At 52.6% G+C, this 115,343-nt stretch carries 98 protein-coding genes and 1 other RNA gene (1 of these 99 running past the window's edge); 72 read left to right on the plus strand and 27 right to left on the minus strand.

From position 1 onward, the window contains the following. The 13 genes from BLV48_RS06235 to BLV48_RS06295 form a co-directional block, all read left to right on the plus strand. Positions 1–129 carry the 3' end of a PglL family O-oligosaccharyltransferase gene (locus BLV48_RS06235; protein ID WP_091824710.1) on the plus strand. 1,638 nt of this gene lie to the left of the window's left edge, so the window shows 129 of its 1,767 coding nt (coding positions 1,639–1,767); its start codon lies off the left edge, out of view; its stop codon occupies positions 127–129. A 101-nt stretch (positions 130–230) separates the two neighbouring features. Next, complete coding sequence (locus tag BLV48_RS06240) at positions 231–755, plus strand: hypothetical protein (RefSeq protein ID WP_091824713.1); 525 nt, start codon at positions 231–233, stop codon at positions 753–755. A gap of 57 nt (positions 756–812) precedes the next feature. Further along, positions 813–1,067: a hypothetical protein gene (locus tag BLV48_RS06245; RefSeq protein ID WP_091824716.1), complete on the plus strand. Its 255-nt coding sequence runs from the start codon at positions 813–815 to the stop codon at positions 1,065–1,067. Positions 1,068–1,313: 246 nt separating this feature from the next. Continuing rightward, positions 1,314–1,832, plus strand: coding sequence for a GspH/FimT family pseudopilin (locus BLV48_RS06250; protein ID WP_091824719.1), 519 nt, complete (start codon positions 1,314–1,316; stop codon positions 1,830–1,832). Beyond that, positions 1,829–2,281, plus strand: a complete 453-nt coding sequence (gene pilV, locus BLV48_RS06255) for a type IV pilus modification protein PilV (RefSeq protein WP_217632961.1) — start codon at positions 1,829–1,831, stop codon at positions 2,279–2,281. The genes BLV48_RS06250 and pilV overlap by 4 nt, the downstream gene beginning before the upstream one ends. Positions 2,282–2,283: 2 nt before the next feature. Next, positions 2,284–3,312 (plus strand): PilW family protein, encoded by a 1,029-nt coding sequence (locus BLV48_RS06260; protein WP_091824721.1) that lies wholly within the window; start codon positions 2,284–2,286, stop codon positions 3,310–3,312. Further along, entirely contained in the window at positions 3,309–3,797 is a 489-nt protein-coding gene (locus BLV48_RS06265) for a pilus assembly PilX family protein (protein WP_091824724.1), read from the plus strand. Before BLV48_RS06260 ends, BLV48_RS06265 begins: the two co-directional genes overlap by 4 nt. Before the next feature lie 18 nt (positions 3,798–3,815). Next, a complete protein-coding gene (locus BLV48_RS06270; protein ID WP_091824726.1) occupies positions 3,816–6,719 on the plus strand; it encodes a PilC/PilY family type IV pilus protein in 2,904 nt (967 codons plus the stop codon). Positions 6,720–6,721: 2 nt separating this feature from the next. Further along, positions 6,722–7,042, plus strand: a complete 321-nt coding sequence (locus BLV48_RS06275) for a hypothetical protein (protein ID WP_091824728.1) — start codon at positions 6,722–6,724, stop codon at positions 7,040–7,042. Then, on the plus strand, positions 7,039–7,449 hold the full coding sequence (locus BLV48_RS06280) for a type IV pilin protein (protein ID WP_091824731.1): 411 nt from the start codon (positions 7,039–7,041) through the stop codon (positions 7,447–7,449). Before BLV48_RS06275 ends, BLV48_RS06280 begins: the two co-directional genes overlap by 4 nt. 7 nt (positions 7,450–7,456) lie before the next feature. Then, positions 7,457–8,773 carry a deoxyguanosinetriphosphate triphosphohydrolase gene (locus tag BLV48_RS06285; protein WP_091824734.1) on the plus strand — a complete coding sequence of 439 codons (1,317 nt, stop codon included), beginning with the start codon at positions 7,457–7,459 and terminating at the stop codon, positions 8,771–8,773. A gap of 58 nt (positions 8,774–8,831) precedes the next feature. Beyond that, a complete protein-coding gene (locus tag BLV48_RS06290; protein ID WP_091824737.1) occupies positions 8,832–9,206 on the plus strand; it encodes a translation initiation factor Sui1 in 375 nt (124 codons plus the stop codon). A 19-nt stretch (positions 9,207–9,225) separates the two neighbouring features. Continuing rightward, positions 9,226–9,975 carry a retropepsin-like aspartic protease family protein gene (locus BLV48_RS06295; RefSeq protein ID WP_091824740.1) on the plus strand — a complete coding sequence of 250 codons (750 nt, stop codon included), beginning with the start codon at positions 9,226–9,228 and terminating at the stop codon, positions 9,973–9,975. Here BLV48_RS06295 and BLV48_RS06300 read toward each other — a convergent pair. Then, positions 9,966–10,928 (minus strand): methylenetetrahydrofolate reductase, encoded by a 963-nt coding sequence (locus BLV48_RS06300; RefSeq protein ID WP_091824742.1) that lies wholly within the window; start codon positions 10,926–10,928, stop codon positions 9,966–9,968. The genes BLV48_RS06295 and BLV48_RS06300 overlap by 10 nt on opposite strands. Before the next feature lie 102 nt (positions 10,929–11,030). Between BLV48_RS06300 and BLV48_RS06305 the strand changes: the two genes are divergently transcribed. Continuing rightward, on the plus strand, positions 11,031–11,591 hold the full coding sequence (locus BLV48_RS06305; RefSeq protein WP_091824745.1) for a DUF1285 domain-containing protein: 561 nt from the start codon (positions 11,031–11,033) through the stop codon (positions 11,589–11,591). Positions 11,592–11,594: 3 nt separating this feature from the next. Here BLV48_RS06305 and BLV48_RS06310 read toward each other — a convergent pair whose 3' ends face one another. Further along, positions 11,595–12,932, minus strand: a complete 1,338-nt coding sequence (locus tag BLV48_RS06310; RefSeq protein WP_091824748.1) for a magnesium transporter — start codon at positions 12,930–12,932, stop codon at positions 11,595–11,597. Positions 12,933–13,155: 223 nt separating this feature from the next. Between BLV48_RS06310 and BLV48_RS06315 the strand changes: the two genes are divergently transcribed. Genes BLV48_RS06315 through BLV48_RS06350 form a run of 8 tightly spaced genes read left to right on the plus strand, consistent with a single transcriptional unit; the run spans position 13,156 to position 29,993 of the window. Next, complete coding sequence (locus BLV48_RS06315) at positions 13,156–14,712, plus strand: TolC family protein (protein WP_091825119.1); 1,557 nt, start codon at positions 13,156–13,158, stop codon at positions 14,710–14,712. Further along, positions 14,712–15,452: an efflux RND transporter periplasmic adaptor subunit gene (locus BLV48_RS06320; RefSeq protein ID WP_091824751.1), complete on the plus strand. Its 741-nt coding sequence runs from the start codon at positions 14,712–14,714 to the stop codon at positions 15,450–15,452. Before BLV48_RS06315 ends, BLV48_RS06320 begins: the two co-directional genes overlap by 1 nt. Positions 15,453–15,500: 48 nt before the next feature. Next, entirely contained in the window at positions 15,501–23,291 is a 7,791-nt protein-coding gene (locus BLV48_RS06325) for a DUF4347 domain-containing protein (RefSeq protein WP_091824754.1), read from the plus strand. A gap of 9 nt (positions 23,292–23,300) precedes the next feature. Further along, positions 23,301–24,641 (plus strand): efflux RND transporter periplasmic adaptor subunit, encoded by a 1,341-nt coding sequence (locus tag BLV48_RS06330; RefSeq protein WP_091824757.1) that lies wholly within the window; start codon positions 23,301–23,303, stop codon positions 24,639–24,641. Next, on the plus strand, positions 24,635–26,746 hold the full coding sequence (locus BLV48_RS06335) for a site-2 protease family protein (RefSeq protein ID WP_217632962.1): 2,112 nt from the start codon (positions 24,635–24,637) through the stop codon (positions 26,744–26,746). Before BLV48_RS06330 ends, BLV48_RS06335 begins: the two co-directional genes overlap by 7 nt. Then, positions 26,746–28,662 (plus strand): sensor histidine kinase, encoded by a 1,917-nt coding sequence (locus tag BLV48_RS06340; RefSeq protein WP_091824760.1) that lies wholly within the window; start codon positions 26,746–26,748, stop codon positions 28,660–28,662. The genes BLV48_RS06335 and BLV48_RS06340 overlap by 1 nt, the downstream gene beginning before the upstream one ends. Further along, positions 28,604–29,392 (plus strand): response regulator transcription factor, encoded by a 789-nt coding sequence (locus BLV48_RS06345; protein WP_091824763.1) that lies wholly within the window; start codon positions 28,604–28,606, stop codon positions 29,390–29,392. Before BLV48_RS06340 ends, BLV48_RS06345 begins: the two co-directional genes overlap by 59 nt. A gap of 52 nt (positions 29,393–29,444) precedes the next feature. Then, the gene (locus BLV48_RS06350; protein ID WP_091824766.1) at positions 29,445–29,993 is read left to right on the plus strand and encodes a YaeQ family protein; all 549 of its coding nucleotides are present in this window, start codon (positions 29,445–29,447) and stop codon (positions 29,991–29,993) included. A 40-nt stretch (positions 29,994–30,033) separates the two neighbouring features. Here BLV48_RS06350 and rfaH read toward each other — a convergent pair whose 3' ends face one another. Then, positions 30,034–30,519, minus strand: a complete 486-nt coding sequence (rfaH, locus tag BLV48_RS06355) for a transcription/translation regulatory transformer protein RfaH (RefSeq protein WP_091824768.1) — start codon at positions 30,517–30,519, stop codon at positions 30,034–30,036. 186 nt (positions 30,520–30,705) lie between these two features. Here rfaH and BLV48_RS06360 point away from each other — a divergent pair, with 186 nt between their 5' ends. The 26 genes from BLV48_RS06360 to BLV48_RS06485 all read left to right on the plus strand — a co-directional run bounded on the left by BLV48_RS06360 (position 30,706) and on the right by BLV48_RS06485 (position 58,447). Beyond that, positions 30,706–31,539 carry a hypothetical protein gene (locus tag BLV48_RS06360; RefSeq protein ID WP_091824771.1) on the plus strand — a complete coding sequence of 278 codons (834 nt, stop codon included), beginning with the start codon at positions 30,706–30,708 and terminating at the stop codon, positions 31,537–31,539. A 31-nt stretch (positions 31,540–31,570) separates the two neighbouring features. Then, entirely contained in the window at positions 31,571–34,651 is a 3,081-nt protein-coding gene (locus tag BLV48_RS06365; protein ID WP_091824773.1) for a DUF7933 domain-containing protein, read from the plus strand. Between the two features lie 250 nt (positions 34,652–34,901). Then, positions 34,902–36,257, plus strand: a complete 1,356-nt coding sequence (locus BLV48_RS06370; RefSeq protein WP_091824776.1) for an MBL fold metallo-hydrolase RNA specificity domain-containing protein — start codon at positions 34,902–34,904, stop codon at positions 36,255–36,257. 275 nt (positions 36,258–36,532) lie between these two features. Beyond that, positions 36,533–37,591, plus strand: coding sequence for an HD domain-containing protein (locus tag BLV48_RS06375; protein ID WP_175527602.1), 1,059 nt, complete (start codon positions 36,533–36,535; stop codon positions 37,589–37,591). Further along, positions 37,588–38,574 carry a nucleotidyltransferase domain-containing protein gene (locus tag BLV48_RS06380; RefSeq protein ID WP_091824782.1) on the plus strand — a complete coding sequence of 329 codons (987 nt, stop codon included), beginning with the start codon at positions 37,588–37,590 and terminating at the stop codon, positions 38,572–38,574. Before BLV48_RS06375 ends, BLV48_RS06380 begins: the two co-directional genes overlap by 4 nt. Further along, on the plus strand, positions 38,574–39,095 hold the full coding sequence (locus BLV48_RS06385) for a histidine phosphatase family protein (RefSeq protein ID WP_175527603.1): 522 nt from the start codon (positions 38,574–38,576) through the stop codon (positions 39,093–39,095). Before BLV48_RS06380 ends, BLV48_RS06385 begins: the two co-directional genes overlap by 1 nt. Before the next feature lie 102 nt (positions 39,096–39,197). Next, positions 39,198–40,067 (plus strand): glucose-1-phosphate thymidylyltransferase RfbA, encoded by an 870-nt coding sequence (gene rfbA, locus BLV48_RS06390; RefSeq protein WP_091824785.1) that lies wholly within the window; start codon positions 39,198–39,200, stop codon positions 40,065–40,067. Then, on the plus strand, positions 40,067–40,483 hold the full coding sequence (locus BLV48_RS06395) for a sugar 3,4-ketoisomerase (RefSeq protein ID WP_091824787.1): 417 nt from the start codon (positions 40,067–40,069) through the stop codon (positions 40,481–40,483). The genes rfbA and BLV48_RS06395 overlap by 1 nt, the downstream gene beginning before the upstream one ends. Next, positions 40,467–41,408 carry a PLP-dependent aminotransferase family protein gene (locus BLV48_RS06400; RefSeq protein ID WP_091824790.1) on the plus strand — a complete coding sequence of 314 codons (942 nt, stop codon included), beginning with the start codon at positions 40,467–40,469 and terminating at the stop codon, positions 41,406–41,408. The genes BLV48_RS06395 and BLV48_RS06400 overlap by 17 nt, the downstream gene beginning before the upstream one ends. Next, positions 41,405–41,878, plus strand: a complete 474-nt coding sequence (locus BLV48_RS06405) for an acyltransferase (RefSeq protein ID WP_091824793.1) — start codon at positions 41,405–41,407, stop codon at positions 41,876–41,878. Before BLV48_RS06400 ends, BLV48_RS06405 begins: the two co-directional genes overlap by 4 nt. Then, positions 41,875–42,810: a GNAT family N-acetyltransferase gene (locus BLV48_RS06410; protein WP_091824796.1), complete on the plus strand. Its 936-nt coding sequence runs from the start codon at positions 41,875–41,877 to the stop codon at positions 42,808–42,810. Before BLV48_RS06405 ends, BLV48_RS06410 begins: the two co-directional genes overlap by 4 nt. Further along, positions 42,807–43,928: a DegT/DnrJ/EryC1/StrS family aminotransferase gene (locus tag BLV48_RS06415; RefSeq protein ID WP_091824799.1), complete on the plus strand. Its 1,122-nt coding sequence runs from the start codon at positions 42,807–42,809 to the stop codon at positions 43,926–43,928. The genes BLV48_RS06410 and BLV48_RS06415 overlap by 4 nt, the downstream gene beginning before the upstream one ends. Before the next feature lie 3 nt (positions 43,929–43,931). Next, complete coding sequence (locus BLV48_RS06420) at positions 43,932–45,188, plus strand: O-antigen translocase (protein ID WP_091824802.1); 1,257 nt, start codon at positions 43,932–43,934, stop codon at positions 45,186–45,188. After that, complete coding sequence (locus tag BLV48_RS06425; RefSeq protein WP_091824804.1) at positions 45,185–46,090, plus strand: glycosyltransferase; 906 nt, start codon at positions 45,185–45,187, stop codon at positions 46,088–46,090. The genes BLV48_RS06420 and BLV48_RS06425 overlap by 4 nt, the downstream gene beginning before the upstream one ends. A gap of 99 nt (positions 46,091–46,189) precedes the next feature. Next, positions 46,190–47,458 carry a hypothetical protein gene (locus BLV48_RS06430; RefSeq protein WP_091824807.1) on the plus strand — a complete coding sequence of 423 codons (1,269 nt, stop codon included), beginning with the start codon at positions 46,190–46,192 and terminating at the stop codon, positions 47,456–47,458. A 48-nt stretch (positions 47,459–47,506) separates the two neighbouring features. Then, complete coding sequence (locus tag BLV48_RS06435) at positions 47,507–48,523, plus strand: polysaccharide biosynthesis protein (protein WP_302847873.1); 1,017 nt, start codon at positions 47,507–47,509, stop codon at positions 48,521–48,523. A 3-nt stretch (positions 48,524–48,526) separates the two neighbouring features. Next, the gene (gene wbjC, locus BLV48_RS06440) at positions 48,527–49,651 is read left to right on the plus strand and encodes a UDP-2-acetamido-2,6-beta-L-arabino-hexul-4-ose reductase (protein ID WP_091824812.1); all 1,125 of its coding nucleotides are present in this window, start codon (positions 48,527–48,529) and stop codon (positions 49,649–49,651) included. A 59-nt stretch (positions 49,652–49,710) separates the two neighbouring features. Further along, the gene (wecB, locus tag BLV48_RS06445) at positions 49,711–50,844 is read left to right on the plus strand and encodes a non-hydrolyzing UDP-N-acetylglucosamine 2-epimerase (RefSeq protein ID WP_091824814.1); all 1,134 of its coding nucleotides are present in this window, start codon (positions 49,711–49,713) and stop codon (positions 50,842–50,844) included. Beyond that, positions 50,837–52,003, plus strand: a complete 1,167-nt coding sequence (locus tag BLV48_RS06450) for a glycosyltransferase (RefSeq protein WP_091824817.1) — start codon at positions 50,837–50,839, stop codon at positions 52,001–52,003. The genes wecB and BLV48_RS06450 overlap by 8 nt, the downstream gene beginning before the upstream one ends. A 13-nt stretch (positions 52,004–52,016) precedes the next feature. Beyond that, positions 52,017–53,288 carry a Vi polysaccharide biosynthesis UDP-N-acetylglucosamine C-6 dehydrogenase TviB gene (gene tviB / locus BLV48_RS06455; RefSeq protein ID WP_091824820.1) on the plus strand — a complete coding sequence of 424 codons (1,272 nt, stop codon included), beginning with the start codon at positions 52,017–52,019 and terminating at the stop codon, positions 53,286–53,288. Positions 53,289–53,367: 79 nt separating this feature from the next. Next, positions 53,368–54,390 (plus strand): NAD-dependent epimerase/dehydratase family protein, encoded by a 1,023-nt coding sequence (locus BLV48_RS06460; protein WP_091824822.1) that lies wholly within the window; start codon positions 53,368–53,370, stop codon positions 54,388–54,390. A 9-nt stretch (positions 54,391–54,399) separates the two neighbouring features. Continuing rightward, the gene (locus BLV48_RS06465) at positions 54,400–55,527 is read left to right on the plus strand and encodes a glycosyltransferase family 4 protein (RefSeq protein WP_217632964.1); all 1,128 of its coding nucleotides are present in this window, start codon (positions 54,400–54,402) and stop codon (positions 55,525–55,527) included. Next, positions 55,524–56,120 carry a sugar transferase gene (locus BLV48_RS06470; RefSeq protein ID WP_091824824.1) on the plus strand — a complete coding sequence of 199 codons (597 nt, stop codon included), beginning with the start codon at positions 55,524–55,526 and terminating at the stop codon, positions 56,118–56,120. Before BLV48_RS06465 ends, BLV48_RS06470 begins: the two co-directional genes overlap by 4 nt. Continuing rightward, positions 56,117–56,734, plus strand: coding sequence for an acetyltransferase (locus BLV48_RS06475; protein ID WP_091824827.1), 618 nt, complete (start codon positions 56,117–56,119; stop codon positions 56,732–56,734). Before BLV48_RS06470 ends, BLV48_RS06475 begins: the two co-directional genes overlap by 4 nt. Positions 56,735–56,791: 57 nt before the next feature. Further along, a complete protein-coding gene (locus tag BLV48_RS06480) occupies positions 56,792–57,952 on the plus strand; it encodes a DegT/DnrJ/EryC1/StrS family aminotransferase (RefSeq protein WP_091824830.1) in 1,161 nt (386 codons plus the stop codon). Positions 57,953–58,060: 108 nt separating this feature from the next. Beyond that, positions 58,061–58,447, plus strand: coding sequence for a ubiquitin-like protein (locus BLV48_RS06485; RefSeq protein WP_217632965.1), 387 nt, complete (start codon positions 58,061–58,063; stop codon positions 58,445–58,447). Here the strand turns inward: BLV48_RS06485 and BLV48_RS06490 are convergent. After that, positions 58,428–60,155 carry an SLC13 family permease gene (locus tag BLV48_RS06490; RefSeq protein WP_254774981.1) on the minus strand — a complete coding sequence of 576 codons (1,728 nt, stop codon included), beginning with the start codon at positions 60,153–60,155 and terminating at the stop codon, positions 58,428–58,430. The two genes, BLV48_RS06485 and BLV48_RS06490, sit on opposite strands and share 20 nt — an antisense overlap. Positions 60,156–60,267: 112 nt before the next feature. Between BLV48_RS06490 and cysD the strand changes: the two genes are divergently transcribed. The 5 genes from cysD to BLV48_RS06515 all read left to right on the plus strand — a co-directional run bounded on the left by cysD (position 60,268) and on the right by BLV48_RS06515 (position 66,933). Further along, on the plus strand, positions 60,268–61,167 hold the full coding sequence (gene cysD / locus BLV48_RS06495; protein WP_091824836.1) for a sulfate adenylyltransferase subunit CysD: 900 nt from the start codon (positions 60,268–60,270) through the stop codon (positions 61,165–61,167). Further along, positions 61,167–63,077, plus strand: coding sequence for a sulfate adenylyltransferase subunit CysN (gene cysN, locus BLV48_RS06500; RefSeq protein ID WP_091824839.1), 1,911 nt, complete (start codon positions 61,167–61,169; stop codon positions 63,075–63,077). The genes cysD and cysN overlap by 1 nt, the downstream gene beginning before the upstream one ends. Positions 63,078–63,108: 31 nt before the next feature. Beyond that, complete coding sequence (gene cysQ, locus BLV48_RS06505; RefSeq protein ID WP_175527604.1) at positions 63,109–63,903, plus strand: 3'(2'),5'-bisphosphate nucleotidase CysQ; 795 nt, start codon at positions 63,109–63,111, stop codon at positions 63,901–63,903. Positions 63,904–63,946: 43 nt separating this feature from the next. Continuing rightward, entirely contained in the window at positions 63,947–64,954 is a 1,008-nt protein-coding gene (gene galE / locus BLV48_RS06510) for a UDP-glucose 4-epimerase GalE (RefSeq protein ID WP_091824843.1), read from the plus strand. A gap of 197 nt (positions 64,955–65,151) precedes the next feature. Continuing rightward, complete coding sequence (locus BLV48_RS06515) at positions 65,152–66,933, plus strand: polysaccharide biosynthesis protein (RefSeq protein ID WP_254774982.1); 1,782 nt, start codon at positions 65,152–65,154, stop codon at positions 66,931–66,933. Here BLV48_RS06515 and BLV48_RS06520 read toward each other — a convergent pair. The 5 genes from BLV48_RS06520 to BLV48_RS06540 form a co-directional block, all read right to left on the minus strand. Next, positions 66,928–68,202, minus strand: a complete 1,275-nt coding sequence (locus tag BLV48_RS06520; RefSeq protein ID WP_091824846.1) for a Wzz/FepE/Etk N-terminal domain-containing protein — start codon at positions 68,200–68,202, stop codon at positions 66,928–66,930. The genes BLV48_RS06515 and BLV48_RS06520 overlap by 6 nt on opposite strands. 48 nt (positions 68,203–68,250) lie before the next feature. Beyond that, complete coding sequence (locus BLV48_RS06525) at positions 68,251–68,859, minus strand: exosortase H-associated membrane protein (protein ID WP_091824849.1); 609 nt, start codon at positions 68,857–68,859, stop codon at positions 68,251–68,253. Continuing rightward, positions 68,849–69,358 carry an exosortase H gene (gene xrtH, locus BLV48_RS06530; protein WP_091824852.1) on the minus strand — a complete coding sequence of 170 codons (510 nt, stop codon included), beginning with the start codon at positions 69,356–69,358 and terminating at the stop codon, positions 68,849–68,851. Before xrtH ends, BLV48_RS06525 begins: the two co-directional genes overlap by 11 nt. A 70-nt stretch (positions 69,359–69,428) precedes the next feature. Next, positions 69,429–72,332, minus strand: a complete 2,904-nt coding sequence (gene gcvP, locus BLV48_RS06535; RefSeq protein WP_091824855.1) for an aminomethyl-transferring glycine dehydrogenase — start codon at positions 72,330–72,332, stop codon at positions 69,429–69,431. Positions 72,333–72,509: 177 nt separating this feature from the next. Continuing rightward, positions 72,510–74,783: a TonB-dependent receptor gene (locus BLV48_RS06540; RefSeq protein ID WP_091824858.1), complete on the minus strand. Its 2,274-nt coding sequence runs from the start codon at positions 74,781–74,783 to the stop codon at positions 72,510–72,512. A gap of 390 nt (positions 74,784–75,173) precedes the next feature. On the opposite strand from BLV48_RS06540, the gene BLV48_RS06545 reads away from it, so the two are divergent. Then, positions 75,174–76,835, plus strand: coding sequence for a methyl-accepting chemotaxis protein (locus BLV48_RS06545; RefSeq protein ID WP_091824860.1), 1,662 nt, complete (start codon positions 75,174–75,176; stop codon positions 76,833–76,835). A gap of 7 nt (positions 76,836–76,842) precedes the next feature. Here BLV48_RS06545 and BLV48_RS06550 read toward each other — a convergent pair whose 3' ends face one another. The 8 genes from BLV48_RS06550 to BLV48_RS06585 form a co-directional block, all read right to left on the minus strand. Beyond that, positions 76,843–78,300 carry a diguanylate cyclase domain-containing protein gene (locus BLV48_RS06550; protein ID WP_091824863.1) on the minus strand — a complete coding sequence of 486 codons (1,458 nt, stop codon included), beginning with the start codon at positions 78,298–78,300 and terminating at the stop codon, positions 76,843–76,845. Positions 78,301–78,313: 13 nt separating this feature from the next. After that, positions 78,314–78,937: a chemotaxis protein CheC gene (locus BLV48_RS06555; protein ID WP_091824866.1), complete on the minus strand. Its 624-nt coding sequence runs from the start codon at positions 78,935–78,937 to the stop codon at positions 78,314–78,316. Continuing rightward, complete coding sequence (locus BLV48_RS06560; protein ID WP_091824869.1) at positions 78,938–79,309, minus strand: response regulator; 372 nt, start codon at positions 79,307–79,309, stop codon at positions 78,938–78,940. It abuts the gene before it with no gap. A gap of 109 nt (positions 79,310–79,418) precedes the next feature. Then, positions 79,419–80,483 (minus strand): lipid A deacylase LpxR family protein, encoded by a 1,065-nt coding sequence (locus BLV48_RS06565; RefSeq protein WP_254774983.1) that lies wholly within the window; start codon positions 80,481–80,483, stop codon positions 79,419–79,421. After that, complete coding sequence (locus BLV48_RS06570) at positions 80,480–80,818, minus strand: YdbL family probable chaperone protein (protein WP_091824871.1); 339 nt, start codon at positions 80,816–80,818, stop codon at positions 80,480–80,482. Before BLV48_RS06570 ends, BLV48_RS06565 begins: the two co-directional genes overlap by 4 nt. Positions 80,819–80,828: 10 nt before the next feature. Continuing rightward, on the minus strand, positions 80,829–81,029 hold the full coding sequence (locus tag BLV48_RS06575; protein ID WP_091824873.1) for a YnbE family lipoprotein: 201 nt from the start codon (positions 81,027–81,029) through the stop codon (positions 80,829–80,831). Between the two features lie 105 nt (positions 81,030–81,134). Then, positions 81,135–83,198 (minus strand): intermembrane phospholipid transport protein YdbH family protein, encoded by a 2,064-nt coding sequence (locus BLV48_RS06580; protein ID WP_091824876.1) that lies wholly within the window; start codon positions 83,196–83,198, stop codon positions 81,135–81,137. Continuing rightward, positions 83,195–83,836, minus strand: a complete 642-nt coding sequence (locus BLV48_RS06585) for an O-methyltransferase (protein WP_091824879.1) — start codon at positions 83,834–83,836, stop codon at positions 83,195–83,197. The genes BLV48_RS06580 and BLV48_RS06585 overlap by 4 nt, the downstream gene beginning before the upstream one ends. A 134-nt stretch (positions 83,837–83,970) precedes the next feature. Between BLV48_RS06585 and BLV48_RS06590 the strand changes: the two genes are divergently transcribed. Both BLV48_RS06590 and BLV48_RS06595 read left to right on the plus strand, forming a co-directional pair. Beyond that, positions 83,971–84,324 carry a hypothetical protein gene (locus BLV48_RS06590; protein WP_091824882.1) on the plus strand — a complete coding sequence of 118 codons (354 nt, stop codon included), beginning with the start codon at positions 83,971–83,973 and terminating at the stop codon, positions 84,322–84,324. 4 nt (positions 84,325–84,328) lie between these two features. Beyond that, positions 84,329–84,955, plus strand: a complete 627-nt coding sequence (locus tag BLV48_RS06595; RefSeq protein WP_091824885.1) for a gamma-glutamylcyclotransferase — start codon at positions 84,329–84,331, stop codon at positions 84,953–84,955. Here BLV48_RS06595 and BLV48_RS06600 read toward each other — a convergent pair whose 3' ends face one another. Beyond that, positions 84,956–86,245, minus strand: coding sequence for an amidase (locus BLV48_RS06600; RefSeq protein ID WP_091824888.1), 1,290 nt, complete (start codon positions 86,243–86,245; stop codon positions 84,956–84,958). 229 nt (positions 86,246–86,474) lie between these two features. Between BLV48_RS06600 and BLV48_RS19455 the strand changes: the two genes are divergently transcribed. The 3 genes from BLV48_RS19455 (at position 86,475) to ftsZ (ending at position 91,273) form a co-directional block, all read left to right on the plus strand. After that, the gene (locus BLV48_RS19455) at positions 86,475–88,277 is read left to right on the plus strand and encodes a methyl-accepting chemotaxis protein (protein ID WP_091824891.1); all 1,803 of its coding nucleotides are present in this window, start codon (positions 86,475–86,477) and stop codon (positions 88,275–88,277) included. Positions 88,278–88,740: 463 nt separating this feature from the next. Further along, positions 88,741–90,000: a cell division protein FtsA gene (gene ftsA, locus BLV48_RS06610; protein ID WP_091824894.1), complete on the plus strand. Its 1,260-nt coding sequence runs from the start codon at positions 88,741–88,743 to the stop codon at positions 89,998–90,000. A gap of 58 nt (positions 90,001–90,058) precedes the next feature. After that, entirely contained in the window at positions 90,059–91,273 is a 1,215-nt protein-coding gene (gene ftsZ, locus BLV48_RS06615) for a cell division protein FtsZ (RefSeq protein ID WP_091824897.1), read from the plus strand. A gap of 101 nt (positions 91,274–91,374) precedes the next feature. Here the strand turns inward: ftsZ and BLV48_RS06620 are convergent, their stop codons facing one another. The 5 genes from BLV48_RS06620 to BLV48_RS06640 form a co-directional block, all read right to left on the minus strand. After that, positions 91,375–92,496, minus strand: a complete 1,122-nt coding sequence (locus tag BLV48_RS06620) for an ABC transporter permease (protein ID WP_091824899.1) — start codon at positions 92,494–92,496, stop codon at positions 91,375–91,377. Between the two features lies 1 nt (position 92,497). After that, positions 92,498–95,227 carry a ribosome-associated ATPase/putative transporter RbbA gene (rbbA, locus tag BLV48_RS06625; RefSeq protein ID WP_091824902.1) on the minus strand — a complete coding sequence of 910 codons (2,730 nt, stop codon included), beginning with the start codon at positions 95,225–95,227 and terminating at the stop codon, positions 92,498–92,500. A 10-nt stretch (positions 95,228–95,237) separates the two neighbouring features. After that, positions 95,238–96,236: an HlyD family secretion protein gene (locus BLV48_RS06630; RefSeq protein WP_091824905.1), complete on the minus strand. Its 999-nt coding sequence runs from the start codon at positions 96,234–96,236 to the stop codon at positions 95,238–95,240. 79 nt (positions 96,237–96,315) lie between these two features. Then, positions 96,316–97,845 (minus strand): bifunctional GNAT family N-acetyltransferase/carbon-nitrogen hydrolase family protein, encoded by a 1,530-nt coding sequence (locus BLV48_RS06635; RefSeq protein ID WP_091824908.1) that lies wholly within the window; start codon positions 97,843–97,845, stop codon positions 96,316–96,318. A gap of 60 nt (positions 97,846–97,905) precedes the next feature. Further along, on the minus strand, positions 97,906–98,664 hold the full coding sequence (locus BLV48_RS06640) for a TlyA family RNA methyltransferase (protein ID WP_091824911.1): 759 nt from the start codon (positions 98,662–98,664) through the stop codon (positions 97,906–97,908). A 167-nt stretch (positions 98,665–98,831) separates the two neighbouring features. Here BLV48_RS06640 and BLV48_RS06645 point away from each other — a divergent pair, with 167 nt between their 5' ends. The 11 genes from BLV48_RS06645 (at position 98,832) to alr (ending at position 111,800) form a co-directional block, all read left to right on the plus strand. Beyond that, on the plus strand, positions 98,832–99,398 hold the full coding sequence (locus tag BLV48_RS06645; protein WP_091824914.1) for a MotA/TolQ/ExbB proton channel family protein: 567 nt from the start codon (positions 98,832–98,834) through the stop codon (positions 99,396–99,398). Between the two features lie 15 nt (positions 99,399–99,413). Then, positions 99,414–99,818, plus strand: a complete 405-nt coding sequence (locus tag BLV48_RS06650; RefSeq protein ID WP_091824917.1) for an ExbD/TolR family protein — start codon at positions 99,414–99,416, stop codon at positions 99,816–99,818. 351 nt (positions 99,819–100,169) lie between these two features. After that, complete coding sequence (locus tag BLV48_RS18955; protein ID WP_175527605.1) at positions 100,170–100,568, plus strand: TonB family protein; 399 nt, start codon at positions 100,170–100,172, stop codon at positions 100,566–100,568. Between the two features lie 2 nt (positions 100,569–100,570). Then, entirely contained in the window at positions 100,571–102,838 is a 2,268-nt protein-coding gene (locus tag BLV48_RS06660; protein WP_091824922.1) for a TonB-dependent receptor, read from the plus strand. A gap of 11 nt (positions 102,839–102,849) precedes the next feature. Further along, positions 102,850–106,944, plus strand: a complete 4,095-nt coding sequence (gene cobN, locus BLV48_RS06665; RefSeq protein ID WP_091824926.1) for a cobaltochelatase subunit CobN — start codon at positions 102,850–102,852, stop codon at positions 106,942–106,944. A gap of 40 nt (positions 106,945–106,984) precedes the next feature. Further along, positions 106,985–107,491: a MotA/TolQ/ExbB proton channel family protein gene (locus tag BLV48_RS06670; RefSeq protein WP_091824929.1), complete on the plus strand. Its 507-nt coding sequence runs from the start codon at positions 106,985–106,987 to the stop codon at positions 107,489–107,491. Further along, positions 107,488–107,814 carry a DUF2149 domain-containing protein gene (locus BLV48_RS06675; protein ID WP_175527606.1) on the plus strand — a complete coding sequence of 109 codons (327 nt, stop codon included), beginning with the start codon at positions 107,488–107,490 and terminating at the stop codon, positions 107,812–107,814. Before BLV48_RS06670 ends, BLV48_RS06675 begins: the two co-directional genes overlap by 4 nt. A gap of 130 nt (positions 107,815–107,944) precedes the next feature. Next, positions 107,945–108,559 carry a response regulator gene (locus tag BLV48_RS06680; RefSeq protein WP_091824932.1) on the plus strand — a complete coding sequence of 205 codons (615 nt, stop codon included), beginning with the start codon at positions 107,945–107,947 and terminating at the stop codon, positions 108,557–108,559. 410 nt (positions 108,560–108,969) lie between these two features. Next, entirely contained in the window at positions 108,970–110,226 is a 1,257-nt protein-coding gene (locus tag BLV48_RS06685) for a D-amino acid dehydrogenase (RefSeq protein ID WP_091824935.1), read from the plus strand. Between the two features lie 80 nt (positions 110,227–110,306). After that, positions 110,307–110,696, plus strand: a complete 390-nt coding sequence (locus BLV48_RS06690; protein WP_091824937.1) for a RidA family protein — start codon at positions 110,307–110,309, stop codon at positions 110,694–110,696. Positions 110,697–110,720: 24 nt separating this feature from the next. Continuing rightward, complete coding sequence (gene alr / locus BLV48_RS06695; protein WP_091824941.1) at positions 110,721–111,800, plus strand: alanine racemase; 1,080 nt, start codon at positions 110,721–110,723, stop codon at positions 111,798–111,800. Here alr and BLV48_RS06700 read toward each other — a convergent pair. Together BLV48_RS06700 and BLV48_RS06705 are read right to left on the minus strand one after the other, a co-directional pair. Beyond that, positions 111,788–112,591 carry a response regulator gene (locus BLV48_RS06700; protein ID WP_091824943.1) on the minus strand — a complete coding sequence of 268 codons (804 nt, stop codon included), beginning with the start codon at positions 112,589–112,591 and terminating at the stop codon, positions 111,788–111,790. The genes alr and BLV48_RS06700 overlap by 13 nt on opposite strands. A gap of 101 nt (positions 112,592–112,692) precedes the next feature. Further along, entirely contained in the window at positions 112,693–113,238 is a 546-nt protein-coding gene (locus tag BLV48_RS06705) for a DUF2058 domain-containing protein (RefSeq protein ID WP_091825145.1), read from the minus strand. A 121-nt stretch (positions 113,239–113,359) separates the two neighbouring features. Here BLV48_RS06705 and BLV48_RS06710 point away from each other — a divergent pair, with 121 nt between their 5' ends. Next, on the plus strand, positions 113,360–113,971 hold the full coding sequence (locus BLV48_RS06710; protein WP_091824946.1) for a LysE family translocator: 612 nt from the start codon (positions 113,360–113,362) through the stop codon (positions 113,969–113,971). A gap of 87 nt (positions 113,972–114,058) precedes the next feature. Beyond that, positions 114,059–114,155, plus strand: an RNA gene (ffs, locus tag BLV48_RS06715) — signal recognition particle sRNA small type. 151 nt (positions 114,156–114,306) lie between these two features. Here the strand turns inward: ffs and BLV48_RS06720 are convergent. After that, the gene (locus tag BLV48_RS06720; RefSeq protein WP_091824948.1) at positions 114,307–114,753 is read right to left on the minus strand and encodes a DUF3124 domain-containing protein; all 447 of its coding nucleotides are present in this window, start codon (positions 114,751–114,753) and stop codon (positions 114,307–114,309) included. A 234-nt stretch (positions 114,754–114,987) separates the two neighbouring features. Further along, a complete protein-coding gene (locus BLV48_RS06725) occupies positions 114,988–115,254 on the minus strand; it encodes an IPTL-CTERM sorting domain-containing protein (protein ID WP_091824951.1) in 267 nt (88 codons plus the stop codon). Positions 115,255–115,343 lie beyond the last annotated feature (89 nt).

Below are 115,343 nucleotides of genomic sequence, written 5' to 3' on the forward strand. Positions count from 1 at the left end.
GAGATGATGGAAAAAACAGTCGCTCAGGGACTTTATTTCTTTCCAAAGCATCCAGTGATTTTGAGTGTTTATGAAAGAGCAAAGCTTTTTGAGCCTTATCCTGAACACTATATCGAAAAAGCGCATTGATAGCTGTGTGTCGCATTAAAGCGGGAAGGTTGTTTGTGATCTATCTCAAGCATAAGCGGTGCAGGGAGTACACTGATCTTTAAAAGCCAGGGAGTGGAACTATGTTACAACCAGTTACTACGGCCGCTATCGCAGTCGCACTGATATTAACGACTCAGCAAGCCGCTGCACAGGTATACAGCTGCACCGTCGGCGACCGCAAAGTCTACCAAAGCACTCCCTGCGAGGCAGGCGGCAGGCCGGTTGAGCTTTATGTTCCAGCGCCTGCAGATAAGCCCGCCAATCATACGCTGGATGATCATACTCAGCGATATATCCAGCGACGTGAACATAAAGCCCGTGAATCAGAGCGAATAGTTGATCAGCGTGCCCGTGAGGCTGTTGCTTCGCGAGAGGCAAAAGAGCGCGAACAAGCCAGAAAAGATCGCATCACCTCAGCTAAATTCAACCGTGAGGTGATTATCGGAATGACCGAAAGCGACGTGCGTGATGCCTGGGGCCGTCCTCTGGAAATTAATCGTTCACAGCACAAGTCTGGTGAGTATCGTGAGCGGTGGGTATATAAGCGCGATGGAAAACGTCAGTACGTGTACCTTGTTAACGGTAAGGTGACAGGGCGGAACTGAACCGGCTGCGAAATGCTATACTCGGGTTTGTATGGCAGTCACACAAGGAGTGGGTAAGTGTTTCATGCAAGGTTGTGCTTCGAAGATGGTCATGAAACCAACGTCAACTTGGCGGCGCGTCCCTTGGTTGGAGAATTTGTTGTGTTTGAAAATGACCGTTATCGCGTAAAAGATGTTTCGCACCACGCTGTTCAGGCTGGCGAAGTGGATGAAGAGCCCATGGTTGTCATCAAGGTAGGCATCGGGCGCAAAGGTTCTCACCGTCATGTGCTTGAGCGCTCGCCTCGTGGCTTCTATACGGGGTCTGACTAGCATGCTCTTGCTTCTGATCAATATATAACCGGTAATGCATCAGTTGAACTTGCTATTTGGTCTTTATGTTGCTTTATTGTGGACAGGAAGGCTGTTGAAGCACGATAGAGGTTGCAACGGTGAATCTTCAGGACTGACGGAGTAGTCCATGTCGGCGGGTTTTCTTCCCTGCCTTGGCTGCTGCTGTGTAAGCCTGTCGGTTCTCTGCCATAATGAGCGTATGTCGACGCTTAGAGGAGATATAGCGTGGAGTCCGAATACTCATTGAATGTACGTCGCACGCTTGGTGCAGGGTTTTCCCTGGTCGAGGTGATGGTGACGGTCGCAGTTCTCGCGATCATCCTCGCAATTGGCATTCCCAGCTTTCAAAGTTTCTTCGAAAACAGTCGTCTCAACCGTGCCAATGATGACTTCATTGCTGCCGTGAATCTTGCGCGATCTGAAGCAATCACTCGTGAGTTACCGGCCGGTGGGGGGGTTGTGCTGTGTGAGCGAAACGCTGCCGGTACGGCCTGCAGTGGGGATGCTGCTTGGGCTGATGGGCTAATGGTGCTTGAGATGGATGCGGGAGGAAATGTGCTGCAGGTTATTCGTGCCTGGGACCCGGTCGCGACTGCAGCTGTAGCGGCAGGTGCGAATCAAATCACCTTTTCGCGTGATGGCCGGGCGGACCCTGCTGTTGGCTTTTCAGTAAATGTGCACGGTGAGTCACAAAATTATTGCCTCAGGCCAACAGGGTCGGTGTTTAAAGGAGGGTGCCCATGAAGAATCGGATGAGGCGACAATCGTATACACCTATTGCAAAGCAATCGGGTTTCAATATTGTTGAGGTGATTATCGCAATGCTGATTATCACCATCGGGTTACTGGGATTGCTGTCCATGCAGGTATACACGCTCAAGGGCAATCAAAGTTCCTACCTGCGATCACAAGCTACTATTCTGGCTTACGAGTTGGCTGATGCCATGCGGGCGCAACGCTTTGAAGCGCTCGACGGAGGCTTCGATGATGGTGCAGGTGGGTATCGTACCAACTGGGATGCGCGTTTGGCCGCTACCCTTGGTGGTGGTGCGGCAGCAAACGTTGTACGGAATGATAATGAGGTTCAAATTACCATCAACTGGAACGATCAGCGCGGTGAGGTGGTGGATGATGCTGGAGATGTCAGCAATGATGCGGACGTTGGTTCCTTGACTTTCCAAACGGACATTTAAGTATGCAGCACAAGCCTTTGAAACAGTCCAAAGTGCAGGCGGGTATGAGCCTGGTAGAGCTGATGATCGCTCTTGTGATTGGTCTGCTTATTTTGATGGGGGTATTAACGGTGTACCTCAGTGGTGCCCGCACGGCAGCAACAACTGAGGCCTTGTCTCGTGTGCAGGAAAGTGGACGTTTTGGTGTTTTCTTTTTGTCGCGGGATATCCGCCAGGCAGGCTTTAAGTCGGCTTGCCAAGGCGAGGTAAACAACCTGCTTGATGAAGGCAACGCTGCTTATGATGATACCCTGTTCGATCTGAATGACCCCGTTTTTGGCTGGGATGACTCAGCAGGCACACTGGCAGCAACTCTGCCTGAATATGTGAGAGGAGATGTGCTGATGCTGAAGAGTGCATCTACTGTTTCAGGGGTGACAGCGAACGGCAATACACCCGCTAATGCTGGTAATATTAATTTAACCACTGCGAGCGGTGTGGAAAGTGGACAGGTTGTTTTCGTAGGTAATTCACAAAGCTGCGATATATTCCAGAATACTAGTCAACCCACGGCGAGTAACCTTAACCGTGCTGGGGGGAATGTTTCGCCAGGAAATAAAAACTTCAACGCCAATACGAATCAGTTTAGTCAAGCGTACGATGAAAGTATGCAGATTTTCCTGTTTCAAAGCACAGCCTATTACATAGGCAACGGCATAGACGGCCAGCCGGCGCTTCGCCGCGCGAGCTTCAACACAGGCGCTGCGGTCGATGAAGAGCTGGTTAACGGCATCGAAGACATGCAGTTGTTGTATGGCGAAGATACCGATGGTGATAGAACGGCAGACCGTTATGTGGCAGCAGGTGCTGTAGCCGACTGGGATGATGTTGTGGCTGTTCAAGTGAATCTGCTTGCCTCAAGTCTTTCAACAAATGTCATTGATGAGGTTCAGGCGTTACCAGTACCTTGGGATGCACTGGCTGACCCAGGCGACGGTCGCCTCAGAAGGGTCTTCACGACAAATGTAGGAATCAGGAACCGCCTGCCATGAGAGAAATCAAGCCGACTCAAAGAATGCGGGGCGCAACATTGGTTGTTGCAATGATCATGCTGATTTTGATAGCCATCATCGGTTTTGGGGCTATGCAGACAACCACTATGGAAGAGAAAATGTCAGGTAACCTGCGCGATAAAAACATGGCATTTCAGGCAGCTGAGGCTGGCTTGAGGGAACGTGAGGACTGGTTGCGTGGGCTAACGTCCCCACCTTCGCCAAATGGGCAGTGGTTGTTTGATGATGAAATTAGTTGGAATGCCCCCCTGGAGTATGGTAGCGCAGGTGTTATTGATATTGCCGGGGTAAGTGCAGATCCCATGATGGCAGTGGAAGAGATGGAATTTTTACCTGATGAGCTTGTGGTTGGTTTTGAAAGGCGTAAAGGTCGGGATATTTACAGAATCATGGCTAGAGGGACAGGGCAAAGCCCTAATGCCATTACGGTACTTGAAAGCACAAGTGCAAAACGGTTTGATTGAATATAAGGCAGGTATAGCATGAGAAATAAATTTTTTGAATTGAATCTTATGGCCTGTTTAATAGGTCTTGCCATTAATCAACATGCTATGGCGGTGGATAACCTCATTATCTCTACAGAACCTTTGGCAGTCTCTACCGAAAAAGTAGAGCCCAATGTTGTGTTGGTGATGGATACCTCAGGAAGCATGAGATCTACTGTCTCTGGAACCTGGCCCCGCAAAACGCGTATGCAGGTTGCGCAAGAAGTTGCCAAAGATGTAATAGAAGATGTTCAAGGCGTTCGTTTTGGTATGTTTAATCTTGATCGCGATAATCAAGGTGGTTCCATATCATCCCGTAGTGAAGGTGATAGGTGGAATCAAACTACTTATTATGCAGAGTGCGGTGCACTTTCTAAGGAGCGCCTTCAGTTTATTGTTGATGGTTTTACTGCAAATGGTAATACACCGGTCGCTGAAACACTATATGAAGTAACACGTTACTATCGTGGGCTTAGGCCTTACTTCGGTGAGAATAATGGAGCCCTGGGTGAAGGGGGGCGATACAAGTCACCCATTCAATACCGTTGTCAAAAAAACTATGCAGTTGTTATCTCTGATGGTTTGCCTACATCAGATACGAGTGTGCCCAATAATAATTCTGATGACCCGAAAGGGCCTAATGGTCAAAATCCTGAAAACTGGGCTGGTTCGGCAGGAAATTCACGTTATTCTCTAGATGACGTTGCCATGTTTGCCAATGATATCGATTTTTTATCAACTGGAACCGACATAAAAGGTGGCAGCTGGGATGACCCAAGTTTTAAACAGCAAAATATGCAAACCTATACCATAGGTTTTGCGTTGGATGACGACTTGCTTCGCCAGACTGCAGCGTTAGGGGGAGGGCAATCCTGGGTCACCAATAATGCTGATGAATTGAAAGAAGCATTGACATCAGCACTATCAGATATAGCTGCCCGTTCATTGAGCTCATCATCCCCGGCTGCATCAAGTGGTATCGTGCAAACAGCCAATATTTTCTTTCCTTCATACAGTAGTTTGGATTGGAGTGGTGAGCTAACCAAAGTTGATGAAGATGGTGACGAGGTCTGGAAGGCTTCAACAAGGATACCAAGTCACCCGAATCGCAAGATTTTCTTTAATGATAGTGGTGCAGCTAAAACCTTTACCTGGAATAACATTAAAAATACCGGCTTTGCCACTTACTTTGATAATGCTAGAAAAGTTGGCTCGGATGGTTCTACGGTTTTGAATTATTTAAGAGGCGACAGACAATATGAGTCAGCAGCTGAGTACCGCAGACGTAATAGTTTATTGGGTGATATTGTAAATTCAAGTCCTGTGTTTGTTGGAGAGCCCAATTTCAGATATCCAATGGGTCTTGAGTCTACCGCTTATTCTGTTTTTAAAACCAGCATGAAAAACCGGGAAGAAATGGTCTATGTTGGTTCTAATGATGGCATGTTACATGGCTTCAACTCTTCCGGGGTTGAAAAGTTTGCCTTTATCCCTCAGGAAGTCATTCATAAGCTGCCAGAATTATCAAACACCAACTACACCCATCGTTATTTTGTAGATGGTAGTCCTACGGTTATTGATGCATTTATCAAAGCTAACGGTACTGGTAGTAAGCAGTGGAGAAGTGTTCTGGTTAGTGGCTTGAATGCGGGAGGACAGTCTGTATTTGCTGTCGATGTGACTAATCCAAATGCCCTTAGTGGAAATAGCTTCCTCTGGGAATTTACGGACCCGGATTTGGGGTATTCTTTTAGTCGCCCAGCGATTTCAAGGTTGGCTGATGGGACCTGGGTTGCTATATTCGGTAATGGCTACAATAATACACAAAAAAGTTACAGCGGCGATAATTTAGTGAGTGCAACAGGTAATGCTGTGCTTTTTGTTGTGGATCTTGAAACGGGTGTGTTAATTAAGAAAATTGATACCGGCATTGGATTTGATGATGATCCAGTAGCTGGCCGAAGTCGGCCAAACGGCTTAGGTACAGTTGCACCAGTTGATCATAACCAAGATTCAATTGTGGATTATGTGTACGCTGGTGATCTTTTTGGTAATTTGTGGAAGTTTGACTTAACACCTAAGAATGAGAAAAATCCATCTAATCTGAAAATGGAAGTGGCATTCAATGGCAATCCTCTGTTCAAGGCAAAATACACAGAGAGTGGCAATACTTATTACCAGCCGATTTTGGTAGCTCCTGATGCGCGCCCAACGGTAACACGTAACCCTAAGGGTGGTTTTATGGTTTACTTTGGTACGGGCAAGTATATTGAAACAATTGATAGATCGCTCGAAGGTGCTGGTAAACAATCGTTCTATGCTATTTGGGATAAAAACGGTGACGGTAATACAACTCCTGTTTCTGGTAGAGGGGTCCTTCAAGAACAAAGTATTATTTATGAAGGTGCGCAAGCTTTTGGAGGTAATATAAATGAAGTTCGCGTAACCAGTAATAATGCTGTTAATTGGGGTGCCAAGTTGGGATGGTACATGGACTTTAATCAAAGTGCCCCGAATTATGAAAGAGTTATAACCACACCAACTATACGCAACGGTAAAGTTATTTTTCCAACGACCATACCTTTGCTGAAGGATGATCCGTGTGACAGTGATTCAGACAGTTGGGTAATGGATCTTGATGCACTTACTGGAAGCCGCCTCACGTATAGTCCATTCGACATGAATGATGATAAAACCTTCGATCGTAACGATTTTTATTCGGATGGTGTCAATTCGTACCCATTGTCTGGAGTGAAATTTAATGAGGCTTTGCCAAAGCCGGTTATTTCAGCTGACGAAGATAATGAAGTCAAAATTTTCAGTCAACAAACTCAATTCATTGAGAATAAAGGCGTTGGTTTTGAAGATCGGCAGAGCTGGCGCGAGGTCTTGGAGGAATAAGCATGAATTTTTTTAAACTGATACTAACGACGGTGCTTTTTTTGGGATGGCTTACACCTGCCGATGTACAAGCGGAATTGAGAGATGAGCAACTTGAGCGCTCAATCGTTGATGGTTACTCTACTTCTGCTCAGACTGTTGTGATTGATGGTAAACGTTACTTAATCAATGATGAGACCGAGAAAGGCTATGTCAAAGGTCAGCCGGTTGATGAGTGGATTGAACAAGATGAAATTCAATTAAAAAAAGGGGATGAAGTACTGTACTCCGTCAATCCAGATAGCACGTTAAAGTTGGACGTCATCTATAAGGTTATGCAATGAAAAAAATGTTCGGTTTCACTCTGATCGAGCTCATGATTGTAGTCGCGATAGTCGGGATATTGGCAGCCATTGCCTATCCTGCATATCAGCGCTACGTCGAAGACTCGCGACGTTCCGATGCGCGGGCTAACCTTGTGCAGTTGGCCCAGTTTATGGAACGGTACTACACAGCAAACGGTCGGTATGTTGATGCTGCGGCCAATGCACCTGTGCTGCCCTTTAATGAGGCACCAAGGGATGGCAATACCAAGTTCTATGATTTGCAGCTGCAAAATGTGGATGCACAGAACTACACTTTGCAAGCTGTTCCCAAGGGGATCATGGCAGGTGACCGCTGTGGGACCCTGTCCGTGAATCAGGCCGGGGTGAAGGCCGTTACATCAGGAAGTGTCAACGATTGTTGGTGATCCTGTGATGCAATGGGCGCAGTTGTTAACAACCCAGCGCTACGGTCATGCAGAGCTGACGCCCGATGAAGTCGGGCGTTCGCATTTCCATAAAGACCACGACCGGATCATTTTTTCAAGCGCCTTCCGTCGTCTTGGCCGCAAGACGCAGGTACATCCTTTTGCCCTCAACGACCATATTCATACCCGCCTGACGCACTCGATGGAGGTCGGCAGCCTTGGCCGCAGCCTGGGTATCCGAGTAGGTGAGCTGATCGCGGATGAGTTACCACCCTGGGTTACTCCGCATGATTTGGGCATGATTGTCCAGTCGGCCTGCCTGGCGCATGATATTGGTAACCCGCCTTTCGGTCATGCCGGTGAATATGCCATTCGTGACTGGTTCAGTCGCCATCAGGATGACCAGCGTTTAGAGCCTCTGTCTGAGCTTGAGCAGATGGATCTACAGGTGTTTGAAGGTAATGCACAGGGCTTCAGGGTGGTCACACGCATTGAAAACCATCTTTTTGATGGTGGGCTGCGTTTAACCTTCCCGACGCTGGGCACGCTATTGAAGTACCCTTGGGGTGTAGAACATGCAGGCTGGCGAGGTAAGTTCAGTGCGTTCTGCTCTGAACATGAAATTCTAAATGCCCTGGGGCGTGACCTTGGTTTGGTTTCTCAGGGGGAGGGGCGCTGGTGCCGCCACCCGTTGGCCTACCTGTTGGAAGCAGCGGACGATATCTGCTATGCCATCCTTGATCTCGAAGACGCCATAGAGTTACATATTCTCGGTTTTGAAGATGTAAAACAGATTCTATTGCTGTTGTGTGGCGATCTTGAATTTGATGATGCCATCTTTGCGTCTCAGGCATCAGCCCGTCGCAAGATTTCTGCCTTACGGGGTAAGGCAATGGAGAATATGGTCAACTCGGTAGTGCAGGTGTTTGTACAACGTTATGAGGCGATCATGGCGGGTGCGTATAGCGGTGAATTATTGTTGGATGGTGACCCTTTGGTGCGGGAGGGGATCAGCACTGCCAAACGTGTGGCGCGTGAGCGGGTGTTCCCCGATACGCGCAAGGCTGAGCTTGAAGTGGGCGCTTATACGACTCTGGGTATTCTGTTGGACGCATTCATGGAAGCGGTATATGAGCAAAACTGCAAAGGCCGTGGCGGGTTGGGGTATCGCAGCCAGAAGATTATCAGTTTGATGGGCATACATGCCCCTGAGGCTGATTGGCCGCTTTACGATAGCTACCGCAGAGCACTGGATTTTATCTCAGGCATGACTGATAACTATGCGAGTTATCTTGCCCGCCAAATTGGTGGGGTTGGGCTTTAAGCGCCATAATAGAGTTTGGTTTTTAGATCAGAATCAGTATTCAGGGTATTAGTACGCTATGGCTAGTTTACGTGACCAACTCGGTGGCTTGGTATATTCAACTGAAAGTGGTCAGCACTGTCCGGATTGTGGCGAGGCGAAAGGGCAATGCAGGTGTGACGAGCTGAGCGAAGCTGAACGTTTGGCTACACTTGATGGCGTGGTTCGTATTCGTCGCGAAACAAAAGGTCGAAAGGGTAAGGGGGTTACGACTATCAGAGGTGTCCCGCTTACCAGTGCAGAGTTAAAAGTGTTGGCAAAACGACTGAAGCAGCGTTGCGGTACAGGCGGGGCGATAAAAGAGGGGGTGATCGAAATTCAGGGCGATCATCGTGAAGTGTTGAGGCAGGCTTTGGAAGCTGAAGGCTATAAGGTGAAACTTTCAGGCGGCTGATAGTCAGGAGAGTACAGGGATGAAAAAGTGTATTTTTTTATTGGGTATGTGTCTTTCAGCTCAGCCAGTTTTTGCTGAGGTTTATCACTACGTCAATGAAGACGGACGCAAAATTTATGTGGACCGGAAAAGTCAGATACCTCCACAGTACCGTGATGACATTGTGGTGAAACAAAGCCATCAGGTGAATAACAAGGTGGAAACTGCCCAGCTGCCAAGTGCTGATGGTACAGGTGATGAGTCAATTGAAGGTCAGATTGATTCGATGCGTGAATACATGCGTCAGCTGGAAACTTCGGTTGAAATCAAGGGTAATAGTGTGATGGTGCCTGTCAAGGTGACGGTTGGGCGCCGGAATACCACCTTAAGTCTGATTCTCGATACTGGCGCGACCTCTACGATTATTCACGATGATGCGTTACGTGGGCTTGGTGTAGGGACGAGCAAGGGCGGAAGGGCACAGGTTGCCGGCGGGGCGATTATTGAAACTCGAAAGGTGACACTTGACCGGTTTGAAGTGGGCCCTTACAAGTTGCAGTCGGTCTCTGCCAGTGTTATCGAACATGAGCAGCCTGGTCGATATGATGGTCTGCTGGGAATGGATTTTCTCCGTTCGGTAAAATACGACATTGATTTTGAGCGTGCAGTGGTTATTTGGGAAAGAGATAAATACGATACGGCGCGTCGAAATCTGGAGAAGCTACAGGCGCGATTGGAAGAGTCACAAACCACGTCTGTAGCTAAACAGGATGAGCCTACTCAGCCCTGAGCCAGGTGCCGTTCGGCCAGTCGCAGGTCGAGGGTAGCCTTGAGCAGCTGATACAGCTGGATTGAGGCATCGATTTCGGCTTTGCGGTTGGTCAGGCTTTCTATATTCAACCCCAACGGCAGGCCCAGCGGCAGGCAGGCATCCAGAATCTGTTCCAGGTTGTTCTGGCAGATACGTATCGATTCCGCCAGCGGCTTTTCCGCATCCAGAATGCGGTAGCGGGTGGCTTCGGGAACCGAGATGCCCAGCCACTGCATAAACTCCAGCGTTTTGGCACTGCCGCAGGGGGTGAATGTCAGAATGATCCGCTGTGGTGTCAGGCCCTTTTCCTTGCAACTGCGGGCATAGGAGGTGAGCAGGTCGATGGTGGCCTGTGCATTGTATACAGCCTGCGATACAAAAAATTCACAGCCGTTACTCATCTTGCCCAGCAGGCGTTCGTGCTCGTTGCCTTTTACCGCGTGGCGTTCGGCGATGGTCACACCGCCCAGATGAAACGGGTGCTGGTGTTCCTGCAGGGCGGTATAGGCCTCGCTCAGTGACAGCTTGATGTCGCCTTCAGATGAGGGGCTGCCCACCAGTACCAGGTTGCGCACACCGTACTCATTCCAGCTTTGTTCCAGCCAGTGTTCAAAATCGGCGCGGTCACGCTGGGCAACGCTTTTGTAGGTGATAATCGGTTTGCCGCTTTTCTGGCTGAGCAGGCGTGAATAGTCACGCGGGTCACGGGTTTCCATGTAGGGAAAGGGGCGCGGCGTGTCAATGCGGCTGCTCTCGTCCTGGATGTCGTAGACGATCAGGCCGTCATACTCCAGTGTGTCCAGCCTGGCCAGCAGGCGTTCGGCGATCTCCTGCATCTGCATCTCCTCGGTGCTGGCCTTGGGTGGGGTGGTGCCCACAAAACAGACGCTGCGGTGAGGGTCGGCAAATTTATGTTGCAGGGTATCGCTCATGGTGGCTTTCCATTATCCGGTTGGTCTTGATTGTTTTGTGAATTATATTCATTTTAGTGAAGAGGATGATGAAATCTTCTGCAGACTCTGTGAGGCATCTTCATGAGTACAACGTTTGACCCCGCACAGCTGAGCTCGCAACTGAAAGGCGAGGCTGAGATTCCGCCGCTGGAAAAGTGGAACCCGGCGTTCTGTGGTGATATTGATATGCGAATCGCGGCGGATGGGCGCTGGTTTTACGAGGGCTCTCCCATTGGGCGCGAGGCGATGGTCAGGATGTTTGCACGTGTGCTCTGGCGGGAGGGGGACAAGTATTTTCTGAAAACACCGGTCGAGAAGGTCGGCATACAGGTGGATGATGTGCCTTTTTGGGTCACCCAGGTGGAGCATCAAGTGGGAGATGACGGGCCGGAGTTGATCTTTACCACGTCCACTGGCGACCGGGTACGGGCCGATGCTGAGCACCCGATACGGGTCGAGACCGATGCGAAAACCGGCGAGCCCTCACCTTATCTGATGATTCGCTTCGGCATGGAAGGTAAGCTGGCGCGCAATCTGTTTTATCAGTTGGTGGAACAGGCCCGCATGGTAGAGCACGGGCGCAGTACCGAGCTGGTGCTGGACAGTGCCGGTGAGGTGTTCAGTCTGGGCAAGCTGTCGTAGCGGTTACAACAGCAGCAGCGTTCCCAGTCCCAGAAAAGCCACAAAGCCCACCACATCGGTCACGGTGGTCAGGATGACCGAGCCTGACAGGGCCGGGTCGATCTTGAAGCGTTCGAGTACCACCGGGATCAGGACGCCCGATAGCGCGGCAGCGGCGATGTTGATCACAATCGCCAGCGCAATGACGACACCAATGGCGGCGCTGCTGAACCACACCGACGCCACCACCCCTATGACCAGTGCCCACAGCACACCGTTCAGGCCGCCTACACTGAGCTCCTTTTTCAGCAGTGGCATCATGTTGGCGGTGGTGATCTGCCCCAGTGCCAGGCCGCGAATAATCAATGTCAGCGTCTGGCTGCCGGCGATGCCGCCCATTGAAGCCACGACAGGCATCAGTACGGCCAGAGCCACGATCTGCTCCAGCGTGCCTTCAAACAGGCCAATGGTCCAGGAGGCCAGAAAGGCGGTGAGCAGGTTGATGCCCAGCCAGGTTGCGCGGCGGCGTGAACTGCGCATTACCGGCGCAAAAAGGTCTTCTTCCTCATTAAGGCCCGCTGTAGCCATCAACTGGGCTTCGTAGGTTTCATGCAGAATTTCTGTGCTCAGGCGCTGCGGCATGCGACCCAACAGCAGGCCGTTGTCACCCACCACCGGCAGTGCGGCTACGGCCGCCAGTTCAAAGCGGTCGGCGGCCTCTTTTAGCTCGGTTTCGGCCTGAAGTGGCTCCAGATCAGAATCGCACAGCTCTGTCAGCGGCAGGTGTGAGGCCGCGCTGAACAGGGCGGTGATCGGAACCGCACCGGTATAGCGGCCAGTGCGGTCCACCAGCCAGAGGTGTTCGGTATATTCGGGCACCGCACGCCGCAGCAGTCGTTGAGCATCTCGTACGCGGCTGTTATGCGGCAGTATCAGCAGTTCATGGTCAACATAGCGCCCAATGGCGTTGTCGTCGTAACGGGCGCTCTGTTCATAATGCGTGCGCTGTTTGTCATCCATGCGTGCCAGCGCGATATCCACCACCTCTTCAGGCAGAGACTCGGCCAGCTCTATCAGCGTTTCGGCATCCAGGTCCGAAATCAGTTGATCCAGAGTGGCACTGTCAAAGTGACGCAGCAGACTCTCGCGTGCCTCGCCACGCATGGCGACCAGTACATCTGCATGCAGCTCTGCCGGTACATGCTCCCAGGCATGCTGACGTGCATCCAGTGGCAGTGATTCCAGCAGCAGCGCGATCTGATCCGGTTCCAGCGCTTCAAATGACTCAGGCAGAGGCTGTCCGCCGGGGTTGTCATCGTGGCGGATCATCTGGTCTATGTGCTGGCTGATGTCGTCACTCATGGGGCGTAAGCCTTATTTCTATGCGCAGGAAACTCATGCGGATCTTAACCTGATTGCTTCTGTTTGGGTAATCGGCGCTGATTTCGGGGTGGTTTGGGTAGTTTTTGATCTGTCGCAAAAAAATAACAAACAGATGTCAGCTTTGGTCAGCTTTCCACTTTGTATATCTGCTATAAAAACAAACACTCGTTTTCTTCAGCTCGGCGTAAAGGACAGACGTATAATGTTTAAAAAGACTCTGCTAGCCACTTCACTTGCTTTGGCCATCACTGGCTGTTCTGTTACACCGAACAGCATTTCCACTGAACAGCTTGCGACCACTGCCCAATCGGACCTTGAGTTGCTGACCCAGGACGTGGCTGTTGAAAGCGCTATTTCTCTTGATGAAGCAATCGCTCGGGCTGTTGTAAATAATCGCGATAGAAAGCTGAAAGCACTGGAAGCGGCTTTGGCCCAGGGCCAAATTGATCTGGTTTCACACGAGATGCTGCCCAGTCTGACTGCATCGGCAGGGTATTCCAAGCGTGATGAATATGCAGCCTCGCAGAGCGCTACCCTTGATCCCGTTACCGGCGAACTGACGCCAGCAAGTGGCAGTTACTCTGTGTCCCAGGATAAAGAAAGGGGCACGTATGATGTGGCCTTTGCCTGGAATGTGCTCGATTTCGGTCTTTCCTATGTTCGCGCGGGGCAGCATGCCGACCGTTATCTGATCAGCAAAGAGCGTGAGCGTAAAGTTCTGCATAACATCACGCAGGATGTTCGCGCAGCATACTGGCGTGCGGTGTCTGCTGAGCGTCTCCTTGGCAAAATCAATCCGTTGATTAATGAAGCCTCCGGTGCCCTGCGAGACTCGCAGAAGGTTGAAAGCCAGCGCTTGCTGCCGCCGTTGGAGGCACTGTATTACCAGCGCGAGCTGCTTGATGTTCTGCGTGCCCTGCAGTCTTTGCGCCAGGACTTGATGGGTGCAAAAACCGAACTGGCAGGTCTGATGGGCCTCAAGCCAGGCACGCAGTTTGACCTGGCCGATGTTCAGGCACCCGACTTCACTGTGCCTCAGCTGTCAATGCCAGTGGACAAAATGGAAGAGCTTGCCCTGCAGCAGCGCCCTGAGCTGATTGAAACCCATTACCAGAAGCGTATCTCGGCAGCAGAGGCTCGTGCAGCCATCATCGACATGCTTCCGGGAATCAACCTGACTGCGGGTGTTTACAACGACAGCAGTGACTATGTGCTGCATCAGGACTGGACCAGTTTTGGCGCACAAATAAGCTGGAATCTGTTTGATGTGTTCAAAGTGGGTGCCGAGCGCCGCATGGCCAAAACCCGTGAAGCGCTCGCGGAAGAGCAGCGTTTGGCTGCTTCGATGGCTGTATTGACTCAGGTTCACTTGGCACGCATTCGTTACCAGGAAGCGATGAAAAGCTTTGATCTTGCCGGGGACTACTTGAGCGTAGCTGAACGTATCGGTGATCAAACACGCAATGCTGCCCAGCTGAAACGTACTTCCAAGCTTGACCTCATTCGCGAGTCACTGAATACCCTGCTGGCTGAACTGCGGCGTGATGTGGCCTATGCCGATCTGCAGAACAGCTATGGCCGCATGTACGTCAGCATGGGCATGGATTTGCTGCCGGAGGACTACGCTACTTACTCGTTGGAGTCACTGAGCCAGCAGATTGGGGAACGCTTCAGTGCGTGGCAATCCGAGCAGCCTGAAACGGGTGCTCAGGTGTCCGCTGAAACGAAAAGCGACACATCCGAAGATAAGGTGATTTGATGCAAGTAAAGCTGTCGACGGGTGTTGTTGCCACCTGTTTGACTTGGCTGCTGTCACCCCTTGCGGCAGCTCAGACCTTTGAAGCGCGGGCCGTAATCACGGCTCCGCATCGAGCTATTCTGTCCGGTGAGCTGGCTGCCCGCGTTGCCAGCTTGCCTTTCAAGGTGGGAGAACGATTCTCCAAAGGCGATGTAGTCGTGGGGCTGGACTGTGCTTTGTATGAAGCTCAAAAGTCCAGGGTGGCGGCAGAGGTCAGAGCGGCGCGTATCAAGCGGGACAATGCACGTGAATTAAGTGCATTGAACTCCATCGGTGAGATGGACGTGGCGCTTGCACAGTCTGAGTACGCCCAGGCACTGGCTGAATTGAAAATTGCTGATTTGAATACGGATCGATGCGAAATCAGGGCGCCATGGGATGGTCGTGTTGTCAGCGTGTTGACACGGGCGCATGAAAACATCCGCCAGCAGCAAGAATTAATTGAAGTGGTCGCAGATCAGCAGCTGGAGGCAGAGGTGGTCGTACCTGCTGCCTGGCTGACGTGGCTTGAGGCCGGAATGTCGGTCCACTTCAGTATTGATGAGCCGCCTGTGAGTGCAGAAGGCGCGATTGCGGCGGTCAGTCCAGCAATTGATGCGGTCAGCCAAACCGTCTTGCTGCGAGTCTCGTTGCAGAATAATCCAAATCTAATTCCGGGAATGAGTGCAACCGCTGTATTTGCTGCACCTGTATCTCAATAAAAAATACCGGCGACACTTTGTCGGCCCCGTCCATGAAGGGATAAAAATATGAACAAGCAGAACTCAAGCCCAGTCCGCTTTCGTCGTAAACCCCTGATTACTGCGCTGGAACCGCGCATCCTCCTTGATGGTGCGGCGGTTGCAACGACGGCTGAAATGACAACGGATGTGGCGTTTCAGGATGAGGCAGTACACAGTGAGTCGGCCGAGCAGAGTGTCCATTTTGCAGCTCCTGCACCCACGTCGAGTGACAGTGGCAATCGTCGCGAAGTGGCATTTGTTGATAAAGGGGTAGAAGACTATCAGGCGTTGGTTGAAGGGCTTGGTGAAGATGTCGAAGTCTTTTTGCTTGATGCTGACCAAAACGGTCTGGAGCAAATGCTTGCCACCCTGCAGGGGGAGAGAGGTATTGATGCAATTCACCTGTACAGCCATGGTGATGTCGGTACCTTGCAGCTGGGCACGGTTACGCTTGATGAAAGCAATCTGAGTGACAACGCGCAACTGCTTGCTGAGCTTGGGCAAAGTCTTTCAGAAGATGGTGACCTGATGCTGTACGGCTGCTCGGTCGGTGCAGACAGCGAAGGCCAGGCATTTATTGATCAAATTGCTGAGCTGACTGACGCTGATGTGGCGGCTTCAACTGACCTGACGGGGGCACAGGAGCAGGGTGGTGATTGGGAGCTGGAAGCCAGTGCTGGTGCAATCGAGACTACAAGCCAGGCCGTTGACGGTTACAGCCATATATTGACCATTGCAGGCTGGTCCGACCAAACCTATACCGAACAGCAAGGTGAAATAGCCTTGGGGAGTGGCGTCACACTCAGCAATGGCGACAACTATGGTACAGGCTATGTTCGGTTTGAAGTGACCGGTGGCAAGCAAGTTGAGGATATTCTGCGTCTGAACAGCTCGAATAGCCCGACGGTTAAAGACCAGGTGTCGGTGCAGGGCAGCACTGTCTATATCGGCCAGGGAGCCGGTAATGCCTTGCTTAAAATTGGCACAATAGACAACTACCTTAACGGACAGGGTGGTCGGGCACTGCAGATCAATTTTGACAACGCGACCATCCCTGGTACAAACCCGGTAACAAATGGTGATTTTTCCAGGGTATTCAGCGAAGGCTGGAATGCCTATACCGGGCATGTAGACTTGGGTGCTACCAAGTTTACGTTCAGTAACGGCAAAACCTGGACCATTCCTGAGCCTGGCTCACAATATTATCCGTCCCAGACACCGGGTCGAGACGATAATGATCGTCATCCATCAAGTACCACTTACGGCACATATGACAGCCCTGTCGTACAGATAGACGGGGGCAGGCTGAGGCTTGAAGAGTCACGCATGACCACGACAGGTTACGGTGTGGTACATGGGCCTGCAGCTTTCAGTGATGTTTTTGCAGCCGAAAAAGGCATGGTACTGCAGTTTGATTGGCAGGCTAACAATATCAACGATGACTATCATGTTGTTGCCTATTTGATGAATGCCGATACCGGTGTAGCACAGCTGGTATTTGCAGACTATGGCACACGTGGATCAGGTACCGAGTTTGTATCGGTACCGACTGACGGCAATTACAGCTTTGTGTTTGTATCCGGTACATTTGACCGCACGGGTGGAACGTTGGCGGGTGCGTCGATGTACATCGACAATATTCGCGTCGAGGAAGCGGCTGTTACTGACCAGGTACTGTCGAACCTGGCGCTTCAGGTGATGTACCAAAACACCTCAGATAACCCAACAACCTCCAAGACCGTTACGCTTTCAACACGCAACATTAATGGCGTGACTGAAAGTGACACCATGGCGTTGACCGTAACGCCGGTAAACGACCCGTCTTCACTGGCAGGTGATGCACAGTTGCCGACCATTCTGGAAGATCAGGCCATCAACGACGGGCGCACGGTATCCCAGCTGTTCGGCTCGTTGTTCTCGGATGTTGATAACGGTGACACCCTTGGTGGCGTGTTTATCACTTCCAATCCGCTCGCGGGTGACGCCACCGATGGTGTGTGGGAGTACCAGGTAGCGGGAAGCTCTACTTGGCATGATATTGGTACTGTGAGTGAGAGCGACGCGCTCTTGCTGGCAGCCGATACGCGTATTCGCTTCAACCCTGCTGCTGATTACAACGGAACTCCGGATGCTCTGAGCCTGAAAGGCGTTGACCAGACAAGGGCAGGGCAAGGTGCCGGCACAACCGATGGTAGCCGTGTGACATACGATACCACTCAGGCGACCCCTGAAGGTGGTCTGAGTTCGCAGACACGTACACTGTCCATATCGGTTACGTCGGTGAACGATATTCCTGTTTTCGACAGTGCGGAAAACAGCACCAGCCTGACAGAAACCAGTGATGTTGATGCTGTCATTGGAGATTTGACAGTTCAACCAGGTGATGTGCTGACAGGCCAGTTGCAGGTTAGTGATATCGAAACCGATGCAGCTTTGCTGGCGCTGGTGATTCGAGGTGGTACTGAAACCTCCACAGGCTCAGGTATTTGGGAACTATCAGGTCGCTACGGCACCTTGGTACTGGATACCACCGATAACAATACCTGGACCTATACGCCGGACAAGTGGGATGCAATCAACGCCTTGCGCGAAGGCCAGGTTGTCACTGATACGTTCCAGTTCAAGGTCAGTGATGGCGATGGTGGGGTTGCGCTGCAGGACTTCACCATCACTCTTAACGGCGTGAATGATACGCCCCTGCTTGTGAATGCATTGCCCGGGCAAAGCTTCACCGGTGATGGAACCTGGACCTGGCAGGTGCCGGCCAACACCTTTACAGACGCCGAAGGTACAGGGCTGACGTACAGCGCATGGGTAACTGAAGTTGATGGCGTGACGGTAACACCTTATGAGGTCACAGGTGTTAACACGGCTGACGGCAGTGCAACTGACTGGCTCACTTTTGATGCGGTCTCACGGACGCTGAGCGGCGATCCTAGTGCCACATGGGCAGACAAGGATCTGACCATTGAGATTCGTGCCAATGACGGTGCAGCTCAAGCGACAAGCGCCTTTACGCTGGCGTTGACTGACACGGCCAATAACCAGGCCCCTGTTGTTGTCAATGAGATGAACTGGGCATCGATTGATGCGCAGGCAGCGCCGTGGACGCTGCAGGTTCCGGTTGATACGTTTGCAGATACCGATAGCCCTGATGGGTTAAGTTATTCAGCCTTTATCATCGATCCGGTAACAGGTGTTGCAACCGCTATTGATGTCAGTCAAGCGCCAGATCTTGTATTTGATGCCAATAACGGCCAGTTGTCAGGAGATGGTTCGATTCAGGATCGGATTATCAGGATTGTAGCCACAGACGATAAGCAGCCAGGTTACTCCCAGGCCAGTGCGTCTACTGAATTCCAGCTGACAGTTTACAACTCGGTTGATAGCACACCGGCAGTTACTGCAACTCCAAACGCCTCAGGTGTGACAGGCTTGCTGATTGATGGCGCCGGTGAGGGTAGCTATACATTGCCAGCCAATGCTTTTGATATTGAAGCGCCGGCAAATAGCACCGTTACCTATGCAGCTGAACCGAATGGTGGCGGAAGCCTGCCAAGCTGGCTGATTTTTGACACTGCAACCGGAACCTTTTCGGGCAACCCGCCAGACGGCACAACTGATCTTGATATCGTTGTAACGGCAACGGTTGATGATGGAGGTTCTCCCGTAACATCCAACCCCTTGTCCTTGACGCTGCAAGTTGCCAACCCGAATGACCCCATTGTTCTGGCAACGGCACCGCTGGATGACCAGACGATAACCGCTGGTACTCAGCTTGGCCTGACGTTTGCGGCCCCCTTCAGTGACCCTGACGGTGTGTTAACCGGTTATGAGACCAATTCAGGCGTGCCTCGCGTGGATGGTATTGACTACACAGCGGTGATTGTGGACGAGAACGGTGTTGAAACACCGGCTTCGGATTTTGGTCTGACACTGGCTCAGGACGGTACGGGCAACCTGACTTTGAACGGTAACCCGCCGGGTGGTTATGCCTATCTCAATATTGTGATCAAAGGCACGGAAGTTGATGGTGGCAGCACTAAAGCAACATCCTTCACGCTTTACCTGAATGATGCTTCTGCCAGTGATGACCAGGATGTAGCCGCTTACAGCGCCAACGATGCCGGTGTGGTCACTGTTACGGGTACGGCCACCCAAGGACACACGCTCACAGCCTCCACGACTGATGATAATGGTTTGACAGGCACACCGAGTTACCAGTGGCAGGTTTCATCGGATAACGGAGTTACCTGGAAAGATATCGCACGTCCGGAATCGCAGGCCGCGACACTGCAGCTGACACAAGCCGAAGCGGGCAAGCAGGTACGCGTGCAGTCGTTCTACACCGATGACAGTGGCGTTTTTGAAAGCCCGGTGTCAGATGCGATTGCTGTCGCTGATGTTGATGATGCGGGTGTCATATCCGTTTCCGGTCCTCAGACCGTTGGCGGCATTCTGTCTTCTACACTCACTGACGCGGACGGCCTCACTGATGCAGATCCGCAGTACCAGTGGCAGGTATCAACCGATGGTGGCTCAACCTGGAGCAACATTTCAGGAGCAACCTACAGCACCTACCAGGTGACCGCCAACGAAGGCGGGCATCAAGTTAGGGTGCAGGCATCCTACACGGATGATATGGGTAACAATGAAACGGCAACGTCTGAAGGCAAAGCGATTCAGTTGGGTGCTGTTGCTCCGGTTGCGGTCAACGACACAAGCGAGATTACCGAAGCCGGTGGCGTTGACAACGCAACGCCTTCCACAGCGCCGGTATCCGGCAATGTGCTGACCAATGACTCGGATCAGAACAGTGGCGATACACTGACGATTGCAACGCTGAGAACAGGTGACCTGGAAGGGTTTGGCGTTGAAGCAACTCATTCGGGCAACTTCACGCTCAGCGGCTCCTACGGTCAAATCGTGATGGATGAGAGCGGCAATTACACCTACACCCTTGATGAGACCAATGCGGCAGTGCAGGCTTTGGCAGCAGGCGATACGCTGACTGAGCACTTCAACTACTCAGTCAAGGACTCAACCGATCTGTTTGATCAGGCTGTGCTGTCGATCACGATTCGCGGGTCCAATGATGCACCGGTAGTGGACACGCCCACAGCAGATGAAACGGATGAAGCAGCGGATGGTTCTGCACAGGATATTCTGGTAACCGGCAGTCTCCGTTTCGATGATGTCGATACCGATGACCTGATTGATGTCCTGTCTATCGAAAATGACGATATGGTCTGGAGTGATGGCGCTTTGCCTTCAGGGCTGATCAGTGCTCTTTGGACCGGGTTGAGCTTGTCAGGAACCGATCTGAGTGCGCCCGGAAGTGTGGACTGGACGTTCAGCGTGTCGGATGTGGATCTGGACTTCCTGTCAGTAAATGAAACGATCACGTTCAGTTATGACGTCACCGTGACGGATGCGTCGGACGCGACTGATACGACTACATTGACCTTTGTCATTAATGGCACAAATGATGCCCCGACCATTCAGGTCACTCAGGCGTCTGACTTCACCGAAGACGGAGATGCTTCGGCTCAATCGTTGACGCAGAGCGGAACCGTAACATTTGATGATGCGGACACGAATGACCGGATTGAAATCAGCTCAAACGTTAAAGATGATGTGGTCTGGAGCCATGGCACGCTGTCATCATCGCTGGCTACCCAGCTGAAAGATGGTTTGTCGGTTACGGGTACGGGTCTTAACGCCCCGGGCAATGTCGGTTGGAACTATGATGTTTCCGCTGTAAGCCTGGATTTCCTGGCAGAAGGTGAAACGATCACGTTCAGCTACGATATCGTTGCGACAGACCTGACCGGTACCGCGACTTCTCAAACATTGCTGTTCACGATCCGCGGGACTAACGACCTGCCTGAGATTCAGGTTACGAAAGCCTCTGACTTTGTTGAAAGCGGAGATGCCAGTGCGCAGAGCCTCTCCCAATCCGGCAGCGTATTCTTCAATGATGTTGATACCAACGACCGGCTCAGAATCGACAGCAGCAGCAATCGTGATATGTCCTGGAGCGGAGGTACGCTTGACGCAGGGCTTTCCGATCGCCTTTGGAGCGGTTTGGCGGTCAAGGGAACGGGTCTGGCAGGACAGGGCTCGGTTGCTTGGAACTATAACGTATCGGCGGCTGATCTTGACTTCCTGGCGGCTGGAGAAACCATCCGGTTCAGTTACAGGATCACTGTTACTGACTCATCGGGTGGAGCCTCATCCGACACCCTGACCTTTACCATCCACGGAACAAACGATGCGCCTGTCGTAAACGTGTCGTCTGCAGCTGACTTCATTGAAGCGACAGATGCCGAGAACCAGTTGTTGGCGCAAACGGGCACTGTGACCTTTAGTGACGCAGACAAAAACAACGTGCTCATCAACGTTAACTATGATGCGAACAATGATATTGTCTGGGTACGCAATGATGGGTCGGAAGTTGCAGAGCTGCCTGCAGGTTTGGCTGCTCAGCTGACAAGCGCCTTCAGCACCGGCGTTAAGGGTGCGGCCAATAATGGTCAGATTGCCTGGGAGTTTGACGCCGGTACACTTGATCTGGACTTCCTTAATGAGGGCGATCGAATCACGTTCAGTTACACGGTCACTGCGACAGACGAGCGGGGGGCCAGCCACTCTGATCAACTGACGTTTACGATTGTAGGAACCAACGATACACCTGAAGTAACCTTTGTTGAGCTGACGCGCGAAGAAACAACGGTTCAGATGGGTGAAGAGTATCAGCTCGATATCAGCGTACTCTTCGATGACAAGGACAGCACACTCAGTCGAGAGCGGACCAGCCTTGAGATCCAGGGCTTACCTGATGGTCTTGTGTACGACAGCGTGACGGGCATCATCAGCGGTGCAGCGCAGCAGTCTGGTATCTTTAACATCATACTGACTGCTACTGACGCAGAAGGTGCTTTTGTTCAGCGGACGTTCGAGTTGACCGTAACGGCTGTCATTACGGACGACGGTAACACCAATGACAAGGGTGATAGCTCTGAGCCACCTGCACCAGAAAACGATACACAGTCCATCGATACAGGCTTCACTCCCATGCCGACAGGTCTTGTCAGCAATGGAGGAAGTTCTGATCCGACGGGTGACAGCGGGTTCATGAAGGGCAACACCGAGGGCTTTGTGGCAGGTGGTGCTGGCACCGGCGAGGCAGAAGGTACCGCGGGAGACAATGGTACACCACAACAGGAACAGCCATCGGGAGACACCGGCGAAGAAAGGATTGTACTGTCTGAAGCAGGGGCTTTGGTCACTGAAACCCGCACGGCCGATGGCAGAATCAACCTGAAAGCCTCGGTTGATGTTGTTGTAACCGATTCGGGTGAAGTGATCTTCAGTGATGCACAGAAAGAAGCATTCGGTGTTGTGTCGCTGGCGGTGGCAAGTATCAGTCAAACGGCTGATGCCGAGATCGTTATTGATATCGAAGATACAAGCCCCAACGCCTCAAGTCAGGTGTACAGTGGCACGTTGGGTGATGGTACGCGCTTGCCTGACTGGATCAGCCTTGACCCTGCCACAGGTACAGTCACCATCAACAATGCACCCGCGGGTCAGAAAGAAGTGATTATCCGCGTGCAGGCGATCGGTGCGGATGGTCAGGTTCGCGTGCTTGAGCTCAAACTGGATCTGGAAGAGCTGCTGAAAAAACTGAAAGAAACGCAGCCGGATGCAGAAGCAGAGGTCAGCTTTGTTCCCTTGTCGGAGCAGCTGGAAGCCGAGCTGGTGGCCCGTGATCAGTATGGAGCAAGGCTTATGGCGTTATTACAGTCTGTCTAAGGAGACTTCGTGAGCGATACTGTTGCGGCCCTGCTTGGGTTGGAGCAACAACTGCGCAAGGCATCAGACCTTGCGCAGTTGTTTTATACGCTGGTCAACCAAACGCATGCCTGTGTGCCATACACACAGGCAATTTTGCTTGTTGATGAAAAACTCCAGCGGCCTAGAGTGGAGGCGGTGTCTGACCTTCCTGCCGTTGATTACACATCGCCCTTTATCAGCTGGATTGAGCGCTTGAATAAAGCGCTTCTTTCGCATGAACAGGGTGTCGTGCAAAGAACGGTTCGCCGGTCAGATGTAGACGCAGATCTTGCCAATGAATGGAAAGAGTTTGGCGCTCCTGATTATCTGCTTTGGCAACCCCTGCTGATAGAAGCAAAAGACAGTGAAGCAATCGGTGTTTTGCTGCTGTTTCGTGAGCAGGACTGGTCAGAAATGGAAAAAGGCATTTGCCAACATATCGGCAACAGTGCTGGACATGCCATATTTGCACTCAAGCGTCACCAGCCTCTGCGGCGCCTGTGGCCTCGCCTAAAGCAGCGTAAGGTTGTTATGGGAGTTGCAGTCGCGTTGGCTGTCTTGATGGCCATTCCCGTACGTTTGAGCACCCTGGCCCCTGTTCAGGTCATTCCATCCAGGCCGCATGTGGTTGCGGCTCCGCTTGATGGTGTGATTGAGTACATACAAGTACAGCCCAATCAGGAAATTCAGCAGGGCGATGTATTGGCTCAGCTGGAAGAGGGAGAGTTAAGCAGCGAGGCATCCATTGCTCGGCAATCATTTCTGTTGGCCCAGGCTGAGTTGAAAACGGTTCAGCAAAGCGGCTTTATGGACCCGCGTCAGAAAGCACGCCTGGCAGAGCTGGAGGCACAGGTAAAGTTGCAGGCTCTGCAATGGGAGCATGCTCGCGATCGGCTGGAAAAAACGCATATTCGTTCTGAAATTGCGGGTGTTGCCGTACTTGATGACCCTATGGAATGGCGGGGCAGGCCAGTCAAGGTTGGCGAACGCATCATGTTGGTTGCTGACCCGGAGCAAATTGAACTGGAGATCATGCTGCCGGTAAAGGACTCAATCGTATTGTCGCCGGGAGCTGATATAAAAGTGTTTCTCGATAATGATCCGATACATGCGTGGTCTGCCGTCTTGCGTCATGCAGCATATGAGCCCCGCTCGACCGCAACTCAGGAAGTTGCCTATCGTTTGATTGCAGACTTAACCGGCGATAATCAAATGTTGCCCCGTATTGGCCTGAAAGGAACAGCAAAAATTTACGGCGAGCGCGTAAGCCTTTTCTTCTATTTATTCCGGCGGCCGCTTACAAGCCTCAGGCAGTGGATAGGATGGTAGAAGCGCGATTACCTGTATTAAGGCAAAACCTTAAGCTTATGCCCGGTGCACATGATGAAGATGGTGCACCCAGGTGGCTGTTGCATGATCGGGTGCGCAACCGCTATTTTAGCCTTGTAAGGCCTGCTCTGGAGTTGATACGCCATTGGCAGCCAGGCGTTACGCCGACAGAAATGGCAGCATCGCTGAATGAACAGGGGCTTCACTATGACCCCGAGGAAATTCGTGCATTTGCAGATTTCCTGATTGCCAACAACCTTGTCCTGGCACGATCAGAGTCGGCATCGGCTTATTTCCATCGCCAGAAAATTCAAAACAGAAAAAGCATCTGGAACTGGATGCTGCATAACTACCTTTTCATACGCATACCACTGGTACGGCCAGATCCCTTTTTGTCTAAAATCATGCCGCATATCCAATGGCTGCTTTCGGGGACCATGGAAAAGTGTGTCATGTTGGCAGGTGTTATAGGACTTTTCCTCATAATCCGACAGTGGGATACCTTTGCAGGTACTTTTCTGCACTTTTTCAGCTTTGAGGGGATGCTCCTGTATGCAATTACCCTGGTGATGGTTAAAAGTGCACATGAATTAGGGCATGCGCTTGTATCGCGTCGTCTGGGGTGTCGGGTTGCATCGATGGGTGTGGCTTTTCTGGTCATGTTTCCGGTACTTTATACCGATACAACCGATGCGTGGAAGTTGCGATCCCGCAGAGATCGGCTCAGGATTGTTACGGCGGGGGTAAGAACAGAGCTTTATCTTGCCATGCTTGCCAGCTGCTTATGGGGTGTATTGCCTGATGGTGCCCTGCGTAGCGCTGCTTTTTTTGTCGCGACAACCAGTTGGGTTACATCGTTACTGGTCAACATCAGCCCGTTCTTACGCTTCGATGGCTACTATGCCTTCTCGGACCTGATTGGAGTTGAAAATCTTCAGCAGCGCTCTTTTGCGTTGGGGCGATGGAAACTGCGCCAGTGGTTGTGGGGGATAAATGATCCACTGCCAGAGCCCCTTACTCTTTCCAAAACACGTACTCTAATTGTATATGCGTGGTTTACATGGATATATCGATTTTTTCTCTTTCTGGGTATAGCACTGCTGGTGTATCACTTCTTTTTTAAGGTGCTCGGCATTCTGTTATTTGTTGTGGAGATTATATGGTTTATCGTTATGCCCATTGTTAAAGAGCTTAAAGTTTGGCGAGATCGCTGGAAAAACTTCAGCTTCACGCCAGTAAGAATTGTGTTATGGAGTATCCCTGTCATGGCACTGGCAGCAGGGCTTCTACCCGTAACTTCAGAGGTGGCTGTGCCCGCTGTTATAAAATCAGACAAAATCCATTATGTGTTTGCACCAGAGTCCGCGCAGGTAAAGACACTTAATACAGCACCTGGACATGATACGAACCAGGGGAGTGTGCTACTTCAACTGTATGCCCCTGAGTTGGAAAACAGCATACAGCTGGTACAGGAAGAACTTCAATTGGCAGAGCTACGGCTATCCAGATTGGCAAGCTCCGTTGAGGATAAGGCCGAGCAACATATCAACCGCGAACGCCTAAGACAGCTGCAGGCTCAAATGCAGCGTTTACAGGCACGGCAGTTGCGGCTGGCGGTAATGGCTCCAATCCAGGGGCGTATATCGGATATGGATACACTTCAACCTGGGCAATGGGTTGGGGAAGGTCAATATTTGATGACAATTGTGGCGTCATCCGAACTTAGGGTAGAAGGTCTTTTGAGCGAGCGCGAGCTTGATCTGGTAACCGAGAATACCACCGGAATCTTTGTAAGCAGTACAGGTCAACGCAGAGCGCTGCCGGTTGTGATTGAGAAAATAGACCTCAGCGCAGTATCAGCACTGCCTTTCCCCGAACTTGGCTCTTTATCAGGTGGGCCGATTGCAGTACGCCAGGCCGAAGAAAGGTTGATACCTGAAGAATCTCACTATCGCGTTAGCCTGAGACTGACAGAGCAAGAGCCGTCTTATACAGTTAACGTTCGTGAACCTGGAGTGTTGATATTAGAAGGAAGCCCCAGAAGCTGGTTGTGGAGTAATGTAGAGCGACTGGCTGCAATCGCCATTCGAGAGTCTGGTTTCTAATGCGAGCCAGACAGTTGATTCAAAAAAGCTGTGTGCTGCTTTTTATCCTGTTTTATTGGGGATTCGCTGTTGCCGATATCCAACAAATCGTCACGTTGGGCCATGAAAAAATTGTTTTTGACCAAGGGCAAATCAGCGTTTACAAAGATCCCTCAGAGTCACTTACCCTTGAAGGTGCCATTGCTTTAAACGCCCAGGGAAAATTTCTGCCAACACGTGACGCCATTAGTGAGGGGTATATCCGTTCCGCTGTATGGGGGTACACAAAAATATCAAGGCCTGAAGAAGCATCCAGCGTATGGGGAATATCCATCACCCCCTCATATCTGGACCAGGTTGATATTTTTGTTTTGCATAAGGGCGAGCTAATTGAACACCTGGCCGCGGGTGATCAGGTCACTGATCCGGAACATGACTTGCATAATCGACATCATATCGTCGAAATGGATTTCCCTGTTGGTAGTTTCGATCTGTATTTTCGGCTTAAAACTACCAGTACATCTTTGATGCTTTTGAAGATGATCCCTGAGGCTGAAATAATTGAATTTATAGATTTAAACGTGATACTTGAAGGTGCCTTAATTGGCGTTCTATTCACGATGTTGATTATTAACCTGATAAACAGTATTTGGCTCAAAAGCTCTCTTTTTCTTAGTTTTTTTCTATATGAAATTGGAATTATTGTAACCATTCTTTTGTCAGTGGGGCTCGGTGATATAATTTTTCCCAGCCTGGACAGTACTGAGCATAACACGGTTTTCAAAATTGGGATAATGGTTACTGCCATTGTGGCATTTTTGTTCTTTTATAGACTGATTGATTTTTACTTCAAGGGCAGGGCTTTAGTGGATCTGCTCTTCCTGTTTGGAATACTCCATTGCTGTTATGGTATCTATATGACTTTGACGGGAAGGTTTGTTGAGGTTATGAGCTATTTGAATTGGTTTGTTGCTCTTTTTCCTGTGGCTGTGTCTGCCATAGTATTACCAAACTGGAATGAATTTGATACAGAGAAGAAATATAGATTTTCTGGTTTTATTGTATTTGGTTTTTTCACATTCGTGAACTCCATGTATGTGAATGGTGTTATAGGCGCTAGTGGCTTGAAATCCTTTATCCCACCAGTAATGATATTTTCTTTTCAGCTAACGTTGCACTTTGTCATAATGTGCTCAATCCGAAAGTCGGAATCGGTTGTTGAAGAGGCACGAAGAGCGGCTTACTTGGCCGCGCGTGATGCATCCGCAGAACGTCTGCAGAGAGAGCGTGATCAAACCTTTCTGGCCATGCTCTCCCATGAGATCAGAACTCCGCTGGCTGTTATTGATTCGGCTACACAAGCTTTAATCCGGAAAAATGATCGTACAGAAAAAGACGACTATAATGGTATACGCTATACTCATATTCGAAATTCAGTTAAAAGAGCGAATGAGCTGTTGGGTATGAGCCTCATCAAAGTACGATCAGGTAAAAATACTGGCACAGAATATGACATAATTGAACTAACCTGGAGTGTTATAAAAAGCTTTGATGACCACGATAAAAAAAGAATAAAGTTTTGGTATCCATCCTCTAAGATGATAGGTTCATATCGAGTTTCAGAGGGTGCCATGCATATTGTAATGCGGAATCTAATAGATAACGCATTAAAGTACAGCCCACTTGATTCGCCTGTTGATATAATTGTTCGCGAAGGAAAACACGGACTATATTGGAGCGTTCAGGACTACGGACCTGGTTTGAATGAACATGTCCAGAAGCATATGTATGAGCAGTTCTTTCGTGCAGACGAACGCGCGTCTGTTCCAGGACTTGGACTTGGTTTATACGTGACAAGACAGATAATGGAAGAGCACGGTGCTGATCTGGTGGTTGATTCTGGAAGTAATGGCACTATTTTTACCTGTTGCTTATGATTATGCTGACAAGGGAGTCAATATGAAAGAATATCAAATTGCTATTCTTGAAGATAATGATGCTCTTAGGGATGAATTGCATAATCTTTTGGTTGATGAAGGTTATAAGGCTGATTCATTTCGTACTGCAGCAGGTTTTAAAAAATCCCATGCTGATAAAAAATACGACACATTGATTCTTGATTTGGGTCTTCCTGATATGGATGGCATGGAGTTGGCTCAAGAAATCAGTCGTCAAGATGAAATTGGCATTATTATGCTGACGGCGCGTAGTGAATTAAAAGATCGTATTGATGGCCTATCTATCGGTGCTGATGCATATATTACAAAGCCTTTTGAATTTGATGAGCTGTTGGCCCAGCTGGGTGCTTTGCTTCGTCGTATAGGGATACGAAAGGCAGCGCTAAAAGTATGGAGACTTCATGTCATAGGGCAAAAGCTGTACTCCCCCCATCATACAGCTGTACTTGAACTGACGGCTTCTGAAACAGTGTTACTGGTAGAGCTGGCCACATCTCAGCCGTCTCATGTGTCACGTGCACATCTGATTCGTGCACTCGGAGAAGATTTCATGCTTTATGATGAGCGTCGGCTGGAAAAAATCATCAGCCGTTTGCGCACAAAATTATTGGACAGTTTTAATGCTAGCCCAATCAAGGCAATTCGTGGCAAGGGGTATATTTTCAAGGAAAAAATAGAATTACACCATTCGGCAGATCAAATACGTTGAGGTTGGCTTTATAAGCGCTATACTCTCTGTGTTCTTTATGGATTAAGCTGGAATGGCCCAAAACGCAACCGTATTCAAAGCTCATCTGCAGATTGCAGACATGGATCGGCACCATTATGCCGATTACAGCCATACTCTGGCACGACACCCCTCTGAAACCGACCTGCGCATGATGGTGCGGTTGTTGGCATTCATGCTGCGCGCCGATGAACGACTGGAGTTCACCCGTGGCCTGTGTGTCGATGACGAACCGGATTTGTGGCGGAAAAGCTACTCTGATGAGATCGAACTGTGGATCGATACCGGTTTGCCCAGTGAAAAGCGTATCCGCAAGGCGTGTAACCGATCCAAGCAGGTTTTACTGCTGGTGTATGGAACTGACCAGGCGGTAAACCCCTGGTGGTCGGGGTTGCAGGGTCAGATTGGCCGTTTTGATAACCTCGAAGTGCTGCGTATTCCACCAGAGCAGAGTGATGCACTCGCCGCGCTGGCTGAGCGCGGCATGCATCTGAACTGCACCATTCAGGATGGACAGGTTTGGATCAGTGGTGACCACGGTGAAGTTACTATTGAACCCAAAGTGTGGCTACCAGCACTTTGATCAATCGATAAGCTTCAGGTGTACAGCTATCTTTAGGATCTTACACTGGCCCGAATGTCCCCAGCGGTAATGACAGCTTTTGCCAGCGCCCCAGCATTTCCAGTAACAGGAATGCCCGCTTTTCGCCATCATATTCCAGAAATACAGCGTTCAGGTGGCTGAGAGGGCCGTCTTCAATTCGAACAGGCTGTTGTGGCCGCAGCTCGCTCCGAGCCTGAACCTGTGTACGCAGATTTTCGACCACGTCATCAGGTACTACTGCGGGCTTGTCACCGAAAGTCAGAATCTGCGCGACTCCTCGTGTGGAGCGAATGGGGCGCCAGTTGCTGGTCAGTTCTGACAGCTCAATGAAAAGGTACCCGGGAAACAGAGGTTCAACACAGGTGACTTTCTTGCCCGCGCGTATGTGATCAACTGTTATGCTCGGACAAAATACTTCAAAGCCCTGGTTTTGGAGCTCCTGAACCGCTCGCTTGGTCTGTCCGGGCTTTGACCGGACCACGTACCACCGATAATCAGCGTTCATGTGCAGCCTCGACAGTACAGATTTTATATAAGAATTTATGCATATAATCAGCGTTAAACAAATGATTGAAAGCGGTTGTTTTTTGTTCGTTTTTTAAACATGTTATGTGTATTGTACTGCATAGAGTGGCCATGGATGGATGAACCGTCTGGTCGTTGAGTTCAGAATTGCACGGGAAAACTGATCATGAAAAAGAAACTCCTTGTACTGGGCGCGTTTATCTTTGCAACTCAAGCAGTTGCAGTCGAGGTCATTTCACAGGATACCGTTGTACAAGGCAGTCAATGTGTAGGCTTTGACTGCACGAGTACGCCTGAGTTTGGGTATTCGACGATTCAGCTGAAAGAGAACAACCTTCGAATCACGTTCGATGACACGAGCTCTTCGGCCAGCTTCCCCAAGGTCGATTGGCAACTGACAGCAAATGATACGACTAATGGTGGCCGCAATCGCTTTTCAATAGAAGATCTGACCAATTCAAGTGAAATCTTTACGATGATGGGGGGCGCGCCCAGCTATAGTCTCTTTGTTGGCCAAAGCGGTGATGTTGGGATTGGCACAGACCAACCAGATGCTGCTTTGCATGTTGTACGATCCAACTCCCCTGTACTCAGGCTTGAGCAGTCAGGAACAGGTGGCTTTCCGGCGGCGGTGTGGGATGTGTCTGCCAATGAATCAGGGCTTCAGATTGCCTTGGATGGCCAGAGTCTCCTGACAGTGGATTCAACCGGTAACGTACGGCTGGCCGGGTCACTTACAGCGGGTACTCCAGCGTCCACTTTCCCTGATTATGTGTTCAACCCACAATACCGTTTAATGCCCCTGGAAGAATTGCAGGATTTCGTCGCTTCAAATCGTCACTTGCCAGACATCCCTTCGGCGGATGAGGTAGGAGAGAGCGGCCTGAACATGACGGAATTTCAGGTCAAACTCCTGAAAAAAGTCGAAGAGCTGACTCTTTATACACTTCAGCAGCAGGAAGAAATCAAGGCGTTGCAACAAGCCCTCATGCAGCAGTAATGACTCTGACCTGACTTTCATGAGGTGAGCTATGAAAACATTATTTTCGGGTGTAGCCGCGGCGATATTGCTGCTGATCGCGCCTTCATCTTGGGCCGCACTGTCCTTTAGTCAGACGTTTGGTGTCAGTCAGCTTGATGTGGGCAACAATACCAGTTTGACGTTCACAATTCAGAACACGTCACCAACAGAGGCTTCCTGGGATATTGCCTTTGATTCCAGCTTGCCGGCAGGCCTGCGTGTTTCTGATGCACAGGGATTGGATAATACCTGTGGTGGCAGCTTTGTGGTGGACGATGTACTTGGGAGTATTTCGCTTTCCGGTGGCCGAGTTGCAGCAAGCGAAAGCTGCCTGGTGAAGCTGAACGTTACATCTGACACCGCAGGGTTGTATACGTCCACCAGTGGTGTGTTGCGTGACCAAAACAGTGGTGACTACGGTAACAGCGGCGACACGCTGACGGTTGTTGAAAACCGAATGAGTTTCTCACTGGGCGTGAGTTCTTCCACAGCTGAGCTGGGCGACACGATCTCGATGACCTATCACATCCAGGGTCCTGGCGGCGTCTACACCAGCATCCAATTCTCACATCAATTTCCGGATGGCATAAAACCACGTCACGGCACTGCTCCCGTCCGCTCAGGCGTATGTGGTGGCGCTAGCATCGATCTGTCGGAAGATGCATTTACCCTGTCTGGTATGTTTGTGACCGATACAAGTGTCTGCGAAGTCACAATCGAAATGGATGTGGTGGGTGTTGGTGAAATTGAGTTGCAAACATCCAATATCAGTTATTCTTCTGGGTCTACCGGCTTCGCGACCAATGTCGTGTCTGTTCAGCCGCGCGTGTTGAATCTGCAAAAGACCGTACTTGCTGATTCGGTATTGCCCGGCCAGCCGTTTGACGTGACATACCGTTTGAGCAATAACAGTCGCAGCGACACGTTGACTAACATTGCCTTTTCCGATGATCTGGATGCAACAATATCTGGCCTGGCTGTTGTCGGCATGCCTGCCAGTCAGGCGTGCGGTACTGGCTCAATACTGGGTTGGGACGCGGGAAGTGGGCTTGCTGCCCTAAGCGGTGGTTCTCTCGCGCCGGAAGAAAGCTGTGAATTTACCCTTACGTTGCAAGCGCCCCCGGCGGTATCCGAAGGTGAGTATAGCAATGCCGTGCAAGCGTCTGCTGACAGCAGCAGTGGCGTTGTGCTCAGTCAGGAAAACGCTACCCCCATTCCTGTCATTCCTCAACCGCTGTTGGATATCTCGCTGAGTGAAAGTGTGTTTTCCGATCAAGTGGATGTCACCTACACCCTCACCAACACCAGCAGTGAACACGCACTGAACAGCATCAGTTTTCAGGATGCTTATACCTTTGGTATTGCATCAGCCACGGTAAAGTCTGGCAGCAACACCTGTTCGCCGGGTTCTCCGTTTATTGCAAATGTGCCTGCAGCGGGTGACGTTCTTGGCTTTACGACATCAACCCCTCTTGCCGCTGGTCAGAGTTGTGAATTCACGTTCACCATTACGTTTTCTCCTGGCTCCAAGGGTGTGTTTGAAGGTGCTCTTGTTGAAGAAGCTTTTGGTGAAATCAATGGGGTCAAGCGTTTGGTGAAGGTGCAGCGTGAGAGCGGCCGTGTTGTAAATCAAGCGCCCATCATTCAAATGACACCTTCGCGCACAACAGTTACCCCGGGCGAGCCCTTTGACATCAATATCAGTGTGCTCAATGGCGATGGATACCCGGAAGACTTGGATGGGTACACTGATTTCAGTGATATCGAGTTCACCTTTAATGGTGGCGGTTTTATTGATCCTGTCAGTCTGACTCAGACCTGCCCGGGCCTTTCTCAGGTCGGGAATACCTTTAGTTTGCCTTCGTTGGGGGCTGGTGAGGGTTGTACTTTCACGCAACAGGCGTCAGCTGTTTCTGCAGCCAGCGGCAGGAATGTGATGTTCGGCCTGACAAATATTTCGGCTCAGGTTGAGGGGATATCAGTCAGTGGTGCGGATGTTGATACAACTATCCGTGTAAGTGGCCTTATGATCGACACGGTGGTGGAACCGCGCGCGGTGGAGGTGGGGCAGCCCGCCAGAGTCACGCTTAATTTGCAGAACGTGAGTGCATCCGAGGCTGTCACTAATCTTTCCTACCAGGTTTCTACTCGCAATAGTACGCCCTATGCGTTTGCTGTTTCTGTCAATGCTGTAGATGTATGTGGTTCGGGCTCTCAGCTGAACACCTTCCCCGTGAGTACAAACACGACCCTACAGCTAACGAATATAAGCCTGGCGCCGGGAGAGCAATGTCAAATTCCGGTTGATATCATGATCAAGCCATCAGCAGCGCCGGGCCTGTATACGATCCTGCAGAAGAACCTTAGTTACGTTGAGTCGAGTAATTCGCTGGTGGCCTTGAACACGGGAGCCATACTTGAGGTGCTGGAGGTTGGAGGTATCAGTGATATTTCCGAGCAGCGTAACCTAGATGAGCCAAACCCGGATAACGACCCGTTCGATACCACCACCGAGCAACTGGCGGGTGACCTCAACGGGGACGGTACCGCTGATGCAGTGCAAAGCTTTATTGCCAGCACGATCAGCCCGCTTACCGGCAGACCGGTAGGGCTTGAAGTTGATCCGCAGTGCACAATCAACAGCTTTGAAATGGTGACTGCCGCGAGTATCGGAACGGTGCAGCCCGGTGTGTCGTTCCCTGAGGGGATGGCAAGCTTCAGTATCAGCTGTGCTCAGTCAACTGTGAGATTGTACCTGCCAGGTGCTGATTTCTCGGGTAATCAGGCGATTCGCAAGTATGGCCCGCAGGCACCAGACTTTGCCGGTGGCAGCAGTTGGTATGAACTGCCAACCAGTCGAATCGATACGGCAGCGCACATGATAGAGTTTGTACTGACGGATAACGCCCTGGGTGATTCCAACCCGGCGGTCGGGGTGATTTCAGACCCGATCGGGCTGGCCGACTTGCCACCGACACCGAGCAGTCAGCGTGCTATACCAGTTGCCGGGGTTGGTTGGCTTGCTCTGTTGGCAGTGCAACTACTGCTGGTGGGAGGCTACATGCGAAGGAAAAGGCGTATACAACGATAATAAACGTGTACGTCGTGTAATTCTTAAAAGCCGGTATCGCAGTCATGCGACCGGCTTTTTCGTTTCTGCCTCAAACGGCCGTATGCCGCTTTGGATTGCAATGCCACAAGTGGGCAGTATGATGGCAACCCTGTACATGTGTGCATAATGTATATGAATAATTTCACTGAAACTGGCCAAGGGTGTTGAGGATTGCCCGAGCGAACCTTTGGGCGGTAGCGTGTCTGAAACGGCAAAAGGACCTGCCAACATGAAGCTTGAACATCACGGCGCCCGCAACGGCGTTACCGGATCATGCCACCAGTTACATATAGATGACGCTGTAAGCCTGCTGATCGACTGCGGTCTGTTTCAGGGGGACGAAACAGACAGTGACAACAGCGAACACAACGCTATCCACTTTGATATCAGCAGTGTCAGAGCGCTTGTTGCAACCCATGTGCACATCGACCATGTAGGACGCATCCCTTGGCTGCTCGCCGCCGGTTTTGATGGGCCGATTATCTGCTCGCAGCCCTCGGCCAAACTGCTGCCACTGGTGCTGGAAGACGCCTTCAAGTTGGGTATCAGCCGCGACAGGAGACGGGTCGAGCGTTATCTGAAGCAGATTGAGTCACGCATCGTTGCCCAGCCGTACAAACAGTGGTTCACGCTAACTGATACGCCGGAACACAAGGTACAGATCAGGCTGCAGCGCGCCGGGCATATTCTGGGCTCTGCCTACGTTGAGGTGGATGTCAGTCAGCCAGGTATAAAGCGAAGTGTCCGTGTTGTTTTTTCCGGCGACCTGGGGGCCAGCCACACGCCTCTGTTGCCTGCACCCAAGCCGCCGTACCGTGCCGATATTCTGGTGCTGGAAAGCACGTATGGCGACCGTAACCATGAAAGCCGAGCCACGCGCAAACACCGGCTCAAGGCTGCGATCGACCGGGCACTGCACAACAACGGTACCGTCCTGATTCCGGCTTTCAGTATTGGGCGTACTCAGGAATTGTTGTACGAGCTGGAAGAGTTGCTTAATGATGAGCTGCCGGTCATTCTCGATTCGCCACTGGCATCAAAATTCACTGCAGCCTATCGTGAGTTAAAACCTTTTTGGGATGATGAAGCTCACGCCCGGCTGAAACAGGGCCGCAAGCCACTGGCCTTTGATACACTGCTGACCGTAGACAGCCACCACGAACACCTGAAAATGGTCCACCACCTGTCTCGTTCCGGTCGCCCGGCCATCGTTATCGCCGGCAGCGGAATGTGCAACGCTGGCCGTATCGTCAATTATCTCAAGGCGATGTTGGGCGATGAGCGGCACGATGTATTGTTTGTGGGCTACCAGGCAGAAGGCACACCGGGGCGTGCGATACAGCAATACGGCCCGCATGGCGGCTGGGTGGAACTCGACAACGAGCGCTACAGCATCCGCGCCCGTGTCGAAACCATCGGCGGCTACTCTGCCCACGCTGACCAACAGGGGCTTATCAATTTCGTCAAGGGCATCAAGCACAAACCGCAAGAGATTCGGCTGGTGCATGGGGACAAGGGTGCGAAGCAGGCGTTGAAGGAAGCGTTGGTACTGGCAGGCATGAATAATGCGGAATATATATTATGACTGAAAAGCTCATCATCTGTGCCGATGGCATCAGGTAGTCGCCGGAATCCGGTACGTCACCCATATCCAGCGTATTGCTTGTGGCATAGCACCCGAAGATACCGGCGGCGCACTGGGCATGCCTGCACCGTTTTGAGCATACTGGCGCGAGTGAATAACGATTGGGAGCGGTGGTGGAGTGACAGTGCTTCAACACTAACCTCGATTTCACCCTAACGCTTAAACCCCTATACTGTATTTGCAAATATTCTGAACAGGTGAAAGCAGTGATCTCAGTGACTGATAACAAAAAGGACAGGGAGGCAGAACTGTTCCAGGTTCCGTCAGCCGGTACCTTGTCAGGCTGGGTGAAACAGGTTGCGCAAGAGCCGCAGGCTAGACATATCATCGAGTCAAAGCCATTTCAGCGTCTTAAAAATATTTCGTTTCTTGGTGCGCTTGACCACGTTGCCAGTACACACAGGTTGGCTAAAACCCCACGCACACGTGCTCATCATTCACTCTATGTTGCTGCGCTTGCAAGGTTTGTGGCCCACCACCGTGGTTACAGCGATGAGCTTGGCCGGCACCTTGTTGCAGCGGGGCTATTGCACGACATTGGTCACCCTCCGCTGTCTCACAGTGTAGAACCCTACCTCAAGCAGAAGTTCGGATATGGTCACCATGAAATGGGCGAAATGGTCCTAAGAGGGAAGTATCACAGCAGCCGAAAGTTAAGCCAACTTTTGGGGCAATCGCTGGATATCAACTTCATAAATGAATTGATATCGGGTAAAGCCAAAGAGGAAGATGGCGGTGACCTGTTCAGTAGCCCGATTAACATTGACACTATCGAAGGTATCATTCGCAGCTATCGCTATCTAACTGAAGCACCGAGTGTGCTGGACCCCTTGAAAGTGGCTTATGCGTCTTTCGTGGATAGCAACGAAGCTCGGTTTAAAACCCTGGATGCATTTTGGCGACTCAAGGGATTCATCTATAACAACGTGATTACTCGAGACATAGGCTTGATAGCTGATCAGTACAGCCAAGTCTACTTCGCTGATGTCGGTACTCCGTTGGACGAAATGGAACTGTTTGAAAATGAGCGGCACTGGCAGCATAAGCATCAGCAGTTCTTTAGCCAACTATCGTCGATCAGGTCTGTAGTTGACACACCAGACGCACTGCAAAACCAGAAGCTACAATACAAGCAGCGCAGCTACACGATTGAGCAGGAACGGATGAGTTTGCAGCGCTACAAAAGCGATAAGGTAACCGTGCAAGTGTCAATCACTACAAAGCGATATATGCACCAAAAACAGCTTTCAGTCTTCCAGGATAACCAAGGATGAAATACACGATCATGGATGATTTCCCACAGATTACAGCCGCTAAAAAGTATACTGGTTCCCAGCTACAAGTACTAAGACAAGAGATTGCCCAATGCCTAAGCGGTAGTGAATACAGTGACGCGATTACAGTTGTTACGACCGGTTCATATGGGAGAGGTGAAGCAACAGCAGAGTCAGATCTTGACTGCTTCATATTGTTTGATCGTGACCTGCCGGCAGAAGACGTCATCAGCAAAGAGCTGGAAGCGATCTCGGATGTAATGACACGACATATCGAAAAATCGGCAGGCGATACAGGAACGTTTGGCCCTGATGCACGTATTCGTTTTAGCGATATGCTTGTAAACATTGGTGGTCAACATGACACTAACGAGTCACTGACTCGACGGTTACTGTTTTTGCTGGAAGGTACATGGCTGTTTAATGAGCAAAGCTTTACTGAATACCGACAACAGTTACTTGAAAAACACATCAAGAGTGGCTCGCCGGATGAGCAAGTCCCGCGTTTCCTGCTCAATGACATAATTCGCTATTACCGCACCATCGCAACCGACTTTGAATTCAAAACCAGTGAAAGTAAAAAATCATGGGGCTTACGTAATATCAAACTCCGCTTTTCCAGAAAACTACTGTACTTCAGCGGTATCATCGTTGCGGCAGAACTGAAGGGGCTTGAGCGAGAGGATAAGATTCAGCGCGCGCTCGAGCTGTTTGACCAGACTGGTTTGCAAAGGCTGCAGGGTCTGGGCGAAGAGCTCAATGCAACCAATGAAATACTCAAAACCTACGAATCGTTCATGGCACACCTCTCACAGCCTGTAGTACGTGCTGCGCTTGATAAGGTTCAAAAAGAGCAGCGCATGCAATGCCCAGAGTACAAGGCATTGCGCACAGTCAGTCATGAGTTTTCTTGTGCATTGCATGAATGGCTGAAAGAAAAGTACGGAGTAGGACACCCGATTCACCACGCACTGGTATTTTGATGGCACTGTACTTCATTCGCCATGCCCAAACACTTGGGAATGCGGCCAATGTGTGGGTTGGGCGTAAAGACGAGAGCATCACAGCTGCGGGTATCGTGGCATTGAACAACACAGCAGAAAAACTTTCTGCAATAGAATTCAATCACATCTACACCAGCCCTTTGCAACGTGCGAGTGAAACGGCAGCAGCTATCGCCCAAACGCAACGACTAAAGCTTGAACCCAAGGTACGCATTGGCTTGCAGGAACGAGACTTTGGCGTGTTCGAGGGTAAAGCCAAAACATCCGAACACCGTAACAGCCTCGATCAAGATGCAAGTGTTGAGCTACATACGTCTATGTGTGAGCGCCTGTACCCTGTGATGAAGGAAGTAGCTGCTCTGCAAGGGAATACTTTGCTGGTATCACACTCTGCAGTGTTTAAATGCCTTGTTGAGCATATGGGATACGTCGCCAAGCCGGAAAAGATATCGCTCAATAATCTTGAATACGTTCAGTTAATTGGGCAAGTCGCACGATGAACCTATCATATAGTACATAACGATTGGGAACGGGTGCAGGTGGTGGATTAAACTGACCGACGCACTGCAGTGAAACACATAAGTTGATAAGGCAAGTTAACAGTGAAAGGCATTATCCTCGCCGGCGGTTCCGGCACCCGTTTGTATCCGATCACGAAGGGCGTGTCCAAGCAGTTGCTGCCGATCTACGACAAGCCAATGATCTATTACCCACTCTCGGTGCTGATGCTGGCGGGTATTCGTGACATCCTGATCATCTCAACCCCCGAAGATCTTCCCAATTTTGAAAAGCTTCTGGGCGATGGCAGCAGCTTTGGCATTCAACTCAGTTACGCCGAACAGCCCAGCCCGGACGGCCTTGCACAGGCCTTCATCATCGGTGAAGAGTTCATAGGTGATGACAGTGTCTGCCTGGTGCTGGGTGACAATATTTTCTATGGTCAGGGGTTCTCGCCGAAGCTCAGGCAGGCGGCCGCCCGCACGTCTGGTGCAACCGTGTTTGGCTATCAAGTGAAAGACCCAGAGCGCTTTGGTGTGGTCGCCTTTGATAAAAACAACAAAGCAATTTCGATTGAAGAAAAGCCAGAGCAGCCAAAATCGAATTACGCCGTGACCGGCCTCTACTTTTACGACAACGACGTAGTGACAATTGCCAAGCAGGTGAAACCTTCGCACCGAGGAGAGCTGGAAATTACTACTGTAAACCAGGCATACCTTGAACGTGGCGACCTGAATGTAGAGCTGCTGGGACGTGGCTTCGCCTGGCTGGACACAGGCACCCACGAAAGCCTGCTGGAAGCGAGTAGTTTTGTAGAGACGATTGAGCACCGTCAAGGATTGAAGGTAGCGTGCCTGGAAGAAATTGGATTTAACAATGGGTGGCTTTCAAAAGAACAGCTGAAAGAGCAGGGTATAGCGCTCAGTAAAAATGGCTATGGTCAATATTTGCTAAGGTTGGCAGGGGAGTCCTGATGGGTGATTTGGTAAAGCTGATTGACTTTCCTCCTTTGGGCGATGATCGTGGATCATTGGTCGCACTTGAAGCGAACAAGACAATCCCCTTTGAGATCAAGCGTGTTTATTACATATTTGGTACCAAGCCGGGGGTTGCTCGCGGTTTTCATGCACACAAAAATCTCAAACAAGTAGCCGTATGCGTAACAGGTAGCTGCCGCATGTTGCTAGATGATGGAAGGCATAAAGAAGAAGTATTGCTTGATTCGCCAACAAAAGGAGTTGTAATCGAGGAGTTGGTTTGGCGAGAAATGCATGAATTTACCCCCGACTGCGTGTTGCTGGTATTGGCCAGCGAGCACTATGACGAAGCTGACTATATCCGTGATTATTCGGTTTTTTTGGATATTGTGAAAAATGAAGCTAATAAATAACTTCATATTAGATGCGCCGGTGCACCTTAGACCAATATTTAGAATAAGTCCTTTTAAAACTGATGATGTTGAATTGAATAATTATTTTTATTCAATGCCTGAGAATGTTGGGAAGTTAAAATCTTATTTTCATGTTCAGTATCCAGAAATGCATGTCCAATTAACGCCGCGTGGACGTGATGCAATTGCCTTAGCGTTATCAGCAATAAAATTAAATAAAAATGATGTTGTGACAATTTTCACGACAACAAATAACTTTTATATAAGTAGTTGCGTGACTGAAGAGATAGAGAAATTCTGTTGTTGGTCGAGAAGTATAGAGAAAAACACAAAGGTTATTTTTATAAATCATGAGTTTGGGTATTGTAGCCGAGATGTGAATTATTATAAGTCATTAGGTTATGTAGTTATTGAGGATTATGCCCACTCATTTTACTCCGGTACAAAAAAAAGAAACGGTTTTTTTTCAGGTGACTTTTTAATATACAGTTTGTCAAAATATTTCCCAGTACAAGCTGGTGGCGTCTTAGTATATTCAAATGAGTATAATTTTGGGGAGGATGTTATAGAGGATGATGTCTCTAAATATTGTGAAAAAGTTGTTTCAGCTTACATCGATAATGCGGATCAAATAGCAATTAAGAGGTTGAATAATTATCGATACTATGAGGTGCTATTCAATCAGCTAAATATAAGACCATATTTTGAACTAAATGATGACGACTACCCTGGGGTTTTTTGCTTTACTGTTCCTGAATATGTGAATTTACAAGAGATGAAGAAATATTTGAATGGGCAAGGAATTGAGTCAAGCGTTTTCTATGGTGTATCCGCATATTTTTTACCTTGCCATCAAGCGCTTTCCAATAAGGATATAGAGTATATATTTGAAGTTGTGAAGTCTTATTTAAGTGAGTTTATATGAAAGTAGGAAATATTGTAATCAAAGGGCGTGTTGATTTAGATCCCTCGAGCTCAATAAATAATTTGATTTTGAATGATGGTGTGAAAATTTCCAAAAGGTGTTCAATTTTTGGATCTGAAAAAAATATTTTGGAAATTGGCGAAAATTCATATATCGGAATGAATACCATTATTAACGGGTTTAATGCTAAAGTTATAATCGGTAATAATGTTAGTATTGCACAATCAGTTAATATAATGTCTGATTCTGGCCCAAATGCCAGCCCAGAAATGCAGGTTTTTTTTCCAATCGAAACAGGTCCTGTAAAGATTGGGGATCATTGTTGGCTCGGCGCAAATAGCATTATTATGCCAAACGTTACCCTGGGTGATTTCTGTGTTGTAGCTGCAAATAGCTTTGTATCGTGTAGTTTTGAATCTCATTCCGTAGTAGGTGGGAATCCTGCGAAGTTAATTCGGAAATTAAAATGAATGTTTCAAGATATACCATAGAAATGAAAAGTGACTGGGATAGTTTTGTTTTTAACTCCAAAAATGGTCATTTTTTGTTTGATCGTGATTACATGGATTATCATTCAGATAAGTTTAAAGATCATTCTTTAATGATTCATAATTCTAGTGAAAAATTGATAGCTTTGTTGCCGGCTAATCGAGATGGGAAAGCCATATACTCTCATCAAGGCTTGACTTTTGGTGGGTTTGTAGTGGATGAAAAAGTTAAGACAGCTGAGGTTCTAGATATTTTTGCCGCAGTAAGAGATTTTTTACGGGCTGATGGCTTCGAAAGATTAATATACAAGTGTATTCCTTACATTTATCACGATAAGCCTTCGGAAGAGGATCGTTATGCATTGTTTATTAATAATGCAAACTTAATAAGACGTGATGTTACATCGACAATTGATCTTCGGGAAAAGCCTAGGTACTCAAAAGGAAGGAAGTGGAGTATCAATAAAGCTAAAAAGGAAGGGGTTTTGGTCCGTGAGTCGGATGATTATGATAAGTTTTGGGAGTTGCTTGAAGAAGTTCTTCAGACTAATCATTCAGCTAAGCCAGTGCACACTCTTAATGAAATTGAGCTTCTTTCAGGTCGATTTCCAAATAATATTCGACTATTCTTAGCCGAAAAAGAAGGTAGAGTATTATCTGGTGCGCTAATATATGAAAGCAAATATGTCGCTCATACTCAATATCTCGCAAATAGCAGTGAAGGAAGAAATGTCGGTGGGCTTGATTTGACATTAGATTATTTGCTGACTGAATACTCTAAAAATAAGCGTTATTTCGATTTCGGTATATCTTGCGAGCAGAGTGGACGATATTTAAATGAGGGTTTGATTGCTCAAAAGGAAGGGTTTGGTGCCAGGGCAGTTGTCCATGATTTTTATGAGTTGTTTATATGATTCATTTTTTAGATTTAAAATCAATTAACGCCCAATATCGCCAAAACTTGATTGATGCCGCTGCCCGTGTAATCGACTCCGGCTGGTACATTCAAGGTACAGAGCTGAAAGCCTTTGAGTCAGAGTTTGCGGCCTACTGCTGCACCCAGCATTGTATCGGCGTGGCAAACGGCTTGGATGCATTGACACTGACTCTGCGCGCCTGGAAAGAGCTTGGCAAACTTAAGGAAGGTGATGAAGTCATCGTTCCTGCCAATACCTACATTGCCAGTATCCTTGCGATCACCGAAAACCGACTGAAGCCGGTTCTGGTTGAGCCAGATGAGCACACCTACAACCTATGCCCGAATAAAACAGCCGCTGCCATTACCGCCAACACCAAAGCCATCCTTGCGGTTCACTTGTACGGCCAGTTGGCCCCCATGCCTAAACTGATGGCATTGGCTGATGAGCATGGCCTATTGGTACTGGAAGATTCTGCACAGGCGCACGGAGCTGCGATCAACGGTAAAAAGGCGGGCAGTTGGGGCCATGCATCAGGTTTCAGTTTTTACCCCGGTAAAAACCTCGGTGCGCTGGGTGACGCTGGTGCTGTCACTACCAATGATGATGAACTGGCAAAAACTATTCGTGCCTTGGGTAATTACGGCAGCCACAAAAAATATGAAAACCTCTATCAGGGCGTGAACAGTCGTCTGGACGAGATGCAAGCAGCCATGCTGCGGGTGAAGCTACAACACCTTGATACAGAAACCCAGCGGCGCAAAGAGATTGCACGGTCCTATGCCAAAGGCATCACACATCCCGCACTGTCACAGCCAATTACAACGCACAGCACGCTAACATCATTGGAAAATCATGTATTTCATCTATACGTGGTTCGAACAGCAAAGCGTGAAGCTTTGCAGGCACACTTGGCTAACACTGGCATCCAAACTCTGATTCACTACCCGATCCCGCCACATCAGCAAAAAGCCTATGCACAGTGGAGTAAGGAGGCTTACCCACTGTCAGAAGCCATACATCAGCAAGTGCTGAGCCTGCCAATCAGCCCGGTGATGACCGATAATCAGGTAGACAGCATTATTGCCGCATGTAATAGCTTTGAGATGCCATAGCACATGACACTGATAAAAACCAGTTTGCTCAATGGTATAGCGGTTGTTATCAAAATGCTGACTTTGTTGGGCCTGAACAAGATACTGGCTATCTATGTCGGCCCAACGGGTTATGCTGCGTTGGGGCAGTTCCAAAATGCAGTGCAAATGATCACAACCCTGGCCAGCGGCGCGATCAACACCGGCGTTACCAAGTATACGGCTGAATACCACGAAGACGAAGCCAAACAGCATGCCGTATGGCGTACAGCGGGCACCATTTCACTGACTGGCTCGGTGTTGGTTGCAATAGCTGTAATTGCGTTCAACAAGCCCTTGGCGGGCTGGTTTCTCAAGGACGAAAGTCTGGGCAGCGTTTTTATCTGGTTTGCGGCAACATTGGCGCTGTTTGTGTTCAACACCCTCTTGCTTGCCATCCTCAATGGTAAAAAAGAGATACAGCGCTATGTAACCGCCAATATTGCCGGTAGCCTATTTGCACTGGCGGTAACGACCGTCATGGCGATTCAGCTGGGTTTGTATGGCGCACTGGTTGCATTGGCAATCTACCAGTCACTGACCTTCTTCGTGACCTTGACGCTCACCTATAAAGCCAGCTGGTTCAGACTGAACTACCTGCTTGGCGGCATCGACAAGCAATCCGCCAAGAGTCTGGCAAAATTTACCGCCATGGCGCTTACAAGTGCCGCCTGCGTACCGCTCAGCCATATCCTGATCCGTAACCACTTGGGAGAAACACTTGGCTGGGAAGCTGCAGGTTACTGGGAAGCCATGTGGCGACTGAGTGCAGCCTACCTGATGTTGGTCACGACCACATTAGGTGTGTACTACCTGCCCAAGCTTTCGGAACTGCAAGATCCAGCCGATATCAAAAAAGAAATACTGCAAGGCTATAAAATCATCTTGCCGGTTGCGGCTGCCTGTGGGTTGGTTATCTACCTGCTGCGGGATTTTATCATCCGTGTACTTTTTACTGCTGAATTTGCCGAGATGGAAGTGCTGTTTGGCTGGCAGATGGTCGGTGATACATTAAAGATTGGTAGCTGGATATTAGCCTACTTAATATTAGCAAAAGCCATGATTTTTGTTTTTATTGTTTCAGAAGTGGTTTTTGCATTTTTATTCTATTTTTTTTCATTTTACATTGTTCAGTTGATGGGACTTAAGGGGGTTGCTGTTGCGCATGCTCTTAATTATCTAATATATTTTATATTTGTGTTTTGTGTTGTTAGGCATAAATTAAGGTTAAATAAATTATGAATACGTTGGTAGAGCCTTTGGTTAGTGTGGTGATACCATGTTATAACCATGAGGAATATGTTCAGGCTTGTATTAGAAGTGTGATCTGTCAAGATTACAAAAATATAGAGCTAATCATTATAGATGATGGTTCAAACGATAGCTCAGCTATTAAGATTCAAGAACTAATTCCCGAGTGTGAGAAGCGTTTTACTCGTGTTGAGTTTAGAGCCAGACCCAATAAAGGTATTTGTGCAACCTTCAATGAAAGTATAAATATTGCAAAAGGTGTTTTTTTTGCACCGATAGCATCTGATGATGAAATGTATCCAAATAAAATATCAGAGCAAGTTAAAATATTTAATATTAAGTCTAAAGAAGTGCCTGGCTTAGTGGCTATATACTCAGGCGTTGAATATGTCGATAATTCGGGTAATAGCATTAGAATAAAAAAAGGAAGTGGTAAGTTTTGTGGCTTTAAGGAGGTTATACTAAGAAATGAATTCTTGCCAACACCTTCTTTTATGGTAATTAAACAAAAGCTAATTGATGTAGGTTGCTTTAATCCAAATTACAGTATAGAAGATTTTTACATTAGGTTGAAATTAACTGAAAATGGTGGCGTATTCTATGTAATGCCTTCGCCACTCGTTAAATATAGGAGGCATGATGATAATCTATCCAAAAAATCAGACTTAATGCTCTCGGGTGTAAGTGAAATTTTGGACGAGTATAAGGAGTATAAAATCTATAGAAAAGCCGTTGCTAGAAGTCTGTTGATACAAGCGCATGATTATCAAATAATTGACTTATATAAAGGCATGAAATATGCCATGAGAGCTGTGATAAAAGATCCAAGCATTATACTTACTAAGTCGATGTTCAAGTTTATTATAAAAGTTATTTATAAGCCGAAGTACTAGTTTGAGATTGCGCTATACGGGATGACTTTTAAAGGGAGATCGGGGTTCATATTCGGTTATAATTGATTTTTCATTGATTGTCATGGTAAGGTATTCATAATGGTGTTTAAAAATTATAGGCTTGGACTTTTCGGTTTTTTTTTATGGGTTCTAGTTTTTTATTTATTTATATTTCAGCCTCCCGTAATGTCAAAGCTTATATATTTAGCTTTACAGTTTTTTGTTTTCATTATGGCCATTTTGTTCTTTCACAAAAGAATTGAGGTCTTTGTAAATATATTTAAGGCAGAGTTTTTGCTGGTTTTTTTTGTTGTTTTCTATTCTATATTTAGAGACGCTTTGAGTGGTGATATTGTCTATTCTGATAGATTCGTGGGATGGTTTTTTCAATCATTCCTTTTCTGTGGTGTTTTAGTTTCTTTATATTTTTATCGAACTTTAAAAAAAGAATCTTTGAATTATTTTGGTAATGAAATATATGTGGCAGGTTTTATAGCTGCACTGTTTACTTTAGTATTGTGGCTTTTTCCGGCAGTTGACTCTTTTTATGAATCAATCCAACTTGATGCCTATTATGAAATATACTCTGATTTTGAAAAAAGGTACCGTGCATATGGAGTATCTGAGAATTTGACTTACACATATTCTGTTGTTTTAGGGATTTGCGCAGGTTATAGCTTAATCCTCTATAGAAAATCATGGTTTTTTGTTTTTTTGTGCCCATTGTTCTTATTCGCTGTTTCAGTAAATGCTAGAATTGGGTTTCTAGGTTTTGTTTTTTTTGTTTTTTATGTTTTTTTATATAGTGAGCTAAAAGCAAAAGCTATTTGGCTTTTTTCTTTTTTAGTGTTGTCTTTTTGGTTTTATTTTTCATCAGGCGATTTTATTCAAGAAAATAGATGGAGTCTGGGTTTCTTTTTGGAAGTTGCTGACTTCTTTTATTATGGTCTTGAGGGCAATAATATAATTGCTGTTCTTTTGAACAGCCATGTTCATTTCCCTGAAACTGTTGCGGGTGTTGTTTTTGGTACAGGGGAGTCTTTATTTGGTTCTGGATTCGAGAAAAGTAGTGATATTGGTTATATACTTCAATTGAACTATGGTGGTGTTATTATTTTGATTTTGTTGATGTTGGCTATTGCTTTTATGAGTGTCCGTCTTTTTAAAATACTTGGCTACAAGCATTGGTTTTCTTGGTTCTTCCCAATTTCGATTTGTGTTTTGAATTTCAAGGGTTTTATATTTGCGATGACTCCAGGTGGAAGGTTTATATTTCTATTATATTTCTATTATATTTTTAAAGCTTTGGTGGTCAATAATCAAATATTTTTAAATGCTAGAAATAATATGATTTCTCATGCCCATTAATTATTTTAATAATTAACTTAAAGGTAAATGATGTTTAAAGGTAAGATATTGCTTTTAACAGGTGGTACGGGCTCTTTCGGCAATGCCGTCCTCAACCGTTTCCTGAATACTGACATCGCTGAAATTCGTATTTTTAGCCGTGATGAGAAGAAGCAGGACGATATGCGCAAGCGTTACGCCAACCCCAAGCTCAAGTTCTACATTGGCGATGTGCGTGACTACAACAGTATCCTGAACGCGACCCGCGGGGTGGATTACATCTACCATGCAGCGGCGCTCAAGCAGGTGCCGTCCTGTGAGTTTCACCCCATGGAGGCGGTAAAAACCAACGTGCTCGGCACTGAGAATGTGCTGGAAGCGGCCATTCAGAACGCGGTGAAGCGCGTTGTCTGCCTGAGTACCGACAAGGCGGTGTATCCCATCAATGCCATGGGCATCTCTAAGGCGATGATGGAGAAGGTGATGGTGGCCAAGTCGCGCAATGTCGATCCCGACAAAACCGTGATCTGCGGCACCCGCTACGGCAACGTCATGGCGTCCCGTGGTTCCGTGATTCCGTTGTTTGTGGATCAGATTCGTGCCGGCAAGGCGCTGACCATTACCGATCCCAATATGACCCGGTTCATGATGGCCCTGGCCGATGCAGTGGACTTGGTGCTGTACGCTTTCGAGCATGGCAGCAACGGTGATATGTTTGTGCAGAAGGCCCCGGCGGCCACGGTTGAAACACTGGCCAAAGCGCTGACGGACCTTATGGGCAAGCCGGATCACCCGATCAATGTGATTGGCACCCGCCATGGTGAAAAACTGTTTGAAGCGCTGCTCAGTCGTGAAGAGATGGCTTGCGCGGAAGACCTGGGTGGCTATTACCGTGTACCGCCGGATCTGCGGGATTTGAATTACAGCAAGTTTGTCGAGCAGGGCGAAGAGAAGATCTCCCACACTGAAGATTACAACTCCCACAATACCGAGCGACTGGATGTGGCAGGCATGCAAGCACTGCTGCGCAAGTTGGATTTCATTCGTGCCCTGGAACGGGGTGAGTACATCAACCCGGAGGACTAAGCCGTGCGTGTACTGGTAACCGGTGCCAACGGTTTTATTGGTAAAAACCTGCTGCTGCATTTTCAGGAAAAGGGTGGCATCGACGTGGTGCCCTTTACCCGCGAGCATAGTGTCGATGACCTGCCTGCATTGCTGGACGGTGTCGATTGGGTGTTCCATCTGGCAGGCATCAACCGCCCGCAACACCCGGAGGAGTTTGTCACCGGCAACACCGGCCTGACCGAGCAGCTGTGCGCGGCAATAAAGGCCTGCGGCAGACAGGTGCCGGTGGTGTATTCCTCGTCCATTCAGGCCGGACGCGATAACGACTACGGCAGCAGTAAACGTGCTGCCGAAGAGGCTTTGCTCGCGCTGAGGCAGGATACCGGTAACCCGGTGTATATCTTCCGTTTGCCCAATGTGTTCGGCAAATGGGCGCGGCCCAATTACAATTCGGCGGTTGCAACCTTTTGTCATAATGTCGCCCGCGATCTGCCGATTCAGATCAACGACCCTTCTGCCGTTATTCGCCTGGTGTATGTCGATAATGTGGTCGACAGCTTCATGGCGCTGCTTGCTGGTACAGAGTCAGTCAGCACCCGTATTGATAACGCCTATGTTGAAGTTTGCCCCGAATACTGCATCAGAGTTGGCGAGCTGGCCGATCAGCTGTACCGCTTCAAGGCTACGCGGGATAACCTGATCACCGAGCCTGTGGGTACAGGGCTGGTACGGGCCTTGTACTCGACTTATGTCAGCTACTTGCCGCCGGAGTGCTTCACCTACCCTGTGCAGCAGCATGGCGATGCCCGTGGTGTCTTTGTCGAGATGTTGAAAACTCCCGATGCCGGGCAGTTTTCGTTTTTCACCGCACACCCCGGTATTACCCGTGGCGGGCATTATCACCACTCCAAAACCGAGAAGTTTCTGGTGATCAAGGGTAAGGCCTGCTTCCGCTTCCGTCATATGATGACTGGCGAGTTTTACGAGCTGCACACCTCAGGTGAGCAGTCTGAAATTGTCGAAACCGTACCGGGCTGGACCCATGATGTGACCAACGTGGGTGATGACGAATTGATCTGCATGCTCTGGGCCAATGAGATTTTTGATCGGGACAAGCCGGATACCTTTGCCTGTCCGCTGGGTTGAAATAACCGCACATTGAAGCCTGAGTATCTGTACGCAAACGCCCGTACTCAAGGATCGTTATGAAAAAACTGAAGGTTATGACCGTGGTCGGGACCCGGCCTGAGATTATTCGTCTGTCACGGGTGATGGCTAAACTGGATGAGCACTGCGAGCAAGTGTTGGTGCATACCGGTCAGAATTACGATTACGAACTGAATGAAATCTTCTTTAATGACCTGGGCATTCGCAAGCCCGACCATTTCCTCAGTGCCGCCGGTGCCAGCGGTGCCGAAACCATCGGTAATGTGATCATTGCTGTTGATCGGGTGCTGGCTGAAGTGCAGCCGGAAGCGGTGCTGGTTCTGGGTGACACCAACAGTTGTATGGCTGTGCTGCCGGCCAAACGTCGCAAGATTCCGACTTTCCATATGGAAGCGGGCAACCGCTGCTTTGATATGCGCGTACCTGAAGAGATCAACCGTCGCATCGTTGACCACACAGCGGATATCAATCTGACCTACAGTACCATTGCGCGTGACTACCTGCTGGCCGAAGGCCTGCCGCCCGATCGCGTGATCAAAACCGGCAGCCCCATGTTTGAGGTGTTGAACCATTACCGCGATGGCATTGAAGCCTCGGACGTGCTGGATCGACTGGGCCTGGCAAAACATCAGTTCTTCGTTGTCAGCGCACACCGCGAAGAAAACGTCGATTCCGACAAAAATTTTCTCAAGCTGGTCGATGTGCTGAATACGGTTGCCGAACAGTACGATCTGCCGGTAATTGTCTCGACCCACCCGCGTACGCAAAAGCGTGTAGACGCCATGGGGGTTAAGTTTCATGCCAACGTGCAGCTGCTCAAACCGCTGGGCTTCAAGGATTACAACAAACTCCAGCTCTGCGCCCGTGCAGTGTTGTCAGACAGCGGCACCATCAATGAGGAGTCATCCATTCTTAACTTCCCGGCACTGAACCTTCGAGAAGCCCATGAGCGCCCCGAAGGTATGGAAGAGGCCGTCGCCATGATGGTCGGACTGGAAGTGGAGCGTGTGCTGCAGGGCTTGGCGATTCTGGAATCACAAAGTCGCGGAGATGAACGCAGTCTGCGACTGGTCGCCGATTACAGCATGCCGAACGTGGCGGACAAGGTTGTACGTATCGTACACAGCTACCGTGACTATGTGATGCGGACGGTTTGGAAAGTATATGACTGAGCAAAATAAGTTGGTCGTTTATGTCGGGCCTTTTGGTTTCCCAAAAGGTGGCGCTGCGGCCAAAAGAATATATGGTAACTGTGTAACGCTTAGTCAACAGGGCTACAAAGTCAAGGTGGTGTCTGGACAAGTGCCTCCTGATGGTATTGTTGAAAGTAACTACAAGAATATTCCCGTAATTTCATTGAGTGAAAGGTTATATGAGAAGCTTCCTAGGTTTTTGAAGCATTTTCTTTATTTTTCTGCGGGAAAAAAAGCTGTGCAATGGTTGGATAGTCTTGACAAAAAACCTCGTGCTATAATTTTATATAGCGGATATTCTCCTTACTTGCTTAGATTGATACCTTGGGCAAAAAAAAATAATGTTAAACTAATTTTCGATACCGTCGAGTGGTATGATCCGCCTAGTCTTATTTCAAGATTTTTCTCACCTTACTATTTAAATATCGAACTTGCGATGCGTTTTCTTCTCAAAAAATGCGATGGTTTGATTGTTATAAGTAGTTATCTTGAGAATTACTATAAAGAAAAAGTTAAAGACTTGGTTGTTATACCTCCTACTGTAGACTGTTCGCAGATCGAATCACGTATTGCTTTACATGAATGTGATACTGTAAAGTTCGTTTATGCAGGTTCGCCAGGGAAAAAAGACGCACTTTCATCAATAATATCTGCAATTATTTCAGTTGCATCAAGTGGGTATAGAGTTCAACTAAACATAGCTGGCGTTACGGAAAAAAATCTTAAGGATTATATCCCTAATGTAAAAATAGATAACCTAGGTGAAATCATAAAATGTTATGGCTTAGTTAGTGCTGAATCAGCGGCCGATCTGGTTAAGGATTCTGACTTTTCAATTATAATAAGACCAGATATTAGAAGTGTTCAAGCTGGTTTCCCAACGAAATTTGTAGAGAGTTTATCAGTTGGTACACCCGTTATAGCTAACTTGACAAGTGATTTGGGTGTTTATTTAAAACATGGAATAAACGGTTATATTTGCAAAGATGATAGCATTGAATCTTTGGTTGATGTTCTCATAAGCAGTATCAATAATAATGATTTATACACGATGAGAATCAATGCGCGTGAAACAGCTGAAAAATATTTTGATGTAAGTGGTTACTTAGCTCACATGAAAAGAATTATTGAATCTTGAGATTAATTTTATTATGGCTAAGAACATCAAATTAGCTATCATCGGCCTCGGCTACGTCGGCCTGCCACTCGCTGTCGAATTTGGCAAGCAATACCCCACGCTGGGCTTTGATATCAACACGGCTCGCCTGGCTGAACTGCAGCAGGGCCACGACAGCACGCTGGAAGTGGACGATCAGGAACTGGCAGAGGCCAGGCATCTGTCCTACAGCAGCGCGTTGGATGATCTCAAAACCTGCAACGTGTTTATCGTGACCGTGCCGACGCCGATCAATGAGCACAAACAGCCCGATCTCACTCCGCTAATCAAAGCCAGTGAAACCATCGGCAAGGTACTCAAGCAAGGTGATATCGTGATTTACGAATCCACGGTTTACCCCGGTGCCACCGAGGAAGACTGTGTTCCGGTGTTGGAACGTGTATCAGGCCTGACCTTCAATAAAGACTTCTTTTGCGGGTACAGCCCTGAGCGTATCAATCCCGGCGATAAGGAACATCGTGTTACTTCCATCCTTAAAGTAACATCCGGCTCGACACCTGAAGTGGCGGAAACCGTGGATCAGCTGTACCGCTCCATCATCACTGCGGGCACGCACAAGGCCAGCTCCATCAGGGTGGCAGAAGCTGCCAAGGTGATCGAGAACACTCAGCGGGATGTTAATATCGGTCTGATCAATGAGCTGGCGCTGATCTTCAATAAGCTTGGGATCGATACCGAAGAGGTACTGAAGGCGGCTGGTACCAAATGGAATTTCTTGCCGTTTCGACCCGGTTTGGTAGGTGGGCACTGCATTGGTGTGGACCCTTATTACCTCACTCATAAGGCACAGTCGGTGGGGTATCACCCCGAGATTATTTTGGCAGGCCGCCGCCTGAATGATGGTATGGGGGCTTATGTCGCCAGCCGGCTGGTCAAGGCGATGCTGAAGAAAAGAATTCAGGTTGATGGTGCACGTGTGTTGGTAATGGGCCTGACCTTCAAGGAAAATTGCCCGGACCTGCGTAACACCAAGGTGGTGGATATCGTCACCGAGCTGACGGACTATGGTGTGCAAGTGGACTGCTACGATCCTTGGGTGAATCCCGAAGATGCAGAGCATGAGTATGGCATCACCCCGATTTCTGCTCCCAAGGCGGGTGAATATGATGCTGTTGTGGTTGCAGTTGCACACAAGCAGTTTACCGAGATGGGCGAAGAGAGGATTCGCGCACTGGGTAAGCCCGCGCATGTGTTGTATGACCTCAAATATATCCTGCCGGCGGATGCCTGTGATCTGCGCCTCTAGGCCTGATTTTTGTAATTTTGTTTTTCTTGGAACGGACTAAGGACGCTCTGCCCCAATAAAAGGGCGGGTGCATGGGACTATGACTGCCTATTCAAAACTGCTTGAAACCCTCCCGGCCAACCCAAAAACCTGGCTGATTACTGGCGTGGCCGGTTTTATAGGCTCGAATCTGCTGGAGCACCTGCTCAAACTGAACCAGCGTGTCGTCGGTCTGGATAATTTCGCAACCGGCCATCAGCATAATCTGGATGAAGTTCAGAGGCTGGTCAGCCCGGAACAGTGGGCGGGTTTTACCTTTATCGAAGGTGATATCCGCAATTTGGATGATTGCCACAAAGTGTGTACCGGTGTGGATTATGTGCTGCATCAAGCAGCACTGGGATCGGTGCCGCGGTCCATCAATGATCCCATCACTACCAACGCGACCAATATCAGCGGCTTTTTGAATATGCTGGTCGCCGCTCGCGATGCCGGGGTCAAGAGCTTCACCTACGCTGCCAGCAGCTCCACCTACGGCGACCACCCAGCACTTCCCAAGGTGGAAGAGAACATCGGCAAGCCCCTGTCACCCTACGCGGTTACCAAGTACGTCAATGAGTTGTATGCGGATGTGTTCGCCAAAACCTACGGTTTCAACACCATCGGCTTGCGTTATTTCAATGTATTCGGCAAACGTCAGGACCCCAATGGAGCCTATGCGGCGGTGATACCCAAGTGGGCCGCATCCATGCTGCTGGGTGATGATGTTTTCATCAATGGTGATGGTGAAACCAGCCGTGACTTCTGCTTTATCGAAAACGCCGTACAGGCCAACCTGTTGGCGGCAACAGCGGAGGAGAGCGCCAAAAACGAAGTCTACAACGTGGCTGTAGGCGACCGTACCACGCTGAATGACTTGTACCGTGCGCTGCAAGCGGCCCTGGCGGAAAACGGCAAGCCTTATGAGAATGCGCCGGTGTACCGCGACTTTCGTGCCGGTGACGTGCGCCATTCACAGGCGGATATTGGCAAGGCAGCAACCAAGCTGGGTTACGCGCCGGAGTATCGCATCATGGACGGTATCGCCAAGGCGATGCCTTGGTATATTGAGAATGTGGGGTGAAGGCGTCAGGTGATTAAAAAATTTATACTGATTGCCGGTTATCCCGACTCCTTACTGAACTTCCGAGGACCGCTACTACGCGCACTGCTGACAGAGGGGCTGGAAGTACATGTGGCAGCACCTGATTTGCCGGCGAACAGTGTGATTAGGCAAGAGCTTGAGGGTTTGGGTGTTCGGGTACACGAGGTTGCTCTGAAGCGCACCGGTATGAATCCGCTCGCTGATATGACGACTGTGTACCAGCTTTGGTGCTTGATGCGTCGAATCAAACCTGATTTTTCACTCGGTTACACCATTAAGCCGGTTATCTACGGCAATATTGCGGCTTGGCTTGCAGGTGTGCCGAGCCGTTTTGCATTGATTACCGGTCTTGGCTATGCATTCCAGGGAGAAGGAGGGCAGCGCTCTTGGCTCAAACGGATAGTACAAGGCTTGTACCGAATGGCGCTTGACAAGGTTCACAGGGTGTTCTTCCAAAACCCGGATGATGAGGCGCTGTTCCACTCGTTGGGCATTACCAACAAATCAGATCGGAAAACGGTTGTCGTCAATGGCTCTGGAATAGATGTCAGCCGCTTTGCGGTAGCGCCGTTGCCGAAAGTCACTCAGTTTTTGCTGATCGCCAGGCTCCTTGGTGACAAGGGGGTAAGGGAGTACGTAAAAGCTGCCACCATGGTGCGTCAGCAGTATCCCTGTGTACGCTTTGGACTCGTAGGTTGGATTGACGATAATCCAAATGCAATTGGTGAAGATGAGCTGGAGCATTGGATCGAATCAGGCGATGTGCAGTTCTATGGCCGTTTAGCCGATGTGAAGCCTGTCATAGCCGAAAGCAGCATTTATGTTCTGCCTTCATATCGTGAGGGCACACCGCGGACAGTGCTGGAAGCCATGGCCATGGGCCGTCCGATTATCACGACGGATGCGCCTGGTTGTCGGGAGACAGTGGTAGATGGTGACAACGGTTTTTTGGTACCGGTCAAGTCGGTGGATGAACTGGCAATTGCAATGCTGAAATTTGTTGAGCAGCCTGAGTTGATTATCCGTATGGGCAAGCGTTCGCGCCAGATAGCGGAAGAGAAGTATGACGTGGATAAAGTGAATGTGCATATGTTGAGGGAAATGGGAATCAAGTGATCAAGCGTCTTTTCGATATTGTTGCGTCCATAATTGGCCTGCTACTGCTTGCTCCCGTGATCGCTGCCGTCGCCTTCCAGATCCGCCGCAAACTCGGTTCTCCTGTTCTGTTCCGCCAGGTGCGCCCTGGCAAAGACGGCAAGCCCTTTGAAATGATCAAATTCCGTACTATGCGTGATGCCATAGGCAAGGACGGCAACCCGCTGCCGGACTCGGAGCGGATGACGCCTTTCGGGTCGTTCCTGAGATCAGCCAGTCTGGATGAGCTGCCAGAGCTGTGGAATGTACTCAAGGGCGATATGAGCCTGGTTGGGCCTCGGCCTTTGCTGATGGAGTACCTGCCTCTGTATTCAAAAGAGCAGTACCGCCGCCATGACGTTCGCCCCGGTATCACCGGCTGGGCGCAGGTGAATGGTCGCAACGCGATAAGCTGGGAAGAGAAGTTCAAGCTGGATGTGTGGTATGTGGATAACCACTCTCTCTGGCTCGATCTGAAGATCATTTATTTGACGGTCAAGAAAGTGCTGGTCAGGGATGGGATCTCGGCTGAAGGTGAGGTAACCATGTCGAAGTTTACGGGTAGTGACAAGTGAAGCGTCTGGCAATTTTGGGTGCCAGCGGGCATGGCAAGGTTGTTGCCGATATCGCTGAGTGCAGCGGCTGGGATGAGGTTATTTTCTTCGACGATGCTTGGCCCGGTGTGTCAGCGAACGGCGATTGGATTGTTGAAGGCACTTGCCAGTCATTGGCTGATCGTTTGGATGCGTTTGACGGTGTTATCGTAGCGATTGGTAACAACACTATTCGCGCGGAAAAGTTGCACTGGTTGTCTGACATTGCGGCGCCTGTAGTGACGCTGGTGCATCCGTCTGCGGTAATCAGCCAATACGCAAAGTTGGATATAGGCACAGTCGTGATGCCAGGCGTGGTGGTGAATGTGTCTGCCTGCATCGGTAAGGGTGTGATTCTCAATACCGGGTGTAGCATCGACCACGACTGCACCATTGGTGACTGTGCGCATATTAGCCCGGGGGCACGATTGGCCGGCGGCGTTAAGGTTGGCATGCAAAGTTGGGTAGGTATTGGTGCTTCCGTAAAACAGCTCATCAATATTGGCCACCAGGTTACAGTAGGTGCTGGCGCGGTAGTGTTGGCAGACCTGCCGGATGGTGTTACTGCGGTTGGCGTGCCGGCGAAGCTGATGTGATAGTTATTCTATGTTAGTGCTCACTCTGTGGGTTCTACAATTTTTTAGTGGTGTGTAATGTTAAACGGACCTTTTTCCCCCTGGCCCTCTTTCACAGAGGAAGAAGCCGACGCTGTGCGCGATGTTCTGCTGTCCAATAAGGTCAATTACTGGACCGGGCAGGAAGGGCGTCAGTTTGAACGTGAGTTTGCCGAGTATGTCGGCATGGAATACGCCATTGCGCTTGCCAACGGTACGGTCGCACTTGATCTGGCGCTGAATGCGCTGGGCGTGGGTGCGGGAGATGAGGTGATTGTGACCTCGCGTACCTTCCTGGCGTCTGTTTCCAGCATCGTCAATGCCGGTGCCGTGCCGGTGTTTGCCGATGTGGATGCCGACAGCCAGAACATGACCGCTGACACCATTGCAGCCGTGATTACCCCGCGCACCCGAGCTGTTGTTTGTGTGCACCTGGCTGGTTGGCCCTGTGATATGGACCCGATCATGGTGCTGGCGCAGCAGCATGGACTGTATGTGATTGAGGATTGCGCCCAGGCGCATGGTGCTCGTTACAAGGGGCGCGCGGTTGGTTCAATCGGTCATGTGGGCTGCTGGTCGTTCTGTCAGGACAAGATCATGACCACCGGCGGTGAAGGTGGAATGGTCACCACCAACGACAGGGCGCTGTGGTCAAAAATGTGGTCGTTCAAGGATCATGGCAAAAGCTGGGAAGCGGTCTACGAGCGCGAGCACCCGCCGGGCTTTCGCTGGGTACATGAGTCTTTCGGCACCAACTGGCGCATGACCGAGATGCAGGCCGTGATTGGACGCATTCAGCTGGGCCGTATGCCGCAATGGCATGAAACCCGTCTGCGTTATGCGCAGCAGATCTGGCAAGCCGCCAGCCAGTTGCCCGGACTGCGCGTGCCCGAGGTGCCTGACGATATCGTTCATGCGGCTTATAAGTGCTATGTGTTTGTTGATGGTACTGCCGCGCAGCGTGATCGCATCATGCAGCAAATCCATGAGCGTGGGGTACCCTGTTTTTCAGGGTCATGCTCTGAGGTCTATCGTGAAAAGGCGTTTGATGGCACAGGGTGGCGTCCCGAAAAGCCCTTGCCTGTGGCGCATCGGCTGGGCGATACCAGCTTGATGTTTCTGGTGCATCCGACGCTGACTCAAGCCGAAATCGACAAAACCTGCGCGGTGCTGGCAGAAGTGATGTCAGCGCAGGCTTGAGCCCTTTGTGTGTGATCGTAATATGCAATAGTTCCGATTCTCACACAGTAGTGAGATCATGCTGGTCCATCGAGAATTGATATAAACAATCGGAATCGAGGTGTGCCGATGAATATGCGGCTGTGCGTGCTGTTAACCGCGTTACTGATGCTTCCATTGGACGCACAGGCCATGCAGATTTTTGTGAAAACGCTTACCGGGAAAACCATTGCACTGGAAGTGGAACCCAGCGATACCATTGACAATGTAAAGCAGAAAATTCAGGACAAGGAAGGTGTGCCCCCAGGCAGGCAGACGTTGATTTTTGCCGGTAAAACGCTGGACGACGGTCGGACTCTCAGTGATTACAACATTGAGAAAGAAAGTACATTACATCTGGTGTCTTCAGATACACAGCCTTCAGCAGTGCCGGTATTGGGTCTTGGGATAATTCCTATACTTGGATTTTTAATGTTTTTGGCTGGCCGTCGACGTCTTATTCAAAAGGAAAGATAATCGGGGTCAGAAGCAGCACGGTCAAACTGTACATGACGGATACCGGCAGTCCGGTCTTGAGGTAATCCTGCAGACGATAGCGGCCTGGTGAGTACACCATCAAGTGGGTTTGGTAGCCAAAGGGGATCAAAAAGCAGGCGCTGGCGCCATAGGCGACGGCCATGATGAAAGGCATCGGATCAGCATTGAATGCCTGTGCCGTAGACAGTGCGATCGGGAAGGCCAATGCCGCAGCCGCGTTGTTGGTGACGGTTTCCGTCATCAGCACTGTAAGCAGAAAAACACCAACAAACGCGGCGTAAACCCCGTAGCCGTTGAACAGATACTGCATTCCATCGGCCACCAGTGCCGCCGCACCTGAGGCCTCCATTCCTTTGGCGAGCGTGAGCGCTGAGCCGATCACCAGAAAGAGCTCAAACGGAAAGCGGCGTCGCATTTCGTTTATGCTGAGTAACCCGCTGATCAGAAACAGTGCCATCAGGCATAGCAACGATTCAAATAAACTCAAAATGCCCAAGCTTGCGCATACAATGGCAACAGCAAATCCGCCCAGTGCGGCCAGGCTTTGGTGCAGGCTTAATCGGGGCCGCTGCAGGGTGCCGCTCAGCAGGTGAAAGTTGCGGTCAAGGTTGTGGTGTTGGCTGAAATCACTGCCCACGGCCAGTAACAGGCTGTCTCCTACCTTCAAGGGGATGCGTCCCAGCTGCCCCTCCAACCGGCGTTCTCCACGCCTGATCCCAACGACGCCTGCGTTGAACAGGGTGCGAAAGTCCACTTCCTGCAGCGTGCGGTTCGCCAGTATGGATTCATGCGAGATAACCACTTCAACCAGGTTGCTGGTCAGCAACTCGTCCGCACTTTCCCCCAGCAGTCGTAACCCCGAAAAGCGCTGCAGTGTTTGCACTTTGTTGACCTCGCCGGTAAACACAAGCAGGTCGCACGCATGAATGATTTCGTCAGGGGTCACGGGGCTGATCAGCCGTCCGTCTCGTTCAATCTCGAGGAGATATAGCCCGTCCAGCTGCCGCATCGCGTTGGCTTCGATGGTTTTGCCGATCAAGGTAGACTCAGGCATCACCTCGGCAGACAAAAAATAGGGTAATGATTTCTGCTCTGTTGCGGTGTCATGTCGTGGCAGCCAGGATGAGCTGATCAGCAATGTGAAAATGCATACCAGCGCGACCGGGATGCCCACAAGGCTGAACTGAAACATGGATAGCTCCCCCAGTCCTGCGTTGGTGGCAAAAGAGCTGACCACCAGGTTGGTTGAAGTACCCACCAGTGTGGTAATGCCGCCGAAAATTGAAGCATAGGACAGGGGAATCAGTAAACGTGAAGGTGCAATGCGGGTTTGACGTGAAAGTGTGCCGAGAAACGATGCCACGATAGCTGTATTGTTGAGAAACGCCGATAGCAACGCCCCGGTTCCCATTAACTTGAGCAGTGCCGGTTTTTCACGTCCCGCCAGAATTTTGGCTGCAAGCAAGTCAAGCAGAGGTGAGCGTTCCAGTGTCAGTGAGACCAACAGCAGAAGAATCAGGGTAGCCAGGGCAGGGTTGGCAAAACTTGTCAGCATGACGGGCAATTCAACTAGCCCCGTAATCAGGAATGAGCCTGCCAGGGTCATGAATGCAATGGCCGGTTGCACACGTCCACTGGCCAGTATGGCCAGCAACAGTAAAATAGAACCCAATACCAGCCACGCCATTATGCATCCCTCGCAGCAGCATAGAACGAAAAATGCTATTGTATCAGCCCATTGCTGCCAGCGGCGATATGCATCAATAGATCAGATTTTGAGTACATTTTTGAGGAAGCGAATGTCTCTTACACATTTGAAGCGATTGGAAGCGGAAAGCATCCACATCATGCGCGAAGTGGTGGCTGAAGCGGAAAACCCGGTGATGCTCTATTCCATCGGCAAGGACAGCGCCGTGATGCTGCACCTGGCACAGAAAGCCTTCGCGCCTTCGTTACCGCCGTTTCCGTTGCTGCATGTGGATACCCGCTGGAAATTTCGTGAGATGTACGCGTTCCGGGATCAGATGGCCAAGAAGTTGGGTATGGATCTGATTGTCCATATCAACCCGGAGGGCGTTAAAAAGGATATCAACCCCTTTACCCATGGTTCTGCCCTGCATACCGACATCATGAAGACCGAAGGCCTTAAACAGGCCTTGGACAAATACGGTTTTGATGCAGCGTTTGGTGGTGCACGCCGCGATGAAGAAAAGTCCCGTGCCAAAGAGCGTATTTTCTCTTTCCGTACCGCCCAGCACCGTTGGGACCCAAAGGGCCAGCGGCCTGAGTTGTGGAAGCAGTACAATGCCCGCAAGCACAAGGGCGAGAGTATTCGTGTGTTTCCGCTCTCCAACTGGACTGAGCTTGATATCTGGCAGTACATCTACCTGGAAAATATCCCCATTGTACCGCTGTACTATGCGGCCGTGCGCCCGGTGGTGGAGCGTGATGGAGCCTTAATCATGGTGGATGACGAGCGTATGCCGCTGAAGCAGGACGAGGTGCCGATGATGCGCAAGGTGCGCTTCCGTACACTGGGTTGCTACCCCCTGACGGGTGCGGTTGAGTCTGAGGCGGATACTTTGCCTGCGATTATTCAGGAGATGTTGCTGACGAAAACGTCAGAGCGTCAGGGCCGTGTGATCGACCATGATTCGGCTGCTTCCATGGAGAAGAAAAAGCAGGAGGGTTATTTCTGATGGCGCATGTTTCAGACTTGATCAGCCGCGATATTGAACAGTACCTCAAACAGCATGAGAACAAGGGTCTGCTGCGTTTCATCACCTGCGGCAGCGTGGATGACGGCAAGAGTACGCTGATTGGCCGTCTGCTGTTCGATTCCAAGATGTTGTTTGAAGACCAGCTTTCGGCGATTGAAGCCGACTCCAAAAAGTATGGTACCCAAGGTGAAGAGATCGACTTTGCACTGTTAGTGGATGGTTTGGCTGCCGAGCGTGAACAAGGCATCACCATTGATGTGGCGTATCGTTTTTTTTCAACCGATCGGCGCAAGTTTATCGTTGCCGATACCCCTGGGCATGAGCAGTACACCCGCAACATGGTGACAGGTGCCTCTACGGCTGATGCTGCCATTCTGATGGTTGATGCGCGCAAAGGTATTTTGACACAGACTCGCCGTCACAGCTTTCTGATGTCGCTGATTGGCATTCGCAACATTGTGGTCGCAATCAACAAGATGGACTTGATGGATTATTCCGAGCAGGTCTTCAACAGGATACGTGACGAATACCGTGAATTTGCCGGCCAGCTCGGTCTGGATAACATTACGTTTATCCCCATGTCGGCATTGAAGGGTGACAACATTACCGCACACAGCGATAACACGCCCTGGTATCACGGCACGACGCTTATGGGGTATTTGGAAACCGTTGAGGTGGATGATGACCGGCTTCAGCGTAACCCCTTCCGTATGCCGGTGCAGTGGGTTAACCGCCCCAATCTGGATTTTCGCGGCTTTGCCGGTACGCTGGCCAGTGGTGTGGTTCGCCGGGGAGACGAGATTCGTGTGCAGCCCTCTGGCAAGACCAGCCGCATTGCCAGTATTTATACCTACGATGGCGAGCTGGATGAAGCGGTGGCCGGGCAGTCGGTTACACTTACGCTGACCGATGAGATCGATATTTCACGTGGGGATGTGATCTCGGGTATCGATCAGCCGGCACAAACAGCCGATCAGTTTGAAACCAGCATTGTCTGGATGCATGAAGAGCCGATGCTGCCGGGGCGACCCTATCTGTTGAAGATTGGCACGCGTACCGTGACAGCCACCATCACCGATATCAAATACCAGGTGAATGTGAACACGCTGGAACATATGGCCGCCAAAAAGCTTGAACTGAACGGTATCGGTATCTGCAATATCAGTCTGGATCGTGCCATCGCGTTCGACCCCTACACAGAGAATCAGGACACCGGCGGTTTTATCCTTATCGACCGCATGAACAACAACACTGTTGCTGCCGGGATGATCCACTTTGCCCTGCGTCGCAGTCAGAATATTCACATGCAGCATGTGGATGTGGATAAAGCGACGAGAGCTCGGGCCAAAAACCAGCAGCCCTGTGTGTTGTGGTTTACGGGGTTGTCCGGCGCGGGCAAGTCAACCATTGCGAATAAAGTGGAGAAAAAGCTCCACGCGCTGGGGCACCACACGTACTTGCTGGATGGGGATAACGTTCGTCATGGCTTGAACAAGGATCTTGGCTTCACCGATGCCGACCGGGTGGAGAATATCCGGCGTGTCGCGGAGGTTTCGAAGCTGATGGCAGATGCGGGGCTGATTGTGTTGAGTGCCTTTATCTCCCCGTTCCGTTCTGAGCGTGCCATGGCGCGCGGCATGGTGGAGGACGGTGAGTTTGTTGAAATCTTTGTCGATGCACCTTTGGATGTGGCGGAGGGCCGTGATCCGAAAGGACTGTACAAGAAAGCGCGCCGCGGTGAGCTGAAAAATTTTACGGGCATTGATTCTGCATATGAAATCCCGGAAGCGCCGGAAATTACCCTTGATACCACCCGGTATACGCCGGATGAAGCGGCGGATCAGGTGATTCTGCACCTGCAGGAATGTGGTATCGTTCCCGCCACTTAAGTGACTTCTGAAAGATTTAAGGGATAGATTAATGACCGACATCGCTTTGTCAGAGCTGCTGGACCAGGTCGAACAGATTGCGCTTGAAGCCGGCAATGCCATTCTGGAGATCTATGGCCGCGAGTTCACAGTGGAGGAAAAGGAAGACAAAACCCCGCTGACGGAAGCAGACAAGGCTGCCAACAGCATTATTCTTGCCGGGCTCGAGGCGCTTCCAGTCGACATTCCCGTGCTAACCGAAGAGGCTGTTGAGGCTTTCACCGGAGCGGATAGACAAGGGCGTTACTGGCTGGTTGATCCGCTGGATGGAACCAAAGAGTTCATCAAGCGTAATGGAGAGTTCACGGTCAATATTGCGTTGATCGAGCAGGGGCAGCCGATACTGGGTGTCGTGTTTGCCCCGGCACTGAATGTAACCTATCTGGGCGCCGAAAACGTGGGTGCGTTCAAGGTTGATGGGGCAGGTGAGCGGCAACCGATCAAGGTCGTTGAGCATCAGGCGGGTTCGCCCTGGCGCGTGGTGGGTAGCCGTTCTCACGCCAGTCAGGACACGCTGGACTGGCTTAAGGCGCTGGGCGATTATGAGCTGGTGCCTATGGGCAGCTCACTTAAAATTTGTTTGGTAGCCGAGGGCGTGGCTGATGTTTATCCTCGCCTTGGACCAACGTGCCTTTGGGATACCGGGGCGGCCCACGCTGTGGTGAATGCGGCCGGTGGACGCCTTACAACCCTGGACGGCGCTCACCTGGACTACGGCTCGCCCGAGACAGTCCTGAATCCCTGGTTTGTTGTGTGTGCAGCGCCGATAAGCTCCACCCTGCAGTGATCCCAACGATACGTTTTCTTTATTCTGCCTGTAAGGAACCCCGATGATTCTGGTAACGGGAGGAGCGGGTTACATCGGCTCACATACAACCCTCGACTTGCTTCGGGCTGGGCATGAAGTTGTGGTGCTTGACAACCTGGCCTGCAGTTCAAAATTGTCTTTGGCACGTGTAGAGGCGCTCACGGGAAGCCGTATACCTTTTATAGAAGGTGATATCTGTGACCCGGCTGTTTTGAGCAGTGTTTTTTCTCAATTTCCCGTGACTGCTGTCATTCACTTTGCAGGCCTTAAAGCCGTTGGCGAGAGTGTTGATCGGCCGCTGTATTATTATGAGAATAACGTGCTGGGTACGATTAATCTTTGCCGAGCCATGAGTGATGCAGGGGTTTTTAAAATAGTATTCAGCTCTTCTGCAGCCGTTTATAGCCCTGCGAATGAAATGCCGGTCAGAGAAAATTCATTGACGGGTGGGGGAATCAGTCCCTATGGAAGAACCAAACTGTTTGTTGAGTCTCTGCTGCAGGATCTTGCTCATGCTGACCCTCGCTGGAAGATAGCCCTGCTACGTTATTTCAACCCTGTGGGCGCTCATGAAAGCGGTTTGATTGGAGAGGCCCCGTTAACGCGGCCGGAAAACCTTTTTCCCGCGATTATTGATGTGGCTCTGGGGCGGCGTCCGGAGTTGCTGATTCATGGCGCAGACTATCCTACACCTGACGGTACTGGAGTGCGTGATTTCATTCATGTGATGGACTTGGCACAGGGGCATCTGAAAGCTCTGGATAAAATAGACGCGACTTCGGGCGTACAAACATGGAACCTGGGGACCGGTATCGGCAGTAGCGTGTTGCAGTTGGTTCATGCGTTCGAGAGGGCCTCAGGTAAGCCAATCCCGTATCGGGTTGTTGGTCGCCGCAAAGGCGATTTGGCGACCTGTTGGGCTGATCCGTCAAAAGCAGGTGCTGAGCTGGGCTGGAAGGCGTGCAGGACCCTTGATGATATGGTGGCCGACGCCTGGCGTTGGCAGCAGCTTAACCCCAACGGATATTAATGGTGCTTTGGCATTCAATGAAGTCGACGGAATAGGCAAGTATGGATTCAATAGGTTTGCACTCACGGTCCGTTCACTATCGTGTGTTGACGCTGGGACGCCGGTATAAAAAAGCGCTGATGGTATTGGCGGATTTTATCGCCTTGCCTGTAGCCCTGTGGTCGGCGTATGCACTGCGCCTTACACAGTGGTGGCCAGTGGATTACCTGCAGCCTGTCTGGTGGCTGTTTATTGCTACGCCCATTGCCGGCCTTGTCATCTTCACACGGCTTGGCCTCTATCGGGCAGTGGTGCGTTTTATGGGCGCACAGGCCATTTGGGCAGTTGCCAAAGGGGTCATGATGTTGGCAGTGCTTATGTGGGCCTCTGCATATTTTTTTGAACTGCAGAAGTTTCCACGCTCAATCCCGATTAATTTTGCACTGGTGGCGCTGGTGTATGTTGGCGGTAGTCGTTTGTTTGTGCGCAACTACTACCATTGGTTAATTGGCCATTATATCAATAAAGACCCTGTTCTCATTTATGGAGCTGGCAATTCCGGTGCTCAGCTTTCCGCTGCGCTTTCTGCTGGAGGGGAGTATGTGCCGATAGGGTTTCTGGATGATGACCCTGCGGTAAGGAAAACAACCGTAGCGGGGCTGCCTGTTTATGCACCTTCTCAGGTAGGCGAATTGATAGAGCAGCGGAATGTTACGCATGTTCTGTTGGCGCTTCCTTCCGCCACGCGCTCTGAGCGTCGCCGTGTGCTCGAACAGTTGGCGAATCATGCTGTACACGTCAAAACAATACCTTCCATGCAGGAGCTGGTTTCAGGTGAGTCGCTTGAGTCTCTGCGAGATGTTGATCCTGAAGATCTGCTGGGCAGGGAAACCGTTCCCCCCGTAGAGAAATTAATTACCACCAGTATCACAGGTAAGGTTGTGTTGGTTACGGGGGCCGGCGGTTCCATCGGTTCAGAAATATGCCGTCAGGTCTTGCGCAATCAGCCCAAGGCATTGGTTCTGTACGAGCTGAGTGAGTTTGCGCTTTATAAAATTGTTCAGGAGTTGGAGTTAATTGCCAGGAATGAAGGGTTGGCAGTGCCTGTCTATCCCTTATTGGGCTCTGTGCTGGATCAAGTCCGTGTTGAACGGGTGATCAGCCATTTCGAGGTCAAAACCATATACCATGCAGCTGCCTACAAGCACGTGCCATTGGTTGAACATAATATTTTTGAAGGCGTGCGTAACAATGCCATGGGCACGAGAGTGCTGGCAACAGCAGCCCAAAAAGCGGGGGTTGAGCGCTTTGTATTGATATCAACGGACAAGGCTGTTCGTCCCACCAATGTAATGGGAGCTACAAAAAGGCTGGCTGAGCTGATCATTCAGAGTTTGGCCGTTGAGGGCAATGAAAACAATAAAGGCTCAACTGTATTTTCCATGGTGCGGTTCGGTAACGTTCTGGGGTCTTCCGGCTCGGTGGTGCCGCTTTTTAAACAGCAAATCCAGGCAGGGGGGCCGGTAACTGTTACGCATCCGGATATAACCCGCTTTTTCATGACGATTCCCGAGGCGGCTTCGCTGGTGATTCAGGCAGGATCAATGGCGGAAGGAGGGGATGTATTCGTTTTGGACATGGGAGAGCCAGTAAAAATTGTAGATTTGGCGCGCAGAATGATCCAGTTGATGGGCTATGAAGTGCGTTCTCACGAGTATCCTGAAGGTGATATTGCCATCGAGTTTACCGGTTTGCGCCCCGGCGAGAAACTGTTTGAAGAGCTGTTGATTGGTGAGCATGTAGTGGGAACCGAACATCCCAAAATCATGCGTGCGCATGAAGAACGTCTGACACAAGCACAATTGGAGCAGGTTATGCAGGGCATTGAAACGGCCATGCTGCAGGGTAATTGTGAGGCTGGCATTGAGTGGCTTGAGCAGGCAGTGATTGGGTTCACGCCTGCCACCTCGGTTGATTGGCTTAAAAAAGCGACCTCATGATGCGTTACAGGCTGCCCTGCGTTTGCGAATGGCGCCCATGATAAGGGCAACAAATATGCCGGCCATAACGCCCAAAATTGCAGAAAGCGACAAAATCAAACTCTTGCTGGGGGTCGTTGGAGTCTGATCGGTAACGACATTGCCACTGATAAAGTTGAGAGTTAATGAATCAGGAAATTGCTGGCTTTCAAGTTCGATCAGTTGGCTCTTCAGATCTATGATTTCTTCGCTGAAGTCACCGTCATTACTGCGTGCAGCAAGTATCTCTGCTTCTCTGTTATTGGACTGTGCGGCCAACATGGCCTCCAGCTCTCTGACCTGACTATCGGGGTAATGATCGGCCGGGCGGTTTTTAAGTTCTGTCAGTTCGGCCTGCAGCAGCCGGGTGCCTCTAAGGTATAAAGGGTCTGACAGGCTACGAATATCAGCGCTGATGACGACCTGTCCACGCACCTGGTTATTCAGCTGTGACAGGGAAACCGGTTCATCAAAATTCAGAGCTTTTGCAATCGTAAGGGCTTCCTGAAGGTTGATGATGCGGTCTCTTAAACGTGCGTCGTACAATTCCTTTTGTGCCTTGAGTTGATCCTGAAGTTTTATGATTTCAAGAGCGTGTTGTTCTTCCAGGCGCTTGATGCGTGATTGGCGCTTTTGCACCTCGGCTGTTTCCAGTGCTGTAATTTCTCGGTGGATACGAGCCTGCTCTTCTTGACGTAACTTATTGAAGTTTTTCCGTAATACGTCGACCAGGTACTGATTTGCCGTGTTTACATACTCGGTCAGCATTGCATCGGCGGTTGCCGCGGGAGATGCTGCAAGCGTAATACTGCCTGACTCAATTGCACTCGTTTTTTCGGTGTCGGGAATTTGCAGCTCAATCATGCTGTTCAACCGCGTGATCAGGTGGTTGCTGCTGGTATCGGTTGGCAGGTAGTCGTTTACTGTATCGCTGAGATTATCAATGAAGTACCGTTTGTACTCATTCGAATTCAGGGTTCTGAAGTACATATTGGTTAACTGGCTAGAGGTGAGGTCGTTGAGACCATAGAGCGCTTTGAGCGGGGCAGCGGTATGAGCCAGCGGTTGCTGAATTTGAGCAGTTGCTTTGTAAACGGGTGTTCCTGAAAAAGCATAGACAGCGCCAGCTACCACCGCCAAGGCTGTAATGATGGCAACTGTCCACTTGTGTTCCCAAATACTCTCCATGAGATCAAAGAGATCGATTTCGTCATTTGGGTAGTGATTGGCTGACTCAAGTCTGGAACTCATACTGCTGTTCTCCGGCTCTAAAAGTGACGCGCTATTTGTACTGATATTCTATTTATTGTTTGCAATACTTGATATTTTTTTGTTTTCAAGCCAAGACCATATAATAATTGGGGTCACGGCTGGTATGATAAGGGTATTGAATTGATAACCAATGGCAATTATTTCATTAATAAGGGGAAAGTCCACTTTCTGGGTGATGAAATCATGCATTAGCGCATTGCCGAAGAAAAGCTCTTTCATGGATTGAAATAAAGTGCCCATGACTATAATCGGATATAGTATGATAATGCCGATTATTATCTTTTTGAAAGTTTTTTCATCTGATGATGCCAACAACAAGGAAACGATGAAAGGTAGAGAGTAGGACAAAACTTTAGGGTTTATTTGATACGCGATTTGATTGCCTGCTTCTTTTGCAGACATGATCATACCATTGAGTTCACCCAGCTTGGTGATTAATACAATATTACCTTTATGTAACTTCAAGCTATCGAAAACATCGGGTAGTATGGACTCAAGAGCCAGGCTTGAGATTAATATTGCCGGTTGTATGATGAGGTCATGGAGCAGGTACCAGAAAACAAAGCTACAGCTCATCCAAAATATTACAGCAACGAAGAACTTTTTCAGGTTAAACTGTGCAGGTTCATGACTCATGCTGAGGCTCCTCTTGACTGTGTGCCTTGGGCAAGAATCGTAGCCAGATCAGGAATACAATCAGTACATCAAGCATGATTACGACTGGCCAAATGTATAGGTGCGCCCATTCAAAAATATCAATATTCCATTGCCCAATATAAAAAAGACTTATAATTCGGCCAAGGTTGAATATTTGTATGAAAATAAAACCGAAAAATATGGCGTATATTTTATGCTTTATCGAAGCGGGAAATGCGATAACGGCTGCTGCGAGAACTATGATTGCCTCTACACCGTTACAGCCAGGTTCAATTGATACAGCAAAGCCGTTCTCCGTGCTTTGAATTATTTTCCCGTAGGATATGACATTTTCGTCAAACAATCGGATAAGGGTCGCACTGATGTCGGCAATCAAGCTGGTAAAAGGGGTGATTACATGTACCTGAACAGGGTTCAGCAGCTCTATTGTGAACAGTGATACAAGCAAAACAAAAAATATGGTTCCAAATCTAAGCATGCCATGAAGCTCCAATCATCCTGATTATAAATGTAAGCCGGCTTATTAAACCGGCTTCATCTATGCTTGTCTAATCCGCGTATGCATCCAGAGGTATACAACTGCAGAACAGATTGCGGTCGCCGTAGACGTTGTCGATGCGGTTGACCGTGGGCCACAGCTTGGATTCCTTCAGCCAGCTGGCCGGAAAGGCTGCCTGCTCGCGGCTGTAGGGGCGGTTCCAGTCCGGGTCGATCAGGTCGGCCTGAGTGTGTGGAGCATTTTTCAACGGGTTGTTGTCCGCGTCCAGCTCACCCGCTTCCACCAGCGCGATCTCCTCACGAATCTTCACCATCGCTTCAATGAAGCGGTCCAGCTCGGCCTTGGATTCGGACTCGGTCGGCTCGATCATCAGCGTACCGGGTACCGGGAAGGACATGGTCGGTGCATGGAATCCGAAGTCCATCAGGCGTTTGGCCACGTCTTCCTCGCTGATGCCGGAGCGCTCCTTGAGCGGGCGCAGGTCGATGATGCACTCGTGTGCCACGCGGTCGTTACGGCCCGAATACAGCACCGGGTAATGCGCCCCCAGTTTCTTCGCCAGATAGTTGGCGTTGAGAATGGCGTACTCGGTCGCCTGACGCAGGCCTTCTCCTCCCATCAGGGCGATATACACCCAGCTGATCGGCAGGATGCTGGCGCTGCCCCAGGGCGCAGCGGATACGGCCCCGTTTTCCGGGTAGGGGCCGTCAATGCCGACCACCGGGTGGTTGGCAACGAAGGGTGCCAGGTGTGCCTTGACGCCGATGGGACCCATGCCGGGACCACCGCCGCCGTGGGGAATACAGAAGGTTTTGTGCAGGTTCATGTGCGACACATCGGCACCGATGTCCGCCGGGCGGGTGATCGCCACCTGAGCGTTGAGGTTGGCGCCATCCATGTAGACCTGACCACCATTGGCGTGAATGATGTCACAGATATCGCGGACACCTTCCTCGTATACCCCGTGCGTGGAGGGGTAGGTGATCATCAGGCAGGACAGGTCTTCGGCGTGGGTCTCGGCCTTGCTGCGCAGATCGTTGATATCCACGTTGCCCTTATCGTCGCAGTTGACCAGTACCACTTTCATGTCCGCCAGCGCGGCCGAGGCCGGGTTGGTGCCATGAGCGGAGGTAGGGATGAGGCAGATATTGCGATGGCCCTGACCCTGTGACTGGTGGTAGTTGCGAATCGCCAGCAGGCCCGCATATTCCCCCTGAGCGCCGGAGTTGGGCTGCATGCAGATGGCATCGAAGCCGGTGACGGCCTTGAGCATGGTTTCCAGCGAATCGATCAGTGTTTTGTAGCCCTGTGCCTGCTCCACCGGCACGAAGGGGTGCAGGGCGCCGAACTCGGGCCAGGTGACCGGGATCATCTCGGCGGTGGCGTTGAGCTTCATAGTGCAGGAACCCAGCGCGATCATGCTGTGGGCCAGCGATAGGTCCTTGTTCTCCAGCCGCTTGAGGTAGCGCAGCATTTCGGTTTCGCTGTGGTACTCGTTGAATATCGGATGGGTCAGGAAGGCTGAGGTGCGTTCCAGTCCGGCAGGAATACTATCGGAGCCGTTGCTCACCAGTTCTGCATCCAGTGCGCCGATATTTAGGCCATGATCAGCGCCCAGCAGAGCGATCCACAGGGCCTCAATTTCATTGCGGTCCGTGCGTTCATCCAGACTGATACACAGTCGATCATCCCCCAGTTTTCGCAGGTTGAAGCCTGCAGCCTGAGCGGACTCATACAGTGCATCGCGCTGGTCGCCGGCTTCAACACTGAGGGTGTCGAACCAGCTGTCATGTACTAGCTTCAGACCTTTTTGCTGCAGGCCTGTTGCAAGCAGGTCGGTCAGACGGTGGATGCGACCGGCAATAGTCTTCAGCCCTTCAGGGCCGTGATAGATGGCGTAAAAGGCGGCCATGTTTGCCAGCAGTACCTGAGCGGTACAGATGTTGGAAGTCGCCTTTTCACGGCGGATGTGCTGCTCGCGGGTCTGCATCGCCATACGCAACGCCGGCTTGCCGCGGGTGTCCACCGACACACCGATGATGCGGCCGGGCACCGAGCGCTTGTACTCGTCACGGGTGGCAAAGAAGGCGGCGTGTGGGCCACCGTAACCCATGGGAACACCGAAGCGCTGGGCAGAGCCGAACACCACATCGGCACCCATTTCGCCCGGCGATTTCAGCAGTACCAGGCTGAGCAGATCGGCGGCGGCGCAGACCAGTGCCTTCTGTGCGTGGGCCTTTTCTATTAGTGCCGAGAAATCGCGCACCACACCGCTGGTGCCGGGGTACTGAACCACTGCGCCAAAGGCTTCATGCTGATCCAGCAGGGCCTCCACATCACCGACGATAACCTCATAGCCCAGCGGCTCGGCACGGGTCTGAATCACGCTGATGGTCTGAGGGTGCAGTTCTTCATCGACTAGAAATACATTGGCGCGCTTGGCCTTGCTCATGCGCTTGCACAGGGTCATCGCTTCGGCGGCGGCAGTGGCTTCATCCAGCAGGGAGGCGTTGGCCAGATCCAGTCCGGTCAGATCCAGTACCATCTGCTGGTAGTTCAGAATCGCTTCCAGACGGCCCTGCGACACTTCTGGCTGATAGGGGGTGTAGGCGGTATACCAGCCCGGATTTTCCAGCACGTTGCGTAGAATGACATTGGGCGTGAGTGTGTCGTGGTAACCCATACCGATCAGCGAGCGCTTGATTTGGTTCTGGCCTGCAATCGCTTTCAACTCAGCCAGTACCTGAGCTTCGGTCTTCGGTGTATCCAGTGCAATCGGCTGCTTGACGCGAATGCTCCCGGGCACGGTTTCATCGATCAGTGCCGCAAGGCTGTCAACGCCCAGCTCTGCCAGCATGGCGGCGGCTTCGTCTGCTGAAGGGCCGATATGACGGCCGATAAAGGCATCCCGCTGTTCAAGGGCATGCAGCGGGCGCAAAGACAGTTCACTCATGGCAGATCGATCCCGAATTGTTCATCAAATGGGCGCTATTCTAGCAGGGAAGAGGGGAGCGGCGCAGCAGAACTCTGGTCGTAAGAGAGGCAGGGCACAGGTCGTGTTATCAGCGGAAGGTTATTCACAAGCATGAAAAAAGCCGGCGTTGCCGGCTTTGAAGGGGAGGTGCGATGCTTAGAATTGAACGTTTATACCGATATAGGCTGAACGCCCCATACCCGGTACTGCGATGCCCCAGGGGATACCATTGATTGACATGGTACGCCCCTGACCGGTGTATGCACCGCCGGTTGGGAGCGCATAGCTGCGATCAAACAGGTTTTCGACGCCAAGGTCGAGCCGCACCTGATTCCAGCTGTGGCTGGAGCGCAGGTTGAGCAGGCTGTAACCGGAGGTGTCAATCTCATTGCGTACATCTGAACCGTCTTTCTTGGAGTCCACAACAACCCATTCCACTGCGTTGTCCCAGCCAGCTTTTTGGTGAGTCAAGGTGAAGCGGCCGTTCAAAGGCATGACGTTATACAGTGCATCGCCGGTATCGCGGTTTTCGCCGTTGGTATAGTTGATGACGCCCTTGAAGCCCCATTGACCCCATGCATTACTGCCTAGCGGTACCTGTGCAGACAGGTCGATACCGTAGAGTCTGGCCGACTGATTCGCGTACTGGAGTACGTTGAACTGATCATCACCCCAGGCCGGCAGGGCAACAGCATCAATATAGTTATCGACGTGGGTGTAGAAGGGGGTTGCCGTTACATTCCAGCTGCGATCAGCTGCGTGCCAGTCAAAGGTGGTCGACAGGGTATAGGCTGTTTCCGGTTCGAGGTTTACATCACCCACATAACCGTTGCCGTCACCGACAAAGTTGTTCATGGTGGCGGCCATGGCCCAGCTGGACCAGGTGTAGCGCTCGTACAGGTTGGGAGAGCGTACCTTGCGCGCCAGTCCCATTTCGATATCCAGCTGGTCGCTGTATTGGTAGCGAGCGAGCGCCGTCACATCGATATTGTCATCGGTTTGTGAGCGATCCTGTGCATTGAAGGCCGCGGATTCAGCCCCCTGATTTGCCATCATGCTGTAGCCATGCACTTCGTCTGCGTCCATGCGAACACGCTCATAGCGAACACCCATCAGAGTGGTCCAGCGCGCATCATGCTTAGACTCAAGCTCTGCAAAAAGGGCTGCACGGTCACGTTGACCATTGTTGATGTTAAGGAAAGTGTCAGGGCCCATGCCACCACCGGAGGCTGTCCAGTAGTCGTCGAGGCGATAGCGCTGCAGTTCAGTACCAACGCGCAGCAGACGGTCTGAATTTAGATTGATATCGGCTTTCAGGCCCAGGCCGGTGTTTTCACTTTCAGAGTACATCGGCATCCCTGCGGCACATGTATTCATCATGCCATCGACCATAAAGCCAATTGGGCTGCAAGGTACGCCAACTGTTGGGTCGGGCGTGTTGGAGAGAGCGCCGTACCAAAAACGTTTATCCGCACCAAAATCCATAAAGTGATCAACGGTTTCATGGTATGCGGCTGCTTCCATGACCCCCCAGTTGAAATTACGCGTCCATGTAAGGTTCGCAAGCTTTTGGGTGTTTTCCAACAGATCCATGCGCTGATTGGGATACAGCTGCTCTGGCATGTCCTGGTAGCTGAACCGGGACTCGAACACATTGTCCCCGGCCTTGAAGGCAAGCCCCAATGCGTGGTTCTGCGTTTCGTAAGCGGTCGAGCCAACTTCATCAAGGCTCAATGTATGATCCAGGGTGCCGGTTTCGACAAAATCCTTGAAGTCGGCACCTGCGGTATAATTGTCAGCCTTGCTCCACGAGCCACTGTAGTTGATGCTCAGGTCCTCAGTTGCATGAGTGGCACTGAGATGACCACCAACGGCGTCATTGTTGCTGCGATAAAAGGCGCCAACCTCTCCTTTGGTAATACTGTCATTGCCGGCGTGAGCAAACTCAGGCTCAGGTTTCTCGACAATGATGGTACCTCCAATGCTGTCACCACCCACACTGACAGGTGAGATGCCGGCATAGACTTTCATCAATCCAATGTTGCTCGGCTCAACGTATGACAGGGGCGGATTCATGTGGTTGGGGCAGGCCGCAATCAAGTCCATGCCATCCACCTTGATGCGTAGACGGTCGTCTGCAAGTCCACGAATCGAGGGCAAACTGGAAACACCACCGGCGCCGTTCAGGCTGACGCCAGGCATATCTCTGAGCAGGCTGGCACTATCATTGGTTGCGGCTCGAAGCATGTCAATCACCGCAGGAGACTGCTGTACAGAATGGTCCAGTACCTCTGGCGCGGGTTTGGTTACGATGAGCACTGACTCTGCTTGCCCAGGCTCTGCGCAAGCAGCATGAGAAAGTGAAGCACAGGCAATCGCAGTCAGCAGTTGACGTTGTTTGAACCGGGAGGCTGTGAAGGTGTTACTCATGATGTCTCCTGTGTATTCCCTGATGTGGGTCATGCCACAAGTTTCACCTTGTGGTGCGGCATGAGAGATGTCCATAAGGGCGAAAAATTGGAGCTATTCTAAGGGAATGCGACATACCTGACTTGAGACATAATGTCGCAGGAGCACCGGAGTCGGCATGATGATTATGTGGGCCATCACCGTAAAACCGGTGAAAACAGAATAGTGGGGATCTCGCGAAATAGTGGTGATGGATGATCGCATCACTTACACGGCGCTTTCTGCGCGATATATTTGTCAGGTGCCATGCGTAAGATCGATCAATGAGATTATTCTTATACAAACAGGTGTTCAACTGTATTAGAATAACTACATATTTTATTCAGGACTGCCCCCACTCAAGGAGTTTCTATGCACATTAGTCTGTTCGGCTCGATCAAAAACCTGCTTCGCATGCTTGTGGCGCTTTTTCTTCTGGTGGTTGTGGCCCTGACCGGCTTTGCCATGTATGGCCTCAAATACGAAGCGTTTCAGTTTGATGATAACTTCGACCGTCGCATGGTGCCGCTGTATCAGGTGGAGCGCATTGGCGGTTTGATGGGGGATATTCGTGCGCAGCTGCTGTTGAGTATTCAGCACCAGCCTGGGACTGAATTCGTCAAGGCCCACAACCATCCTACCAGTCTGCATACCAATCTGGTTCGTGACTACGAGCAGCAGGTTCGAACCCTGTGGCAGGCGTTTATGTCAGTCCACCACGGCGAAGAAGCAGCACAGTTGGCTCGCGCCTTTGAACAGGAGTTCGAGAAATTTTTTGAAAAAGGCGTGAGTCCGACTTTGGACCTGATTGAAAAGGGTAATTATGTGGGAGCCAACTGGCAGATTCTGCAACAGGTCAATCCACTCTTTGCCGCGGCTGACAAGGCGCGTGCCGACTTGAGTGACCGCAAGTTGAAGGGGGCGCAGGAAGCACGCGCTGAAATGAGTGCAACTGCCGGGTTGTTGAATATTCAATTACTGTCCGTCGGCGTTATTGGGCTGTTGTTGGCGTTTGGTTTTGCCCTCTTTGTTACGCGCCGTATCAACCGCGGCATGGATAATCTGGGCAGTATTGCCGACAACATGGCGGCCGGGGACTTCAGAGACCAGACATTGCCGTTTGCTTCGAATGAAGATGAGGTGGGGCGTATCACCCAGCGCTTCATCCAGACCCGCAACAGCCTTGCCCAATTGTCACGTGAAATTGGTCAGGTTGGTGAGTCTCTGAGTGAGCAGGCCGAGCGCGGGGCTGCCATGGCCGAGCAATCGCGCAGTGGCATTCAGGCACAAAAGGCTGAAACCGATCTGGTGGCAACTGCCATGTATGAGATGAACGCCACCGTGCATGACGTGGCCAAGAGTGCGGCAACCGCTGCCGAAAGCGCTACGGCAGCGGATGAGTCGGCTCACCATGGTCAGTCGGTGGTGACCGACAGCGTTGATGGTATGAACCATCTGGCATCCGAGGTTGAATCAGCCGCGCAGGTAATAGCGGAGCTGGCAGAAGATGCTCAGGCGATAGGCAAGGTTGTGGATGTGATTCGGGAGATCGCGGAACAGACCAATCTGTTGGCATTGAACGCAGCCATTGAGGCTGCTCGTGCCGGTGAGCAGGGGCGTGGCTTTGCGGTGGTGGCGGATGAGGTGCGCAGCCTGGCCGGCCGCACCCAAACGTCAACCACTGAAATTCATGACATGATCAGCCACCTGCAGGCGGCTGCGGTCAAGGCGGCCAAAGTGATGCAGCAGGGGCAGCAGCAGGCCAGTGATGGAGTGGAAAAGGCTGCGCGTGCCAATGAAGCGCTGGAGGCGATTATTCAGCAGATCATGCGAATGAATGATATGAATACTCAAATCGCCAGTGCTGCTGAAGAGCAGAGCTCAGTCGCCGATGAGATGAACCAGAACCTCACTCGCATCAATATGGCTGCGGATGAAACATCTACAGCGGCTGACAGTGTAGCGGCGACCAGTCAGGAGATTGCGGCGCTTGCCATGCAGTTGAAAAAGGCTGTCAGCAAGTTCCGGCACTAAGCCTGCATTAATCCAGTCGGTGCCAGCGATTCTTGCCCAGTGCCTTGGCACGGTACATGGCATCGTCGGCACGGGTCAGCAGGGCATCCGCGCTGCTGCCATCCTGTGGATAAAGTGCAATGCCGATTGAGGCGGACACCTGCAACTGCAGTTGGCCGCGCTTGACCGGACGGCTGAGGCATTCCAGCAGCTTTTCTGCCACCTGCTCTGACGCTTCCGTTGTGGTGACGGTTTCCAGCATTACTACAAACTCATCTCCACCAATGCGTGCGCAGGTGTCGGTACCGCGAAGCTGCTCGGTAATGCGGCCGGACAACACCGACAGCAGGTCATCACCGGCATCGTGTCCATGCAGGTCGTTGATCTGCTTGAAACCGTCAAGATCGATGAACATAAGCGCAAACTGATTGCCTTCGCGATGTGCGCGACGCAGGTTGCGTCCCAGGTGCTCGTTGAGCAGGCTGCGGTTGGGCAGTCCTGTCAGCGGGTCGTGCATCGCCAGAAATCGGATACGTTCGATGCGCTTGTGTCGCTCCATTGCGATCGCGGCCAAATGGGCCATGCGCTGCAGCAGCTGACGCTGAGTGTCGTCCGGCACCGCCGGGTTGTGTGGATAACAGGCGAACACCCCGATCACTTCATCATAGGCCGCTATGATCGGCTGGGCCCAGCAGGCAGCGATGCCGTAGCGTTGTGCCTGGTCACGCCAATGGTTCCAGTTGTTGTCCTGATGGATATCCGGGCAGATTGTGAGCCCACGGCTGAGGTACGCCTGTGCACAGGTGGTGCCTTCTGCCGTCAAGCCCAGTCCCTCACGGCGCTGCAGGAAATGTCCGGGCAGGTTCGGAGCGCTTTTGATATGCAGGCGTCGACCGCTTTCGTCAGGCAGGAGTATTGCCGCGCTGGCGCCCGGCACAAGGCTTTCAACAGTATTGCACAGCTGCAGCAAGACCTCTTCCAGCGAATCACCGGTGGCGATCAGCTCCAGCACACTGCGTTCCAGCCGTAATATGCGTTCGCTGGCGCGCAGGTGTTGCTCGCGTTTGACGGCATTGGTGATGTCGAGGCACTGCACCAGCGTCAGGTTACTGTGGCTGAGCGGTTTGATCAGGATCGATTGGTACAGAGGCGTCTGTTCACCCCCGGGTCCGCGTCGCCAAAGCGGAAGCAGTCGTTTGTGTAACTGATGTGACAGAATGCGGCCCATGCGCAGCCGGCATCCGCTTTCAATGGCGTCCAGTAAAGCGAGGGGCAGTTGTGCGGAAAACAGACTTTCAATGGTGTGACCAACAATCTGCTGTTCGGTCAAACCTGTGTGGCGGCTGAACCAGCGATTGCAAAAAATGATGCGGCACTCATCGTCCAGCAGCAAGACACCGCCATCGAGGCTGTGCAGCAGTTCGGTGCAGTCGAGATTTTCGAGGCTATCGGACAGGCAGGCACTCTGGAGTTCAGTCTGGTGCATATGCGATTCCTGCTTACAACAACTCAGCAAGGTAGCTGCGAAGGGCGGTAATAAACGTATCAGCCGAGCGCAGGTCAATAATGAAGGCTAAATAGCCGCGCAGTGCACTGTGTCGCAGACTGAAATCGATTTGAACCAGCATTACCAGCGTGTTTTCGTTGTCTGAGTCGTACAGGCTCAGGGTGCTGGGCAGGTCGGCTGCACTGACGCTGAACGCTTTGGGAATATCGGTCTGAACCTGCTGCTTCAACTGATTGGCCAACGTGGCCAGGCAATTGTTGAGCAGGATGTTGCCCAGCTCCGCCAGGGTCTCCTGTTCCAGCTCGGTGATCTCATTGGCACTGAGTTCTTCACCGATCATGGCGTTTACCAGCTCCAGGCTTCGGGCTTCCGGGAACAGCAGCGCGGCACGGCCATTGATAAAACCTTCAAAATCCTGCAACACACCGGCCAAAAATGAGGGCAAGTCCTTGCGGAAGGCCGCCTGAGCTTCGGGCACAGAGATGAACTCTACACGCGGGACCGACAACAGGACTTCGTCATTGACCAGCTGTGACAGGGCGTTAGCGGCACGGCCAACCCCCAGGTTCATCAGCTCTACAATCAGGTCGTGCTCATCGGCGCTGAACAGGTCCATTCACGCCTCCTGACAGACAAAGGCAGCGAGCTGCTCGGCGGTGGTGGGCTTGGGCAGGAACGCCATGCCCATGCCGCGGGCGCGCTGGGCCAGCGCGTCCTGTATGTTGGCGGTCACCAGCGCCATCCGCAATTGCGGAAAACGGGCATTGAGCGCCTCGGCCAGTTCGAGGCCATCACGACCGGGCATGTTGAAATCGATCAGGGCGATATCGGCGGCTTGACTCTGCAGCAGGGACTCGGCTGCATCAGCTGAATCAGCCTCCAGCAAATTCAGTTCCAGGCCCAGAGATTTCAGCTGACGGCTGAGACTGAGACGTGCAATACGACTGTCATCAACCAGCAGCAGGTTGATCGGTTTTGTTGTTGTCATGGTGTCAGCGTGTCGTTGCAGGAATAAAGCGAGAAGTTTAACAAGTGAAGCAATTTTAGTCAGCTGATTTACGGAATTACCCTTAAATCAGCTGACGTTGATACAGATATTAAAATGTATAGGAAACGGCAAGAGAGCCGAAATTATGGTTGCCCTGCTGAGTTTCAAACTGACGTGTGCGGTAGATGCGGGCGTAAGACAGCTTCCACTGTTGCCACGTGGCCGCAATGCCAAAGGCGACATCGCCGACCAGTGGTTCCTTGTCGACACTGTGACTGCTGCGCCAGGTGTTACCATCAAGAAAAATGTCCCGCAGTACCCAACGGCCGTCAACAGACACAAAGCCGTGAATGCCCCAGTGATGTCGAAAGCGAGGATCGCCCCGTCCCGGAACGCTGTTGTCGCCCCCCGGGCGCAGCGCCGAGGTGCCAAAGTCATGTGGCAGGTGCTTGCCGATACGATACTCAGCCCCGGTATTCAGATAGGTTGCGACGTTGCCGAGGCTGCCACCGGCATGCAGCAGGACTTCATGCTCCCAGCCTTTGCCCAGTGACTGACGCAGCCAACGGTTCTTGTGTTCATACACCAGCTGCAGCCCCGGTTCATTGCGCAACTGGTTATGCCAGCCGTTAAAATTGTCGATACCGCGAAGGTCGTGGATGAAGTCCTGTGACTCCTGTGCCAGTGCGGCAGGGCCAACCATACCAAGATTCACCTCAAAGGAGTTCATCTGTTTTCGGGTTTGGGTATGGTAGCCAAAGCCCATGTACAACCAGCCTGCATAGGGGCGGTCGGTCGGGTCGATGCTGGTACGCTCGCGATCCTCCGGCGTATACATTAGTTGCCCCAAGGTGAAGATCAGGCGGCGGCTCACGTCTTCGCCAAGACGAACAGGCTCGGGGTCAAGCGGTGCCAGCAGGCGGTTGGCATCACGCATCCAGCCGGGCAGGTCTGGGTCATCGATAAAGTTGTCGATTTCCGGAGATACAAACGATAGCCGCACACCGTTGGTGTATTGCTGGTCAGTATCGCTGAACAGGTCGTTTTCAAAATAGAAATTGGCTGTCCAGCTTTGATCCGGGTTGAGCGAGGGCGATTCCGCTGGCGGTTGTTCGGCTGCGGTTACCGCCGAAGCCAGGCAGCCGAGGCTCAGAAGACAGAGGACTTGTTTCACTTTCGACGCCACTGACCGTTACCATCCTGAATATACTCTCCGGCTGGGGTCATTTCCTGCAGGCGCTGGCCGGTACGCAGCTCCATTACGTCCAGTGAAACCCCAGCCTTGCTGGCTTTTTGTTGATACAGCGCGCGGCGTTTGTTGTTGATTTCATTCACCATCGCCTTTACATCGGCACTGGGGCTGGAGGTCACGATGCCGAGGTAGCCGGTGGCTCTTTCACCTACAACGCCGCTGGATTTGGCTTCGTCCAGTGACAGGGCAAAGGCGGGCATGCTCAGGCTTACAGCCAACAGGCCTGTGGTCAGAATTTTACTCAATGTGCGCAACATGGTTCGCCCCTCAGAAAAGTTCGCTGTTTTCATCCAGCATGGAGTCAATTTCCTTGTCGACCTTGACCAGAATCTCATGCTTGATCTTGACGTTGAGATTGATGGTGATCGGCTCGGACGGCGCGGCCACTTGCACGGTAGGGGTGCAGCCGGCTGCGACAAGCAGACCAAGCGCGCAGAGCGTGGCGGGCAGCAGTTGTCGGCTGGGCATAATAGGTTCCTTTTCTTGCTGGGCTGTATGCGGTCTGACACAGAATCGCATCAATGGTTTCCATTGAGCAGCAGCTTAGCTGAAAGCAGCCTTAACGGGAACGGGCTAGCGGCGGAAACGACGGTCGATGGAGTCGGTGACACGGCCTGTGAGCTGAAGCGTGCGTAACAGGTCAAGCAGGTTCTCCTCTATATTCAGGTTAAGATCGACCGGTCGGCCCTGCTGCCAGCCAGGATTGTGTCCCTTAAGCCGGGCTCTCATATCGGCATCACCGTTGGGCTGGTAGTCCAGCTTAAGGTCCAACAGTTCAAAGCGCAGGTCTGTCAGGGCTCCCAGTGCCAGTTGAATACCGGGGTTCTGTTGTCCCATCAGCGCGACTTCAGGAGAGGGTTGATAGCGGATCACGCCACCTTCTGCGCCGCTGAGCAGGTGGCCGTTTTGGATGCTGACCTTATTGCCGTTGATACGGATGGGCAGCTCTCCACCCAGCACACCGCTGCCATAAAGGCCCTCCTGGGGGTACAGCTCCAGAATCCGGCTCAGGTCAAAGGCCGAGACGGCCAGGCGAGTGTCGAGTTCAGGCTTGAGCGGATCAAACCCCAGCGCCGGTACTGCGATGATGCCATCCAAGGCTGACAGGCTGAAAGGGGTCAACTGCAGCCAGTATTGGCTGTTGCCATAGCCGGTCAGGATGTAGTCGAGGTCAGGGCCATGGACCCTAAGGCCCGTATCGGTATGGTCGATACTGAAGTTGCCGCGTGCGCTGAAACGTCCACTTGGCGCAAGCTCGATCTGGCTATCCAGATTCAGGCTGTGGATATGAGTGTTGTCCAGGCTGAGATTGACTCTGGTCAGTGCTGGCCGCAGCTCCAGTTGCCAATCACCTTTACTCAAACGGAGTTCACCCCCGGCCTGAAGTTGCCCCTGGTGAATATCAGGCCAAGTTGTCTGCTGAGGCAGTAAACGTTGTAATGCCGGTAACAGTGCAGCAAGTTGAACAGGTTGCAGGTTCAGGCTGGCTTGGCCATTGAGGTTGGCATCCAGTATCAGTTCGGTGTCCAGCTGCAACGGAGGTTCCTGTGTGCGCAGGCCGACCACACCATTTATTTGCATAAGGTGTGGCTGCAGTTGCAGGTCGGCACTCAAATTGATCGGCGGCAATTCTGGAATATCCGGCTGCTGGAGTACCAGCCGGGTAGAGGGTTTCAATTGCAGGCGAATTGAGCCATCAAGGAATTGCAGGCCGGCTTGCAGGTTCAGATTGCTGCCGGGCATGGAATTTTGGCCGGGCAACCTGAGCTGAGCGGCAATGTCGTGCCGACTGTCGAGATGCAGCATTGTTTGCGCGTCAGGTGTCAGCTGGACCGGCAATTCCAGCTGACTGTTAAGCTTCAGCACGCCACTGAGTCGGCGCACCTCTTGTGGCAGTGAAATCTGCAATGACTCAAGGGCAGGGAGCAGGTGCTGGAGATGAACCGTAGTATCGGCTTCAAAACGCCAGTTTTGTGCGTCAGGGGACAGCTGTAGTTGGCTCTGCAGTAATGGTTGCTGGGTGTTGCTCACACTCAGCTGCAGCTTATAGTCGGGATCAAAGTTGAGATCAAGATAACCAAGCGGTTGCTGATCCAGTTGGATCTGCATTCGGCTCTGCAGTAGCTGTGGCTCCAGATCCACATTGCCAAGCAGGGTCAGGGGTGGTTGCTCCGGCGCAGTGTAGTTTAGCTCCAGTTGGGCAATCACCAGTCGTCTCGAAGGGGCGTAACTGAACAGCTGCCGCGGATGAAAACGGGTCAGATCGATCGGGTCGGGTTGTAGTTGAAGTTGTTCAGCACGGCCTTTGAGCGAATGATCCGCAACGATATCGAGACGAGCCTGTTGCACGCGCAGCTCTGCCAGCTGTCCCTGCAACAGGTTGATCGGGTCGAAATGCAGCTCAACATGATCGGCGCTGAGTGTTACACGCCGGCCATCGCCGGTTTGACTGACACTTAGGTGATCAATATGAAGCTTTTCCCATGAGGGGTGGCGCATATTGAATGCGGGTGCAACGAAGCCCTGTTCAGTCAGCCAGCGCTCGATCAGATACTGGGCACTCCACGGCAGGGACAGCCACACAAGGCCTGCCAGCAACAGTGGCAGCAGAAACAGCAGGCCCAGCCACTTCTTCATGGCAGCTTGCGGACTACGTTAAGGCCGTCGCGCACGGTCAAAAACACGTTTTCCACCTCGGGATCGGCGGCGATGAAGCGGTTGGTTTCAACCAGAATGTCGTCAATCTCGGATTCGGGCTGTACCACCTTACCTGACCAAAGTACGTTGTCGAGGATAATCAGCCCACCGGGACGGGTCATCTGTTTAACGCGCTGATAGTAGTTGAGGTAGTTACGCTTGTCGGCATCGATGAAGGTGAAATCCAGCTCCAGATCCAGTGTTTCCAGCGTATCCAGCGCACGGCCGAAAATTACCTCGATCTTGTGACCGTGCTCGCTGCGATCGAAAAAGCCCTTGGCAAATTCGATAGCACGAGGGTTGGTTTCACAGCAGATCAGCTTTCCATCGGCTGGCATGCCTTCTGCGATTGATAGGGCGGAGTAGCCGGTGAACATGCCGATCTCCAGTGCCTGCCTTGGCTGTGCCAGGGCACTGAGCATTTTCAACGTGCGGCCTACCAGGCGGCCCGACAGTTTTTGCGGCCAGCCCATGCTGAGGTTGGTCTGGTCGATCAGCTCCTGCAGCAGTGGCGGCTCTGAGCGAGTGTTAACAAAGGCATAGTCTTCAATGGTTTCATCAACCAGAAAGTCGGGCATGGTGGTGTACCTGAATCACAAACGGCAAAGTGCAATTCTAGCATTACCCCGCAGCAATTTTCCCGGTCAGGGATATTGATACCGAAATGCGGCCTGATCTTTTACAATCTGCGCTGATTTGAAGGAGAGTTCTGATGTACGAAGCTTTGTATCTGTTTCTGGCGACGGGCCTGGTGTCCATGTCGGCGGCACTGAGTGCCGGAGCACTGAACAAGTTGCCGGAAGAGAAGCGCCCGGCGTTCATGCAGACCCGCAACGGTGCGGTGACCGTGGTGATGGCCGGCAACCTGGGAGCGCTGACACTGATCGGCGCGCTGGCTTATGGTATTCGGCATCTTGACTGGTGGATTCCCGTCAGTTGCCTGTTCATCACCTTTCCGGTGGTGCATCTGGTGCTGGTTCAACGCCTGCTGGGTGACCTCAAGGCGTTGTTGCTGATGCTGCCGCTGGTGTTGGCGTCCATTGTGGCCCTTTGGTACTTCTGGTAACGCCATGATTTCCGTTGTGGGGTATGGCTCGCTGCTGTCGGAGCAGTCCGCGCGCGAAACTGTTCCGAATCTAAGCAATTACCGTTTGGTGCGAGTGCCAGGCTATCGCCGCGTGTTTGATAAGGTAGGCATCGTGTTCATCAGTCGGCATGGTATGCCGCCGGACAGTTTGGAGCTGGCCTCATGCTCCACCGAAGCGGCAGACGGTATCGATATCATTGCCGCTCAGTTCGAGTGCAGCGAGTCTGACTTTTTGGAACTGTACGAACGCGAGCATCGTTATCGCTGGATCGAGGTGAAAACGTGTCATCTGGACACGGGTGAGCCTTCTCGAGGACGCATGTGCACAGGCTATTCGGATACGGATTACCGCCTCAACAAATGTGTCACTGAGGCGGAATATCAGCGCCGGGTCGGGCAGTATTACGCGGGTCCGCTCTGGCGACGCGATATTCTGCCCAACCCGCGCTATCTGGCTTTCTGTCTGCAGTCTGCGGCCACTCAGGGCGAGTCGGTGCTGCAGAATTTTCTTGATACCAGTTTCACCGCTGACGGACGCTCTGTGCGTCAATATCTGGCGGATAACCCCGGCCTGATTCCGGCCGAGGTGGTTGAGTACAGCTACCGCTGATCAGCTCAGCAGCGGTTCCAGCCAGCGTGCGATGCGCAGCAGGTCGTCATCGCTGTGCGGTTGCCCGATCAGTTGAATCCCCAGCGGCAGGTTGTCGGCATCCGTCAGCCCCGGCAGTGTTACCACCGGCAGCCCCATCGCCTGCCATGGGCGGCTCATATGGGGAGCGCCGGTGCGTTCGTGTCCTTCGGGCGCCACGCCCGGTGCGGCCGGTGCGAGCATGGCATCTACATCCGGGTAGCGTTGAGCCAGCGTGTCACGGATATCCGCCACTGCTTGCAGGGATGCCAGATAATCGGCGCGCGGGGTCGCCAGGCCCGTTGAAATCAGATCCTGCAGCGCCGGACTCAGAAGGTCAGGCTGGCCTGATTCAAGTGCCAGGTTGCGAGCCGCCTCATACGCCATTATCAGGCCATGATGCTGTACCAGCTCACCTAGCCAGTCACTGTTGTCGGGCTCTATTACGTCAACCCCTTGAGTGCGCAGAGTGGTAGCGGCCCGCTCGATGGCGTCTGCCATGTCCGGCTCGACCTCACCGGCGGCATCGCCCCGACACAGAAGGATGCGTTTGGGCTGCAGGGCGTCGGCTGTGGTCATCGGCTCTGGCTGGCGCAGCAGAATGGCGCGCAGCAGTTCGATATCTTCAACCTGGCGGCTGAACAGGCCGAGCGAGTCCAGTGATTGTCCCAGTGGCTGGATGCCACGCAGCGAAAACTCCCCGCGAGTACCCACATAACCCACCGTACCGCAGTAGGCGGCGGGCCGGATCACGGATGCAGCAGTCTGTGAGCCCAGTGCCGCTGGCACCATTCCATCGGCGACAGCCGCCGCCGAACCACTGGAAGAGCCGCCTGGCGTTCGTTTCAGATCGCGTGGGTTAGCGGTCTTGCCGGGCTTGAAATAGGCGAATTCGGTTGTGACCGTCTTGCCGATAATAATGCCGCCGGCCTGGCGCAGAAGTGCAACACAGCTGGCATCGTCAACCGGCTGGCGGCCCTTGTGGATGGGGGACCCCATCTCGGTCGGCATACTGGCGGTATCGATGATGTCCTTGATACCGATGGGCAGCCCTTTCAGCAGGCTGGCTTCATAAAACGACTGGTTGTTGCGGTAATTTTCCAGGCAGGTTTTGGCGTCAAGGCGGTGTTGCCAGGCACCGACCTCAGGCTCGCGGGCCTCGATTTGGGCAAGGCAGGCTTCCAGCAGTTCCAGTGCGGTACAGTGACCTTCCTCGATAAGGGTAAGGGCCTTTCGCAGGCTCATGGGGGTTGCCAACTTGTTACTGTTCATCTGCGCCACTCCACGGGGTCAATACGGCGGGGAAAGAGTCGGGGCATCAGTTTGGCGCCATACGGGGCAGGGGTAAAGCACCATTAATCAATCCGTTACAAATTGTTACAGGTTTTTACACCACATGTATCACGCATGGTTGCCTGTAAACGTAATCAGCATTACTCTTTTCGTCTGCTGCATGCGACTCCGACCAAAGTAGCAACATAACAATAATGAGTGTGCCCCGATGAGTCTCTACCAGAGTATTGAAAAAACTTTCTTCCACAGCCTGACCCGCAAAATCTGCGGCAATGTGCTTTTCCTTGTGTTCCCCAGCCTGATTTTGATCGGCCTTGGCTACTGGCTGCATTTATCCCTGCGGGATCTGCAGGTGGTGTTGGTCGATACACCCGCGGCAGAAGAACAGGTGGCGCAGCTGGCGCACACCACCGGTATGATCGCGGGTGCCATGTTGGTGTTCACCCTGGTGATAGCCGCTTTCGCGCTGTTTTTCATGCGTCATCTTTTTCTGCGACCGATTCACAGCATGACGCGGGTCCTGCGGGCGGTGAAAGACAAGGATGGCGACATCTCTGCAACCCTGCCGGTACAGACTCAGGATGAGATCGCACGCATGGCGGTAAGCTACAATGACTTCTCGGCCAGCCTGAAGCAGATGATTGCCGATACTCGTCAGCGCAGTGTGAGGGTGTCGCTCAGTGCCAGTCAGCTGCAAAAGGTGGTACTGGCGGCAAAGGGGTCGGCCGAAGAGCAGGTGTCGAAGGCGCAGGCCGTGTTTCAGGCCAGTCAGGAGTCCACCACGGCGATCGAGGGAATCGCTGCACACACTCAAAGCATTTCCGAGCGCAACAGCCACAACCTGGCTGAGGTGAAGGATTCCAGTGCAGAGCTCATGCGGGTCAGTGAGCAGGTAGCAACCATCGAAACTCAGGTAAAGGAGTTTCAACAGGTGGTGGGGCAGCTGGCGGAAAATTCCGCCAGTATCATCAGTATCCTTTCTCTGGTGCAAGGGTTCTCTGAGCAGACCAACCTGCTGGCGCTGAATGCGTCCATTGAAGCGGCGCGTGCCGGTGAAGCCGGGCGGGGGTTTGCCGTGGTCGCGGATGAAGTGCGTACGCTGTCCCAGAAAGTGAACACCGCCACCGGCGAAATCGACAGCAAGATCAACGCAATGGTGTCGCTGGTGGAAAGTACCCGCAGCGGGGCTGAAGTGATTATGCAGAACGTGTCGGATACAGATGGCTTCATTTCTCAGACCAGTCGTCGCTTCAGCACCATGGTGAGTGATTTTGAAGCACTGAACAGCCAGTTGGGCGAGATCAGTGCCGCCATTGAAGAGCTCTCCTACACCAACCGACACAGTCATGAACAGGTGTCCGATATAACCCGGTTGGCTGACAGCATTCGGCAGGAAATGGAAGTGTCGAGCCAGCACTCGCAGGAGCTGGATGGTGCAACCGAAGAGATGCAGGAGCTGCTGTCGCGCTTCACGATCGGTTATGGCGGTTTTGAGCAGATCATCACCACAACCCGGGAATGGGCGCGTATGGTGGAGGCCGAGCTGGAGAACCTGGCGGATCAGGGGCTGGACCTGTTCGATACCAATTATGTTCGTACCAACAAGGACCAGTTGCCGGAGAAGTATGATACTCGCTACACGGATGCCTACGAAGCCAGGCTACGGCCACTGTTTGACCGCTGTATTACCGAAAACGACGCTTTCCTGGTGGCTGCTGGATTTGATTTGAATGGTTACTGTCCGGCGAACAATACGCGCGTATCCAAGCCGCTTACGGGTGATTTTGAAGTGGATAACGCTCAAAGTCGTCACCGCCGCATTTTTGCCGGAACGCGCGCCGAAATCCGCCGTGCTTCCCACGACTCCCCGTTCCTGCTTCAGACCTTCATCCGTGATACCGGCGAAATTCTTAACTCCTTGTCGGTTCCCCTGTTCGTAAATGGGCGTCGCTGGGGCAGCTTCTGCGTTGCCTTTACACCTGATCACCTGCTCAACGCGACCCGCGACTGACGCTCACAGGGTCATCTGAAGGCGGCATACCGACATCGGGTTGCCGCTTTTTTTTCGTCAAAATCCCAAAACTTAAGGCCATAAAAATCAAAATCAAATATTGATTATTTCGCGTTTCGTCAAAATAAAGTTTTGAATAATCATATGTTATTCAAAATTAAATATTGATGATGGTATCATGAAAATAAATTGATTTTATTTTAACCAGCGGCAACTCTATTCACCCTTGGGCAAAGCAGGTTGCTGAAAAATAACGAAAAAACGCTAAACAACGGCAAAAACTTGCCGATATAAAATAACGTGCTGGTTGTTGATTTTTTGACCATGTACCGGCGATACTTACTCGCAGCTTAATTCGGTAGCTGTTTGAAGAACTGGCCCGGATTTTGCGTGTAATATGGCAACAGAGATGAAATCAGGGTTATTCCCTTCCGCCTGTCCAGCTGGGTTCAGAGCACACAATATGGTGACTGCACATAACATGATCGTTGCACTCGATATCGGCACCTCAAAGGTGGTGTGTCTGGTGGGCGAGTTGACCCCTCAGGGCACCATCGAAATTATCGGTGTTGGTGCTCAGCCTTCGCGAGGGTTGAAACGCGGTGTCGTGGTTAACATCGAATCGACGGTCAGTTCGATCCAGCGCGCGGTTGAAGAGGCAGAACTGATGGCTGGCTGTAAGGTTCACGGCGTGACCGTGGGCATTGCCGGCAGCCATATTAATAGCCTGAACTCTCATGGCATCGTTGCCGTGCGCGATCGTGAAGTATCCGACTACGATCTTGATCGAGTAATTGATGCGGCACGTGCCGTGGCCATTCCGGCAGACCAGAAAATCATCCATATTCTGCCGCAGGAATACCTGATCGATAATCAGGAAGGGATCAAGGAGCCGCTGGGAATGTCTGGCGTCCGACTTGAAGCCAAGGTTCATCTGATTACCGGCGCAATTAACGCGATTCAGAACGTCGAAAAATGTGTCCGCCGCTGCGGTCTTGAAGTGGATGCGGTGGTGCTGCAGCAGCTGGCATCCAGTTACTCCGTACTGACGGATGACGAAAAGGATCTGGGTGTCTGTATTGTTGATATTGGCGGTGGCACCACTGACATTGCCGTATTTACCGGCGGGGCCATCCGTCATACAGCCGTCATTCCAATTGCCGGTGACCAGGTCACCAGCGATATTGCCATGGCGCTGCGCACCCCGACTCAGCATGCCGAGCAGATCAAGATAAAATACGCCTGTGCACTGGCTCAGCTGGCCAGGTCAGACGAGATGATCAAGGTGCCCAGCGTCGGCGACCGCGCACCACGCGATCTGTCACGTCAGGCGCTGGCTGAGGTGGTTGAGCCGCGTTATGAAGAGTTGTTCGCGCTGGTGCAGTCGGAGTTGCGCCGCAGCGGATTTGAGGATTTGGTGGCAGCCGGGATTGTGTTGACCGGCGGAACGGCCAAGATGGAAGGTGCCGTAGAGTTGGCGGAAGAGATTTTTCATATGCCGGTACGGCTGGCTAAACCGCAGGGTATCCGCGGTTTGGAAGCTCAATTGAGCAACCCCATTTATGCCACTGTTATCGGCTTGCTGCACTACGCACGCCAGGATCACGGACCGGTCAGCCCGGTGCCGGAAATTGAAGAATATGAAGACAGCCTGCGGCCACAGTGCAGCGCTGAAGGCAGCCTGATCTCGCGTATGAAGAACTGGCTGCAGGGCAATTTTTAAGTTTGGGCAAACAGCGGTACCCGACGACAGAACGGGGCTGTATCTGGAGGGGATAAATATGTTTGAGCTGGTGGATAGTGTACCTCAGAGTGCGGTAATCAAGGTGGTCGGTGTTGGTGGCGGCGGCGGTAATGCCGTCAACCACATGGTGACCACCGAGCTGGAAGGTGTGGATTTCATCTGTGCCAATACCGATGCGCAGGCACTGAACAGCATGGCGGCCAAAACGGCACTGCATATCGGTGGCGAACTGACCAAGGGGCTGGGCGCCGGTGCCAACCCTGAGGTGGGCCGTCAGGCTGCACTGGAAGACCGTGAGCGTATCGCGGCAACCCTGTCCGGTGCTGATATGGTCTTCATTACGGCTGGCATGGGTGGCGGTACCGGTACCGGTGCCGCTCCGATTGTGGCAGAAGTGGCTCGTGAAATGGGCATTCTGACCGTGGCGGTCGTGACCAAGCCATTTCCGTTTGAAGGTCGTCGTCGCAAGAAGATAGCCGAAGAGGGGATCCGTGAACTGCAGGAACATGTTGATTCACTGATCATCATCCCGAATGAAAAACTGCTGCCGGTACTGGGCAAGAACTGTACTCTGGTCAGTGCCTTCGGTACGGCCAATGATGTGCTCAAGGGCGCAGTGCAGGGGATCGCGGATCTGATCATCCGCCCAGGCATGATCAACGTGGACTTTGCAGACGTGCGTACCGTTATGTCTGAAATGGGCATGGCGATGATGGGTACCGGTGTCGCCCGCGGTGAAAATCGTGCTCGTGAAGCGGCCGAAGCGGCAATTAATAGCCCGCTGCTGGAAGATATCGACCTGAAAGGCGCCAGCGGTATTCTGGTTAACATTACCGCCGGCCTGGATCTTAGCCTGGGCGAATTCTCCGAGGTCGGTGATCTGGTCGAAGAGTATGCCTCTGAAAATGCCACTATTGTGGTAGGAACCGTCATCGATCCTGAGCTGTCTGACGAGCTCAAGGTGACTGTTGTCGCCACGGGTCTGGAACGTGCTCAGGCTGCTGAGTCTCGTGTCGTGAACGGCGATACCAGCGCTCCGCGTGCTCAGTCTCCCCGTACGGTAAAGACGGCTGACTTTAACCAGCTGGAGCTGCCGACAGTATTGCGCAACCGCCAGAGTGAAGAGAAAGCGCGTCCGGTGCAGAATGAGCTGGCTGAAACGCAGATGGATTCAGTGCCGATGAAAAAGACCGGCACTGACGATATGGATTTCCTGGATATCCCGGCGTTTCTGCGCCGTCAGGCTGATTGATTAAGTGATCACCCCCGGGCAGTGCTCGGGTTCCCTCCTGAATTCCCGCCCGGCCTCAAGGCCCGGCGGGTTTTTTGTTAGCTGTCTGGCAGGGATAAAGCTCAGTGCTCTCGCGCAAGACTGCGCCTGAACAGCCCCAGTGTCAGCAGGAAAAACACCAGCCCTATACCGGCGGTAGCCAGGAAAGAGGGCCAGACCACGGCAAGGCCGGCGCCTCGGTAGAGAATCGCCTGGGCAAAGCTGACAAAGTGCGTGGTGGGCGCCAGCAGCATCAACTGCTGGACCGTTTCGGGCATGCTTTCGCGGGGGGTAATGCCGCCACTGAGCAGCTGCAGGGGCAGAATGGTCAGAATCAGCAGCAGGCCGAACTGAGGCATTGAGCGAGCCAAAGTACCAAGGAAAATTCCAATACTGCCAGCGGCAAATAGATGGATGGCGGCTCCGGCCAGGAACAGGGGGATCGAGCCGCTGACCGGGACGCCCAGCGCCCATTGCACCACCAGATACAGCGACAGGCTGGCGGCCAGGAGGACGACGCAGGCGTTAGCGGTCAACTTGGCCAGCATGATCTCGGCGGGGGTAAGCGGCATCACCATCAGGTGCTCGAGGGTGCCGTGTTCACGTTCACGAATCAGAGCGGCTCCGGTCAGGATGATCGACAGCAGCGTAATGTTGTTGATGATCTCCATGACGCTGCCGAACCAGCTGCTTTCAAGATTGGGGTTGAACCAGACACGGGTTTCCAGGCGAATCGGCAGTTCGCTGTTGTCCGGGCGGTCGTTGAGTGTCTGCAGCAGTTCCTGCTGAACGATCTGCTGTATGTAACGGCTGCCGAGAAAAGCCTGGGTCATTCGGGTGGCATCTATGATCAGCTGCAGCTCGGGCTGCTGGCCTGCCCGCAGGTCCGCTTCAAAACGATGGGGAATAAACAGTACGAAGGTGTAGTTGCCCCGGTCCAGCGCGAGATCCACCTGCTGCTCTTCAAGCAGGTCTGGCGCCTTGAACCAGGGAGGGGTAAACAGTGTCTGCAGTCGTGTCGACAGTGGCGATCGATCCTGGTCGACGATGGCAATGGGGGCGTTATGGACCGCCACCGAACTGCTTTTGGCCATCGCGTAAATGCCGCCGCTGAAGGCCCAGATAATCAGCAACAGTAACACCCGGTCATGCCAGAGGCTGCGCAGTTCCTTGATGCCCAGCTGGGCGATATTGGATACCTTCATGTCAGCGCTCCTGCTGCCTGAGCAGGACCAAACTCAACAGCGTCAATACCGGGATGAAGGCGGCCAGCATCAGCAGGTGTGGCCAGAGTTCGGCCAGCCCCAGTGATTTGGTGAAAATACCGCGGCTGATGGTCAGGAACCAGGTAGTTGGATAACCGTTGCCGACCAGGGCAGCGACCCCCTCCAATGATGTGACGGGCTGGGTCAGTCCGGAGAAGTTGATCGCCGGCAGCAGCGTTATGATGGCGGTGCCGGCCAGTGCTGCTACCTGTGTTTTGGTGAAGGCCGAAATGCACAGTCCCAGTCCCGTGGTTGCTGTCACATAGAGCAGTGTCGCCAGTGTTAGCAGCAGAAAGCTGCCTTTTAGCGGTACCTGGAACAGGATGACCGAAATCAGTACAAGACCGATAAAACTGATCATGCTAAGCAGGATATAGGGCAACTGCTTGCCAAGCAGGAACTCCAGCCGTGTTACCGGAGAGGCGTAGAGGTTGGTGATCGAGCCCAGCTCTTTCTCGCGCACGACGCCCAGTGCCATCAGGATCGATGGGATGAAGATCAGTAGAATCGGAATCATCGCCGGAACCATGGCGTTGAGGCTGCGAAAGTCCTGATTGTAGCGGTAGCGGGCCTGGAATCCGGCCGGTTGCAGCGCCGAAATATCCACCCGCAGCTGGGTGGCCAGCTGTATCAGGTATTGCAGGTGCATCCCCTGCAGATAGCCGTGAATGGTCTCGCCGCGGAAGGGCATGGCGCCGTCGATCCATACACCGGCCTCTGGAGATTGTCCCAGCTTCAGCGCACGGCCATATCCGGCCGGAAGAATCAGTGCGACGGCGAGTTTGCCGCTGCGCATGCGTTGTTCCAGTTCGGCTTCCGAAACGGCATCCGCTTGCCGGTTGAAGTAGCGTGAGCCGGCAATGTTGTCGATGTAGGCCCGGCTTTCCGGGGTACGGTCATGATCCAGCACGGCAAATGTCAGGTCTTCCACATCGAACGATAGCCCGTAGCCGAGCACCAGCATCAGAATTACCGAACCTAGCAGTGCGAAAGCCGTGCGTATGGGGTCGCGAAGGATCTCCAGCGTTTCGCGGCGAGAGTAGGCCAGCAGGCGGCGCGGGCTGAACAGACGGTTGGGGGCTGTGGTTGCCGGTTCGGGCCGGGTATCGGCTTCCGGCTTTGTGTCCGGTGGTGTGTCAGTATCCTGTGTCTCAGCCTGAAGGTAATCGATGAACGCTTCTTCCAGCGTCTCCCTACCCTGTCGTCGGATCAGTGCGTCGGGTGTGTCGCAGGCGAGGACCTGACCGGCATGCATCAACGAGATGCGGTCACAGCGGGCGCCCTCGTTCATAAAGTGGGTTGAGATAAAGATGGTGACCCCTTGCTCGCGAGACAGGCGAACCAGTTCGCGCCAGAAGTCGTCACGTGCCCGTGGATCAACGCCGGAGGTGGGTTCGTCCAGTATCAGGATGTCGGGTTCGTGAATGATCGCCACTGCCAGAGAAAGGCGCTGACGGATACCAAGTGGCAGAGCGGTGGCCAGCTGGTCGCGATACTCGGTCAGGCTAAACTGATCCAGCAGCTGGGCGACGCGGGATTCCCTGTGCGCCGGCGGCAGGTGAAACAGGCGCGCATGCAGCAGCAGGTTCTGGATCACGCTCAGCTCTTCATACAGGGAGAACGCCTGCGACATGAAGCCGACGCGGGCGCGGGTCGCCAGATCGCGAGCATTCAAGGGCTGCCCAAACAGTAGCGCCTCGCCTTCACTGGGTTCGAGCAGGCCGGTCAGCATCTTCATGGTCGTGGTTTTGCCGCAGCCGTTTGAGCCGAGGAAGCCGAAGATCTCGCCGCGCCGGATTTTGAAGCTGACATTGTCGACGGCGGTGAAACGGCCGAAACGGCGAGTCAGCCCCTTGGCTTCGATGGCGATGCTCTGGTCATTCAGTTCAAGGGGCGGAATCTGCAAGGGCTGGTGGGTCTTCCCTTCGGACTCGGGGAGCAGGCGGACAAAGGCGGTATCCAGTTCCAGAGCGCCCGTGCGGGCAAGCAGCTGCTGCGGGCTGCCGGTCGCCAGCACTTGGCCGGCGTTCATCGCTACCAGCCAGTCGAACCCCATGGCCTCGTCCATATAGGCGGTGGCGACCAGTACACTCATGCCGGGCCGCTGACGGCGGATGCGCTCGATCAGTTGCCAGAACTGGCGGCGGGACAGCGGGTCCACCCCGGTGGTCGGTTCATCCAGAATCAGCAGGTCGGGGTCATGGATCAGTGCACAGCAGAGCCCCAGTTTCTGCTTCATGCCGCCGGACAGCTTGCCTGCCGGTCGATCGCGAAAGGGAGCCAGGCCGGTGCTGTGCAACAGGTCGTCAATGCGTGCCGCGCGAACGCGTCGGTCCTGATCAAACAGGCGGGCGAAAAAGTCGATGTTCTCCGCCACCGTCAGGGTCATGTAAAGGTTGCGCCCCAGCCCCTGGGGCATGTAGGCGATACGAGGGCACACCTGGCGGCGAAAGCTCGGCTGGCTAAGGTCGCCCTCGAACAGGCGGATAGTGCCCGTCTGGATCTTGCGCACACCGGCCAGCAGGCTCAGAAGGGTGGACTTGCCGACACCGTCCGGCCCGATCAGGCCGATCATGCAGCCGGCAGGCAGTGCCAGGGTGGTGGGTTCCAGCGCGGTCACGTCGCCATAGCGGTGGCCGACACTAACCAGGTGGGCCACAGTGTCCGACATGGTCATCTCCTCAAAGTGCGTCGGCAGTGGTCAGGCCGGTAGGCGGTGTCAGCCATTCCGGCCAGTGGACCTGAGGATCCAGGCGCAGATAGCTGATGCCAGGCAGGCCAGTCTTGACCTTGTCGCGGTGCTGTTCCAGTACGGCAGGATCGATACTGACCTTGACGCGAAACATCAGCTTGTCGCGCTCGCTGCGGGTTTCCACCTCTTTAGGGGTGAACTGGGATTGCGGCGAGATGAAGGTGATGCGGGCCGGGATGGCAACCTCCGGCAGGGCATCAACCAGAATGCGCGCCTCGTCACCCAGGTTCAGGCGACCGATTTCGGCGGTCGGCAGATAGACCGGCATATAAACCTGACCGATATCAAGCAGGGTTATCACCTTGCCCCCGGCGGCCAGTACTTCGCCCGGTTCATTCAGTCGGTAGAGTACTCGTCCTGCGACCGGCGCGGTTAGCAGGGTGTCATCCAGCAGGCTGCGAATCTGATCCGCGTTCGCCTCGGCGGCCGTGATTTGGTCCAGTGCCAACTGAGCTTGGCGCTGCGCCGCGAGCAGTGCAGCCGCTGCGCTTTGGCTGGCGTTGAGTGCTTGGTCCATTTTGTCCTGGGAAGCCAGTTTCTTATCGACCATGCTACGCACTCGGGCCAGCTCCTTTTGAACGAGTGTATGACCACTCTCGCGTTGCTGAACAACAGCAAGGGTGTACAGGTGCTGCTGCTCGGCTTGGCGTACTGCGGATTCGGCGGCCGCCAGCTGGGCCTCCAGCTGACGGCTATCCAGTCGCGCCAGGGGTTGTCCCTGTTTGACCAGGTCCCCTTCATGCACCATAACTTCAACGATCCGGCCGGCCACCTTGGTTGCAATATCGATCTCCGCTGCTTCGATACGACCGTTGGCGGCGGTTAGTCCCGGCGGCAATGCGTGTTCGTCACTCAGTGGGTTGAACAGGTAGATGCCGGCGGTGGCCAGCAGGGCGAGTATGACAACAGAAGGAAGCAGGTGGCGCACGTTTAACTCCTTGTAGCCGGGTACCTGTTGTGTTCAGTGTACTGCGCCGGCCCGCACGAGGCCAGCGCAGTGGGCTTGATCACATCTCGTGACGCCACTTGAGGTTGTACAGATCGCGCCTGCGATCTTTCAGGTTGGTGACCGAACCTTCGTTGCGGATCACACGGATCTGGTCCAAATCCAGATCTGAGAACATGATCATCTCGGTGTTGGGAGTGGTTTCGGCCATCACGGCATCATGCGGGAAGGCAAAGTCAGAAGGCGAGAAGACGGATGACTGCGCATATTGCACGTCCAGACTTTCAACCGAAGGCAAGTTGCCCACACTGCCGCAGATGACGGTGTAGCACTCGTTCTCGATTGCCCGTGCCTGAGCGCAGTTGCGCACCCTCAGGTAGCCGTTCTTGGTGTCGGTCCAGAAAGGCACAAACAGAATATCCATATCCTGATCCGCCAGCAGGCGGCCCAGTTCGGGAAACTCCACGTCGTAGCAGATCAAGATGCCTACACGCCCGGCATCGGTTTCGAATACACGCAGCTGGTCACCGCCACGAATGACCCAGTCACGTCGCTCATGCGGGGTAATGTGGAGCTTGCGCTGCTCTTCCACCGTACCGTCACGGCGGCAGAGGTAGCTGACGTTGTAGAGGTGGTCACCTTCCAGCAGCGGCATCGAGCCGGTGATGATATTGATGTTGTAGCTGACCGCAAAGTGGGACATCTCATTACGGAACCGCTCGGTGAACCCTGCCAGAAAACGGATGGCGCTGGTCTGGCTGGTTTGATCGGTCAGGCCCATCAGCGGCGCGTTGAAAAACTCCGGGAACAGCGCAAAATCACTCTGATATTCAGACAGTGTGTCGACGAAATACTCGACCTGTTTGAGCAGCTCCTCCACCGACTCCACTTCACGCATCTGCCACTGGATGGCACCGATTCGAACCTGGGTCGGACGGCTGCTGATAACGTTGTCTTCGGGCTCGAACAGAATATTGTTCCATTCCAGCAAGGTGGCATAGCCCTGAGACTTGGTGTCTTCCGGCAGGTAACTGCCCAGCAGGCGTTTGACCTGAAAATTGTTCGACAGCTGGAAGGTCAGGATCGGGTCGTATAGTTCGCGTTGTCGCACCTTGCCAATGTACTCACTGGCGGTCATCTCGCTGGCGTGTTTGTAGTAATTGGGAATGCGTCCCCCTGCCAGGATCGAGCGCAGGTTGTACTGACGACACAGCTCCTTGCGTGCCTCATACAGGCGGCGACCCAGGCGAAAGCCGCGGTACTCCGGGTGGATCAGCACATCCAGGCCGTACAGGGCATCACCGTCGGGGTCATTGAGGATGGTCATCCGCTTGCCGATCAGGTCTTCATAGGAGTGAGGGTTGCTGAAGCGGTCATAACGCACTTGTGCTGACAGCGCGATGCCGGCCAGTTCATCACCGTCAAATACACAGATCTGGCCTTCAGGAAATTCCTCGATCAGCTTGTTAATGGTGTGTTCGGGCCAGGACCCGCCAATATCATCATAGACACGGTCCATCAGCACTTTCAGGCGGGGGTAGTCCTCATGTTCCAGGTTGCGGATGACAAGGTGCATGTCTTCGATGCGCATGATCGGTCCTCTTTAGCGGAATTCGCTTGCAGTGTGCGGCAGGGTGGGAATGGGCGCAAGTCAGCCTGACCGGCGAGCGGCGAGCAGGAACTCGCGATTGCCATCACCACCGGTAATCGGGCTTTCGCTCCACCAACAGGGTAAAAGGTTATTGTCGCGGCAGCAGGCTTCAATTTTCTGACGTATCCGTTCATAGATGGCGGAGTCACGTACCAGACCACCCTTGCCGATATGTTCAGGGCCGGCTTCAAACTGTGGCTTGACCAGCGTAATCAGCAGACCCTCGGGTCGCAGTAGAGGGGCGAGTGATGGCAGGATCAGAGTTTGTGAAATGAATGAAACGTCCATCACCGCCAGCTCGAACCCCAGTGCTTCGGGAGTGTGATCACGCAGTGACGGTTCCAGTGCGCGGGCGTTATAGCCTTCCAGACAAATGACCCGCGGATCCTGGCGCAGGCGCGGGTGCAGCTGATCGTGACCAACTTCAATGCCAACGACTTTGGCAGCACCGTGTTGCAGCAGGCAGTCGGTGAAGCCGCCGGTGGACTGACCCACATCCAGTGCGGTGATGCCTTCAACACCAGGGTTGAGTGACGCCAGTGCATGCTGCAGCTTGAGGGCACCGCGTGAAACAAACCGGTCTTCGTCACTGCTCTCCACACGCACGGGAGTGTCAACCGGCAGCTTGAAAGAGGGTTTGTCCAATCGCTGCCACTGCCCCAGCTCAGCCTCGACGCGACCCTCTTTGATCAGGCGCTGGGCACGGGTGCGTGTCTCGGCAATGCCGCGTTCCACCAACAGCAGATCCAGTCGTTGCATGGCGATGATCCTGAGTTAAATTGGGTGATTATACCGAAACCCTATGCGATAGGGTGCCTGATCTGGATTGTGCTCACTACAGACAGTGATTGCTCCTGTGACACTATGTCGCATTGGATTATATGTTTTTATACCTAAAATGGCGCCATGAAAAATAAGGGGGCGCCATGGATATATTAGTAAAAGGTGGTGTAATAACCTGGATGCTTGTCGCCTACTCGGTCGTGGGATTTTCCATAGTTATATCGGCCTATTTGCGCCTCTTAAAAGATCGGGGGGCTTACTCAGATCCTCTGGTGCCTGATAATTCTACCGGTGAATACAAAGAGATATTTCAGCGCCTCACGGTTGCACAACAATCAGGCCTGGATCAGGAATCTCTTCGTGTTCTTGCTCAGCGTTTGATAACCACGCACATACGGTATTTTGAAACCGGGCTAAAAACTCTGAGCGTACTCGCCAATACGGCTCCCTTGATGGGGCTTTTAGGCACCATTATTGGCATGATATCGGCATTTCGTGTCATTGAGTCAGAAGGTGCGGGCGTCAATGCGCAGATGCTCGCGGGCGGTATCTGGGAGGCCATGCTTACAACAGGTGTAGGTTTGGCGGTTGCCTTGCCTTTATTGTTCTTCCTGCATGCATTGGAGTCATTGATTGAAAAGCATCATTGGCAGCTATATGTGGCTGTTTCTGAGGTAATTCATGAGCCTGTTGAAAGTCAAGGGATCTGATTATAGGAAAATGCCATGCAGTATTATCCTCGAAAGCGGTTATCCAATCAGAGTATTAATATAACGCCATTGATTGATATTGTTTTCATTCTTCTGGTGTTTTTCATGCTGACATCTCACTTTATCAATGAAAAACGATTCGAAGTCAGCTTGCCCGATGCCAAAAGCGGGGATGAAGGAAATATCGATGAGCCTGTGTTCATCAATATAAGTTTGATGGGTCATTTATATCAGGCTGACCGGTTACTGTCTGATGAACAGTTGGATGCGTTGCTCTTGCAGATGGTTGAAAAGCAACAATCACTGGTACTGAGGGTTGATGAGCGTGCTCCATTTGAGCCGGTTATGGCGTTGATGGACAGGGCGAGACAGCAGGGAGTATCAACTATCGGTTTTGCCGTTGAAGAGCCGGTGAGGTAGCTGAGCATGATCTTCAAGGGCGTGCTGCTCTCCTGCCTGATGCATGTGATGTTGACCTGGTTTTTTTTGGACCTGGACTGGTTCAGAGGAGTGACGCACTCACCGGACTATACAGCTGAGCCCATATTGGTGGCCGTTTATCAATCGAAGGCACCTCCCCTTCAGGCCCCGTCACCTCCCGTTCAAGCTCCGCCACCTCCCGTTCTGGCTCCGCCAAGTACCTCATCAGCAGCTGTAGCGGTAGCCACTGAGCAGCCAAAACCAAGCGTCAGGCAAGACAGTATTGTTCAGGAAAAGCCGCACGTACCTGCCGAGTCTGCACCTTCCCGGAGGCCGACCACGGTTTCTGACATGAAGGAAGATGTCACGGCGTCTGTTGACCAGACAGCAAGCCTTACTGCTGTAACACCGCCACCATCCGCTGAGTCGGCAGTTCCTGCGCCACCAGTGAATACTGCGCCCAAACCGCTTAAACCCAGTTATGCCCAGCGTCTTACTCAGCGCATCGAGCAATATAAAACCTACCCACGCCGCGCCCGAGAGAGGGGGCTGTCCGATGAAGTGCTTTTCAGCGTCAGTGTTAATGACACAGGAGAGATGCAGGCATTTCATTGGTTGGAAGGGCATACCGCGTTTCGCACTTCGACGCTGCAGGCGGTGCGCCGAGCCTTGCCCTATCCGCCCGATCCGGGGCAGGCGCCAGTCAGTGTGCAGGTTCGCATGATCTATTCGCTTCAGGACAGGATCTAACCATGAAAGGATATAAAAAACTCTGTGCCGCCATGTTGTTGGCGGGTTTGCCGATTGCCGCTGTACAGGCACAGGAGCAGGTGATTCGGGTGTACTCCTCGACTATCGAGGACCGTTTCGGTGAGGACAGAACTCAACCCAGTTCCACTGTGTCGCTTTCGCGGGAAGAGATCGAGCAGCAGCATGCGCAGAATCTTCAGCAGGTATTGCAGGCGATCCCCGGCATCACCACGGATCAGTCCGGCGGTGAGGATATCAAGATCAAGATCCGGGGGGTCGAGAATCAGCGCTACATGGGTGAGCCGCCGGGCGTGGTGATCGTGATTGACGGCGTGCCGGTGTTTGAGCGCACCGGCAAGGTCAATATCGATCTGGATAACATCGAGTCCATCGATGTGGTCAAGGGCGGAGCCTCCTATCTGTTCGGTGAAGACGCGCTGGCTGGTGCTGTCATCATCAAGACCAAGCGTGGTTATGCGCAACAAGGCGTTTCGCTGGAGCATGAGCGAGGCAGCTTCGGCTATGAGCGCTCCGTACTGAGAGCTGGCGGCGGGACCGACAACTTGCAGGCGCATGTTCAGTACGCCGACCGCAGCAGCGATGGTTTCTATGCGTTGGGTAACAGCTGGGCAGAAACCCTGTCGGGCAACATCACCTGGTATCCGGATGAGGTTAGCGATCTGAGTTTCGGCTTCGAAAAGTCGGACCGTTATCGGGATCGCAGCGGTTCGGTCAAGGGAGCGACCCAGGCCGCGACCGACCCCGAGGGCAATACCGCGTCACGTGACTATACCCGTAACTTCGATGTGGATCTTGAACGCCTCAATCTGGCGTATTCACGTGAGCTGAATGATAGCCTGAGCCTGCATGGCCTGGTCTATCAGTACACGGACGACACCAGCTTCTGGTCCGGCCCGATGAGTTATGATGGCACGGGTGCGCGTACCATTGCGGCGGATGATTACAAGTACGATACCGATTATTCCCAGACCCAGCGTGGCCTGAAGCTGGAGCTCAACCACAGCGGCGACCGCCTGGGGACACTGCTGGGGCTGGATCTGCGCCGGGACAGCACGAACAATGCAGTGCGCGCGCTGAGGGACTATCGCACCTTCTCTCGGGGCGCGACCACGGCTGCGGGCACACTGCTCAGCGAGGATGAAGGTCAAACCGACACCCAGGCGCTGTTCGTGGAGTTCAAGTATCAACTGGCGCAGGACACCACTCTGACCGCCAATGCCCGCCATGACCGAATTGAGGTTGAGTACCGAGACCATCTGAGTGACACCGACGCTGACAAGGCCTTCAACGTCAACTCCTGGCGTCTGGGGCTGACCCACGACCTGACCCCGGGCTCTACACTGTTTGCCAGTGCCTCCACCGGTTTCAGAACGCCGACGTTGTCGCAGCTGTACCGCACCGATCTCGGCGGCGACCAAGCGGTGGCCAACAATCCGAATCTGGAACCCGAAGAATCGTTGACCTACGAACTGGGACTTCGTCAGGCTTTCAATCTCGGTGGCTGGCCCAGTGCTCTAAGTGCGTCTGTTTTCCAGGTCGAACGTGATGATTTCATTCTTGACACCAGTGGTCAGTACAGCCCGAACAGCGCCAGTCATGATGTGACGGGTGAAGCGGCCATTTACGACAATATAGGTGGTACGCGAACGCGCGGTTTTGAGCTCCAGTTAACCACCGAGCTGCATCAGGATTTTGCGTTCGACCTGTCCTATACCTGGCTGCATTCCGTTTTTACCCGCTACGACGATTTCTATCAGGCGCTGGGCAACCCCTACGGGCGCTTCGGCTATGTCGATCCGGCCGGTTTCAACGACCCGGTGAACAGCTATACCCTGGTGCACTACGACAACACGGGCAACCGGGTGCCGCGGGTATCCCCTCACCAGATCAATGCGAGGCTGCATTGGTTTGGCATCGACAACCTGAAACTGACCACCGAAGTTGATTACCGCTCCACCGCCTGGGCCGATGAGATCAATCAGGAGAAGTGGGCCGGACGCACGCTGGTGAACCTGATGGCCGAGTACAACCTCAGGGTTGGCAGCGGTGAGCAAGACAACATTCAGCTATTCATGCGCATCGACAACCTGTTTGACAAGGAGTACTGGGTCATTGCCCGCGGTGTCAACGACAGCAATGGCAGCCCGGCCACCGGCATGGAATATGACGGCGTCTACAACGCTGAAGACCTGTCCATCATTCCGTCCACCGGTCGCCGCTGGCAGGCCGGTGTACGCTATCGCTTCTGAGGAGCCTGAGCATGTTGTCGAGAGTGTTGACCGGCCTGGTGCTGTGTCTGTGGGCAACGGCGGCCAGTGCGGCCGATGTGGTGCTGCTGACCACCGACTTTGTCTTGGGCAAAAAGCTGGATCAGGTAGCCCGGGCGGCCGATGCCGAAGGAGTGTCTCTGCACTGGCTTGATGTCAGTAATACAGACGCCGAGGGGCTGGCGGCGGCCATACAGGCGGCCAGACTGATTGTCGTGGATGCGCCCCGTCAGGAGGATATCGCCGAGGTCGAGAGCCGGGCCGGTGAGTACTGGCGTCGCTTTGCCAGGCCGGTGGTGCATATCAACCGGATGAACTGGATGAGCCGGCTGAGGGCCGAACGGATCGAGTCAGACTTTGCCGAGCGTCTCTACGCCTATTATCTGGGCGGACGCGAGCAGAACAGGGCCTACCTGGCTCAGTTCCTGGCGACCTGGCTCAAGGGCGAAGACTGGACGCAGGTGCCTGATGCCGTGCCGATGCCAGATGGCGCCATCTACCACCCGGATGCGCCGGGCGAGCTGTTTACCGACCTGGCCAGCTACCTGTCATGGTGGCAAGCGCGCATGGGTAAGGAGTGGCAGGCGTTGCCGGTGATCGGCATGGAAACCAGCTCAAGCTATATCGCCGATGCGCAGAACCGCATGCTCGATGAATTCATTCTGGGTGCTGAAGCGCGTAACGCCGTGCCCGTCGTTTACTACCGCGATGCACGTAGCCTGACGCCGCCACGCCGTGAAGGTCGTTCCGGCGGTGGGCGTCCGGCAGGGGGCCGGCCGGGAGCCGGCAAGCCGACTGCTGTGGCCGCGCAGAGCGAGCCGGTCATCGAGCGCAATCCGGGCGATTTCCCCAATCCAAAGGAACTGGCGCCGCACCAGTTGGACGAACCGCTGATCACACTGGATGACGAACGGGTCGTCGATGTGATGACCGTCAACACCTTTCTCGGTGTCGGACCGGACCAGCGGCTGGCGCGCTACCGGGCGCAGAATATGCCGGTACTGAACGTGATCAACTACCGCAACGGCAACCGCGAGGAATACCAGGCCGATCTGGCCGGTATCAGTACCTTCTACATCCCGTTCCGGCTGTCGGTGGCGGAGTACATCGGCATTCAGGACCCGGTAGTGTTGTCGACCAATGAGGGTGGCGAGATGGTGCCGATGCCGGAGCAGCTCGATCTGCTGTTGGGCAAGGCGGTCAAGCTGGCACAGTTGAAACGCAAGGCCAATGCCGACAAGCGGCTGGCGCTGGTGTTCTGGAACACCCCGGCCGGGGAGCAGAATATCAGTGCGTCCAACATGAACGTGCCGCGCTCGGTCGCTAAATTGATCGAAGACCTCAAGGCCGAGGGTTATCGGCTGGAGAGCCGTGACGAACAGGCTCTGATCGACAGCTTCGGTACGCTGTTGCGGCCTTTCTACCGTAAAGAAGCGTTACAGGAACTGACGGCGACAGAACACTGGGCCTTTATGCCGCTGGCGGACTATCAGCGCTGGTTTGAGGCGCTGCCGGTCAGCGTGCGTAGCGAGATCACCGGGTTCTGGGGCGATGCGGACAGCAGTGGCTGGCTGGTGGAGAAGGACGGGGAAAAAGGCTTTGCCATCCCGCGTATTGAGGCCGGCAATCTGGTGATCCTGCCGCAGCCCAAGCGCAGCGACCGGCCCGGCGACGAGCGCGAAAAGGACCTGTTCCACGACACCAAGGTGCCGCTGCACCATGGCTATCTGGCCACCTATCTGTGGTTGCGCGAAGGCTTTGGCAGCGATGCCATCATCCACTTCGGTACCCACGGCTCCCAGGAGTGGACGCCGGGCAAGGAGCGCGGACTCTGGGCCTATGATTATCCCAACCTGCTGGTGGGCAATACGCCGGTGCTCTATCCCTATATCGTCGACAACATCGGCGAAGCGATCCACGTCAAGCGCCGTGGTCGCGGTGTGGTGATCTCGCACCAGACGCCGGCCTTTTCCCCGGCTGGACTGGCACCGGAGCTGACGGCTTTGAATGACCTGCTGCGGGAATATCACGGCGTGGATGAGGGTATGGTCAAGGAAACGGCCAAGGCCAACATCATCGAAGCGGTGATCGAGCAGAACCTGCACAAGGACGTGGGGCTGGATGAGCAGGCCTGGCGGCAGGATTTCGAAACTCACCTGCGCAGGGTCGAGGACCATATCGAGCTGCTGGCCGGAGCCCTGCAGCCCCTGGGACTACACACCTTCGGCGACACCATGACGGACGAACATCGGGCGATGAACCTGATGCTGATTCTGCTCAAGCCACTGGCCGCTGAGCTGGGGATCGACAACCCGGATGCTCTGTTCGTGGCGGACTATGAGCAGATCAAGCAAACAGAGCCCTACCGCTTCGTACTCAGGTATGTGGTGCAGCAGGCCGCAACGGATGCCCTGCCGCCGACGCAGCAGCAGCTGGTCAGGGAAGCACGTCAGCTGGCGGACAACTATGCCGCCGAAGCGGAAACCCGGGCGCTGATCACCGGTCTGTCCAGCGGATTCATTGATCCGAGCTATGGTGGCGATCCGATCCGCAACCCCGATGCGCTGCCGACCGGGCGCAATATATATGGCTTCGATCCCAACCGGGTGCCCACCCAGGCCGCCTATGATGCCGGGGTGAAGGCGATGCAGGAGCTGATCGACAACTACAAGGCGCAGCACGGACGTTATCCGCAGAAGCTGACCTTCACGCTCTGGAGTACCGAGACCATGCGTCATCTGGGCATGCTGGAGGCGCAGATCTTCTGGGCACTGGGGGTGAAGCCGGTGTGGGATCGTGGTGGCCGAGTGACCGGCATTGAAGCGATTCCGCAGCAGGAGCTGGGGCGTCCGCGCATCGACACCGTGATTTCCCTGACCGGGCTCTATCGTGACCAGTTTCCGGTGGTGATGGAGCGTTTTAATGAAGCGGTCACCCTGGTGGCGGCGTTGAAGGAGCCGAAAGAACTCAACTTCGTCCGTGCCAACACCGAGCGTATTCGTGCAGAGCTGGTGGCGCAGGGCATTCCTGCCGAGCAGGCGGAAAATCATGCGCTGACACGGGTGTTCGGCACCGAAAGCGGCGACTACGGCACCAAGCTGCCCGAGGCCACGCTGGGATCGGACCAGTGGGAGGAGGGCGACGGCAAGCTGGAGGAACTCTATCTGTCGCGCATGTCCTGGGCCTACGGCCCCGATGCCAGCCAGTGGAGCCGCAAGCTGACCGACGCCGAAGGCAAGGTGGTCAACACCTATGCTCAGCACTTGAAGGGCACTGACGCGGCGGTGTTCTCGCGCTCTTCCAACCTGCGCGGACTGCTGGATACCGATCATCCGTTCGAGTATCTGGGCGGCATCTCCATGGCGGTGAAATACCTGGATGGCGAGGCACCCCAGCTCTATATCTCCAACATGCGCGACCCGCGTAAGGCACGGTTGCAGGATGCGGCCAATTTCATGGCGATGGAACTGAGGTCGGTCTACCAGCATCCGAACTGGGTCAAGGAGATGATGCAGGAGGACTATGCCGGCACCCTGAACATGCTGAAGACGATCAACAACTTCTGGGGCTGGCAGGTGATGGATCGCAATGTGGTCAGGGACGACCAGTGGCAGGCTTTCCACGAGGTATACGTCAAGGACAAGTATGAGCTGGGGCTACGTGAGTGGTTTGAACAGTCCAACCCCACGGCGCTGGCGCAGATCAGCGAACGCATGATCGAAGCGATCCGCAAGGGCTACTGGGAGGCCAGTGACGAAACCCTGCGTGAGCTGGTCGAGGTGTATACCGAGATTGCGGCCAAACATGATGTGTACACCGAAAACCGCACCTTTGCCCAGTTCGTGGCTGACAAGGCGGCTGGCTATGGCATCAGTGCCGCCCCGGCGCCGGATCAGGCCAGCAGTGCCGCCACGCCACCGCCGGAAGGTGCCAATGAGCCTCAGCCCCAGGGCGAGCAGGTTAGCGGCCAGAAACTGGAAGAGGTAAGTCAGGAGGTGCAGGACAGTCCACTGGACTACTGGCTGTTTATGCTGTTGCTGCCGATTGCGGCGGGATTCTGGCACCAAGGGCGCCGCGCCCGTGCCTGATGTGAGCCTGAAGTGAATCTGATCAAAGGAATCAAATAAGATGAACCAACTGGAACAATGGCTGTACAGCATCACCGGCATTTTTCTGACCCCGGTGTTGCTGGTGCTGATACTGATGTTTGTTTATGCCCTGTTCATGCTTGGGCAGTTTTTGATGGAGTATGTGCAACGACGTACTCGACCCGAGCGCACCGGGCCACTGGAACGGGTAGCCCGGCATCATGGCCGGATTGATCAGGAACAGCTGGAGCTAGCGCTGCTAAAGCAGACCGAGTGGCCGCGGCTGATCAACCGCATCGCGCCCATGCTGGGGTTGATCGCCACCATGATCCCGATGGGGCCTGCGCTGATGGCGGTGGCGGCCGGCAACACCCAGAGCATGGCTGACAATCTGGTGGTGGCCTTCTCGGCGGTGATCATCGCGCTGTTGGCGGCGTCGGTCAGCTACTGGATTCTGTCGGTACGCAAGCGCTGGCTGCTGGAGGAGTTGCACCAGCTGCTGAGCCAGCAAGAGGCGGCATCGGTGCCACTCAAGGAGGCTGCATGACGACACAGCGCCGACCCCTGTCGATCCTGCGTGACGACGAGGAAGATCCGATCACCAGCGTGGTCAACCTGATCGATGTGTTTCTGGTGATCATCGCCGTGCTGCTGATCGTCATCATCCAGAACCCGCTCAATCCTCTGACCAGCGATTCGGTGGTCGTGGTGAAGAACCCGGGGCAGGACAACATGGAGATGATCGTCAAAGAGGGCGAAACGCTCAAGCACTACACCTCCTCAGGCGAAGTAGGCGAAGGCGAAGGCGTGAAGGCTGGCATCACTTACCGGCTGCAGGACGGCTCCATGGTGTATGTTCCCGAGGGCTAGGACCCCGGGTGTCTTGTGCGCGGCTTTTTTTGTGTTCGTATTCAGGGCCCCGGCCGCTTTCATTTTGCAAACGGCCGGCAAAGGATTAACATGATGCCGTTCTAATCATTGATCTGGATAGAGAATTTCGGTGTCAAGCCAAGACCTGTGTACCAGTCGTAAAGCCGCTGAATTGCTGGGAGTAACCCCTCGGACCATACAGCTGTGGGCGGACGCCGGCATTTTGCATGGCTGGAAGACACCAGGCGGACATCGACGCTTCAGTCTCGGTGCGATTGAGCGTTTGGCCGAAAAGATTCGCAGTGGTGAGGCTGTCACAGCCGCAGCGGATGCGGTGCGCCCCGAGCCAACCCGTCCGGTGAGGCTGCAGGTGATTGAGGATGAGCCCGCGCTGCAGCGGCTCTACGCCCTGACTATTCGCAGCTGGGGGCTTCCGGTGGAGTTGCGCCAGTCAGTGGACGGCTACCAGGGGCTGTTGGAGTTGGGGCGCTTTGAGCCCGATTTGCTGATACTGGATCTTAACCTGCCGAATGTTGATGGCTTCAGTGTTATCCAGGCGCTGGTGCGTCAGGAGCTGCTGCAGCAGATGCAGCTGATTGTGGTTACGGCATTGGGGATGAGACAGGTACAGGATCGTATCGACGAGATCAGCAGGGGTATAGAGGTGTTACCCAAACCGATTCCATTTGCGCGCTTGCGCGAAAAGGTTGAACAGATTTTGCTGGGAATGTCTGATCAGATTTGAAATTCACTTTCTTTCGCTTTAGAATCGGAAAAAACGGAAGCCGGAGTCGGTTTTCGCGTTATGGTCTGAAAGGCTGTGTCGGTTAGGTGGGGGCCAATCCGATACAGCTGAATAGGACCACCCCCCTTCCTTCTTGTTTACCCTCGATTCACGTTCTGTCCGAAACTTCATCTTTGAGTCTATGATCAGCTGACACGTTTGTTGGCGAACTTCAGTGCCTGCGTGCTCGTCTCTGCGTGTGGCTGGCGGTATTCACTGCCTTGTGTGCTTTATGGCAGTTGAAAAATCTTCTTTTGAATTTTTATAAGATTATTTTTCTATAAATAAATATAAATACGGAAAATAAATACGTCATTTTTGATCCAGAATAGTGACTTCTGTTGCATAACGATGAACATGAAGGTGTTGCTATGCGTGTGATTATTCTTGGCGGTGGCGTTATCGGCGTGACCAGTGCCTGGTATCTGGCCCAGGCCGGCCATGAGGTGGTGGTGATTGATCGCCAGCCGGAGTCGGCACTGGAAACCAGTCATGCCAATGCTGGCCAGATATCACCGGGATATTCGGCCCCTTGGGCGGCCCCCGGCGTGCCGCTGAAGGCGATCAAATGGATGTTGCAGGATCTGGCGCCCCTGCGTGTGGCACCACGTCTGGATCCTGCCATGTTGCGCTGGCTGGTCAGTATGCTCTCAAACTGTACCCGGTCAGCCTATGCCCGTAACAAGTCGCGCATGCTGCGTATCGCAGAATATAGCCGAGACTGTTTTATCGAGCTGCGCCGGGAAACCGGTATCGAGTATGACAACCGGGCTCAGGGGCTGATTCAACTGTTTCGAAGCCAAAAGCAGCTTGATGCCTCGCTTGAGGATATCCGTATCCTGGAATCCTGCGGTGTTGCCTATGAATCGCTGAGCCGAGAGGGAATACTGCAACATGAGCCAGCCCTCGCACATGTGCGTGACAAGCTGGTTGGCGGTTTGCGTTTGCCCGGTGACGAAACCGGCGACTGCTTTCTGTTCACTCAGGCACTGGCAAAACGCTGTGAAGCGTTGGGGGTCGAGTTCAGGTTTGATACAACCATCGACTCTATTGAGGCCGAGCAGGGGAGAGTCAAAGGCGTTAAGACTTCGGGCGGTGACGTACGGGGTGATCGTTATCTGGTGGCGCTTGGCAGCTACAGTCCCCAATTGCTTAAGCCTTTGGGGATGCGTTTGCCAATCTACCCGGTCAAGGGGTTTTCGCTCACCATCCCGATTACGGATGCATCGAGAGCACCGGAATCAACGGTAATGGATGAGACCTACAAGGTTGCGGTCAGCCGGTTGGGTGATCGCATTCGTGTAGGGGGAACGGCAGAGCTGACAGGTTATGATCTGTCTACGCCCGAGAGTCGGCGTGCTAATGTGGAATTTGTGGTCAACGACCTTTTCGGTGGCAGTGGGGACCCGTCGCAGGCCGAGCTGTGGACAGGGCTGCGACCGATGACGCCCGATGGCACCCCGATTCTGGGCCCAACGGGTTATCCCGAGCTGTTTCTGAATACCGGCCACGGTACGCTGGGGTGGACCATGTCACTTGGCTCTGCCCGCTATATCACCGATATAATCTGTGGTCAGACGCCGGCAATTGAAACGGAGGGGCTGAGCCTTGACCGTTACGCCGGTTGAAACACAGCATTCTCTGGCAGTAGAGGCAATTTGCGCTATAGTCTGCCGATTCCATTTATCATCAAGCACAGGAAAATAACATGTCCAATCGCAGCATCATCAGCACTGAAAACGCTCCGGCCGCCATCGGAACCTACTCTCAGGCGGTTCGTGTCGGCAATACCGTGTATCTTTCAGGTCAGATTCCGCTCGATCCGGCGACCATGGAAATGGTGACCGACTCGTTCGAGGCTCAGGCGGTGCGTGTATTTGAAAACCTGAAAGCCGTTGCAGAAGCCGCCGGTGGTTCACTGGGTGACTTCGCCAAGGTGACGATCCTGTTGTCTGATCTTGAGTATTTTGCACAGGTAAATGAAGTGATGGCGCGGTACTTCAGCGAACCCTATCCGGCCCGTGCGGCCTACGCCGTCAAGGCGCTGCCCAAGGACGCCGATATCGAAGTGGAAGCGATCATGGTGTTAAAGGACTGACAGCCAGCTGGTGGAGGGCAGGGCATGAGCCGTAAAGTGCGCGCGGATATCCATCTGGATGCGATCGTTCACAACTACCGCCTGGCCAAGGCACAGGCGCCAACGACGATGGCGGCTGCCATCGTCAAGGCGAACGCCTATGGCCACGGTGCAGTGCCGGTGGCGCGTGCATTGGCCAATGATGCTGATGCTTTTGGCGTTGCCTGCATTGAGGAGGCAATGGAGCTGCGTGAAGCCGGGCTGCGCCAGCCGATCATTCTGCTGGAAGGTTTCTTTGACGCCGATGAATTGCCATTGATCGCCGAGCACGGTTTCTGGCCTGTATTGCACAGTGAGCATCAGGTACGTTGGCTGGAGCAGTTCAGCAGCCCGGCGCGTTTCCCGGTGTGGCTCAAGCTGGATACCGGCATGCACCGCCTGGGTGTGGCACCTGATCAGGTTGAGTCGCTGGTGGCGCGTCTGCGTCAATGTGAAGTGGTTAGTGAGGTGTTACTGATGACCCACTTTGCCCGCTCAGATGAGCCGTCATTGCCGATGACCCGCGACCAGCTGGGCTGTTTTGATCGGGTTGCGGCGCAACTTGGTTTGGGGGCAAGCCTGTCGAATTCCGCTGCCGTGATGGCATGGCCTGAGGCACACCGACAGTGGCTGCGCCCCGGCATCATGCTCTATGGAGCAACGCCTTTTGGTGAGTCGAACCCGGTGGCGGATCAGCTGCGGGCCGGTATGACGCTCAGCTCCGAGATCATCGCGGTGCGAGAAGTGCCGGCGGGTGAGACGGTGGGCTATGGTGCGACGTTCAGTTGTGATCGTACGCGCCGTATTGGTACCGTGGCCATGGGCTACGGCGACGGTTACCCACGTCATGCCCGTAACGGTACACCCGTGCTGGTCGAAGGCGTCAGAACATCACTGGCAGGCCGGGTATCGATGGATATGCTGACGGTTGATCTGACCGATATCCCGCAGGCAGATATCGGCAGCCGGGTAGAGCTTTGGGGGCAGCGGTTGCCGGTGTCTGAAGTGGCGCAGTGGTGCGATACCATCCCCTACACGTTGCTGACCTGCCTGACCCCACGTGTACCGCGCGTTTACTCTGACTGATCCAGCAGGCGCACCAGAAGCCGTTTGACTGTTTCGGGTTCAAACGGCTTGTCAGTGAGCGCGTTTACACCCGCATGCTCGACATGGCTCAGGTGGGTTTCATTGGCCTCCGAGGTCACCATCAGAATCGGCAGGTGAGAGTGAAGTTCAGAGCTGCGAATGAATTCAGCCAGCTCCAGTCCATTCACTTCCGGCATGTTGTAGTCGGTGACCACCAGGTCGACCGTTTCACGCTGCAGCAGCTCGATCGCTTCGCGCCCGTCCGCCGCTTCCAGCAGGTGTACGATGCCCAGATTGTGCAGCACACGATGGATCAGCTTGCGTGCCATACGGCTGTCGTCCACGATCAGCACCCGCAGGCTTTCCACGTCATAGAACTCCAGCTCCAGCTCATCCTTGCCCAGCAGATCCAGGGTAGCATTTAAGGCGGACCCAAGATGCTGACGGGTAAAAGGCTTGGGCAGTATGGCGACCACGCCAGACTGCTTGAACACTTCCAGCTGTGGCTTGCGGGTCTCGCTCGATACAAGCATGAACGGCAGGTCGGCCAGCTCCGGTAAGCGACGAATGGCACCCAGCAGCTCAACTGCGCTGCCATCGTCATAGTGCAAAGCACTGATCACTAGGTCGGGTTTTACCTTCATGATCTTCTCCAGCGCCTCATGCAGGTTGGCGGCGGTATCGATTGCCATGACCTGCTCATCCTGCAGCTGCTGAATCATGATTTTGCGCTGCATGGCGGAAGGCTCGACCAGCAGTATGTTCAGTTCACTGACACCCAGGGTACTCATCCGCATTGTCCTGCCATTGGTGGGGATTTTTGGACTGAGCGTATCAGTTGTTGCAGGATGAGGACAGAGGCAAGGCCTGATCGGCGTCAGGCCCGCAGTGATTACCACATCAGATCGTCGGGAATCTGATAATCGGCATAGGGGTCATCCGGCTTAGGGGTGTCGTCCACAGGGCGTGGCAGAACAACATCCTGCAGGCGTGCTTCGATACGCTCAACGACTTCGGCCGGGATCAGGTGGTAGCCATTGTCGAGTACGGCAATACGCAACTGGCCGCGGGCAAGCTGGTCGATCTGTTTCTGCTCAAGATAGAGATGGCGGATGGTGGTGCCGTGTACAAAGTTGTAGCGCAACTCAGCCTTGGGCGACAAAGGCAGTCGATGAGTCTCGATCAGCTGGCGGACTTCGGCCTGGGCCGCTTTATGTGCCTGCTCTTGTTGACGTTGACGGTTCAGTTCACGGTCGCGCTCAATCTTTTCCAGCCGTGCCGCCTCAACGGCTTCGCGCCGCTGGTGTTCTTCATCGACGCTGGCCTGTCCGCCCCGTTTCTGTTTCGACTGTTTGCGTTTAAGATCCTTGGCTTGTTTGGCCTGTTTTTTGTTTGCCAGGCCTGCGTTGAGTAGCTGGTCCTGAAGTGAGCCTGCCATGGTGAACCCTCGGATACCTGATTCATGGTGATAACGGCGCAGGACTATAGCATAGTCTGCCTTGGCGGGCATGATCGACAGTGGTCTGAACGGGTCATCAGGGAGTTTTAAGGAGAGAGTAATGTCATTGATGTTGTGGTTTTCGTTGCTGTTGATCTGTGTGCTGGGGGCGATGTCGCCGGGCCCCAGCCTTGCGGTGGTGCTGCGTCAAACCGTCAGTAACGGTCGGGGTCATGGCATAGCTGCCGGGTGTGCCCATGCGCTGGGGGTTGGGCTGTGGGCGATGGCAACGGTGTGGGGGCTCGGGCTGCTTGTAAGCCGTCATGAAACCCTCTATCAGATTCTGACCTGGCTGGGGGCTGCCTATCTGGTTTGGTTGGGGTTCAATGCCCTGCGTCATGCATCGGCGCCGGGGCTACAGGCCGAGCAGGGCGCACGCGACAGCCTGTGGCAGGCGGCCCGGTCGGGAGCACTGATTTCGCTGCTGAACCCCAAGCTGGCGGTGTTTTTTACTGCGCTGTTCTCTCAGTTCGTTACTGCAGATCAGACGCTTAGTGACCAGTTGCTGATGGTGGCAACGGCAACCGTTGTAGATGGCCTCTGGTATTCGCTGGTGGCTTTGCTGTTTTCCCAGTCGCACCTGCTGGCCTGGCTGCGGCGCCACCTTAAGCGGGTAGAGCAGTTGACCGGTGTGGTGCTGATCGGTCTGGCCGTGCGCGTTGTGGTGCCTTGATCGGGGGCGTTTGCAATCCTGGTCACGGATGCTTATACTGCGCGCCTGTCTGTTGAGACAGGGCGCAACGCCTCGTTATGGCGGTTCTGCCGGTCCTCTCGCAACGATACACCGTGAACCTGGTCAGGCCCGGAAGGGAGCAGCCACAGCGGTCGACTCGTGTGCCGGGATGTGGCTGGTGGAACTGCCACCCAATATGTCATATTCTCCCTGATATTGATTAGATTTTTAATTTTTCTCTGCTTTGTAGCACAGATGTATACCTCAAGGTAATTCACTATAACTCCTATCTAATGCCACGAGCATATGAAAGAAGTATTTTAAAAAATATAAAATTAATTATAAATTTCTTTCCCTCTGGCAGTGAAAGATACACCTTGATTGCCTGTCATTATTGATTCAATAATGGGGGTGTTAACTTCTTTTTCTGAATCCCATTTAACGATGAAGCTCGCTCCACTTCCTCCCTCTTTATCCTTATGAGGAATAACATATTCGGTAGATGATAATGGCCTCAAGAGTAGATCGGAATCCAAGAATGAATTGATCATTTTTCCTTTACTATCATAGTAATTAACTGTTTTTATGCGTATTGAATTCAGGGGGTCAGTATTCCTTATCATTAACGTTATTGTAAGAGATATGGGCGTTTTTTGGTTTCCAAAATAAATGTTTGAATATGCTGGTATATACATCGTTTGCTTGTTTTTTGTTTCATTTGCAAAAGAAAGTGTTGAAAATAATATAAGACATAGAAATAAGCATGATTTTTTTGATTTCATAGTGGGTACTATAATGTCTGATTTTAAAGTATAAAGCATACTTCTAACATAGTACGAGTCGCTTTGAAAGCTGTTCTTATCCTGCTCTTCCCACGTGGAAACAGGAAAATATACAGTAACTGAAGTGATACACAGAGTGCGACTGTTTTCGTTTATACGGTCTGTTAGCACAATACCCTCACCAAGAACGGCGATGCTTTTACGGCGAATCGTTCTTGGTGAGGGGGTGGGGCCTCAGTCAGATTTTTCTACTCGCTGTACTTTGCTCAGGGCCAGCATGCCCATGATCCCCGCCAGCAGCATCATGGCCCACTGCGGCAGTGTGGGGATTGGAGCGACGTCCTGTGTTATCCATGCCGGGCCGCCCGGATCATCAATGATGCCGTTGACACTCAGGTCACTGTCGCCTGCGCCGCCATCGGTCACTGGGTGGGCATACCAGTGGTCAGCAGAGATGTCTGCCGTTGGGCCGTATTTGTAGTATCGAGCCCAGGTTTGCAACTGTCAGATTCTGGGCAGAATTCAGATTCCATTCGCTGTCTGTGACGGACAGGTGCAGCATTTTGCCACTGTGTGGTCCTTCGGACAGT

Source organism: Marinobacterium iners DSM 11526 (assembly GCF_900107855.1).
GTDB classification, from domain to species: Bacteria; Pseudomonadota; Gammaproteobacteria; order Pseudomonadales; family Balneatricaceae; genus Marinobacterium; species Marinobacterium iners.

Bases quoted from the DNA above. Each gene is read 5' to 3' on its own strand.
- BLV48_RS06240 (WP_091824713.1), top strand. From the start codon at position 231: ATGTTACAACCAGTTACTACGGCCGCTATCGCAGTCGCACTGATATTA.
- pilV (WP_217632961.1), top strand. From the start codon at position 1,829: ATGAAGAATCGGATGAGGCGACAATCGTATACACCTATTGCAAAGCAA.
- BLV48_RS06260 (WP_091824721.1), top strand. From the start codon at position 2,284: ATGCAGCACAAGCCTTTGAAACAGTCCAAAGTGCAGGCGGGTATGAGC.
- BLV48_RS06265 (WP_091824724.1), top strand. From the start codon at position 3,309: ATGAGAGAAATCAAGCCGACTCAAAGAATGCGGGGCGCAACATTGGTT.
- BLV48_RS06270 (WP_091824726.1), top strand. From the start codon at position 3,816: ATGAGAAATAAATTTTTTGAATTGAATCTTATGGCCTGTTTAATAGGT.
- BLV48_RS06275 (WP_091824728.1), top strand. From the start codon at position 6,722: ATGAATTTTTTTAAACTGATACTAACGACGGTGCTTTTTTTGGGATGG.
- BLV48_RS06280 (WP_091824731.1), top strand. From the start codon at position 7,039: ATGAAAAAAATGTTCGGTTTCACTCTGATCGAGCTCATGATTGTAGTC.
- BLV48_RS06285 (WP_091824734.1), top strand. From the start codon at position 7,457: ATGCAATGGGCGCAGTTGTTAACAACCCAGCGCTACGGTCATGCAGAG.
- BLV48_RS06290 (WP_091824737.1), top strand. From the start codon at position 8,832: ATGGCTAGTTTACGTGACCAACTCGGTGGCTTGGTATATTCAACTGAA.
- BLV48_RS06295 (WP_091824740.1), top strand. From the start codon at position 9,226: ATGAAAAAGTGTATTTTTTTATTGGGTATGTGTCTTTCAGCTCAGCCA.
- BLV48_RS06300 (WP_091824742.1), bottom strand. From the start codon at position 10,928: ATGAGCGATACCCTGCAACATAAATTTGCCGACCCTCACCGCAGCGTC.
- BLV48_RS06305 (WP_091824745.1), top strand. From the start codon at position 11,031: ATGAGTACAACGTTTGACCCCGCACAGCTGAGCTCGCAACTGAAAGGC.
- BLV48_RS06310 (WP_091824748.1), bottom strand. From the start codon at position 12,932: ATGAGTGACGACATCAGCCAGCACATAGACCAGATGATCCGCCACGAT.
- BLV48_RS06315 (WP_091825119.1), top strand. From the start codon at position 13,156: ATGTTTAAAAAGACTCTGCTAGCCACTTCACTTGCTTTGGCCATCACT.
- BLV48_RS06320 (WP_091824751.1), top strand. From the start codon at position 14,712: ATGCAAGTAAAGCTGTCGACGGGTGTTGTTGCCACCTGTTTGACTTGG.
- BLV48_RS06325 (WP_091824754.1), top strand. From the start codon at position 15,501: ATGAACAAGCAGAACTCAAGCCCAGTCCGCTTTCGTCGTAAACCCCTG.
- BLV48_RS06335 (WP_217632962.1), top strand. From the start codon at position 24,635: ATGGTAGAAGCGCGATTACCTGTATTAAGGCAAAACCTTAAGCTTATG.
- BLV48_RS06340 (WP_091824760.1), top strand. From the start codon at position 26,746: ATGCGAGCCAGACAGTTGATTCAAAAAAGCTGTGTGCTGCTTTTTATC.
- BLV48_RS06350 (WP_091824766.1), top strand. From the start codon at position 29,445: ATGGCCCAAAACGCAACCGTATTCAAAGCTCATCTGCAGATTGCAGAC.
- rfaH (WP_091824768.1), bottom strand. From the start codon at position 30,519: ATGAACGCTGATTATCGGTGGTACGTGGTCCGGTCAAAGCCCGGACAG.
- BLV48_RS06360 (WP_091824771.1), top strand. From the start codon at position 30,706: ATGAAAAAGAAACTCCTTGTACTGGGCGCGTTTATCTTTGCAACTCAA.
- BLV48_RS06365 (WP_091824773.1), top strand. From the start codon at position 31,571: ATGAAAACATTATTTTCGGGTGTAGCCGCGGCGATATTGCTGCTGATC.
- BLV48_RS06370 (WP_091824776.1), top strand. From the start codon at position 34,902: ATGAAGCTTGAACATCACGGCGCCCGCAACGGCGTTACCGGATCATGC.
- BLV48_RS06380 (WP_091824782.1), top strand. From the start codon at position 37,588: ATGAAATACACGATCATGGATGATTTCCCACAGATTACAGCCGCTAAA.
- BLV48_RS06385 (WP_175527603.1), top strand. From the start codon at position 38,574: ATGGCACTGTACTTCATTCGCCATGCCCAAACACTTGGGAATGCGGCC.
- BLV48_RS06395 (WP_091824787.1), top strand. From the start codon at position 40,067: ATGGGTGATTTGGTAAAGCTGATTGACTTTCCTCCTTTGGGCGATGAT.
- BLV48_RS06400 (WP_091824790.1), top strand. From the start codon at position 40,467: ATGAAGCTAATAAATAACTTCATATTAGATGCGCCGGTGCACCTTAGA.
- BLV48_RS06405 (WP_091824793.1), top strand. From the start codon at position 41,405: ATGAAAGTAGGAAATATTGTAATCAAAGGGCGTGTTGATTTAGATCCC.
- BLV48_RS06410 (WP_091824796.1), top strand. From the start codon at position 41,875: ATGAATGTTTCAAGATATACCATAGAAATGAAAAGTGACTGGGATAGT.
- BLV48_RS06415 (WP_091824799.1), top strand. From the start codon at position 42,807: ATGATTCATTTTTTAGATTTAAAATCAATTAACGCCCAATATCGCCAA.
- BLV48_RS06420 (WP_091824802.1), top strand. From the start codon at position 43,932: ATGACACTGATAAAAACCAGTTTGCTCAATGGTATAGCGGTTGTTATC.
- BLV48_RS06425 (WP_091824804.1), top strand. From the start codon at position 45,185: ATGAATACGTTGGTAGAGCCTTTGGTTAGTGTGGTGATACCATGTTAT.
- BLV48_RS06430 (WP_091824807.1), top strand. From the start codon at position 46,190: ATGGTGTTTAAAAATTATAGGCTTGGACTTTTCGGTTTTTTTTTATGG.
- wecB (WP_091824814.1), top strand. From the start codon at position 49,711: ATGAAAAAACTGAAGGTTATGACCGTGGTCGGGACCCGGCCTGAGATT.
- BLV48_RS06450 (WP_091824817.1), top strand. From the start codon at position 50,837: ATGACTGAGCAAAATAAGTTGGTCGTTTATGTCGGGCCTTTTGGTTTC.
- tviB (WP_091824820.1), top strand. From the start codon at position 52,017: ATGGCTAAGAACATCAAATTAGCTATCATCGGCCTCGGCTACGTCGGC.
- BLV48_RS06460 (WP_091824822.1), top strand. From the start codon at position 53,368: ATGACTGCCTATTCAAAACTGCTTGAAACCCTCCCGGCCAACCCAAAA.
- BLV48_RS06480 (WP_091824830.1), top strand. From the start codon at position 56,792: ATGTTAAACGGACCTTTTTCCCCCTGGCCCTCTTTCACAGAGGAAGAA.
- BLV48_RS06485 (WP_217632965.1), top strand. From the start codon at position 58,061: ATGAATATGCGGCTGTGCGTGCTGTTAACCGCGTTACTGATGCTTCCA.
- BLV48_RS06490 (WP_254774981.1), bottom strand. From the start codon at position 60,155: ATGGCGTGGCTGGTATTGGGTTCTATTTTACTGTTGCTGGCCATACTG.
- cysD (WP_091824836.1), top strand. From the start codon at position 60,268: ATGTCTCTTACACATTTGAAGCGATTGGAAGCGGAAAGCATCCACATC.
- cysN (WP_091824839.1), top strand. From the start codon at position 61,167: ATGGCGCATGTTTCAGACTTGATCAGCCGCGATATTGAACAGTACCTC.
- cysQ (WP_175527604.1), top strand. From the start codon at position 63,109: ATGACCGACATCGCTTTGTCAGAGCTGCTGGACCAGGTCGAACAGATT.
- galE (WP_091824843.1), top strand. From the start codon at position 63,947: ATGATTCTGGTAACGGGAGGAGCGGGTTACATCGGCTCACATACAACC.
- BLV48_RS06520 (WP_091824846.1), bottom strand. From the start codon at position 68,202: ATGAGTTCCAGACTTGAGTCAGCCAATCACTACCCAAATGACGAAATC.
- BLV48_RS06525 (WP_091824849.1), bottom strand. From the start codon at position 68,859: ATGAGTCATGAACCTGCACAGTTTAACCTGAAAAAGTTCTTCGTTGCT.
- xrtH (WP_091824852.1), bottom strand. From the start codon at position 69,358: ATGCTTAGATTTGGAACCATATTTTTTGTTTTGCTTGTATCACTGTTC.
- gcvP (WP_091824855.1), bottom strand. From the start codon at position 72,332: ATGAGTGAACTGTCTTTGCGCCCGCTGCATGCCCTTGAACAGCGGGAT.
- BLV48_RS06540 (WP_091824858.1), bottom strand. From the start codon at position 74,783: ATGAGTAACACCTTCACAGCCTCCCGGTTCAAACAACGTCAACTGCTG.
- BLV48_RS06545 (WP_091824860.1), top strand. From the start codon at position 75,174: ATGCACATTAGTCTGTTCGGCTCGATCAAAAACCTGCTTCGCATGCTT.
- BLV48_RS06550 (WP_091824863.1), bottom strand. From the start codon at position 78,300: ATGCACCAGACTGAACTCCAGAGTGCCTGCCTGTCCGATAGCCTCGAA.
- BLV48_RS06555 (WP_091824866.1), bottom strand. From the start codon at position 78,937: ATGGACCTGTTCAGCGCCGATGAGCACGACCTGATTGTAGAGCTGATG.
- BLV48_RS06560 (WP_091824869.1), bottom strand. From the start codon at position 79,309: ATGACAACAACAAAACCGATCAACCTGCTGCTGGTTGATGACAGTCGT.
- BLV48_RS06570 (WP_091824871.1), bottom strand. From the start codon at position 80,818: ATGTTGCGCACATTGAGTAAAATTCTGACCACAGGCCTGTTGGCTGTA.
- BLV48_RS06575 (WP_091824873.1), bottom strand. From the start codon at position 81,029: ATGCCCAGCCGACAACTGCTGCCCGCCACGCTCTGCGCGCTTGGTCTG.
- BLV48_RS06580 (WP_091824876.1), bottom strand. From the start codon at position 83,198: ATGAAGAAGTGGCTGGGCCTGCTGTTTCTGCTGCCACTGTTGCTGGCA.
- BLV48_RS06585 (WP_091824879.1), bottom strand. From the start codon at position 83,836: ATGCCCGACTTTCTGGTTGATGAAACCATTGAAGACTATGCCTTTGTT.
- BLV48_RS06590 (WP_091824882.1), top strand. From the start codon at position 83,971: ATGTACGAAGCTTTGTATCTGTTTCTGGCGACGGGCCTGGTGTCCATG.
- BLV48_RS06595 (WP_091824885.1), top strand. From the start codon at position 84,329: ATGATTTCCGTTGTGGGGTATGGCTCGCTGCTGTCGGAGCAGTCCGCG.
- BLV48_RS06600 (WP_091824888.1), bottom strand. From the start codon at position 86,245: ATGAACAGTAACAAGTTGGCAACCCCCATGAGCCTGCGAAAGGCCCTT.
- BLV48_RS19455 (WP_091824891.1), top strand. From the start codon at position 86,475: ATGAGTCTCTACCAGAGTATTGAAAAAACTTTCTTCCACAGCCTGACC.
- ftsA (WP_091824894.1), top strand. From the start codon at position 88,741: ATGGTGACTGCACATAACATGATCGTTGCACTCGATATCGGCACCTCA.
- ftsZ (WP_091824897.1), top strand. From the start codon at position 90,059: ATGTTTGAGCTGGTGGATAGTGTACCTCAGAGTGCGGTAATCAAGGTG.
- BLV48_RS06620 (WP_091824899.1), bottom strand. From the start codon at position 92,496: ATGAAGGTATCCAATATCGCCCAGCTGGGCATCAAGGAACTGCGCAGC.
- rbbA (WP_091824902.1), bottom strand. From the start codon at position 95,227: ATGTCGGACACTGTGGCCCACCTGGTTAGTGTCGGCCACCGCTATGGC.
- BLV48_RS06635 (WP_091824908.1), bottom strand. From the start codon at position 97,845: ATGCGCATCGAAGACATGCACCTTGTCATCCGCAACCTGGAACATGAG.
- BLV48_RS06640 (WP_091824911.1), bottom strand. From the start codon at position 98,664: ATGCAACGACTGGATCTGCTGTTGGTGGAACGCGGCATTGCCGAGACA.
- BLV48_RS06645 (WP_091824914.1), top strand. From the start codon at position 98,832: ATGGATATATTAGTAAAAGGTGGTGTAATAACCTGGATGCTTGTCGCC.
- BLV48_RS06650 (WP_091824917.1), top strand. From the start codon at position 99,414: ATGCAGTATTATCCTCGAAAGCGGTTATCCAATCAGAGTATTAATATA.
- BLV48_RS18955 (WP_175527605.1), top strand. From the start codon at position 100,170: ATGAAGGAAGATGTCACGGCGTCTGTTGACCAGACAGCAAGCCTTACT.
- BLV48_RS06660 (WP_091824922.1), top strand. From the start codon at position 100,571: ATGAAAGGATATAAAAAACTCTGTGCCGCCATGTTGTTGGCGGGTTTG.
- cobN (WP_091824926.1), top strand. From the start codon at position 102,850: ATGTTGTCGAGAGTGTTGACCGGCCTGGTGCTGTGTCTGTGGGCAACG.
- BLV48_RS06670 (WP_091824929.1), top strand. From the start codon at position 106,985: ATGAACCAACTGGAACAATGGCTGTACAGCATCACCGGCATTTTTCTG.
- BLV48_RS06675 (WP_175527606.1), top strand. From the start codon at position 107,488: ATGACGACACAGCGCCGACCCCTGTCGATCCTGCGTGACGACGAGGAA.
- BLV48_RS06685 (WP_091824935.1), top strand. From the start codon at position 108,970: ATGCGTGTGATTATTCTTGGCGGTGGCGTTATCGGCGTGACCAGTGCC.
- BLV48_RS06690 (WP_091824937.1), top strand. From the start codon at position 110,307: ATGTCCAATCGCAGCATCATCAGCACTGAAAACGCTCCGGCCGCCATC.
- alr (WP_091824941.1), top strand. From the start codon at position 110,721: ATGAGCCGTAAAGTGCGCGCGGATATCCATCTGGATGCGATCGTTCAC.
- BLV48_RS06700 (WP_091824943.1), bottom strand. From the start codon at position 112,591: ATGAGTACCCTGGGTGTCAGTGAACTGAACATACTGCTGGTCGAGCCT.
- BLV48_RS06705 (WP_091825145.1), bottom strand. From the start codon at position 113,238: ATGGCAGGCTCACTTCAGGACCAGCTACTCAACGCAGGCCTGGCAAAC.
- BLV48_RS06710 (WP_091824946.1), top strand. From the start codon at position 113,360: ATGTCATTGATGTTGTGGTTTTCGTTGCTGTTGATCTGTGTGCTGGGG.
- BLV48_RS06720 (WP_091824948.1), bottom strand. From the start codon at position 114,753: ATGAAATCAAAAAAATCATGCTTATTTCTATGTCTTATATTATTTTCA.